Source organism: Paracidovorax citrulli (assembly GCF_900100305.1).
In the GTDB taxonomy this organism is placed as follows: domain Bacteria; phylum Pseudomonadota; class Gammaproteobacteria; order Burkholderiales; family Burkholderiaceae_C; genus Paracidovorax; species Paracidovorax citrulli.
Map to the genome: position 1 here is coordinate 56,778 of NZ_FNEY01000006.1, position 109,017 is coordinate 165,794.

The window sequence follows — 109,017 nt, forward strand, 5'->3', positions numbered from 1 at the left end:
TCGATGTCGTGTGGGCCGGGCAGCCCTGCCGTGCCTTCGCCATCCGCTACCAGGGGCAGGTCCATGCCTACCTGAACCAGTGCACGCACGTGCCCATGGAGATGGATTGGCAGCCCAACCGCTTCTTCGACGACACGGGGCACTGGCTGCTGTGCGCTTCGCACGGCGCTGCCTACCGCCCCGATACCGGCGCCTGTGCCGGCGGCCCCTGCCGTGGCGGACTGGTGAAGATCGCAATTTCGGAAGAGTCCGGAGTGGTGCGCTGGCATACTGGCTCCCAATTGCAACCCGTGGAATTCTGAGACATCCCATGACCGATCCGACCCGGAAAGAACCCTCCGGCCTGGAAGCTGATCCGTCGTCCACACCTGACCTGTGGGCCCAGAGTGCTCCTGAAAAAATAGCAAAAGACACCCCCGCCGCCGCCGGCAAGCCCCCGGGCTGGGAGCGCGACGTGCTGGAAAAACTCGTCTTCGCCACACTCTCCGAACAGCGCTCCGCGCGCCGCTGGCGTGTTTTCACCCGCATGGCATGGCTGGTTTTCCTGGTCGCCGTGGCCTGGGTGTTGCTTGCGCGCGACGTTGCGGCGCCCAGCAAAAGCACGCCCCACACCGCCGTGGTGGACATCAAGGGCGAGATCGCGTCCGGTGCCGAGGCGAGCGCGGAATTCGTGGTCGCGGCCATGCGCAGTGCCTTCGAGGACTCCGGCTCCCAGGCCGTGGTGCTGCTCATCAACTCCCCCGGCGGCAGCCCGGTGCAGGCAGGCATCATCAACGACGAGATCCTGAGGCTCAAGGCCAAGTACAACAAGCCGGTCTATGCGGTGGTCGAGGAAACCTGCGCCTCCGCCGCCTACTACATCGCGGCCGGAGCCGACCAGATCTTCGTGGACAAGGCCAGCATCGTCGGCAGCATCGGCGTGTTGATGGACGGATTCGGCTTCACCGGCACGATGGAAAAGCTCGGCGTGGAGCGCCGCCTGCTCACGGCGGGCGAGAACAAGGGCTTCCTCGATCCGTTCAGCCCGATGTCGGAGAAGCAGCGTACGTATGCGCAGGCCATGCTCGACCAGATCCACCAGCAGTTCATCCAGGTGGTGCAGAAAGGGCGGGGCGATCGCCTCAAGCCCACGGCGGACACGTTCAGCGGCCTGTTCTGGACGGGCCAGCAGGCCGTCGACATGGGCCTGGCCGACCACCTGGGCAACCTCGATTACGTGGCCCGCGAGGTCGTCAAGGCCGAGGACATCATCGACTACACGCGCCGGGACAACGTGGCCGAGCGCCTGGTGAAGAAGTTCGGCGCTGCCATGGGCGAAACGGCCATCCGCGCCCTGGGCGCCAGCCTGCCGGCGGTGCGCTGAACAGGCGGGTTCACTTCCAGCAAAAAAAGAGGCGCCGCGGCGCCTCTTTTTCGTTCCTGCCCGGGATCAGCGTCCAATGGCGAACACGACGGGCGTGCGACTGTCCAGCACGTCGGGCTGCTGGCGCCAGTGGCGCACGAGCTGGCTGGCTGTGCGGGCGCCGGCCAGGGTCAGGCCGCTGGCGAATGCCAGCCGGGTGTGGGGTTGCAGCGTCTTGACCAGGGCCTGCCACAGCGCGGGGTTGCGGTAGGGCGTTTCGATGAAAAGCTGCGTCTGTCCCTGCCGCAGCGCCAGCGCCTCCAGTTCCCGGATGCGCTGCGCGCGCTGGGCCGCATCCTGCGGCAGGTAGCCGTTGAACGCGAAGTTCTGGCCGTTGAGGCCGCTGGCCGCCAGGGCGAGCAGCAGCGAGACGGGGCCGGTGAGCGGCTCCACGCGAACGCCCAGGTCATGGGCCGCGCGCACGACCGAGCTGCCGGGGTCCGCCACGGCAGGCATCCCGGCCTCGCTGACCAGCCCCATGTCGTGGCCTGCCATCGCCGGAGCCAGCAACGGGCTGGCATCGAAGCCGGCCGCGCCGCCGGAGGCGCCCTGGTGGTCCCCCTTCTTGTGGACCTCGCGCGGCAACTCGGTGATGGACTGGCCCTGCAGCGGCGCTGCCAGCGGATGGAGCGCATCGATGCGCTTGAGGTAGGCGCGCGTGCTCTTCGCGTTCTCGCAGATCCAGTGGGTAATGGCTGCCGCTTTCCGCAGGGTGCCTGCGGGAAGGGCATCTTCCAGCGGAGCCTGCCCATCGCATCCGAAGTCCAGAGGGGCCGGAACGAGGTACAGCGTGCCGCGCTGCCGGGGCGTGCCGGCCGCATCGGGCGCCAGGGGAGTGCGGGCGTGCTCCGTCATGGCAGCACCAGGCCCGCGTTGCGCAGCATGCGGCAGGTGCGGATGAGCGGCAGGCCCACCAGCGCCGTGGGATCGTCGCTCACGATGGCGTCCAGCAGGCTGATGCCCAGGCCTTCGCTCTTGGCGCTGCCCGCGCAGTCGTAGGGCTGTTCGGCACGCAGATAGCGCTCGATCTCTTCATCGGAAAGATCCCGGAAGCGCACTTCCACCGGCGCGAGATCGGTGGCCTCGAAACCCGTGGCGGCGCAGGTCACGGTCACGGCCGTCTGGAACACCACGGTTTGACCGCGCATGCGCTGCAGCTGGGCCACCGCCCGTTCATGGGTGCCCGGCTTGCCCAGCGGGGTGCCGGAAAGGTCCGCCACCTGGTCGGAGCCGATGACGACCGCGTCGGGGTGGCGCCGCGCCACGGCTCGCGCCTTGGCCTGCGCGAGCCGCAGTGCCAGATCGCGTGGCGACTCGCCGGGCTGAGGGGTTTCGTCCACATCGGGCGCGGAAACGTCGAAAGGCACCCCCAGCCGGGCGAGCAGTTCGCGTCGATAGCGGGAGGTGGAGCCCAGTACCAGCGGGCGGGGAGGGAAAGCGGGGGCAGACATGGCGGCGATTCTCTTACACTGCCGCCATGACCAAGGAATTCTCTCCCCAGCGCCTCGACGTCAAGGCATTCGCGCAGGCGGGCGGTCATCTGTCCGGCCATGATTCGCTCCTGAAATACGAGCGGCTGGCCCAGGAGGCCAAAGGGCTGCACCCTGACCTGCTCGTGGACTGGACGGCCGACGGCGAAGTGCGGACCACGCACGGCATCGGTGGCCAGGTATGGCTGCGGCTGCGTGTGCGCGCCGCGTTCCCCATGACCTGCCAGCGCTGCCTCGGGCCGGTGGATGTCCCCCTGGAGGTCGATCGCGAATTCCGGTTCGTCGCCGACGAGGCGACTGCCGAGGCGCTCGACGACGAGAGCGAGGAAGACCTGCTGGCTCTGAGCCGCGAATTCAATCTGCGCGAGCTGATCGAGGACGAGCTCCTCATGGCGCTGCCGCTCGTGCCCCGGCACGACGAATGTCCTTCTCCGGTGCGGATGGCCTCCAGCGGCGAGGATTTCGAGGCGGCCAGCGCGGACAAGCCGAACCCCTTCGCGGCGCTCGCATCCCTCAAGACCGGCAAGCCTGGGGGTTGAAAAACCATTTGGGCTATAATCATGGGCTTCGCGCGAATCCCCTCGTGTCTTCAATGGGCTGATCGCGTTTTTACCAACCCACCCTTTCAAGACCAGGAGCCACCATGGCTGTTCAGCAGAACAAAAAGTCCCCCTCCAAGCGCGGCATGCACCGTTCGCACAACGCCCTGACGGTGCCCGGCATCGCTGTCGAGCCCACCACCGGCGAAACCCATCTGCGCCACCACATCAGCCCCAACGGCTTCTACCGTGGCCGCCAGGTGCTGAAGAACAAGTCCGAAGCCTGATCTTCGCCTGCGCGCACAGGCCCGCTGCTACACATGCGGTAGCGCGGGCCTTTGTTTTGTCCGCTGTTTCTTTTTTCCGGGTCCCGCTCGCGTGCGATCCGGCGAGTCGCCCATGATCACACTGGCTGTTGACTGCATGGGGGGCGATCACGGCCCCCGCGTCACGCTGGCGGCCTGCCGCCAATTCCTCGAACACCATCCGCAAGCGCGGCTGCTGCTGGTGGGCCAGCCCGAGAGCCTCGGCGGGTTCGCGCACGAGCGCGCCCAGATCGTCCCGGCCAGCGAGGTCGTCTCGATGGACGACCCCGTGGAGGTGGCCCTGCGCCGCAAGAAGGACTCCTCCATGCGCGTGGCGGTCCAGCAGGTGAAGGACGGCGCGGCCCAGGTCGCCGTATCGGCGGGCAATACCGGCGCGTTGATGGCGATTGCGCGCTACCTCCTGAAGACCCTGGACGGCATCGACCGGCCCGCCATCGCCACCCAGATGCCCAATGCCCGGGGCGGCGCGACCACCGTGCTGGACCTGGGGGCCAACGTGGATTGCAGCGCGGAGCATCTGCTGCAGTTCGCCGTCATGGGCGCGGCCCTGGTGTCGGCACTGCACGAGGGAACGGAAGAACCCGCGGTCGGCCTGCTCAACATCGGCGAAGAGGTCATCAAGGGCAACGAAGTCATCAAGCGCACCGGCGAGCTGCTGCGTTCCGCGGCCGAATCCGGTGACCTGAACTTCTATGGCAACGTGGAAGGCAATGACATCTTCAAGGGCACGGTGGACATCGTCGTGTGTGACGGTTTCGTGGGTAACGTGGCGCTCAAGGCCAGCGAGGGGGTCGCATCGATGATCGTCGGCGCGCTCAAGCAGGAGTTCAAGCGCAGCATCTTCACGAAAATCGCGGCAGTTGTGGCCTATCCGGTGTTATCTGCGCTGATGCGGCGCATGGACCACCGGCGCTACAACGGTGCGGCGCTGCTCGGGCTGCGAGGGCTTGTCTTCAAGAGCCACGGGTCGGCTGACATATTGGCATTCGAGCAGGCTTTGATCCGCGCGTATGATACGGCCCGCAACAACCTGCTCGATCGAGTCCGTTCGCGGGTTGCGCATGCCGCTCCCCTGCTGGGGCCCGCCGCCGCGCAGCCGTCGCCCTGACTGACCGTTTCGGGCCCCAATGAATGAGCCGTTATTCCCGTATCACAGGCACCGGCAGCAGCCTGCCCCCGCGCCGTCTGACCAATGCCGACCTCGTGGCCGAACTGGCCGGGCGGGGCGTTGAGACCTCGGACCAGTGGATCGTGGAGCGCACGGGCATCCGCGCCCGGCATTTCGCCGAGCGGGACGTGTGCAGCAGCGATCTGGGACTGGAGGCGGCGCGGCAGGCGCTCGATGCTGCGGGCGTGCAGCCTGCGGACATCGACCTCATCATCGTCGCCACGTCCACGCCGGACATGGTCTTCCCTTCCACTGCGTGCATCCTTCAGAACAAGCTGGGCGCCAATGGCTGCCCCGCATTCGACGTGCAGGCGGTGTGCAGCGGCTTCATCTATGCGCTGACGGTGGCGGATTCCATGATCCGCTCCGGCGCGGCCCGCCGCGCCCTCGTCGTGGGCTCCGAAGTGTTCAGCCGCCTGCTCGATTTCAACGACCGCACCACCTGCGTGCTGTTCGGCGACGGTGCGGGTGCGGTGGTCCTGGAGGCCTCCGAGACGCCGGGCATCCTCGCCAGCGACCTGCACGCCGACGGCAGGCACGTCGGCATCCTGTGCGTACCGGGCAACGTGTACGGCGGCCAGATCCTCGGCGATCCGCTGCTCAAGATGGATGGCCAGGCCGTTTTCAAACTGGCCGTGGGGGTGCTCGACAAGGCGGCCCGCGCCGTGCTGGACAAGGCCGGCCTGAAGGAGTCGGACGTGGACTGGCTGATTCCCCACCAGGCCAACATCCGCATCATGCAGGGCACGGCCAAGAAGCTGGGCCTGCCGATGGACAGGGTGGTGGTCACGGTGGACCAGCACGGCAACACGTCGGCCGCATCCATTCCCCTGGCGCTCGACCATGCCGTGCGCTCCGGCCAGGCCCGTCCCGGCCAGAACCTGCTGCTCGAAGGCGTGGGTGGGGGCTTCACCTGGGGCGCCGTGCTGCTCACGCTCTGAGTGCTGCCGCGGCCTGCGCCGAAGCACGGCCCCGGTGACTCGTATGACCTGAATTTCCCTCATGACCACGAAGAACTTCGCATTCGTTTTTCCCGGACAAGGATCGCAATCCGTCGGCATGCTCGACGCCTGGGGTGACCATCCCGCCGTGGCCGAAGCCGTCCAGGAAGCCTCCGACGCGCTCGGCGAGGACATCGGCCGCCTGATCCATGAAGGCCCCAAGGAAGCCCTGGCGCTGACCACCAACACCCAGCCCGTGATGCTGGTCGCCGGCGTGGCGGCCTGGCGCGTCTGGCTCGCGGAAGGCGGCGCGCAACCCGCCGCGGTGGCCGGCCACTCCCTGGGTGAATATTCCGCCCTGGTGGCCTCCGGCGTGCTCACGCTGTCGCAGGCGGCTCCGCTGGTTCGGCTGCGCGCCGCCGCCATGCAGGAAGCCGTGCCCGTGGGCATGGGTGCCATGGCCGCCATCCTCGGCCTCGAATCGGCCAAGGTGGTGGAAGGCTGCGCCCACGCCACCGCGGCGTTCGGCGCGGGCAGCGCGGATGTCGTCGAGGCCGTGAATTTCAACGACCCGGCCCAGACCGTCATCGCCGGTACCAAGGCGGGCGTCGAGGAAGCCTGCGAAATGCTCAAGGCCGCGGGCGCCAAGCGCGCGCTGCCCCTGCCCGTGTCCGCGCCTTTCCACTCCAGCCTCATGAAGCCGGCTGCCGAGAAGCTGCGCGAGGCACTGGCCGGCCTGTCCCTGACCTCCCCCCGCATTCCCGTGGTCAACAACATCGACGTGGCCGTGGAGCGGGGGGCGGATGCGATCCGCGATGCGCTCTACCGCCAGGCCTTCGGCCCCGTGCGGTGGGTGGAGTGCATCGGTGCGCTCAAGGCGCGGGGTGCCACCCACGTCATCGAGTGCGGCCCTGGCAAGGTGCTCATGGGCATGACCAAGCGCATCGACGCGACCCTGGTGGGCGGCTCGGTGTACGATCCCGCATCCCTGCAGGAAACCCGCGAACTGCTGGCCTGAGACGGCTGACCAGAGAGACACCATGACCCTTTCGAATTCCCCTGACAACGCCGCCCGCATCGCCCTGGTGACGGGTGCCTCCCGCGGCATCGGTGCCGCCATCGCTGCCGAACTGGCGGCGCGGGGCTTCCGCGTCGTCGGCACGGCGACCACCGAAGACGGCGCGCAGCGCATCACCCAGGCGCTGTCCGCCCACGAAGGCTGCCGGGGCGCCGCCGTCGACGTGAACGACGCCGCCGCGCTGGATGCGCTGATCGACGGCATCGTGAAAGAGCAGGGCGGCCTGCATGTGCTGGTCAACAACGCCGGCATCACCCGCGACCAGATTGCCATGCGCATGAAGGACGACGACTGGGATGCCGTGCTCGACACGAATCTGAAGGCGGTATTCCGCGCCTGCCGGGCCGTCATGCGGCCGATGATGAAGCAGCGCTATGGGCGCATCGTCAACATCACGAGCGTGGTGGGTGCCTCGGGCAATCCGGGCCAGGCCAACTACGCCGCAGCCAAGGCGGGTCTTGCCGGCATGACGCGCTCGCTGGCCCGCGAGCTGGGCAGCCGTGGCATCACGGTGAACTGCGTGGCCCCCGGTTTCATCCGCACCGACATGACCGCCGAGCTCTCCGAGGAGCAGCACAAGGCACTGCAGACGCAGATTCCGATGGGGCACATGGGGCAGCCGTCGGACATCGCCAAGGCCGTCGCCTACCTCGCATCGGACGACGCGGGCTATGTGACCGGCCAGGAGTTGCATGTCAATGGCGGCATGTACATGTAATTGATGGAAGTTGACGCTGGTTGTTCCGCCCGGCGGGCCATTTCGAGGTGTATCTCGATCCGGCTAGAATCGCGGATTCATTCACAACCCCCAAAGGGAAACCATGAGCGATATCGAAGCACGTGTCAAAAAAATCATCGCCGAACAACTCGGCGTGGAAGAGTCGCAAGTCACCAATGAAAAGGCCTTCGTGGCCGACCTGGGTGCCGACTCCCTCGACACGGTGGAGCTGGTGATGGCGCTGGAAGACGAGTTCGGCATCGAGATCCCTGACGAAGACGCAGAGAAGATCACGACGGTGCAGAACGCCATCGACTACGCGAACACCCACCAGAAGGCCTGACCGTCCGGTCTCCGCCTCCCCCCGCGGATCGCCCTTAGCGGTCCCGCATCAGCACGAAAGAGTCTTAGCGCATGAGCCGTCGTCGCGTCGTCGTGACCGGCCTGGGTTGCATCACCCCCGTCGGTAACACGGTGGCGGAAGCCTGGGCCCGAATCTTGGCCGGCCAGTCCGGCATTGGCCTCATCACCAAGTTCGATGCTTCGAACTTCGCCTGCAAGATCGCTGGCGAGGTCAAGGATTTCGACCTGAACGCCTACATCAGCGCCAAGGATGCGCGCACGATGGACAGCTTCATCCATTACGGCATCGCCGCGGCCGACCAGGCCGTGCGCGACGCGGGCCTGCCCGTGGGCGAGGCGCTGGATGAGGACCTGGCGAACCGCATCGGCTGCATCATCGGCTCGGGCATCGGCGGCCTGCCGCTGATCGAGAACACGCACGCGGAGCTCGAGAATCGCGGCCCCCGGCGCATCACCCCCTTCTTCGTCCCGGCCTCCATCATCAACATGGTGGTGGGGCACGTGTCGATGCGCTTCGGCTTCAAGGGGCCGAACCTGTCGGTCGTCACGGCGTGCACCACCGGCCTGCACTGCATCGGCGAGGCCGCGCGCAAGATCGAGTACGGCGATGCCGACGTGATCGTCGCGGGCGGCACGGAATCCACCGTCTCGCCCCTGGGCGTGGGCGGCTTCGCGGCGATGCGGGCACTGTCCACGCGCAACGACGATCCGGCCACCGCGTCCCGTCCCTGGGACAAGGACCGGGACGGCTTCGTGCTGGGCGAGGGCGCGGGCGTGCTGGTCCTCGAGGAGTACGAGCATGCGAAGGCCCGTGGCGCGAAGATCTACGCCGAGCTCTCGGGCTACGGCATGAGCGCGGACGCCGGCCACATGACCGCTCCCAACATGGACGGGCCCCGGCGCGCCATGCTGGCGGCGCTGCGCAATGCGGGCATCAACGCCGACGAAGTCGATTACCTGAACGCCCACGGCACCTCCACGCCGCTGGGTGACTTGAACGAGACGAACGCCATCAAGGCGGCCCTCGGGGACCATGCCAGGAACATGGTGGTCAGCTCGACCAAGTCGATGACGGGCCACCTGCTGGGCGGCGCCGGCGGCATCGAGAGCGTTTTCACCGTGCTGGCGCTGCACGACCAGAAAGTGCCCCCGACCATCAATATCTTCGAGCAGGATCCGGAGTGCGATCTGGATTACTGCGCCAATACGGCCCGCGACATGAAGATGGACGTCGCCGTGAAGAACAATTTCGGGTTCGGCGGCACGAACGGCACGCTGGTTTTCCGGCGCATCTGACGGCCGCACCGCCGTCGCGGCTCCGGATCCATGGCCGATCTCGCGCGGGAAGAGTTCCACGCTCCGGTGTTGCGCCACCCCGCAGGCGCGGAACATCGGCTCCGCGGCTGGGTTCTCGGGCTCAGCCTCGCGGGTTTCGCAGCCTGGGCGGCATGGGCCGTTTCCGGAAGCGGCCCGTCTGCCTGGACGGTCGCCTGTGGCCTGGGGCTGTGGGGCTGGGTCTCCCTGCTGGGCTGGCGCGCGGCAACCCGCTGGACCTCCGGCGTCCTTGCATGGGATGGCTTGCTGTGGTCCCTGGACCGTGGCAGGGCATCCTCCCCGCTGTGCGGGCGCCTGGAGGTCGCACTGGATCTGCAGCGTTTCCTGCTGGTGCGCTTCGTGGGTCAGGACGGCCGCCATGCATGGCTGGGCCTGGAGCCTGGCCGCCATGCCGCCGGATGGGCTGCGCTCCGCCGTGCGGTATATTCGCGCCCCAGACGGGAGCCCGCAGCCCAGGGGCCGACGATGCCCCCTGCTCATCGCCCAGATGCGTGAGCTTACGAATACATGAACGCTTCCCTGCCCCCGCCTTCCCCTGCCGACAGCGACCTCCAGCTCGTGGAGCGCACCGTGTCCGGCGACCAGCGGGCCTACGGGCTGCTGGTCGTGAAATACCAGCGCCGTATCGAGCGCCTCATCGGCCGCATGGTGCGCGACTCGGACCTGGTGCAGGACATCGCCCAGGAAACCTTCCTGCGGGCCTACCGCGCACTGCACCAGTTCCGCGGAGAAGCGCAGTTCTACACCTGGCTCTACCGCATCGCGGTCAATACGGCGAAGAAGGCCTTGATGGACATCAAGCGCAATCCCGTCATTTCCGAGAACGCATTGCGCGGCGGAGAGGACGAGGATGAAACTTCCCGTATCGGACACGAACTAACCAGCGACGAAACCCCGGAAACCGTGATGGCTGCGCAGGAGATTGCCGCGGCGGTCAACACGGCCATGGAAGCGCTGCCGGAGGATCTGCGCCAGGCGGTCACGCTGCGCGAGATCGAAGGCCTGACCTATGAAGAAATCGCCGAGGTGATGCAGTGCCCCATAGGAACGGTGCGATCGAGGATATTCCGTGCCCGGGAGGCGATTTCCGCCCGGGTGCGACCTTTGCTGGAAAAGCAGACAGGCAAGCGCTGGTGATGCAGGTGTGCCCGGGAGGCCGGGGCAGCGTGCCGGCCCAAGGACGATAGCAGGTGAGAAGCATGAAAGACGACCCGACAATGCGTGAGCAGCTTTCCGCGCTGGCCGACGGCGGCATCAGTGAGGCCGAGTGGGGCGAAGCCTTCGCTTATGCCCGGACTGCCGAAGGCCAGGAGGCCTGGGCCGTCTATCACCTGATCGGTGACGTGCTGCGCTCCCCCGAGCTGGCCCGCCCTGGCAATGCCGCCCTGGCCGATCGCGTGATGGCCCAGTTGGCACGGGAGGAACGGCCGGCTGCCGAGGTGGCTCTGCCGGAAGCCGCCGTCCCCCTGGCAGCTGCCATCCAATCCCAGGGCGAGGCGGCGAATGCCGCCGTGTTCCGCTGGAAGATGGTCGCCGGCCTGGCTTCGCTGGCCGCGGTCGGCGTGCTGGGCTGGAGCGGCCTGTCCGGCGGACCGTCGGCCGGCGGCGAAACCCGGCTGGCTGCCGTGCCGTCGCGCATGGAGGTGCCGGCCGCCACGACGCTGGTGTCTGCCACCGACCCCGCGGGCGAACCGCAGGTGATGCTGCGCGATCCCCGCCTCGACGAACTGCTGGCGGCGCACCGCCAGTACGGGGGCGCTTCCGCGCTCCAGATGCCGGCAGGTTTCCTGCGCAATGCCACCTTCGAAACGCCCCAGCGCTGAGCGCTTGCACTACCGGAGATCGGGATTGGCAGGTCCGAGGAACGCCGACGGCTGGGTGCCGCGATTCCAGCACGGCCGTTGTTGGGTGAGGACGATGGCGGTGCCGGCCCTTGCGGCGCTGCTGGCGGGCGCGCCGTGGTACGCCGCCTGGGCAGCGTCCGGAGAGGGCACCTCGGGCAATCCGGTCCCCTCCGTTGCGGCGCATGCATCCGCGTCCCAGGCCCAGGCCCAGGCCCAGGCGGAAATCGAGGACTGGGTGGAGCGCATCCACCGGGCATCGCGCGAGCAGAGCTATCGCGGCAGCTTCGTGGTGTGGTCTTCCGCGGGGGGCATGACCAGTTCCCGCATCTGGCACGCGACGGACGGCAAGGTGCAGATCGAGCGCATCGAGGCCCTGGATGGCTCGCCGCGCACCGTATTCCGCAAGGACGATCTGGTACGCACTTTCCTGCCGAAGGCCCGGGTGGTGAAGGAAGAGCGGCGGGACATGCCGGGCCTGTTCCCCCATCTGCCGCAGGCCGAAAGCAGCGCGGTGCTGCGCCATTACCGGGCCCGGTTCCTCGGCAGCGACCGGGTGGCGGGGCAGGATGCCAGCATCCTGTGGCTGGAGCCCCGGGACGGATTGCGCTTCGGCTACCGCATCTGGATGGCGCGGCCCAGCGGCCTGGTCGTCAAGCTGCAGACGCTGGGTCTGCGTGGCCAGGTGCTGGAGCAGGCGGCGTTCTCGCAGATCGACTTCGATACACCTCCCACCGTGCCGCAACTGGCGGCGCAGATGGACGATACCCGCGGGTTCCGGCTGCTGGCCGTTCCGCTGGTGAAGACGACGGCGCGGGAGGCCGGCTGGCAGCTGAGCCGGCCCGTGGCCGGGTTTGTCCCCGGCGATTGCTACAAGCGGGATCCGGCCGTGCTGGCCAGGATGCCCATGCCCCCCCTGCAGTGCATCTTCTCGGACGGCCTGGCAACGGTGTCGCTGTTCTTCGACCCCTACGACGCCGCGCGCCATGCCGGCGAGCCGCGCCGCATGGACATGGGTGCCACCCAGACCCTCGCCCAGCGGGTGGCCGGAGGCTCCATCTGGCTCACCGCCGTGGGCGAAGTGCCGCAGGAAACCCTGCGGCAACTGGTCGAGCAGATCGAACCCGTGCGCTGAACCGGGCGCGCGGCCGGTGGAATGCCGCCGCGGCGCAGGGAACCAAACACGGCCTTGTCCTTCACACCTTCGCATGCGTTTTTGCACAACATCGGCGATTTGCCCCGAAAAGAAAGAAAGGTCTTCCATGTTTTCCATGCCGTGTGACCCATCGCGTTTCCGGACACTCGTCCGCTCCCTCGCTGCCGCTGGAGCCGTCGCCCTGTTCCCCGCCGGTGCGCTGCATGCGCAGGCTGCCACGGCCAGCCCGCCGCCGCTGGTGCAGGGCCTGCCCGACTTCACCGACCTGGTGGACCAGGTCGGCCCGGCGGTGGTGAACATCCGGACCATCGAGAAGGCGCCCGACCGCTCCTCCACCAGCGGCATGGACGAGGAAATGCTGGAGTTCTTCAAGCGCTTCGGCCTGCCCATGCCGGGCGTTCCGCGCCAGCAGCGTCCCCAGCGCCCCGACGAAGAGCAGCCACGCGGCGTGGGTTCCGGCTTCATCGTGACCTCCGACGGCTACGTGATGACGAATGCCCACGTGGTGGAGGGCGCGCAGGAAGTGCTCGTCACCCTCACCGACAAGCGTGAATTCAAGGCCAAGATCGTGGGTTCGGACAAGCGCACGGATGTGGCGGTGGTGAAGATCGACGCCACGGGGCTTCCCGCGGTGAAGGTCGGCGACATGAACCGGCTGCGCGTCGGTGAATGGGTGATGGCCATCGGCTCGCCGTTCGGCCTCGAGAACACGGTCACCGCCGGCATCGTGAGTGCCAAGCAGCGCGACACGGGCGACTACCTGCCGTTCATCCAGACGGACGTGGCCATCAATCCCGGCAATTCGGGCGGCCCGCTCATCAACATGCGCGGCGAAGTGGTGGGCATCAACAGCCAGATCTACTCGCGTTCCGGCGGATTCATGGGCATCTCCTTCGCCATCCCGATCGACGAGGCCATCCGTGTGAGCGACCAGCTGCGCGCCACGGGGCGCGTGACCCGCGGGCGCATCGGCGTGCAGATCGGCCAGGTCACCAAGGACGTTGCGGAGTCTATCGGCCTGGGCAAGACCCAGGGTGCGCTGGTGACGGGCGTGGAGACCGGCTCGCCGGCGGACAAGGCCGGCGTGGAGGCGGGCGACATCATCACCCGCTTCGACGGCAAGAGCATCGACAAGATTTCCGACCTGCCGCGCCTCGTGGGCAACACCAAGCCCGGCAACAAGAGCACGGTGACGGTGTTCCGGCGCGGGGCCACGAAGGATCTGCCCATCACGGTGGCGGAGGTGGAACCCGACGACAGGCCGACGGCCGCAGCCGGCGACCGAGGCGCGAAGCCCAAGGCATCGCCTGCCGCGCTGCAGCTCGGCCTGGCGGCGGTCGATCTGACGGATGCCCAGAAGAAGGAGCTCAAGCTCAAGGGCGGGGTGCGCGTGACGGGCGTGACCGATGCCGCGGCCCGTGCAGGGCTGCGGGAGGGCGACGTCATCCTGGGCGTCGCCAATACCGAGATCTCCGGCATGAAGGACTTCGAAGCCGTGCTGGCCAAGGCCGACAAATCCAAGCCCATCAATGTGCTGTTCCGCAGGGGCGACTGGACCCAATATGCCGTGATCCGTCCGAGCCGCTGATGTCCGGCGGCTGTCCGGGGCAGAGTCCCCATCCCGGAGTGGGAATTGGGGCCTTCCGCGCAGGATGAGTCCCCCCTGGAGGGGGCGCCTGCGCCCCCGGGGCCGGGAAAAAAAGTTCTATCTATGCATTTGGATAGAATGCTGCACGTTTTTCATGGCAGACCTGCATATGCAAAGCCTGTAACATCACCATATGGGATCGCCCCGTTCCATGCACAGGTGTTCCACAGATCGCCCACAAGTTGTTCTCATGATGTGCCGTCATATTGTGAATAAGCTGTGCATAAATATTGCGTTGCAGGGTGGCAACGCGCCCTGCCGGTCATGATGCGGGCTTTCCCTGTCGGCCTTTTTGCCTACAATGAAGCTCCAACCATCGCAGTTGCCAAAGATTGTTGGTTCAGGGCGCGTCACCGCTTGACGCGCCCTTTTTTCTTGTGCGCGCCGTTCTAATTCAACTACTTGTCGCTTCTCGTTGATGAATCACATCAGAAATTTTTCGATCATTGCGCACATTGATCACGGCAAATCGACGCTCGCCGACCGCCTGATCCAGCGCTGCGGCGGCCTGGAAGAGCGCCAGATGGAAGCACAGGTGCTCGATTCGATGGACATCGAAAAAGAGCGTGGGATAACCATCAAGGCCCAGACGGCCGCGCTGCAATACAAGGCCCGCGATGGCCAGGTCTACAACCTCAACCTGATCGACACGCCCGGACACGTGGACTTCTCGTACGAGGTGTCGCGCTCCCTTTCCGCATGCGAAGGCGCGCTGCTCGTGGTCGATGCCTCGCAGGGCGTGGAAGCCCAGACGGTGGCCAACTGCTACACCGCCCTGGATCTCGGCGTGGAAGTGCTGCCCGTGCTCAACAAGATGGATCTGCCGCAGGCCGATCCCGACAACGCCAAGGCCGAGATCGAGGACGTGATCGGCATCGACGCGACCGATGCGATTCCCTGCTCCGCCAAGACCGGCATGGGCATCGACGAGATCCTCGAACTCATCGTCGCCAAGGTGCCCGCGCCGCGCGGCAATCCCGATGCGCCGCTGCGGGCCATGATCATCGACAGCTGGTTCGATCCCTACGTGGGCGTGGTGATGCTGGTGCGCGTGGTCGATGGCCGGCTGCTCAAGGGCGAGCGCTTCAAGATGATGGCCTCGGGCGCTGCCTACAACGCCGACAACCTGGGCGTGTTCACGCCCGCTAACGAGCCGCGCAATGCGCTGAACGCGGGCGAGGTGGGCTACATCATCGCCGGCATCAAGGAGTTGAAGGCCGCGAAGGTGGGCGACACCATCACGCTGGAGAAGAAGCTGCCCAACAACCTGGGTCCGGCCGAGCAGGCATTGCCCGGCTTCAAGGAAATCCAGCCGCAGGTGTTCGCGGGCCTGTACCCCACCGAAGCCAGCGAGTACGACCAGCTGCGCGACGCGCTGGAGAAGCTGCAGCTCAACGATGCCTCGCTGCATTTCGAGCCCGAGGTGTCGCAGGCGCTGGGCTTCGGCTTCCGCTGCGGCTTCCTGGGCCTGCTGCACATGGAGATCGTGCAGGAGCGCCTGGAGCGCGAGTTCGACCAGGACCTGATCACGACCGCGCCCAGCGTGGTCTATGAAGTGGTCAAGGGCGATGGCGAGGTCATCATGGTGGAGAACCCCTCCAAGATGCCCGACCAGGGCCGCATCCAGGAGATCCGCGAGCCGATCGTCACCGTGCATCTCTACATGCCGCAGGAATACGTGGGCCCGGTGATGACGCTGGCCAACCAGAAGCGCGGCGTGCAGCTGAACATGGCCTACCACGGCCGCCAGGTCATGCTGACCTACGAGTTGCCGCTGGGCGAGATCGTGCTGGACTTCTTCGACAAGCTGAAGTCGGTGTCGCGCGGCTATGCGTCCATGGACTACGAGTTCAAGGAGTACCGCGCCTCCGACGTGGTGAAGGTGGACATCCTGCTCAACGGCGAGAAGGTGGATGCGCTGTCCATCATCGTCCACCGCAGCCAGTCGGCCTACCGCGGCCGCGCGGTGGCCGCCAAGATGCGCGAGATCATCAGCCGACAGATGTTCGACGTGGCGATCCAGGCGGCCATCGGCGCGAACATCATCGCGCGCGAGACCATCAAGGCCCTGCGCAAGAACGTGCTGGCGAAATGCTACGGGGGGGACATCACCCGCAAGCGCAAGCTTCTCGAGAAGCAGAAAGCGGGCAAGAAGCGCATGAAGCAGATCGGTTCCGTCGAAGTGCCGCAGGAAGCCTTCCTGGCCATCCTGCAAGTGGAGGAGTGATCCGATGCAAGCCATGCAATATGTGACCGCCGCGATCCTGGCGGCTTTCGTCGGCTACGTGGGCGCCTGGTACGTGGGCGCCATCGAAGGCAATTTCGCGCTGCTGCTGCTGCTGGCGACGGTGGTGACCGGCGCCTACTGGCTGGCCGAGCGCCTCGTCTTCCTGCCGCGGCGCCGCCGCGCGGCCCAGGCCATCGAGGAGGCGGCCGTGCAGCGGCGCGCCGAGCTGGACCGCATGGGCATCGCCAAGGTGGACGGCGACGTGCAGGAGGCGAAGGACCGCATCCTGATGCAGCCGTGGTGGCTGGACTGGACGGCGGGACTCTTCCCGGTGATCGCCATCGTCTTCGTGCTGCGCTCGTTCCTCTTCGAGCCGTTCAAGATCCCCTCCGGATCGATGATCCCGACCTTGCTGGTGGGCGACCTGATCCTCGTGAACAAGTTCACCTACGGCATCCGGCTGCCGGTGATCAACAAGAAGATCACGCAGGGCACGCCGCCCCAGCGCGGCGACGTGATGGTGTTCCGCTATCCGCCGCAGCCCAGCATGGACTACATCAAGCGCGTGGTCGGCGTGCCGGGCGACGAGATCGCCTACCTGAACAAGCGGCTCACGGTGAACGGCAAGCCGGTCGAGACCACGGCGCTGCCCGATTTCCTCGACGAGGACACGATGCGCTACTTCAAGCAGTACGACGAGCATCTGGGCGCCAGGCCGCACCGCATGATCAACAACCCCGACGTGCCGGCGTTCATCCAGGGAGCCAGCGACTACGCCTTCCGCGAGAATTGCCGCTACAGCGTGGAAGGCGTGGTGTGCAAGGTGCCCGAGGGCCACTATTTCATGATGGGCGACAACCGCGATAATTCGTTCGATTCCCGCTATTGGGGCTTCGTGCCCGACGCGAACATCGTCGGCAAGGCCTTTTTCGTGTGGATGAATTTCGGCAACCTGAAGCGCATCGGCGGCTTCCAGTAACGGCTTGCCGCAGACCGCGGCGCTTCCTTCAAGACATACCAAAGAAGAGGGTCCGGACCATGGGTCTGCATCAGCACCACCTGCCTCGCTGCGCATCGAACACCCCGCGGCCTGTCCGCCGCTCCCGCCAGCGTGGCCTGTCCTTCATCGGGCTGGTGTTCCTGGCCGTGTTCGCGGTGGCGGTCTTCGCCATCGGCGGCCAGTCGGTGCCGATCTTCCTGGAGTACCAGGCCATCCGCAAGGCGGCCGCCAAGGCGGCGCGCGAGGCGTCCACGGTGCCGGAAGTGCGGGCCTCCTTCGACCGCGCAGCCGCGATCGACAACATCAGCTCCGTCACCGGCAACGACCTCGAAGTGACGAAGCGCAACGACAAGATCGTGGTGTCCTTCAGTTATTCGCGCGAGATCGCGCTCGTCGGCCCCGCCTACCTGGTGTACCGCTTCCGCGACCAGACCAACTGACCCTTTCTTCCTTCTTCCGTTTTGGTTTCACCCAGCCTTTCCGCGCTGCAGGACCGCCTGCAGCATGTTTTCTCCGATCCATCCCTGCTGCAGCGGGCCACCACGCACCGCAGCTTCTCGGCCGACCATAACGAACGCCTGGAGTTTCTCGGCGACTCGGTGCTGAACCTGGCCGTATCGAGCCTGCTCTACCAGCGCCTGCGCGACCTGCCGGAAGGCGATCTCTCCCGGGTGCGCGCCAACTTGGTGCGCCAGGAGGCGCTGCACAGCCTGGCCCTGGGCCTGCAGTTGCCGCAGGTGCTGCGCCTGGGCGAGGGGGAGACGAAATCCGGTGGCAAGCAGCGCCCGTCCATCCTGGCCGATGCCCTGGAAGCCCTGATCGGGGCCGTCTACCTGGATGCCGGCTACCAGTGCGCCGAGGCGCTGGTGCACCGGCTCTACCAGGACGTGGAGATCAATCCTCGCATGCCGGCGGCCGAGAAGGATGCCAAGACCGCATTGCAGGAGTGGCTGCAGGGCCGCAAAATGAAGCTGCCGCAGTACCGCGTGGTCGCCACGGTGGGGGCTGCCCACCGGCAGACCTTCGACGTGGAATGCGACATCCCGGAACTGGGCCTGACCGAGCGCGGCATCGGCGGATCGCGGAGGGCGGGCGAACAGGCTGCCGCCGCCGCCATGCTGGCCACCCTGAAAGCGAAACACCCATGAACTCCTCTCCTCCCTCCGTTCCCGGCGCACTCCAGGACGACCTGGAGGCCATGCTGGCGGCGGCACGCCCCGGCGCGGCCGTGCCCGCCGCAGCCGGGACCGGCTCCGGCGCGCAGGAGGCCCCGGTGGCCCAGGGCCCGCAACGCTGCGGGCTCATCGCCATCGTGGGCAAGCCCAATGTCGGCAAATCCACCCTCATGAACGCGCTGGTGGGCCAGAAGATCAGCATCACCTCGCGCAAGGCGCAGACCACGCGCCACCGCATCACCGGTATCCGCACCATGGGTGCGGCCCAGTTCGTTTTCGTCGATACGCCGGGGTTCCAGACCAAGCACAGCACGGCGCTCAACAAGTCGCTCAACAAGACGGTGATGGGGGCGATCGGCGACGTGGATCTGATTCTCTTCGTGGTGGAGGCCGGCAGCTTCACGCTGGCCGACGCCAAGGTGCTGTCGCTGTTCAAGCCCGGCATCCCCACGCTGCTCATCGCCAACAAGCTCGATACCGTGCACCGCCGCGCGGAGATCGCCCCGTGGCTCAAGGGCATGCAGGAGCGGCATCCGTTCGCGGAGTTCGTGCCGATGTCGGCCAAGAACAAGGGCGATATCGAACGCCTCTTCGGGATCTGCGAGAAGTACCTGCCCGAGCAGCCCTGGTGGTACGCCGAGGATGAGCTGACGGACCGCAGCGAGAAATTCCTCGCGAGCGAGACCGTGCGCGAGAAGCTGTTCCGCTTCACCGGCGACGAGCTGCCCTACACCTCCACCGTGGTGATCGACAAGTTCGAGGAAGAGCCCAGCAAGACGCACAAGCGCTTTGTCCGCGTCGCGGCGACGATCGTCGTGGAGCGCGATGGCCACAAGGCCATGGTGATCGGCGAAAAGGGCGAGCGCCTCAAGCGCATCAGCACCGACGCCCGCATGGAGCTCGAAAAGCTGCTGGGCGCCAAGGTGTTCCTGGAGGTCTGGGTCAAGGTGCGTTCCGGCTGGGCGGACGACGAGGCCCGGGTGCGGTCCTTCGGGTATGAGTGACTCCCCCCTGAGTCGCCCGCGGCGCCTTCCCCCAGGGGGACGATGCCTGCGGCCGGGCAAAGCCCGTTCCGCGGCATCTGCTGGCATGGCCTGCTCCGCGGCCTTCTGACGGGTCGAGGCCGCACGTAGCCCATGTGCCGTCGTCCCGGCATGCATCTTCGGTTATCCGATTTCGGGACAATGGCCTGCTGCGCTCTGCCTGCCAACGCCAGGCCGCGATTGATTGCATAGCCCTCCATGGCCGCACGCCGTATTTCCGACGAACCCGCCTATGTGCTGCACCGCTACGACTGGAGCGAGTCCAGCCTGATCCTGGACGTGTTCACGCGCCACCATGGGCGGGTGGCGCTGGTGGCCAGGGGGGCGAAGAAGCCGACGTCCAATTTCCGCCCCGTGCTGCTGCCGCTGCAGCCTTTGCGCATCACCTATACGCTGAACGGCGAGGGGCGGGAGGAGGTGCATGGGCTCAAGGGGGCCGAGTGGGTGGGTGGACACGTCATGCCGACGGGCGACGCGCTGCTGTCGGGCCTGTACCTCAATGAATTGCTGATGCGGCTGCTGGCGCGCGAGGACACGCATGCCGCGCTGTTCGACGCCTACGCGGGCGTGGTCCGGGTGCTGGCGAGCGAACACGGCGACGCGCTGGAGCCCGTGCTGCGCAGTTTCGAGTTGCTGCTGCTGCGCGAGATCGGGCTGCTGCCCGCGCTGGATGTGGAAACGTCCACGCTGGCGCCGCTGGCTCCGGCGGCCCGCTACGCGCTCGTGCCGGAGGCCGGCCTGCGGCCGGCCCTTCCTTCGGACCGCAGCACGCTCGGCGGTGCGCAATGGCGCCAGCTGGAACGCTCGCTGGGCGAGGCCCAGCCCTACACGGCCACGCTGCGCGCGATCGTGGCGGGGCTCGCCGCCAGCGCGTCTCCGGCCGCGGATCTCAAGCCGCAGCTGCGTGCTCTGCTGCAATACCATTGCGGCAGTCCAATGCTGCGGACGCGGCAGCTCATGATCGATCTCCAATCCCTATGACCCAGCATTCCGTGCGTACTGCCCTGTCGGTGAACGTCAACAAGGTGGCCCTGGTGCGCAACACGCGCCACCTGGGCATTCCCAGCGTGGAGCGCGCCGCGCTGCGGTGCCTGGAGGCGGGCGCGCAGGGCATCACCATCCATCCGCGCCCGGACGGGCGCCACATCCGGGCGGACGACGTGCCCGTGCTGGCTGCGCTGCTGCGCCAGTGGCCGGACCGCGAGTTCAACATCGAGGGCAATCCGTCGCAGAACCTCATGGAGTTCATCTGCGCCGTGCGTCCGCACCAGGCCACCTTCGTGCCGGACGGCGAGGACCAGTTCACCAGCGACCACGGCTGGAGCTTTCCGCAGGACGCCGAGCGCCTGGCGCCCCTGGTGGCCGAATGCCGCGGGCTGGGCGTGCGCGTGAGCCTGTTCATGGATGCGGAGCCGGCGCAGATGGCCGCCGCGCGTGCCGTGGGAGCCGACCGCGTGGAGCTCTACACCGAACCCTATGCCGCGGCCTGGGGCACGCCTGCGCAGGAGGCGCAGCTCGTGCGCTACGCGGATGCGGCCCGGGCGGCGCTGGAGGCCGGGCTGGGCGTGAACGCCGGGCACGATCTCAACCGGGACAATCTCGCGGCCTTCGTGGCACGCGTGCCGGGCCTGATGGAGGTGTCGATCGGGCATGCCTTCGTCGCGGATGCGCTGGAACTGGGCTACGCCGCCGCCGTGCAGGCCTACCAGCGCTGCATCGATGCCGGCATGGCGCAGCGGCAGGCCGGCGCATGATCTACGGCATCGGTACCGACATCTGCGATGTCCGCCGCATCCGGGCGGGCCTGGAGCGCCATGGGGACCGTTTCGCCGAAAAGGTGCTCGCGGCCGGCGAACTCGCGACTTGGCGCGAACGCAGCGCGCGTTGGCCCGAGCGCGGCGTGCGCTACCTGGCCACGCGCTTTTCCGCCAAGGAGGCTTTCAGCAAGGCGATCGGCATGGGCATGCGCATGCCGATGACCTGGCGGGACTGCGAGGTGGCCAAGCTGCCCAGCGGCCAGCCCGTCATCGTGCTGCACGGCGCCCTCAAGGCCTGGTTCGAGTCGCAGGGGCTGCGCTGCCACCTGAGCGTCACCGACGAGAGCGACTATGCGGCGAGCTTCTGCGTGGTGGAGCGCGGGGACCCGGGCGAGGGCGCCCGCCCGGATGCCGTGCAGCCCCTCCGGCCTGAGCCGCCCTGCCGCATCCCTCCTTTCTTTTTACGCACGTATTCCGTTTCCTGCATGACTGCCGACATCGAACACGCACCCCTCATCCTCGACATCGCCGGCACGGCGCTCACTCCGGCCGACCGCAGGCGCCTGGCCCATCCGCTCACCGGAGGCATCATCCTCTTCGCCCGGAACTGGGAAAACCGCGCGCAGCTGCTGGAACTCACGGCCTCGATCAAGGCCGTGCGGGACGACCTGCTCATCTGCGTGGACCACGAGGGGGGCCGGGTGCAGCGCTTCCGCACCGACGGTTTCACCCACCTGCCGCCGATGCGGGCACTGGGCGCCCTGTGGATGGACGACGGCCGCGAGGGCCCGGGTACCGGCGCGATGCGCGCGATGGATGCCGCCAGCGCCGTCGGCTACGTGCTGGCCAGCGAGTTGCGCGCCTGCGGCGTGGATTTCTCGTTCGCACCGGTGCTGGATCTGGACTGGCCGTCGGGCGGGGACGGGTCCGCAGGCAGCGCCTCGGCGAGCAGCGTGATCGGCGACCGGGCCTTCCACCGCGACCCGCGCGTGGTGGCGATGCTGGCCAAAAGCGTGGCGCACGGCATGCTCAAGGCGGGCATGGCGCATTGCGGCAAGCATTTCCCTGGGCACGGCTTCGTCGCGGCCGACTCGCATACCGACATCCCCGTGGATCGGCGCCATCTGGGCGCGATCCTGGCGAATGACGCCGCACCCTATGCCTGGCTGTCCAACACGCTGGCCGGCGTGATGCCTGCGCATGTCATCTATCCGCGCGTGGACCGGCTTCCGGCAGGGTTCTCGCGCCGGTGGCTGCAGGACATCCTGCGCCAGCGCCTGCGGTTCGGCGGAGCGGTGTTCAGCGACGATCTCAGCATGGAGGGCGCCCGTCGCATCGATGGCGCCGTGGTGGACTTCGCGACCGCCACGCTCGCGGCCCTGGATGCCGGCTGCGATCTGGTGCTGCTGTGCAACCAGAGCCTGGTGGGCGAGGGGCGCGAGCAGGGCAGGGCGCTCGACGATGTGCTCGATGCCCTGGAGCGCGCACGCGGCGAAGGGCGCTGGCGCCCCAGTCCGGACAGCGAGGCCCGCCGGCTCGCCCTGCTTCCACAGACGCTGCCCCATCCCTGGGACGAGCTCATGCTGGAGCCGGATTACCTGAGGGCGCTGGATTGCCTGCCCTGAGGGCCAGATTGTTTGTAACTGAATGATTCGCGTGCCGCGCATGGCTTGTTTTTCGCAACAAGCCGGGGCGCACGGGAAAACCGCGCCGTGGATGGCATTGCGCGGCCGCTGGCCGGACACATCGGGCTACACACTGCGTCAACGCGTGCCCAAGCATGGCGTTACGAACAGCAAGCAGTGCCCGCGGCCATGAGGGCGGCGCGGCCCTTGCCGGAGGTCTTTCCATGGTGCGTGATCCTGCTCTCCCTGAAGTCGCCGTCTCCGCCCGGCCCCACCGAGCCGTATGGGGCACGGCCGTCACCTGCATCGCGGCCGCATGCGCCCTGGCCGGCTGCGAACGTGTCACGACGCCCGCTCCCCAGGCGGCTGCCAGCGTGCCCGCGCCGGAGCCCGCGGCTTCAGCGCCCGCCGCAGCAGCCGCGCCTGCCGCGGTGCCGGTGGCCTACACGCCGCCGTCCGCAGACGTCCTCTACCAGATGGTGGCCCCGATCGCACTCTATCCCGACAAGCTCGTGGCCCAGGTGCTCGCCGGCGCAACCTACCCGGACCAGGTCTCTGCCGCTGAAACCTGGCTCGCCCAGAATCCGGGGCTGAAGGGCAGCGCCCTGGTGAATGCGGTGGATCCCCAGCCCTGGGATCCCAGCGTGAAGTCGCTGACGGCGTTTCCCAATGTGCTGGAGCAGATGGCCTCCAACCTGCCCTGGACGACGGCTCTCGGCAAGGCCTATTACCACGATCCTGCCGACGTGATGAACGCCATACAGGCCATGCGTGCCCGCGCCGCCCATGCCGGTACGCTGAAGAGTTCACCGCGCCTGCGCGTGGCGACGGTGGAAGCCCGTTCCCTGCCGCCGCCGCTGCCGCCATCGCAGGCACCCGTGGCGCTGTACCAGGGGCCGGCGGTGGTCGCACCGCCACCCACCGTCATCACCATCGAGCCTGCCGAGGTGGAGACGGTCTATGTGCCGCGCTATGACCCGGCCGTGGTGTACGGCACGCCGGTGCCCGTGTATCCCAGCTACCGCTGGGCCGTGCCGGTGGTGCAGCCGGCACCGGTGGCGGTCGCCGCGGGGCCGGATCCCGTGGCCGTGGGTGCACTGGCCTTCGGTGCCGGCGTCCTGGTGGGCGCGCTGGCCACCAGCCACCACCATGGCTGGGGATGGAACGACTGGAATCTGCACTGGGGACCTCCGCCTCCGCCGCCGATCGCCTGGGGTCCCGCCCCGCCGCCGCCCGCCTGGGGGCCTGCGGTCGTGTACCGCGGAGCCACCTACGTGTCGAACTCCCCCACGGTGATCGAGAACATCCATAACCGCATCACGGTGAACAACCGCAATGTCTATGTGAACGCCCCGGGCCAGCCGCCGGGCCTGCCTGCACCGGGTGCGCCCGCCATGGGATTCGCCGGTGGGCCGGCCGCACCCGTGCGCGCTGCCATGGCACCTCCGATGGGCCCGAACGGACCGCACGGCCAGGCGCTGGCCGCGGCACTGCAGGACAGCCACGCGGCAGGGCAGCGGCCCATGCCGTTCGAGCAGCGCCACATGCAGGCCCCGCCACTGGCCGGCGACCGGAACGGCTTCCACCAGTCCCAGGCCCTCATGCAGGGCCCGGGCCGGGCACCGATGCCGGTGGCGCCGGGCCAGCCCGCCGCCGCGCACGCTTTCGCCCAGCCGGGCGCTGCGGCCGTGCCCGGCGCGCCGCGCCCATTGTCCGCGGTGTTCCAGGACAGCCGCGCCGGCCATGGCACGCGTCCCTTGGAACCTCGGCATTTCCCGGAACTGCAGCGTCCCGTCGAACCACAGCATGCTGCCGGACACCGGAGCAACCCGGCGGCCCCGGCCATGGCGTCCGCCATGGGCCTGGCTCCGGCAGGACTGCAGCCGCGACCGGAGAACGGGCGCGCCAACCCCGCCATGCCCGAGAACCGGAACCCGCATGCCGCCTTCGTGGCGCCTCCTGCCCCCATGCCGGCGCCGTCGCAGCGCCCGCAGATGCCGGCGGAGATGTCGATGGCCCATGCTCTGCAGCAGCCTCGCCAGATGGCGGTGCCTGCTCCGCGCATGCAGCAGCCCGTCCACATGCCGCAGCCGGTGCAGCAGCAGCCCATGCATGCCGAGCCGCGCAGCATGCCGGTCGCGGCGGCCATGCATGCGCCGCAGCAGCCCGTGCCGCGGCCGGCCATGCACGAGGCCCTGCGCGAACCCCGGCCCGCGCCGCAGCCGCAGGCGCCGCACCACGGGGGCGGACACAAGCCGCACGAAGGCGGCTGAGATCCTGAATGGAAGGTGGCGGAGGGCGGTCCGGGTTCTCTGTCAGGCTGCTGGCAGCGAGGGGGTGTCCGGCGCTACCGGATCCGTGGAATGCGCGGGCGCGGGGGGCTGTGTCTTCGCCGCATCCGCCGGCCGGGGCGGCGCACTGGTCCAGCGCCGGACCACGCGCTGGAAGATCAGTGCATTGGGGATCTGCAGCAGCACGGGCGCATCCGGCGTGCCGTCGAAGTCTTCGAGCGTGGTGTAGAGCAGGTTGATGTCCACGACGCGGCCTTTGGCTCCAGGCTTTTCCGCGGTGTCCAGCACCTCGATGTAGTCGCCCAGACGGAAAGGACCGGCGGTGAAGATCAGCAGGGCGCAGAACAGGTTGGAGAGCACGCTCCACGCCGCGAAGAAGGCGACCGCGCCCACTGCCGCGAAGCCCGTGAACGCCGTCCACAGCACGGTGGCCGAAACCCCCAGCCGCTCCAGCACCAGCAGTACGGCGCTGCCCATGATGATCCAGCGCACCAGCCCGTTGATGGGCACCATCAGCTCGATGGGCCAGTGGTAGTGGCGTCCCGCGCGTTCGAGCAGGCGGCGCAGCGTCCGTTGCAGCAGCACGGCGAGCACCAGGATGAGCACGATCTGGAGGCCCGGCACGATGATGTCGAGCCATTCCTGCATCCAGTCGGGAAAATAGGTGCGGAGCCGGGTCATGGACAAGGGGGGCAAAGCGGTCAACGTCCGGGAAATGGTTTGGGAAAGAACAGAAGGATGGCTCACCCACGGAGGGAGCATCCCTGCCGGCGGGGGGCCGCAGGCCGTTCCCGCAGCTGCCGGGGCGGGAAGCGCGCGTGGCGGCGCAGGGGGTCAGCCGCGCAACTGCTCGATGGTATCCATCTGCATCTCGAAGCTGAAGAAGCGCGCGCGGCCCTGGGCCTTGGCGGCGTAGAGCGCCTCGTCGGCGCGCATCAGCATGGCTTCGGCGCTGGTGCTGTCGTCCGGCACGCAGGTGGTGATGCCCCCCGAAACCGTGAGGTTCGCGCCCAGCGGCGAGTCGGGGTGCGCGATGGCGCGCTGGCTCACGAGCTTGCCGAGCGCGCGCGCGAAGGTCATCGCTCCGGAGCGCGGCGTGTTGGGCAGGATGAGGGCGAACTCCTCGCCGCCGTACCGTGCCGCCACGTCCCGCGGGCGCACGCACACTTCCTTGAGCAGCCGGCCCACTTCGCGCAGGCAGGCGTCGCCCTGGACATGGCCCACGGCGTCGTTGAAGCGCTTGAAGTGGTCGAGATCGCACAGCATCAGCGTGAGCGGCATGCCGTCGCGGCGCGCAGCGAGGATCTCGCTGTGCAGGATGCGGTCGAAGCCGCGCCGGTTGACGAGGCCGGTGAGCTGGTCCACCTCCACCATCTCGTTGAGGCGCTGGTTGGCCAGGTGCAGTTCCTCGGACATGGACACGAGCCTGCGGCGCATGTCCAGCAGGCGCCGCATGGCGCGCAGCTTGGCCACCAGCACGATGGGCTTCACGGGCTTGACGAGGTAGTCGTCCCCGCCGGCCTCGATGCCGCGCCAGACATCCAGGTCGCTGTCCAGGCCGGACAGGAAGATGATCGGCGTCCATCCACCGGCCTCGGCCTCGCGCATCTGCTGGGCGACCCAGTAGCCGTCTTTTTCGTCCGAGAGCCGGATGTCCAGCAGCACCAGGTCGGGACGGCGCAGCTTGAACAGTTGCAGGGCCACGTCGCTGGAGGCCGCTTCCATCACGTCGGCCACTCCCGCATGCCGGAGCTCGGCCACGAGGGCGGCCCGCACGGAGGCCTGGTCTTCGACGACCATGACGGAAAAGGGACCCGCCGAAGGGAGGGGATCGCCATGCCGCCCTGGGGCGGCGGGAGAAGTGGGGGGCATGGCGGTCATCGGCCTTCCTCTCTACGGACCGGGCGGTGGGTGCATGGCCGCAGCGGCTTCAATGCTCCCGGCGCAGGGCGGGGAACAGGATCACGTCGCGGATACTGGGGCTGTCGGTCAGCAGCATCATAAGCCGGTCGATGCCGATGCCGCAGCCACCGGTGGGAGGCATGCCGTACTCGAGGGCGCGGACGAAATCGTGGTCGAAATACATGGCTTCGTCGTCCCCGCTGTCCTTGGCTTCCACCTGCGACTGGAAGCGGGCGGCCTGGTCCTCCGCATCGTTGAGCTCGGAGAAACCATTGCCGAATTCGCGGCCCGTGATGTAGAGCTCGAAGCGCTCCGTCACCTCCGGACGCGTGTCGTTGGCGCGCGCCAGCGGGCTGATCTCGGTCGGGTGTTCCATGATGAAGGTGGGCTGCCAGAGCTTGTCCTCCACCGTCTCCTCGAAGTAGAGCACCTGCAGGCCTGCCAGCGAGCGCGTGGACAGGCGGTCCTTCTCCTCGGAGAGGCCGAGCTTGCGCAGCGCGGCGACCAGCCAGGCGGCATCGTCCACGCCGTCGCCGGCGTCGGTGTGGCGCAGGATGGCCTCGCGGATCGTCAGGCGCTCGAAAGGCTGCGACAGGTCCACCGCGCGGCCCTGGTAGGTGAGCTGCAGGCTGCCCGCCGCCTTCGTGGCCGCGTCGCGCACGAGCTGTTCGGTGAAGTCCATCAGGTCGCGGTAATTCCAGTAGGCCGCGTAGAACTCCATCATCGTGAACTCGGGGTTGTGGCGCACCGAGATGCCTTCGTTGCGGAAGTTGCGGTTGATCTCGAACACGCGCTCGAAGCCGCCGACCACCAGACGCTTGAGGTAGAGCTCGGGCGCGATGCGCAGGTACATCTCCTGCTCCAGCGCGTTGTGGTGGGTCACGAACGGCTTGGCATTGGCGCCGCCGGGAATGGGGTGGAGCATGGGTGTCTCCACCTCCAGGAAGCCGTGCTGCACCATGAACTCGCGGATGCCGCTCACGGCCTTGCTGCGCGCGATGAAGCGCCTGCGAGCCGCCTCGTCGGTCATCAGGTCCACGTAGCGCTGGCGGTACTTCACTTCCTGGTCGGCCACGCCATGGAACTTGTCGGGCATGGGGCGCAGGCTCTTGGTGAGCAGGCGCAGGTTCGTCACCTTGACCGAGAGCTCGCCGGTCTTGGTCTTCATGAGGGTGCCCTCGGCACCGACGATGTCGCCCAGGTCCCAGTGCTTGAAGGCGGCATAGGCTTCTTCGCCGATCGCATCGCGCGTCACGTACAGCTGGATACGGCCATGGGTCGCGCCGAGCGAGCCGTCCTGCACGGTGGCGAAGCTGGCCTTGCCCATGACGCGCTTGAGCATCATGCGGCCGGCCACGCTCACCGGCACGGGGTTGGCTTCGAGCGTCTCTGCCTCGGTCTCCGCGTACTGCGCCTGCAGGTCGGCCGCATGGTGCGCGGGCTTGAAGTCATTGGGGAAGGCCACGCCCTTGCCTTGTGCCTGGGCCTCCCGGAGGGACTTGAGCTTGTCGCGGCGCTCGGCGATGAGCTGGTTGTCGTCGGAGGGGGCGGCGGTGGGCGCGGAAGGATTCTGGGGGGGGAGCATAGAAACGAGCGTATGCGCCGTGGTAGCGGCTGGTGGACTGGCTGAACCCGCTATTTTAGTTTTTTGCCCGTCATCCAGCGCACCATGGCCAGCAGGACGGCAGCAGATGTTCCTGCCAGGGTCCATATGTGCGCCACCGGATCGATGCCGGGCCAGGCGAGCGGAAGACACAGGACGGCCATTTGCAGCCCGTCGAACCCGATGGCGGCCCATGAGAAGGGGCGCGCCAGTCCGCGCTGGAAAGGCAAATGGCCGTGCGCGGCGAAAAGGCAGGCGCATCCCTGCCAGATCACCAGCGGTACCAGATAGCCTTCCAGGCCCTGCCATGCGGATGGAATCCACCCTGCATGGAGCGCCCAGGCGGCGGCCAGGCCCGCCAGCATGGTGCAGGCCGCGCCCGCCAGCCCGATCCGCAGTGACAGCGTGGGATGCTCGCGCCCCTGTGAGAGCAGCACCTGGGGCCACGCGGCGTACACCACGGCAGGCAGCAGTCCGAGCAGCCGCAGCAGAACGGCCAGATAGCTTGCTTCCGTGGCCCCATGGAAGCGCTGCCACAAGACGAGAACCGCCATCCCTGCCGCGGCGTCGGCGGCGGTGTGTGCGATGCGCAGGAGCGGGCCCCGGTCGTCCTGCTGCGACGGGTGCGTTTCTCCTGGCGTGCGATGGTCTTCTTCTGGTGGGGCCGGCAAGGTGCGTGCATCGCGCGCGGGACGCAACAGCCAGAGCGCGCCGATCGCGTAACTGCCAGCCGCCGCCGCGAAGAGCGCCGTGGCACCGGCGCCAGGCAGGAGCAGTCCTGCACTGCCAGCCGCCGCGAGCGCGGCGAGCGGCGGGACCGACCGGGCCAGGGCGGCCGACTGCGCGGATGCCGTGCGCAGGGTCCATGGCTGTGCCAGGTACCAGCCCAGCTGCAGCAGTGCCAGGAGGGCCGCCCAGGCCAGGCATGCGCCCGGGCGTCCCAGGTCCGCCAGCCAGACGGCCGTCGCCGCGATCGGAAGCAGAAGGGCCCAGCGCCACAGGCTGGCGCGCATGGCTTCCCGGAGGGCCAGGCCCGGAGGGTGGTGGATGTTGGCCAGGAACCGCAGCTGGCTCTGGGCAAGCGCCAGCGTCATCCAGAAGAAGCCGATCTGGCTCACCACCGTGAAAAGCCCCACCTCCCGGGGCTGGAAAAGCCGAAGCATGAGCAGTCCGAAGAGCCCCTGGGCTGCCAGCGAGACGGCGCTCGCGGCTGCGATATGCGTCGTGGTGCCGAGCAGTTTCATGCGCGCTCCTGCCATCGGCGCCATATGTGCATGCGGGCCAGCAGCGCATTCCAGGCATGCGCTTGCATCGGCGGGACGGTGCGGGGCTGCTCGTCCAGGCCGGTTCCCAGCAGATCCGCATAGCGCGCCACCGTCGCGTGGGCGGGAAGGTAGATGAACCGCGCGCCCGCCGTGCGCTCGAATTCCCGCACCCAGCGGTAGTCGGTGGAGACGGTGGGCAGCCCGACTGCGCAGTATTCGAGCAGCTTGGTGGAGGTCTGCCGGTCGTAGGGGGCGCGTACCGGCACCAGGTTCAGGCCGTAGCGCGCCTGCGCGAGCAGGGCCGGGACATCGCCCTGCGGCACGCGTCCCGCCATCGTCACGTTGGGCAGGCGGCCCAGTGAGGCCCGCAGGTCGCCGGGCGGCTCCCCTATGAGCAGCAGCGTGCGTCCGGCCGGTGCCAGGGCTTGCAGCAGCGGCGCGAAGCCGCGCAGACGGTCCATGTCTCCGAGGTAGGCGAAGTCGAAACGTGTGCTGCGCCGCGTGCCCGAGCGCGACAGGAAGGCTTCTGGAACGCCCATGTCGCGGTACTCGAACGGAATCCCGTCGTTGAACCCGAGCCGTTGGCGCACCCAGGCGTTCTGGAAGATCCGGTAATCCGGAGTGGGCTGGCGCCAGGATTTGATCCTGTCCTTGAGCCAGGCGCAGGGCGGCACCGATGCCGACGCGTATTCGTGCACCTGGAACGCCCCGGAATGGCGCCGGGCGCTGGCCGGGGGCACGAGCCCGCAGATCCACCACAGTACCTCGGCATCGCCGGGTACCGTGCCGGGATGGCTGTGGAGCACGGCCTGGTGTCCGGACTGCTGCAGGAACGCGGAGTAGGCTCCCAGTTCCGGCAGGTAGGCTTGCCCGGAATGGATGAAATGGATCAGCATCGTCCCGACGCCTCCCGCAGCACCGACTGCCACCCCGCCAGGAAGTCCGCATGCCGGTACTGCTCCAGAACGCGCTGCAAATCCGCCTGCACGATCGCGGCGGGCCTGCGCAGCGTGGCCAGTACGGCATCGGCCAGGGCCTGCGCCGAGCTTTCTCGTGCAAGCAGGTAAGGCGCGTGGTCCTGCAGCATTTCCTGCAGGGCCGGGATGGGAACGCCGACGCAGGGCACCCCCAGCGACAGCGATTCCAGCGCGGCCATGGGGCAGCCTTCATAGCGCGAAGCGAGCAGGGTCAGATCCTGTTCGCGGCAGAAACCGGCGCTGTCTTCGACATGCCCCAGCCATCGAAGCCGTCCCGCCTGCTGCAGATCCTTCGAGGTGGCCTCGAGGTCGCCGCGCAAAGGCCCGTCGCCCGCCAATGACAGGTGGAATTCGGGCGGCAGCCTGCGCAGTGTTTCCAGGAGCAGCTGCGGGTTTTTTTCGGCGGACAGGCGCCCCATGTAGCCCATGCGTACGGGGCCGTGTCTCTTCATGGCCGGTGCCGGTTGCGCAGGGGCGGAGGATGGGGGGGCCGGGTTGTGCACGACGCGCAGCACGGGGGACTTCCGGCTGCCACCCCGCATGAACCGCTGGAATGCCGCTTGCGATGCTCCGGAGACGAATACGCAATGCGAGACGCGCCCGTAGAGCCAGCGCAGCCACGCCTGCTTTCCGGCTCCGGCATGGGCCTGTTCCAGCACGGTATCGACCGGCCCGTGCACCCACACCACAGCGCGCCTGCGCGTCGCGAGGCCCAGGGCCCATGCCACGTAGGCCGGGCGGAAATTGTGCGCGGCGAGGAGCACATCGCTGCGCCGGGCCGCTGCGAGCAGGGCCGACCCCCTCTGCGGCGCGGCATGCTGTATGTCCACCGGCCAGCCCGCTTCGCGCAACCCTTCCACCAGTGCCCGGGTGACCGTCGCCACGCCGCCGGCCGCCGGCGCATCGTGCAGCAGGCAGATCCGTGGCGGTGTGCAGGTGCCTGGGGATAATCGGGACATGGATGCAATCTCCAGATACTTATCGGGCGAAGACTTCGATGACGATTTCCGGTACCAGCCCCGGATGTCCTTCGCTCCGCTGGCGCGCGGCGACCTGCTCGAACAATGGTGCGCCGGGCGATCGGTGCTGCATGTGGGGTTTGCCGATCACCAGCCGCTGATCGCCGCGCGGGTGGCCGACGGCGGCTGGTTGCATGCGCGCCTGAGCCGCAGCGCGCGGCAATGCCATGGCATCGATATCAACCGGCAGGCGGTGGAGGCCGCCCGGCTCCTCGGATTCCAGCATGTGCATGCGCTGGACATCCACGCCGCGGAATCCGAAGGCTTCCTGCGGGGGCTCGGTGTGGATCTCGTCATGGTTCCCGATGTGCTCGAACATCTGGGCGATCCAGCGGCGTTCATGGCGCGGCTCGCGCAGGTTTTTCCCGCCGCGGATTTCGTGGTGTCCGTGCCGAACGGACTTGCGTTGCGCAACGCGGTGAACATGCTGGGCGGCGTCGAGCGCGTCAATACCGATCACCGGGCCTGGTTCTCGCCCTACACCCTGAGCAAGGTGCTGGCCGATGCCGGCCTGCGTGTCGAGGAGTTGCGCGGATGCATGGTCAGTCCGGCAGGCAGCCTCAAGGGGCGCCTGCTGCGGGGCCTCGTGCGCCGGCGGCCGCTGGGGGCGGACGTGCTGGTCGCGCGCGCGCGGGTGGGAATGTCCTGAGGCCACGCTGCTACCGGGAGCCGAATCCGCTGGCCACGATGCGCAGCGTCTTCCAGGCGATCAGCAGATCCAGTGCCACGGAATAGTGCGCGACGTAGTAGAGGTCGTAGCTGAGCTTGACGGCGGTCTGCTCCTCGCTGTCCGCGTAGCCCTGCTGCACCTGCGCCCAGCCGGTCAGGCCGGGACGCACCAGGTGGCGGTAGGGGTAGGCGGGGATGCGTTCCGCGAAGCTGTACACGAATTCCGCCTGTTCGGGCCGCGGGCCGATCAGGCTCATGTCGCCCCGCAGGACGTTCCACAACTGGGGCAGCTCGTCGAGGCGGGTGCGGCGTATGAAGCGGCCCACCGGCGTGATGCGATCGTCGTTGGGCTGCGCGAAACGCGCGCCTTGCTCCGCTGGCGCATGGCGCATGCTGCGCAGCTTCCAGATGCAGAATTCGCGCCCGTTGCGGCCCACGCGCAACTGCGAAAAGAGCATGGGGCCGGGGGAATCGAGCTTCACCGCCAGGCCCGCGACCAGGCACAGGGGAAGCCAAAGCGGCAGTGTGGCCAGCGTGGCGGCCAGGTCCACCATGCGCTTGACCGTGTCGTAGGCCGGATTGCCGTCCAGTGTCCACAAATCCTGCGCATGGTTTTCAGGCAGCACCATCCGGCCGCTCAGCAGTTCGGCCACCGCTTCGACACTGTAGAGGCGGATGTGCTGCAGCCGCAAACCGCTGATTTTCCGGTCGCGGGCCGCGTGGGAGGGGGCATGCCGGTCCAGCACCACGCCGGCCCAGCCCGAGGCGGCTGCGTCGTCCAGGCCCCGCTCCGGCCAGGGCATGAGCGTGATGTCCTTTCTGCGCGCTTCGTCTGCGCCGGGACCCAGGAGCGCCTGCAGGCGCTGCGGGACGGTATCGTCCAGATAGATCAGGCACAGGCCGTGCCGGCGCAGGTCGCGCCAATGGCCGGCCAGGAACCACGCCAGCGACAGCAGGTACGACAGCAACACGGCTCCCCGGGAATAGGGGCGCTGCAGCAGCGCGAAGCCGAGCGGAGCCGCCAGGTACGGCACGGCCGTCGCCACGAAGAGAAAGCTCCTGCCCTCGAAACGCGGCAGGTGGGCGCCGCTGTACAGCCAGTACGACGCGATGGCGTAGGGGATGGCGCACCACAGGACGGTTGCGGGGAACTGGTAGGTCGCCCAGCCGCGGCGCTGCAGTTCCAGCCCGATCAGATAGGCGGCGAGCAGCGTCACCGTTCCCGCCAGCGACCAGCGCAGCAGCGCGCCTTGCCGGTGCGCCGTGGAAGAGCCAAGTTCGCGTTGGGGAATGCTGTTCATGCCATTCAGGAGCGGGAACGCCGCAGGGCGGCGGCATAGACGTCGCGCACCGCAGACCCCATGCGCTCGGCGGTGTAGTGCCGTTCGTAGCGCTGCCGTGCGGCAGCGCCGAGCCGGGCGCGCAGCGCGGGGGACTCCATCAATTGTCGCAGTGCAGCGGCGAGGGCTTCCGGGTCCGCGGGCACGAGCAGGGCGTGCCCGGGTTCGGGCAGCAGCTCGCGCACGCCAGGCAGATCGCTGGCCACGATCGCCATGCCCGCACGCATCGCCTCGATGAGCGAAACGGGCAGTCCTTCGTGGTCCGACATGAGCACGAAGATCCCGTGGCGTGCGAGCTGCGCGGGTACGTCGTCCACGTCCCCCTTGAAATCGACCGACGACTGCAGGCCGAGGCGGGCTGCCAGCGCTTCGTGGGCCGGCCTGTCGGGGCCGTCCCCCAGGAGCGTGGCGGAGCCATGCTGTCCGGTCGTGTCCCTGAGCCGGGCCAGGGCATGCAGCAGCAGGTCGTGCCGCTTCGGCGGTGCCATGCGGGCGACCATGGCGACCGAAGTGCCTTCGCGCTTCCATGCCGTGGCATCGGCGGGAACGGCGATGTCGTCAACGCCGTTCACGACGGTCTCCAGGCGCCAGCTCGGCAGCGGCAGGCTGCGCGCAAGGGCACGCTCGTGTTCCGAGACGCAGACCATGCGGCTGGTCAGCGGGGCCAGCAGCGCCTCGGTGGTCCAGGCCACCGCCCGGCGCGGCCAGGCATTGCCGGCCTTGAATGCGAAGCCGTGCACGGTGTAGATCACGGGAACACCCGACAATGCCCCGGCGATACGCGCTGCGACGCCCGCCATGGCGCTGTGGGCGTGCAGCAGGTCCGGAGACTCCGCTCGCACGATGCGGAGCAGATCACGCGTGGCCCGCAGGAGGCGGACCGGTCGCAAGCCGTTGTCCAGCAAGGGAATGCCATGCACATGCAGGCCCAGGGTTTCCAGATACCTGCCCAAGGGAGAAAGCGGGCCGGCTCCGCCGATGGCGGCCTGCACTGCCACCCCCTGCGTGGAGAGCGCGGCGCACAGTGTGCGCACATGGCTCTGCGCTCCCCCTGTCTCGCCTTTGGTGATGACCTGCAGGACTTTCACGGCGTACGCATGCCGGGCGCTGGCCGAATGGCGCGGAGCCTGCTCATGGCGCGATACCCGTGCGGTCCAGCACGTCGCCCACGAGTTCGAGCCGCAGCAGCGGGCTGTCGAGCTGCATGAGTTGCTGCTTCAGGTCGATGGGCACCGGCAGCAGTTCGCACCAGCGGTTGGCCACCCAGCCGCAGTCGTCCAGCTGGGCGGCGCTGGGCAGGGGCAGGCTGCCGTCGTCGGGGCTGCGGTCGCGCAGGCGTGCCAGCACCTGTTCCAGGGCCGCCGCTGCCTTGCGCAGGTCCGGCGGCACGGGCACGGCCACGTCCGGCGGCAACTGCTCGATGTCGGCGATCCAGAGACCGTGCGGCAGCAACTGGCGGCGCACGATACGGAACCGCTCCGACCCCTGGGCCTTCATGGCGATGAGCCCGGGGTGGGAGTCGTCGAGTTCCGAGATGGCCGCCAGCGTGCCCACGTCGTGGAATTTCTCGGGCGCCGCACCGGCCTGGCGCACCTCGTGGCCGTCCGTGAGGGCCACCACGCCGAAGGGTGCCCCGGCCTGGCGGCATTTGCGCACCATGTCCAGGTAGCGCACTTCGAACACCCGCAGGGTCAGCAGGCCCCCCGGGAAGAGCACCGTGCCCAGGGGGAACAGCGGCAGCGAACTGAGCGTGAGCGGCGCCTGGGGCGGGGGCTCGTGGGGAGGTGGGGCGAAGGTCATGGGCGGGGCCTGTACGGCCCGCTATCATCCCACGGCGAACGGGCCCGCGACGGGCCCGCCTACGACGAGGTCCCATGCTCTTCCAGATTGCTTCTTTCCTGCTGGACGTGATCGGCGGCCTGCTCACCGGCGCCTGCCTGCTGCGCCTGTACATGCAGGCGCAGCGCGTTCCCTTTTCCAACCCGGTCGGCCGGCTGGTCTTCGCCCTCAGCGACTGGCTGGTGATGCCGCTGCGCCGCATCATTCCCCCCACCGGCCGCTGGGACTGGTCCAGCTTCGTGGCGGGTCTGCTGATCCAGTTCGCGCAGTACCTGCTGCTGTGGCTGCTGCTGGGCGGCCTGCTCGGCCTGGCATGGCTGCCCTGGATGGCCCTGTTCGGGCTGGCGCGGGCGGCGGTATCCGGGATGATGGGGCTGCTCATCGTCGGCGCGATCCTTTCCTGGGTGCAGACGCGCTCGCCGATCGCGGATGTCATCGGGCGCCTCTGCGACCCGATCCTGCGGCCCCTGCGCCGTGTGATCCCCCTGCTGGGCGGAGTGGATCTTTCGCCCCTCGTGGCCATCGTCCTGCTGCAGGTGGTGATGATCGTGCTGGGCCACCTGCAGGGCGCCGTGATGCGATAGGCGCAAAAAAGCCGCCGCACCCCTGCCGGGCCGGCGGCTTTTTTTTGTGTGGCGGTGGCTCAGGCGACCGAGTCGGCCGGCAGGCGCTGGAGCATGGCCAGGCTCCTGGCCACGGTGTCGCGCAGTTCGCGGCGGTCGCAGATGAAGTCCACGGCGCCCTTGGTCTGCAGGAACTCGGCCCGCTGGAAGCCTTCCGGCAACGTCACGCGCACGGTGGATTCGATCACGCGCGGGCCCGCGAAGCCGATGAGCGCCTTGGGCTCGGCGATCACGATGTCGCCCACGAAGGCGAAGCCGGCGGAGACTCCGCCCATGGTCGGGTCGGTCAGCACGCTGATGTAGGGCAGGCCTTTCTTGGCCAGCCGGGTGAGCGCAGCATTGGTCTTGGCCATCTGCATGAGCGACAGCAGGCCTTCCTGCATGCGCGCGCCGCCGGTGGCGGTGAAGCAGATGAACGGCACCTTCTGCTCGATGGCGGTTTCCACGCCGCGCACGAAGCGCTCGCCCACCACACTGCCCATGGAGCCGCCCATGAAATCGAACTCGAAGCAGGCCGCGACGACGTTGATGCTCTTGACCGAGCCGCCCATCACGATCAGCGCGTCGGTCTCGCCGGTATTTTCCAGCGCTTCCTTCAGGCGTTCGGTGTACTTGCGGCTGTCCTTGAACTTGAGCGCGTCCACCGGCAGCACTTCCTGGCCGATCTCGTAGCGGCCTTCCGCGTCCAGGAAGGCGTCGAGGCGCGCGCGGGCATTGATGCGGTGGTGGTGGCTGCAATGCGGGCAGACGTTCTGGTTGTGCTCCAGGTCGGTCTTGTAGAGCACGGTCTCGCAGCTCGGGCACTTGATCCACAGCCCCTCGGGCACCTGGCGGCGCTCCGTCGGGTCGGACTGCTGGATCTTGGACGGCAGGAGTTTTTCGAGCCAGGACATGGTGTGTTCCTCTAAATGAATGGCAGACCGCAGCGCCGCAACCTTCAAACCGGCGCGGCCCAGGCCAGTGGACGCCACGGAACCGGCTCGGCCGGGCCGTTGGCGTCGTCCCCCTTCCCGGCGAAGCCGAGAGAAGGGGGAAGCGGCAAAGCCGCTCAGGGGGATGATCCCTGGATTCTACGTGTCGAGCGCCTTGCGCACCCCCCGCAGGAAGTCCACGGCCAGGGGCACGACCCGCTCGTGGGGCTGGTCTTCCAGCAGTTGGATGATGCGGCTGCCGATCACCACGGCATCCGCGACACGGCCGATGGCCTGCGCGGTGGCCGCATCGCGGATGCCGAAACCCACGCCGACGGGGATGTGCACATGGCGGCGGATCACCGGCAGCATGGCTTCCACGGCCGAAGTATCGAGGGCGCCCGAGCCGGTCACGCCCTTGAGCGAAACGTAGTACACGTAGCCGCTCGCGACGCGCGCCACCTGCTGCATGCGCTGCTCCGTGCTGGTGGGCGCCAGCAGGAAGATCAGGTCCATGCCATGCGCGCGCAGCCGGGCTGCGAAGTCCTCGCACTCTTCGGGAGGGTAATCCACGATCAGTACCCCGTCCACGCCGGCCTCGGCCGCATCGCGCACGAAGGCGTTGTCTCCGTGGCGCTGGTCGTAGCGTTCCACCGGGTTGGCGTAGCCCATGAGCACCACCGGGGTCTTCGTGTTGCGCTGGCGGAACTCGCGCACATAGCCGAGCACCTGGGCCATGCCCACGCCCAGGGAGAGGGCCTTCTCCCCGGCCTTCTGGATCACCGGGCCGTCGGCCATGGGATCGGAGAACGGCACGCCGAGTTCGATCACATCGGCGCCGGCCTCCACCATGCCGTGCATCAGCGCGGGCGTGATGTCCGCGAACGGGAAGCCGGCGGTCACGTAGGGAATGAGGGCCTTGCGGCCGCGGGCCTGCAGGTCGGCGAACGTCGCCGCGATGCGCCCCTGGGCGGCCAGCGGTGCCGTGGACGCGGAAGTCGTCATGTCGGCGCTCATGCCGCGGGCCCTCCCTTGACGGCATGGCCCCGCATGGACGGGCGGTCGTAGAAATCCACGCCGGAGAGATCCGCCACCGTGCCGATGTCCTTGTCGCCCCGGCCGGAAAGGTTCACGAGGATGGACTGGTCGGTGCGCAGGGTCCTGGCGAGCTGCATCGCGTAGGCCACGGCATGGCTGGACTCCAGCGCGGGGATGATGCCCTCGGTGCGGCAGAGGTAGTGGAAGGCGTCGAGCGCTTCCCTGTCGGTGATGCCCACGTACTCGGCGCGGCCGATCTCCTGCAGCCAGGCATGCTCGGGCCCGACGCCAGGGTAGTCGAGGCCGGCGCTGATGCTGTGCGTCTCGGTGATCTGGCCGTTCTCGTCCTGCAGGATGAACGTGCGGTTGCCGTGCAGCACGCCCGCGCTGCCGCGCTGCAGCGATGCCGAGTGCTTGCCGCTGTCCAGCCCCTCGCCGGCCGCCTCCACGCCGATGAGGCGCGTCTTCTCGTGCGGGATGTAGGGATGGAAGATGCCCATGGCATTGCTGCCGCCGCCCACGCAGGCGATCACCGCGTCCGGGTGCTCGGCGGCGATGCGCTGCCCGGCCAGCATGCCGGGCATCTGGGCAAGGCATTCGGTGCCGATCACGCTCTGGAAGTCGCGCACCATCATGGGGTAGGGGTGCGGGCCCGCCACGGTGCCGATGATGTAGAAGGTGTTGTCCACGTTCGCGACCCAGTCGCGCATGGCCTCGTTGAGCGCATCCTTGAGCGTGCGGCTGCCCGACTCCACGGGCACCACGGTGGCGCCCAGCAGCTTCATGCGATAGACATTCGGGCTCTGGCGCTTCACGTCTTCCGCGCCCATGTACACCACGCATTCCAGGCCGTAGCGGGCGCAGATGGTGGCCGTGGCGACGCCGTGCTGGCCAGCGCCGGTCTCGGCGATCACGCGGGGCTTGCCCATGCGGCGGGCGAGCATGGCCTGGCCGATCACGTTGTTGATCTTGTGCGCGCCCGTGTGGTTGAGATCTTCCCGCTTGAGGAAGATCTGCGCGCCGCCCATCTCGCGGCTCATGCGCGCGGCGTGGTAGATCGGCGAAGGCCGGCCCACGAAGTGCGCGAGTTCGCTGTGGAATTCCTTCAGGAACTCCGGGTCGTTCTGGTAGCGGGCATAGGCCTCGCGCAGCTCGGTGAGGGCATGCGTGAGCGTCTCGCTCGCGAAACTGCCGCCATAGCGGCCGAAGTGGCCCGAAGCGTCGGGCTGTTGGTAGGAAAGCATCAATCGTTCTTCGCAAAATGCCCATCGGCCGCGCGCACGGCGGCGATGAAGCGTTGGATCTTGCCGGCGTCCTTGATGCCCCGCAGCGGACGGCCGTCGGGGCCTTCGGCTTCCACGCCGGAACTGACGTCAACCGCGAGCGAAAGGCCGCGCGGCCGCACCTGCAAGATGCCATCGGTCACGTTTGCAGGCGTGAGTCCACCAGATAAAACGAGGTGAGAGCCGACGCTTGGTGGAAGGAGTGACCAATTGAATGCCTTGCCGCCGCCGCCATAGCCTTCGACATGGGCGTCGAGCAGGATGGCCTGGGCGCGTGAGTATTGGTGGGCGAATTGTACGAGGTCGAACGCCGGCGCGTTCGCGTCCAGGGGAATGCGGGCTGCGCGAACGAAGGGCCGCCGTCCCGCGCCCGCGGCCTCCTGGCAGGCCGCGGGGCTTTCGTCGCCATGGAACTGCAGGGTGGCGCCGGGGATCTCGTCGCAGGCGGCTGCCACTTCGGCGGCTTCGGCATTCACGAACAGGAGCACGGGCGTGACGAAGGGGGGCAGGCGGCGCGCGAGCGCGGCGGCGCGCTGCACGGTCACCGCGCGCTGGCTCTTCGGATACAGCACGAATCCCACCGCATCGGCTCCGGCCTGGACGGCGGCGTCCAGGTCCTGCTCGCGGGTGATGCCGCAGATCTTGATGCGCGTGCGGGGAACTGGAGCGTCGCCGCGCCGGCTTTCCGGCAGGGGCGTGTCAGGGGCGGATGAAGGCATGGGCGAAGACATGAAGGTATGCGGATGGGCTGCCGCAGGCGCGTAGCGGGCCCGCCGGGCGCCGGGCAATGCACGGCTCAGCCGCGGGGCCTGCCGTCAGGGCAGCCAATCATACGCAGCGGTGCGATCGGGCAGTCCCCAGGCCGGATCGTAGAGCGGACCGAGAAAGTACAAACCGTCCGGGGAGAAGGTGGGCGCCGCCGCGTCCCGCGAGCGCGCCTGCAGCACGGCGTGCATCCAGTCCGCCGGATGCTGTCCCTGGCCGACCGCCACGAGGCATCCCATGATGTTGCGCACCATGTGGTGCAGGAAGGCATTGCCCTCGAACTCGAATCGCCAGTAGCAGGTGGGTACGTCGCCACGGTCGCCCGGGGCCTGCCCTGCCGGCACCCCGCCCGTGCCGCGCTGCGTGATCTCTATGCGGCGCAGCGTCTTGACGGGTGACTTGGCCTGGCATGCGGATGCGCGGAAGGAGGTGAAGTCGTGCTCTCCGAGCAGGTGCCGTGCCGCAGCGCGCATGGCATCCCCGTCCAGCGCGTGGAAGACCCAGCCCACCCGTCCCGCCTCCACGCTCGGGCGCACGGGCGACTGCAGCAGCACGTAGGCGTACCGGCGGGCCGTGGCGCTGGCGCGCGAATGGAAGGCTTCCGGCACGGGCCGCGCCCATTGCACGGCGATGTCCGGCGGCAGGAAGGTATTGGTGCCGCGCACCCAGGAGAACGGCGTCCGCTCCAGCGGCGTGTCGAAGTGCACCACCTGCATGAGGCCGTGCACCCCCGCATCCGTGCGCCCGGCACAGATCGTGGAGACCTCGTGCGTGGCGAAGCGCGCGAGGGCCGCCTCCAGGCGGTCCTGCACGGTCGCCCCCCCGGGCTGGCTCTGCCAGCCGCGGTAGGCGGAACCGTTGTAGCTGACGCCCAGCGCCACCCTCATGGCCGCCCGCCCGTGCGCCGGGCCCGCCCGGTCGCGGACTGCCGGACCATCAGCCCAGTTCGGCCAGCAGGCGCTGTGCCCGGGCCTTGAGCGGGCCCGAGGATTCCGCGATGACTTCCTCGACCAGGGTGCGAGCGCCTTCGGCGTCCCCGATCGCATTGAACTCTTCGGCCAGCGCCAGCTTGGTGGCCAGCGGGTCGTCCGGCAGTCCGGCGGCATCGCCCATTGCTTCGCCAGGCTCCGCGGCGGCGGGGGCAGGTTCTGCTCCAGCGGTGGACGGCTCCACGCGGCCGGCGGAGGGCGCGTCCAGGTCCAGCGACAGATCGCCCAGGTCGAATTCGAGGGGAACGGGGGCCGAAGCGGGTGCGGCCTCCGGCTCCAGCGAGGCGCGGGCCGAGTCTGCCAGCGACAGATCATCGGGGAAGTCCAGTTCCGGAGCCGGCGCGGACTGCGGAGCGGCGCTGCCGGCCATCGGGAGCGGAGAGGTGGGCGACGGGTCGAACTCGAGCACCGGCTCCGCAGCCTCTGCCGGCGCCGGTGCGGCGCTGGCCGGAGATGGCGTCGTGGCTGCAGCCGTCGCCGCTGCGAAGGCGCCGGGCGCCGCAGGCGGCTGGGCAGGCGCTTCGGTCAGGGCATCGTCCGGCAGGTCGAGATCCAGGTCCAGGTCGAGGTCGGGCGGCATCGCTGCTGCGGTGGCTGCAGCTGCCCCGGCGGCGGCGCCAGCAACCGCGCGGCCGTCGGTCAGCGTGCTGGGGAATCCTTCGGCAGGCAGGCTGTGCGCGGCATCGTCGTCCAGCATCGGGGGGCGGCCCCCCGGCTGGTACAGCGGATTCTCCGGGTCGATGCTGCGGCCGAGGTCCGCGACGCGGTTCCAGTCCATGCCTTGCCCGTCGGTCAGCCGGAACACGTCCTGGGCCACGGCGCCGAGCGCCTTGCGGTCCTGGCGCTTGGCGTAGATCTCTGCCAGTTTCACGTGCACCGCGGTACGGTCGGGGCTGTGGCGCAAGGCCTCCTTGAGGATTTCTTCCGCCTGCAGGTCACGGCCGTAGGCCAGATAGACATCGGCTTCGGCCACGGGGTCCACGTCGCCGCCCGCGTCGAGCTGGCTGGGCGAGTACGCCATGGACGATGCCCCCGTGGTGAGCTGGCTGCTGGCAGTGTCCACCCGCTGTCCGCCGCTCGCGCCGAAGAAGGAGTCCGGCTGCAGCTTGCTTTCGAGGAAGGAGCTGTCCACCGCATTGCGGTTGCGCCGGTTCTGCACCGTCCGATAGACGCCATAGCCCAGCAGCAGGGCCAGCAGGCCGCCCCCGGCCAGGGGCAACATCGGGTTCTCCAGCAGGGAGTCCAGGAATCCGGGCTCTTCCGGCGGCGCGGCCGGGGGAGGCGTTTGCGGGCGCGCGGCCGGAGCCGGGGCGGGCGCTGCAGCGGCCGAGGCCTCGGAGGCCGGGGCCTCGGCCACGGCTGGCGCGGAGGCCGCCGCTTCTTGCGCTGGAGCCGGCGCCGGAGCGGATGCCGTTGCCGAAGCCACAGCGGCAACCGGTGCCGCGGAGGGTGCGCTGGCCGCCGGCGCGGGGGCCGGCGCGGGAGCGGTCGCGGATGCCGCGGGGGCCGGCACCGAGGCCGCAGGGGTGCCGACCGGCACGGCGATGCGGCCGGGCTGCGCGGCCGAGGCGGCAGCGGACGGCGCGGGTGCGCCCGCGGGTGCGGAAGCGGCTCCCAGCTTGTTCAGTTCGGAGATGTTCTTGGACAGCTCGGCCATGCGGGCGGAGTCGGCCCCGGCCTGCTTGTCGCGTGCCAGTTGCTCCTCGGCGGCGCGCTGGCCGCGCATGGCGCCCTTGGAGAGCGTGAGCCGGTCGGGCGCGGCGGTCGCGGCCTTGCGGTCTTCGACCTGCGTCTGCACGCGGCCGCTGGCCGAGCGTTCTGCCGCGGCCACCTCGGCGGAAGGGGCCGCGCCCGCGAGCCGGCGGCGGAATTCGTTGAAGTCGCGGCTCTGCGCGGCGATGATCTGCCGCGCTTCCGCCGGCGGCGTGGCACGGGCCTGCGTCTCGTTCGGCATCTGCAGCACGGCGCCCGCCTTCATGCGGTTCACGTTGCCGCGGATGAAGGCGTCCGGGTTGGCGCGCATCATGGCCACCAGCATCTGGTCCAGGGAGACCCCGGCAGGGCGGTAGGTGCCGGCCAGCCGGCCGGCCGTGTCGCCGGGGCGTACCAGCACGCTCTCTGCGGCGCCCGCAGACGCTGCCGCGGGTGCCAGTGCCGGCGCGGCGGCGGGGCGCTGCGGGCGGGCCGGTGGCGGTGAGGCCGGCGCAGGTGCTGCCGCGGAAGACGGGGCCGGAACCTCGGCGCGCGGCTGCGGCGCGGGCACTGCCGGGCGGGACGGGGCCTGCGGCACGGGCGAAGGGGCCGCGCCCGCCTGCGCGGTGGCGGTGGGGGCGGGCGCCTCGCGGCGGCTGGCGGGCGGGTCGAGCAGCAGGGTGTAGCTGCGCACGAGCTGGCCCGCGTTCCAGCTGGTGTCCAGCACGAGGTCCACGAAGGGGTCGTTGACGGGGCGGGTGGTGGTCAGGCGCAGGACCATGGATCCATCGGCCTTGCGCTGCAGCCGGACCTGCAGGTCGTTGAGGGTGGGGGAGAGCTCCAGGCCCTGCGCGCGGTACGTCTGCGCGGAAGCCGGCGCGGCGCGCAGGGATTCCGCTTCGGCGGCCGTGATCTGGGGCAGGTCGATCTCGGCCCGCAGCGGCTCGCCCAGGGCCGACTGGACCGACAGGCGCCCGAGGGAGAGGGCACTGGCATCGGAGGTGTAGAAGCCGGTCGAGACGAGGGCCGCCGCGGCCAGAGCAGATAGTTTCCAACGATGCATGTGTGCCATCAGCCGATCAAGTTTGAGCTTTCGCGAAAAGCGCGGAAGCGGGGTGAACCCCGGTTCCGCGCTCTCGCGTGAAAATATGTAAAAAGCACCATAGCATCAATGTTTTGCAGTGACAAGCGAGGCGCCGGGCCCCCGCGATCACCTCCATGGGAGGGCCGCGAGAGACTGTTTTTGCATGTTGTCGTAGGACAACGACTCGTAACAAAGCGTGCGTGAATCCTGTATCCCGGTTACGTCAGCCCGGGCAGGAAGACGCTGCGTTCAGGCGTCCAGCAGGATGCGCAGCATGCGGCGCAGCGGCTCGGCGGCGCCCCACAGCAGCTGGTCCCCGATGGTGAAGGCGCCGATGTAGTCCGGGCCCATGGCGAGCTGGCGGATGCGGCCGACCGGGATGGTCATGGTGCCGGTCACGGCGACGGGCGTCAGGTCACGGAGCGTGGCTTCGCGCGTGTTCGGCACCACTTTCACCCACTCGTTGTCGGCGGCGATCATGGCCTCGATGTCGGCCACGGGCACGTGCTTCTTCAGCTTCAAGGTCAGTGCCTGGCTGTGGCAGCGCATGGCGCCCACGCGCACGCAGAAGCCGTCCACCGGCACGGCCTGGGTGCCGAAGCCTTCGCCCTGGCCGAGGATCTTGTTGGTCTCGGCCATGCCCTTCCACTCTTCCTTCGACATGCCGTTGCCCAGGTCCTTGTCGATCCAGGGGATCAGGCTGCCGCCCAGCGGCACGCCGAAGTTGGCGGTCTCGGCCTCGGAGAGGCTGCGCTGCCTGGCGATGACCTTGCGGTCGATCTCCAGGATGGCGCTCTTCGGATCGTCGAGCAGCGAGCGCACTTCGGCATTCAGCGTGCCGTACTGCGTGAGCAGCTCGCGCATGTGCTGCGCGCCGCCGCCGCTGGCCGCCTGGTAGGTCTGGGTGCTCATCCACTCGACGAGGCCGGCCTTGTAGAGCGCGCCCACGCCCATCAGCATGCAGCTCACGGTGCAGTTGCCGCCGATCCAGTTGTTGCCGCCCTTGGCGAGTGCATCCTTGATGACGGGCATGTTCACCGGATCGAGCACGATCACGGCATCGTCCTTCATGCGCAGCGTGGAGGCGGCGTCGATCCAGTGGCCCTTCCAGCCGGCATCGCGCAGCTTGGGGAACACTTCGCTCGTGTAGTCGCCGCCCTGGGCGGTGAGGATGATGTCGCAGCGCTTGAGGGCGTTGATGTCGAACGCATCCTGCAGCGTGGTTTCGTTCTTCGCCTGCGCCGGAGCCTTGCCGCCCGCGTTCGAGGTGGAGAAGAAAAGCGGCTCGATGAGGCCGAAATCGCCCTCGGCCTCCATGCGCTCCATCAGGACCGAGCCGACCATGCCGCGCCAGCCGACCAACCCTACCAACTTGCTCATTTCAACGCCCTTTCGGTTTAAGAAAACAGTACCCGACCGGGACTGCTCGCCTGGCTCGTCAGGGCCAGGAAGGGCGCACGACGAACCAGGCTGGATCAGCCCTTAATGGTGGTCGTGGTTTTGGTGGTGAATGCGCGCGTGGCCACGCCTGCCAGGGCGGCAGAGGCGGTGTTCAGGGCGAACGGGCGGGCGGCAAACATGAAGAGCGATTTTAGCGGATGCACGGGGGCGCGGCGTACGCGGAGTTAGCATGCAGGCGGCGGGAGCCCGGTCCGCGTCGCGGCAGCGCCACACGTGGCCGCGCTGTTCAGCCGCGCAGGACCGAGATGCCCCCGTCCACCAGCATCGCGGTGCCGGTGACGAAAGACGAAGCGTCCGACGCCAGGTAGAGCGCCGCCTGCGCGATTTCCTCGGGGCGCGCCAGCCGCCGCAGGGCGTGCAGCCGGGCTACCTGGGCCAGGGCCTCGGGGCTGCCGTTCATCTCGCGTGCCATGGGGGTGTCGGTGCCGCCGGGCAGCAGGGCATTGACGCGTATTCCTTCGGCGCCATATTCGGCCGCCAGGGCCTGTGCCAGCCCGATGAGGCCGGACTTGCTGGCTGCGTACGCCGCCACGCCCGCGAACCCGGCGGTGTAGCCGACGAAGGTGGAGGTGAAGATGACGGAGCCGCCGCCGCGTTCCCGCATGGCCGGGATCTGCTGCCGCGCGCCGAGGAATGCGCTGCCGAGATTGGTGTCCAGCGTGTGGCGCCAGTCATCCGGATGGATGTCGGTCGTGGAGCCGAGGGGCCCGAGCGTGCCGGCGTTGTTGAAGGCGATGTCCAGCCCGCCGAACCGCCCGACCGCCTCCTGCACCAGGGCCCCGGCGTAGGCGGCATCGCGGACGTCGCCGGCCAGCGCGGTGGCCTGTCCGCCGGCGTCCCGGATCTCCGCCACGAGCCGGTCCAGCTCCGCCTGGCGCCGCGCTCCGGCCACGACGCGCGCGCCCTGCTGCGCGAAGAGCAGGGCGGCGGCCCTGCCGATGCCCGAGCTGGCGCCCGTGACGATGGCGATTCGGTGGTCGAGGGAAGGCATGCTGCGGACTCCGGTGCGGTGGTGGAACATGCCTGGAAGTCTGCGCAGGGCCGCGCTGGCCGTCTGGCCGCATCCGGACCCATGATGCGCCGGGCGGCAGCCGAAAAAAAGCGGCCCTTGTGGGCCGCTGGTCGGGAAGTGGAACGGGTAAGGTGTCAGCGCGCCAGGGCCTTCACCACCGCATCGCCCATCTGCGCCGTGCCGACCTTGGTCGTGCCCTCGCTCCAGATGTCGGGCGTGCGCAGGCCCTGGGCCAGCACGTTCTGCACGGCGGCTTCGATGCGCTGGGCGGCGGCTTCCTGGTTCAGGCTGAAGCGCAGCATCATGGCGGCCGACAGGATGGTGGCCAGCGGGTTGGCGATGCCCTGGCCGGCGATGTCGGGCGCGCTGCCGTGGCTGGGCTCGTACAGGCCCTGGTTCCTGCTGTTCAGGCTGGCCGAAGGCAGCATGCCGATGGAACCCGTGAGCATGGAGGCCTCGTCCGAAAGAATGTCGCCGAACATGTTGCCCGTCACCACCACGTCGAAGGCCTTGGGCTTCTTCACCAGCTGCATGGCGGCGTTGTCCACGTACATGTGCTCCAGCTCCACGTCGGGGTATTCCTTGTGCACGTCGGTGACCACGTCCTTCCAGAACTGGAAGGTTTCCAGCACGTTGGCCTTGTCCACGCTCGTGACCTTCCTGCTGCGCTTGCGCGCGGCCTGGAAGGCGACGTGCGCGATGCGCTCGATCTCCGGGCGGCTGTAGCGCATGGTGTCGAAGGCTTCCTCGGCGCCGGGGAAATGCCCGTCGGTGGCCGTGCGGCGGCCGCGCGGCTGGCCGAAGTAGATGTCGCCCGTCAGCTCCCGGATGATGAGGATGTCCAGGCCCGCGACGAGTTCGGGCTTGAGGCTGGAGGCGTGCGTGAGCTGCTCGTAGCAGATCGCCGGGCGGAAGTTGGCGAACAGGCCGAGGTTCTTGCGCAGGCCCAGGATGGCCTGCTCGGGACGCAGCGGGCGGTCGAGCTTGTCGTACTTCCAGTCGCCCACGGCGCCGAACAGCACGGCATCGGCTTCCCGGGCGAGCGTCAGCGTGGACTCGGGCAGGGGGTGGCCGTGGGCCTCGTAGGCCGCGCCGCCGACCAGGGCGGATTCCATCTCGAAGGGAAGGTCGAGCGTTTCGAGCACCTTCACGGCCTCGGCCACGATTTCGGGGCCGATGCCGTCGCCGGGCAGGACTGCGATTTTCATTGGTAGTTCTCTTGGGTGCGGTTGCGAAGAAGGTCTCGGGGAATCAGGCCGGCATGGTGTGCGCGAGCCAGGGCTTGGTGGCCAGCCGCTCCGCCTCGAAGGCGCGGATCTTGTCGGCCTGGCGCAGCGTGAGGCCGATGTCGTCGAAGCCGTTGAGCAGGCAGTACTTGCGGAAGGCGTTCACCTCGAACGGGATCTCGGCGCCCTGGGCGCGCACGATGACCTGGCGCTCCAGATCGACGGTCAGTTCGTAGCCCGGGAAGGCATGCACCTCGTCGAACAGCTGGGAGACCGTGGCCTCGGGCAGCACGATGGGCAGCAGGCCGTTCTTGAAGCTGTTGTTGAAGAAGATGTCGGCGAAGCTCGGCGCGATGATGGCGCGGAAGCCGTACTGGTCCAGCGCCCAGGGCGCATGCTCGCGGCTCGATCCGCAGCCGAAGTTCTTGCGCGCCAGCAGGATGGAGGCGCCCGCGTAGCGCGGCTGGTTCAGCACGAAATCGGGGTTGGGCTTGCGGGCCGATTCCGGCACGCCGGGCTGGCCCGGCTGGTCCAGGTAGCGCCACTCGTCGAACAGGTTGGGGCCGAAGCCCGTCTTCTTGATCGACTTCAGGAACTGCTTGGGGATGATGGCGTCGGTATCGACGTTCTCGCGGTCCATGGGGGCCACGAGGCCTTTGTGGAGGGTGAATTTCTGCATGGCAGTGTCCGTTGCGGTTCGGTTCGGATTACTTGGCGGCGCGCTCGATGGCGCTGCCGGCGCGCTGCACGTCCTGGCCCATGCCCTTGACGGTGTTGCAGCCGGCCAGCAGCAGGCCCAGGGCCAGCGCGAACAGGGCGGTGAAAGTTTTCATGGCGGATTCCTGGAGGGGCTGGTGGCGGTCAGGCGAACTTGCGGATGTCCACGAAGTGCCCGTGCACGGCCGCGGCGGCCGCCATGGCGGGGCTGACGAGGTGGGTGCGCCCGCCCGCGCCCTGGCGACCTTCGAAGTTGCGGTTGCTGGTGGACGCGCAGCGCTCGCCCGGCTCCAGGCGGTCGGCGTTCATGGCCAGGCACATGGAGCAGCCGGGCTCGCGCCACTCGAAGCCCGCGGCCTTGAAGACCTGGTCCAGGCCTTCGCGCTCGGCCTGTTCCTTCACCAGGCCCGAGCCGGGCACCACCATCGCCACCTTGATGTTCCGTGCCACCTTCCGGCCCAGCTTTTTCACCACGGCAGCGGCTTCGCGCATGTCCTCGATGCGGCTGTTGGTGCAACTGCCGATGAACACCTTGTCCACGAAGATGTCGTTCAGCGGCTTGCCGGGCTCCAGTGCCATGTAGGTGAGCGCGCGCTCGATGGCGCTGCGCTTGTTCGGGTCCTTTTCCTTGTCCGGGTCGGGCACGCTGGCGTCCACGCCCAGCACCATCTCGGGCGAGGTGCCCCAGGTGACCTGCGGAACGATGTCGGCGCCGTTCAAGGTGACGACGGTGTCGAAGTGGGCGTCGGCATCCGAATGCAGCGTCTTCCAGTAGGCGACGGCCTGATCCCATTCCACACCGGTGGGGGAGAGCGGCCGGTTCTTCACGTACTCGATGGTCTTGTCGTCCACCGCCACCAGGCCGGCGCGGGCGCCGGCCTCGATGGCCATGTTGCAGACCGTCATGCGGCCTTCCATGCTCAGGGCGCGGATGGCGGGGCCCGCGAACTCGATGGTGTAGCCCGTGCCGCCGGCCGTGCCGATCTTGCCGATGATGGCCAGCACGATGTCCTTGGCCGTCACGCCGGGGGCGACCTGGCCCTCCACGCGGATCAGCATGTTCTTCGCCTTCTTGGCCAGCAGGGTCTGCGTGGCCATCACGTGTTCGACCTCGCTGGTGCCGATGCCGTGCGCCAGGGCGCCGAACGCGCCGTGCGTGCTGGTATGGCTGTCGCCGCAGACCACGGTCATGCCGGGCAGGGTGGCGCCGTTCTCGGGGCCGATCACGTGCACGATGCCCTGGCGCTTGCTCATGAACGGGAAGAAGGCGGCGGCGCCCACTTCGGCGATGTTCTTGTCCAGCGTGGTGATCTGTTCCTTGCTGATCGGGTCCTCGATGCCGTCGTAGCCGCGCTCCCAGCCGGTGGTGGGCGTGTTGTGGTCGGCCGTGGCGACGATGGAGCTGACGCGCCAGACCTTGCGGCCGGCCTGGCGGATGCCCTCGAACGCCTGCGGGCTGGTCACTTCATGCACCAGGTGGCGGTCGATGTAGAGGATGGCCGTGCCGTCCTCTTCGGTATGGACGACATGCTCGTCCCAGATCTTGTCGTAGAGGGTGCGTCCCATGGTGTGTTCTCTCTTGGGCTGGTTCAGGGTGGGGATGGGTGGGTGGATTCTAGGAAGAGGTCTTGCGTTCCGGCGGTGCCAGATGGTCGGCCAGCAGCCGCGCCGTCACGGGCAGGCTGCCGAAGTCACGCGCGACGAGCCGCAGCGAGCGTTCCGCCCAGGGTTCGTCCAGGGCGACCGGCTGCAGCCGCCCCACGCCGCGCATCAGCGCGAAGGCCCGGTCGGGGAGCAGCCCGATGCCGAGGCCGTTGTCGATCATGCGGCACATGGCGTCCAGGCCCGTGACCTGGATGCGCTGGCGCAGGGGCCGCCCGGCACGCGCCGCGCCGCGCCGCATGGCGAGGCTGATGCTGCTGTTGGCCTGCAGCCCGACGATGTCCCAGTCGAGCACGTCCTCGAACCGGACCGCGGGCCGTCCCGCCAGCGGATGCCCCTCGGGCACCACGAGCACCAGCCGGTCGCTGCGGTAGGGGCGGCTCTGCAGTTCCTGGGGTTCGGCGCCGTCGCCGGTATGGCACAGGCCCAGGTCGGCGGCGCCTTCGCGCACGGCATGCAGGACGTCGGGGCTCAGGTGCTCCTGCAGGTCGATCTTGACCTGGGCGTGTTCCCTGGCGAAGGCCCCGAGATCCTCGGGCAGGAACTGCACGATGGCGGAAATGTTCGCGTGCACCCGCACATGGCCGCGCACGCCGTCGGCGTATTCGCTCAGTTCGCCCTGCATGCGCTCCAGCCCGAAGAGCACGGTGCGCGCATGGTGCAGCAGGCTCTCGCCCGCCGGCGTCAGCGTCACGCCCCGGCTGTGGCGGTACAGCAGCGCGGAGCCCACGGCCGTCTCCAGGTCCGACAGGCGCTTGCTGACCGCGGAGGCCGCGATGAATTCGCGCTCCGCGGCGCGACCGATGCTGCCCAGCTCGCAGACGGCCACGAACAGCTGCAGCGAGGTCAGGTCGATGCGGCGCGCGAAATGGCGGTCGGGATTTTTCATGGGGCGGGGCGTCGGGCTTCTTCGAAAGAGAAGTCTGGGTGGTATTTTCTCCTGTATGGATGGGGCGGGCCGTCGCGAAACACGACGTCGCACATCGCGATGGCGGACACCGGGACAAAAAAAACCGCCCGGCGCGGTGCGCGGGCGGCCTGCAGCGGGCATGCGGGGCGGTCAGGTGAAGAGGTTCTTCAGCCGATCGGTCCAGCTCTCGCCGCTGGGCGAATGCTTGCCGCCACCCTTCTTGAGGGAGTCGTCCAGTTCGCGCAGCAGCTTGCGCTGGTGCTCGGTGAGCTTCACGGGCGTTTCCACCACGATGTGGCAGTACAGGTCGCCCGGATAGCTGGCGCGCACGCCCTTGATCCCCTTGCCGCGCAGCCGGAACTGCTTGCCGGCCTGGGTGCCCTCGGGGATGTCGATCGCGGCCTTGCCCTGCAGCGTGGGGACTTCGATCTCGCCGCCCAGGGCCGCGGTGATGAAGCTCACCGGCACCTGGCAGTGCAGGTCGTCGCCGTCGCGCTCGAAGATCTCGTGCTTCTTCAGGCGGATCTCGATGTAGAGGTCGCCCGGAGGCCCGCCGTTGGTGCCCGGCTCGCCGTTGCCGACGCTGCGGATGCGCATGCCGTCGTCGATGCCGGCGGGGATCTTCACTTCCAGCGTCTTCTGCTTCTTGACCTTGCCCTGGCCGTGGCAGGTGACGCACGGCTCGGGAATGATCTTGCCCGTGCCGCGGCAGTGCGGGCAGGTCTGCTGCACGCTGAAGAAGCCCTGGCGCATCTGCACCGTGCCCGTGCCCGAACACGTCGTGCATGTCTTTGCGCTGGTGCCGGGCTTGGCGCCGCTGCCGTGGCAGGTTTCGCAGTTCTCCCAGGACGGGATGCGGATCTGCGCTTCCTTGCCCTTGGCGGCCTCCTCCAGCGTGATGTCCATCGCGTAGCTGAGGTCGTTGCCGCGATAGACCTGCCGCCCGCCGCCCGCGCCCCGGCGGCCGCCGAACATGTCGCCGAAGATGTCGCCGAACGCTTCCGCGAAACCGCCGAAGCCTTCCGCGCCGGCGCCACCGGGGCCGCGCATGTTCGGATCGACGCCGGCATGGCCGAACTGGTCGTAGGCCGCGCGCTTCTGCGGATCGGAGAGCATCTCGTAGGCCTCCTTGGCCTCCTTGAACTTCTCCTCGGCCGGCTTGGCGGCATCACCCTGGTTGCGGTCCGGGTGGTGCTTCATCGCCAGCTTGCGATAGGCCTTCTTGATCTCTTCGTCCGAGGCGTTCTTGGGAACGCCCAGGACTTCGTAAAAGTCTCGTTTGGACATGGTGTTTTCGGGTCCTTTGGGAACACGAACGCCGCGCAGGCCCTCGGGGGAAAGGGCACGGCGCGGCGGCTAGGGAAGGCACGCGCGCCCGGTGGGTGCGCGTGGCGTCGTCAGCCCTTCTTGACTTCCTTCACTTCGGCGTCCACCACGTTGTCGTCGTGCGGAGCTGAGGACGCGCCACCCGCGGAGGACGCGGCCTGGCCGGCGGCCGGACCGGCTTCCGCGCCGGCACCCGCCGCCGCGGCGGCTGCCTGCGCATCGGCGTACATCTTCTCGCCGAGCTTCTGGCTCGCGGCCATCAGGGCGTTGGTCTTTTCCTCGATCGCGGCCTTGTCCTCGCCCTTGAGCGCGGCCTCGAGGTCCTTCACCGCGGCCTCGATCGTCTCCTTCTCGCCGGCCTCGAGCTTGTCGCCGTGCTCGGACAGGCTCTTGGTCACGCTGTGGACCGCGGCCTCGCCCTGGTTGCGGGCCTGCACCAGCTCCAGCTTCTTCTTGTCGTCGGCGGCGTTGAGTTCGGCGTCCTTCACCATCTTCTGGATCTCGTCCTCGGACAGGCCCGAGTTCGCCTTGATGGTGATCTTGTTCTCCTTGCCCGTGCCCTTGTCCTTGGCGCTCACGTGCAGGATGCCGTTGGCGTCGATGTCGAAGGTCACCTCGATCTGCGGAACGCCGCGGCCGGCCGGCGGAATGCCTTCCAGGTTGAACTCGCCCAGCAGCTTGTTGGCGCTGGCGATCTCGCGCTCGCCCTGGAACACCTTGATCGTCACGGCCGGCTGGTTGTCGTCGGCGGTGGAGAAGGTCTGCGCGAACTTCGTCGGGATCGTGGTGTTCTTCGTGATCATCTTGGTCATCACGCCGCCCAGGGTCTCGATGCCCAGCGACAGCGGGGTGACGTCCAGCAGCAGCACGTCCTTGCGGTCGCCCGAGAGCACCTGGCCCTGGATGGCGGCACCGACGGCCACGGCCTCGTCGGGGTTCACGTCCTTGCGCGGCTCCTTGCCGAAGAATTCCTTGACCTTTTCCTGCACCTTGGGCATGCGGGTCATGCCGCCCACCAGGATCACGTCGTGGATGTCCGACACGCTGATGCCGGCGTCCTTGATGGCCGTGCGACAGGGAGCGATGGTGCGCTCGATCAGCTCTTCCACCAGGCTTTCCAGCTTGGCGCGGGTCAGCTTGATGTTCAGGTGCTTCGGGCCCGAGGCGTCGGCCGTGATGTAGGGCAGGTTGATGTCGGTCGCGGCGGAGGAGGACAGCTCGATCTTGGCCTTCTCGGCGGCTTCCTTCAGGCGCTGCAGGGCCAGCACGTCCTTGGACAGGTCCACGCCCTGTTCCTTCTTGAACTCGGCGATGATGTAGTCGATGATGCGCTGGTCGAAGTCCTCGCCGCCCAGGAAGGTGTCGCCGTTGGTGGAGAGCACTTCGAACTGCTTCTCGCCATCGACATCGGCGATCTCGATGATGGACACGTCGAACGTGCCGCCGCCCAGGTCATAGACGGCGATCTTGCGGTCGCCCTTCTCCTGCTTGTCCAGGCCGAAGGCCAGCGCCGCGGCCGTCGGCTCGTTGATGATGCGCTTGACGTCCAGGCCCGCGATGCGGCCGGCGTCCTTCGTGGCCTGGCGCTGGGCGTCGTTGAAGTACGCCGGCACCGTGATCACGGCCTCGGTGACGGGCTCGCCCAGGTAGTCCTCGGCGGTCTTCTTCATCTTGCGCAGCACCTCGGCGCTGATCTGCGGCGGGGCCAGCTTGTTGCCGCGCACTTCCACCCAGGCGTCGCCGTTGTCGGCCTTGGCGATCGTGTAGGGCATGAGGTCGATGTCCTTCTGGACCTCTTTTTCCTCGAACTTGCGGCCGATCAGGCGCTTGGCGGCGTAGATGGTGTTCTTGGGGTTCGTCACGGCCTGGCGCTTGGCCGAGGCGCCGACGAGGATCTCGCCGTCTTCCTGGTAGGCGATGATGGACGGGGTGGTGCGGGCGCCTTCGCTGTTCTCGATCACGCGGGTCGTATTGCCCTCCATGATGGCGACGCAGCTATTGGTGGTGCCCAGGTCGATACCGATGATTTTTCCCATGTTTTTCTCCGCGATCTTGAAGGATTTGGATAGCCAGTAACTTGTGGATAACTTGTCCGGCTTCAAGCCGTCGGCCCGGGGAATTTCTTTCCGCGGCGTACCGGGCGGCGAGGGCCGGACGGGGGCGTCACTTCGGTGCCGCCACCGTGACGAGGGCCGGGCGCAGCACCCGGTCGGCGATGACGTAGCCTTTCTGCAGCACGGACACGATGGTGTTGGGCTCCTGCTCGGCGGGCACCATGCTGATGGCCTGGTGCTGGTGGGGGTCGAACTTCTCGCCGGCGCCCGGCTGGATCGCCAGCACCTTGTTGCGCTCGAGGGCGGAGGTGAGCTGGCGCAGCGTGGCGTCGGTGCCTTCGCGCAGCTGCTCGATCGTGGCGTCCTTGATGGCGAGCGCCGCCGTCAGGCTGTCGGCCACGGGCAGCAGGCTCTCGGCGAAGCTCTCGATGCCGAACTTGCGTGCCTTGGAGACTTCCTCGTCCGCGCGGCGGCGGGCGTTCTCGGCTTCGGCCTTGGCGCGCAGGAACTGGTCGGCGAGGTCGGCGCTCTTGGCCTTGAGCTCGGCCAGTTCGTTCTGCAGGCGGCCCAGCTCGTCCGCCGCATGCGCGGCCATGGTCGCCTCCACGGCTTCGGGGCTGTCGGACGGAGACGCCGTCGCCGCGGCGTTCTGGGGGGCTGAATGCTGTTGATCGGACATGTCGGTTGTTCTGGTGTAGGTGAATGAACGATGGACGCACGGCACCTGGGTGCAAAGGGAGGGATTTCAAGCGAAGTCCCGCCAAATTCCGGCATCTGCCTCCCGAACGGGGGGCGGAGCGCACATGCCGGCGCAAGGAGTGTACAAGCCGGCGGGGGTAGGGCTATAATCGCCGGCTTTGCCTTGCCACACTGCTTCACATGACGCGGCGGGTGGCTCATCCCAGAAGGAGAAAAGCATGCGTCACTACGAAATCATCTTGCTGATCCATCCGGATCAAAGCGAACAGGTTCCAGCCATGCTGGAGCGCTACAAGGGCATGATCACCGCCGGCGGCGGCAAGATCCACCGCGTGGAAGACTGGGGCCGTCGCCAGCTGGCCTACATGATCAACAAGCTCGCCAAGGCCCATTACCTGTGCGTGAACATCGAGGCCGACCAGGCCGTGATGGCTGAACTGGAGCATGCCTTCAAGTTCAACGACGCCGTGCTGCGCCACCTGACCGTCGTGAAGAAGAAGGCCGAGACCGGCGCTTCCTCGATGATGAAGACCGTCGAGCGCGAAGAGGCACGCAAGGCCAGCCAGGCCGAGTTCGCCGCTGCCAACGAGCGCTGATCCGACCGCTTTCCCGGGAGCTGTGGAACCCTGCAACAGCGTGACGCTGACGGCCTGCATCGCGGAGACCAAGCCTCTGCGGTACACCCCGGCCGGCCTGCCCGCCCTGGACCTGAAGCTCGAGCACGGCTCGAAGCAGTCCGAGGCTGGCGTGCAGCGAGACGTTGCGGCGGTTGTGAAGGCAGTGGCCTTCGGCGCATTGGCCGAACGCCTCGCCCGGCAGGCACTGGGCAGCCTCTGGACCTTCCAGGGCTTCCTCGCCACGCCGCGCAACGCCAAGGGTCTGGTGTTCCACATCCAGGACATTCAACAAGATTAATTTTCAAGAGGCTTCCAAATGGCCACGTTCAAGAAGTTCAACAAGGACAAGCGTCCGAAGCGCAACACCCAGTCGCTGCTGTTCAAGCGCAAGCGTTTCTGCCGTTTCACGGTCGCCGGCGTCGAAGAGATCGACTACAAGGATGTCGACACGCTGCGTGACTTCATCGCCGAAAACGGCAAGATCATCCCCGCGCGCCTGACCGGCACGCGCGCCATCTACCAGCGTCAGCTGAACACCGCCATCAAGCGTGCGCGCTTCCTGGCCCTGGTGCCCTACAGCGACCAGCACAAGATCTGAGGAGCAAGAGCCATGCAAATCATCCTGCTCGACAAAGTCGTCAACCTCGGCAACCTGGGCGAAATCGTCAAGGTCAAGGACGGCTACGCACGCAACTTCCTGATCCCCTCGGGCCGCGCACGCCGCGCCACCGAAGCCAACAAGGCCGAATTCGAAGCCAAGCGCGCCGAACTCGAAAAGGCTGCAGCCGCCAAGCTGGCTGAAGCCCAGGCCCAGGGCGAGAAGCTCGGCGGCACGACCGTCAAGCTGACGCAGAAGGCCGGCGTGGACGGCCGCCTGTTCGGCTCCGTGACCAACCACGACATCGCCGAAGAGCTGAACAAGCAAGGCTACAAGATCGCCAAGTCGCAGGTCCGCCTGCCCAGCGGCCCCATCAAGACCGTGGGCGACTCCACGGTGAGCGTGGCCCTGCACACCGACGTGGTGGTGGAAGTCACCGTGTCCGTGTACGGCGAAACCGCCTGATCGGCAAGAAAGCCGGAGCGCTTTCCACCCGGCAAAAGCCGCCTCCCGAGGCGGCTTTTGCGTTTTCTGGCGCCGCATCCATGCACCGCCAGCCCACCGGCTGTGAACGGCTTTTCCACAGACTTGTCCACTGACCGACAGTTTCCGGCCCCGCTGTGGTGCCGGAAGCGCAAGGATCGATTGCCATGAGTTCCGACTTCCCTCCGCTGCACGAATCCGATTTCGCGTCTGCCGCCCCGGCGGACCAGGAGGTGGCCCGGCTGCGCATGCCACCGCATTCGCTGGAGGCCGAGTCCAGCGTGCTGGGCGGCCTGCTGCTCGACAACATGGCCTGGGACCGGGTGGGTGACCTGCTGGTGGACGGGGATTTCTACCGGCACGAGCACCAGCTCATCTATTCGGCCATCGGCAAGCTGGTGAATGCCAGCAAGCCGGCGGACGTGATCACGGTCTTCGGCGAGCTGCAGAGCCTGGGCAAGGCCGAGGAGGTGGGCGGGCTGGCCTATCTCAACAATCTGGCGCAGTACGTTCCCAGCGCCACCAACATCCGCCGCTACGCGGAGATCGTGCGCGAGCGCTCCATCCTGCGCAAGCTCGTCACGGCGAGCGACGAAATCTCCACGACGGCCTTCAATCCGAAGGGAAAGACGGTCGAGAAGATCCTGGACGAGGCCGAATCCAAGATCTTCGCCATCGGCGAAGAGGGCTCGCGCAACAAGCAGGGCTTCCAGTCGCTCGACACCCTCGTGGTGGACCTGCTGGACCAGGTGCAGGAGATGGCGGACAACCCGATGGACGTGACCGGGGTCCCCACCGGCTTCGCCGACCTGGACCGCATGACCTCGGGACTGCAGGCGGGCGACATGATCGTGCTGGCCGCGCGCCCTTCGATGGGCAAGACCTCGTTCGCCGTGAACATTGCCGAGCACGTGGCGCTCAACGAAGGCCTTCCCGTGGCCATCTTTTCGATGGAAATGGGCGCCGCCCAGCTGGCCGTGCGTATCGTGGGCTCGATCGGCCGCGTGAACCAGGGCAACCTGCGGACCGGCAAGCTCACGGACGAGGAATGGCCGCGCCTCACCGAGGCGATCGAGCGGCTGCGTACCGTCTCGCTGCACATCGACGAAACGCCGGGGCTCACCCCGGGGGAACTGCGGGCCAATGCCCGCCGTCTGGCACGCCAGTGCGGCAAGCTCGGCTTGATCGTGGTGGACTACCTGCAGCTCATGAGCGGCTCGGGCGCGGGCAGTGCCGACAACCGGGCCACCGAACTGGGCGAAATCTCGCGGGGGCTGAAGATGCTGGCCAAGGAACTGCAGTGCCCGGTGATCGCGCTATCGCAGCTCAACCGCTCGGTGGAGCAGCGCACCGACAAGCGTCCCATGATGTCCGACCTGCGCGAATCCGGCGCCATCGAGCAGGACGCGGACATCATCATGTTCATCTACCGCGACGACTACTACAACAAGGACTCCAAGGAGCCCAACGTGGCCGAGGTCATCATCGGCAAGCAGCGGAACGGCCCCACCGGCACGGTGAAGCTGTTCTTCCAGAAGAACCAGACGCGGTTCGAGAACCTCGCCATGGGGTCGGGCGACGATTTCTGACGCCGGCCAGGACGGGCCTGCGCCGCCCTACGCCCTGGCGACGGTGTAGGCCACCATCCCCAGCAGCACCACGCCCAGCACCCCGCAGGCCACCGCCAGGCGCTGCGCGCCCGTGCGCAGGGCGCTCACGGTGGCGACGAGCTGGGCGTTCTGCTGGGCCAGCTGCTCGATGACCTCCAGGGCCTGGCGCTGCGATTGCTCCAGCGCCTGCACCTGGTCCTCCAGGGCGCCGATGCGCTGCAGGGCCAGTTCCTGTGGCGACGGGGCGGTGGATGCCGCCAGGCGTGCGGCCTCCTCGTCCGCCTGCGCCTGTTCGGCTTCCTGGGCTCCACGGCTGCGCAGCAACCCCTTCGCGGCCTTGATGAGCTGCGGAGAGGCTTCGATCACCTTGTCCCACGGGACGAGCTGCAGTGCCGTGATCCAGCTGATGGCCATGCGTCAGAGCACCTCGCTCGCGAAATCCGCGAGGCGCGAGCGCTCGCCGCGCGCCAGGGTGATGTGCCCGCTGTGCGGCCAGCCCTTGAAGCGGTCCACCGCGTAGGTGAGGCCGGAGGAGCCTTCGGTCAGGTAGGGCGTGTCGATCTGCGCGAGGTTGCCCATGCAGATGATCTTGGTGCCCGGGCCCGCGCGCGTGATCAGCGTCTTCATCTGCTTGGGCGTCAGGTTCTGGGCCTCGTCGATGATGACGTACTTGTTGAGGAAGGTGCGGCCGCGCATGAAGTTCATGCTCTTGATCTTGATGCGGCTGCGGATGAGCTCGTTGGTGGCGGCGCGGCCCCATTCGCCGGCATTGCCGCCGTCGCCCTTGGCGAGGAATTCGAGGTTGTCGTCCAGAGCGCCCATCCAGGGGCCCATCTTCTCCTCCTCGGTGCCGGGCAGGAAGCCGATGTCCTCGCCCACGCTCACGGTGGCGCGGGTCATGATGATCTCGGTGTAGCGGCGCTCGTCGAGCACCTGCGTCAGGCCGGCGGCGAGCGCCATGAGGGTCTTGCCGGTGCCGGCCGTGCCGGTGAGCGTGACGAAATCGACCTCCGGGTCCATGAGCAGGTTCATCGCGAAGTTCTGCTCGCGATTGCGCGTGTTCACGCCCCAGACGGTGTTCTTGGCAGAACCGTAGTCCTTGAGGGTCTGCAGCACGGCGGTCTTGTCGCGGATCTCCGTCACCCGCGCGAACAGGCTGGGCTCGCCGGGGGCCTCGAAATAGACGAACTGGTTGATCATGAGCTGCGGCACGATCGGCCCGCCGATGCGGTAGTACGTGTGCGCGCCGCTTTGCCAGCTCTCGACGTTCTTGCCGGTCTTCGTCCAGAAGTCGGCCGGCAGGGCCAGCACGCCGGAGTACAGCAGGTCGCCGTCTTCCAGTGCCTTGTCGTTCTGGTAGTCCTCGGCGGTGAGGCCGAGCGCGCGCGCCTTGACGCGCATGTTGATGTCCTTGGACACCAGCACGACCTCGCGCGGCGCGTACTTGTGCCGCAGCGCTTCCACGACGCCCAGGATCTGGTTGTCGGCCTTGCCGGGTGGCAGGCTGGTGGGCAGATGGTAATCCAGCGGTTCGGTCTGGAAGTACAGGCAGCCGCCGGCCGCGCGCTGGCCCGTGGCATCCAGCTTGAGGCCGCGGGCGATATCTGCGCCCTGGGTGGCGGCGAGCTGGTCGAGCGTGCGGCTCGCCTGCCGGCCGTTGCGCGCCACTTCGGTCATGCCCTTCTTGTGGCCGTCGAGCTCCTCCAGCACGATCATGGGCAGGAAGATGTCGTGCTCTTCGAAGCGGAAGAGGCTGGTCGGGTCGTGCAGCAGGACGTTGGTGTCCAGCACGAACATCTTCGTGGGGCCGGTGCCGCGGCCCTTGCGGGGACGGGCGGCCGCCTCGGGCGCGGGTGCGGCCGCGCGGACGGCAGGCAACCCGCGCTGGGCTTCAGGCGCCACGGCCTGGATGGGGGCTGGCGCCGTGGCCGGGGCGGTGCGCCTGGCGGTGCGCCGGGATGTGCCGGGCGCCGTGGCGGAGGGCGCAGCCACCGGCGCCGGCGCCTGTTCCATGGCGGCAGGCGCCGCGGCGGAGCGTGTGCTGCCCGTGCTGGCGGCGGTGGTGCCGCGGGCGGATTTTCTGGCCGCCTTGCGTGGCGCGGAAGTGCTGCCGTCCGGCAGCGCCGCCGGGCTGGCTGCTTCCAGGGATTCCTCGGTCTGCGGATCTTCCATGCGGGATTTGGCGGTGGCGCGGAAGGCATCCGGAGAAAGCAGGGCGGCGCGTTTCGTCGGTGCGGGGGGCAGGGGCATGGTGCGGGCCTTGGGAGGAGGACGGGAGGGAGTCAGAAAGCAAAAAGCCGCCTGGAGACCGAGGCGGCTTTGTGGGGGTGGGGGAGCGTTGCGTCGTGCAGCAGCATTGAAACCATTATGCACGGTTGCCGTGGCACTCCCGGCATGCCGCGCGCGGCGCGGCTGTAGGCGCTTACGCCGCCTTCTTGAGGGCCTTGATGGACTTCACGGCCTTGAGAACCTCGTCCACGTGTCCGGGCACCTTGAGGCCGCGCCATTCCTGGACCAGCACGCCATCGGGGCCGATGAGGAAGGTGCTGCGCTCGATGCCCTTGACCTTCTTGCCGTACATGATCTTGTTCTTGACCACGCCGAACATGTGGCACATCTTCTCTTCGGTGTCGGCGATGAGCTCGAAGGGCAGTTCCAGCTTTTCCTTGAAGTCGTCGTGGGACTTCATGTTGTCCCGCGACACGCCGAACACGGCGGCGCCGGCCTGGGCGAAATCCTCGTACTTGTCGCGGAACTGCATGGCCTCGGTGGTGCAGCCGGGGGTGTTGTCCTTGGGGTAGAAGTACAGGATCAGGATCTGGCCGAGGTGCGATGTGTTGGAGACCTTGATGCCACCGGTCGCGTTGGCTTCGAATTCGGGGAGGGGTTTGTTGACAACGATCGCCATGGCACTTCAATCTTTGATGTAGTCGTTGAAAAGCCGGAGGAGTTGTGTGTTATTGCTCTTGGAAGGCCTCCGACCGCAACCCGTAATTTTACCTTGAAACGGACTCTTTCGCGAATCGCAGGTCTGTAACCAAGATCCACGCCCGTTTCACGCCTTGGGTTCCAGCAGCAGCGCGGCGACCACGTGGCGGCCTTCCCCCGCCAGGATGTTGTACGTCCGGCACGCGGCCTGGGTGTCCATGGTTTCCAGGCCGATGCGCCGTGCCATGAGGGGCCGCAGCCACGCCGGTGGCGGGAAACGGTTGCGCTGACCGCTGCCGAAGATGACCACTTCCGCGTCGAGTTCCGCCAGCAGCGCGAAATGCTCGGCGGTGAGGTCCTCGAAGCGGTTGCACTGCCATTCCCTCCGCTCGCCCCGGGAGCCGATCACCACGCTGCCCGTGAGCTTTTCCCCATCGACCGCGATCCAGTCCGCGCCGTAGGCGCTGATGGTCTGGGCTTCGGAGCGGTCGGGCTGGAATTTCATGGGGAGAGGCGCCTTCGGGAGTGCGTTGCGGGCCGGCACGGCGCCCGGCGGAGCGGGGCGGGGATCCACCGTGGAACTGTGGTCAAATTATGATTTTGCCCCACCTTGGACCAGCTTCCACAGGTGGCTGTTCAAATGCCCTTCTGGCGCGGCCTCCAGGGCTGCCACGGCGATCCAGTGCTTGGGGTCTTCGTGGATCGCCTCCGCCAGGGCTCCCGCAACAGTAGGCGTCAATCGCCCCCGGACGCGCGCTACGGCAAGCGTCGTCCGCGATACCGCCAACCGCCTACACCATTCAGCATCGGACGGGATCAGGTCGTTCGCGCGATCGAGTAGGTCCATCGTGGTGTGCATGTCACGCTCCTAAAAAAAAAGACTACCGACTGTAAGCAAAATTCTTGTTTACTGTCTGTAATCATGCTAGCTTCGGGGTTCTTGATTACAGATCGTAATCGAAGTAACAACCGCAGCCGCCATGCACCACCAAATCACCCCCGGCGCCGTCGTCCTGACCGCCGACCAAATTGAGCTGAGAGTCCGCGCCCTGGAGGGCAACGTAGCCGTGTTGGAGGCCGCCGACGGCTCTTGGTACGGCTACCGCCACATCTCCAGCCTGACGATGGTTCCCCAAGCTGGGGACAACGAGTGCCTTCCCCCTGCCACCCAAGCGGCACCGGTTCCTGGCTTGGCGGCTGCGGCCGGTGCTGGGCAGGGGGCGGGCACCTGTCCTGCCTGTGGCGGGCCATCTGGAGATGACTTCCTCTTGCAGTGCAATGCGTGCATTGCTGAATCTGGCCGCTATGCCGGCCCCCGCATGAATCGACACACGGGGTTGTGGGAATGAGGCTCGTTGCGAAGCACGCCCAGGTGGGCTACCAGACCCCGGGAGAGCGGCCAGGCTGCCGCAACTGCGCGCACTTCGAGGTGACGCGACACGACAGCCCGGTCATTGCCCCTCGCACGGCCTGCACGCTGCACCAGCTCGAAGTGACCAGCGGCGGCATCTGCAACAGCCACAAGCTGCAGCGCAAGCCCGGCGAGGCTCAGCTCGCGTTCCTGGCCCGTCAGCGCGATCTGCTGGAGAGCCAGGCGCAGGACCTGGAGCCGTGCCTGGTCGATGACCGCGTGTTCCCCGCTGTGGGCGAGATGTACGAAGGCAAGCCGATGACCGTTGCCAAGCATCGCCGCCTGATGGTGGAGCAGTTGATCACCAATGAGGAAGCCTCTGGCGATCCTGATCTGCTGCGTGCCGCAGCGTTCCGCCGCCGCGCCAATGGCATGCCTCCCCGTCCTGGGGATCGCCGCGCATGAGCACCGCACCCATGGCCGGCTCGGCCCTTATCCACATGCCCAAGAGCTACGAGATTGCATGCCCGCCGGGCATGCTGGCCCACGGCCACCGCATCAAGCGCTTCACGTCCCTGCAGGCCTTCGAAGGCTACGTCGCACAGCTTCGCAAGAGCGGCTGCACTGTCCGCTGGGACACGCCTTTTACCGCCACCGTGGAGGCCATCCAACCGACCGCCGCGCGTGCGCAGGCAGTTGCACCTGGTGCGCAGGAGGTGGGGCAATGAGCCGGGCGGCCGCAGGCGGGCAAGCGGAGCGCCGCACGCCGAAGGGCGCCGGGCTCTCCCCCAGTGCTGTAACACTGGGGGAAACTTCCAAGCAGCGCGCGAAGGTCGATTGGTTGACGGCGACGTGGAAGCCTGAGCCCGACGAACACGTCGTGGCGACGGTCCTGGACCTGCTCCATGGCTTCGGGCTCAAGGTGGAGGCCGAGGCTGGCCGTGGCCACTTCGGCTTCTCCGAGGGCGCTCGCCTGTATGTCCGCCTGGACGATGGCGCGCGCCACCAGGTGGCCCTGCTGGATTGGGGCGGTGACCGCATGCGTGGTCGTGCGCGCCTGGACCTCTCCGGCACGGCCTGCAGCCGCATCAGCGACTGGCAGGGCATGCAGGAGTGGCTGGGCCGCCAGTGGGAAACGACGATCACGCGCGTTGACCTGGCCGTCGATTGCCTGAATGGCGAGTTCACCGTCGAGGACGCCCGTGCCTGGATGGAGGCCGGAGAGTTCACCGCCGGCGAGGGCCGCCCGCCGCGCCACAGCACGCCCGGCGACTGGCTGTCACCCGAACCGTTCTACGGCCGCACGCTGGAGATTGGCCGCCGCGAGAACGGCAAGATGCTCCGCGCCTACGAAAAGGGCCTGCAGCTCGCACCAGGCAGCGGCGACAAGTGGACGCGCTTCGAGGTCGAAATCCGCAACAAGGATCGCGACGTTCCGCTCGATGTGCTCACCCGCTGTGACGAGTACTTCGTCGGCGCCTACGAGTGCCTGCAGCGCCTGCTGCCGGCTGCTGGCGAGCGCATCGCCACTCATCAGAAGGAAGGCGAGCTCAGCCTTGAAACGATGGTCCACCACGCCAGCGTCGGCTACGGAAAGCTCGTGCACGTCATGCGCGGCCACGTGCCTGCTGACGACCTTCTAGACCTCATTTCCCGGCCAGGCGTCCCAAGACGACTGGAAAAGGCCACCCTGGCCGGATTCATCGCGGCGTCGTCTGTCGCTAACCAGGAGAAAAGGCCATGAAAGCACATGTGATCGGTATCGAGATTTCCGAGGGTGTCAGCAAGAAGACCGGGCAGCCCTACGCCATCGGCAAGCTGTTCTGCGCGCTCCCCATCGTGGGGAAGGGCGCACGCGGCCTCATGGGCAGTGAGTACCAGTGCGAACCGGTGGTGCTGCGCAAGCTCGATGGCATCGAGCTCCCCGTGGTCTGCGAGCTCGAAATGCAGGACGTCATGCGTTACGGCCAGCGCCGGCAGGAGATCGTCTCCGTCGTCCCCGTGAAGGCCTCTCCGGCCCCGTCTGCGCCTGCGCAACGCCCCGCTGCGTGATGTCAGCTGGTAGCCCTGCGTGCAGGGTTATCCGCTGCAATCCCGCAGCTTCCCCAACCTGGAGAAATCACATGTTCGCAAAAACCCTGGGCGTTGCCCGCAAGTTCGGCAGCCGCGCTGCATCTGCAGGCGCCGTGTTGGCCCTGTCCGCTGCGTCCGCGCACGCTGCCCTGCCTGAGGGTGTGCAGAAAGCCATCGACGACTTCAAGGCCGATGCCTCCAGCGCCGTCATCGCCATGATGGGCGCCGGCGTCGTCATTTGGGGCCTGCTGGCCCTCAAGCGCAAGATGGGCTGGTGATCCATGGCTGACAACACGGGCGGTCAAACCCTGACCGTGTTGGTCCAGCCGGCCCCCCCGGACGCGAACACGCTCGCGGACCTGGGGGAGCTTTTCTTGCTGTTCTTCGGCGCCGCCATGGTCATCTTCTGCCTGCGGCGGCTCTATGACCTTTTCAGGGTTGACCATGACAGGGACTAGTCATGCCTTCTTCCGTCGAAATCCTCTACGCGCTTGGGCTTGCGCTCTTGCTTTGGGTGTCGTTCCGCTGACCTGCGGTGCGATCAACAAGGCCGGCATGTCCGGCTTCCGCTACTCGGTGAGCGAGTCCGGCAAGGTGGCCTCCATCCGTCCGAATCAGGCCGGTTCCTCTGGTTCTGTCGGCAGCGTGGGCTCGATCCCCACCGGCCACGTCGGAAGCCAGATCGGCAATTCGGGCTGGTACATCGGCGCTTCCGGTTCTGGCAACCCTTCCGGTCCCGGCATGATGACCATGGGCCACGCTGGCGATGTGTTTTTCGCCGGAAGTAAGTACCCTTTCCAAGCCTCCTACAAAGTGCCCAAATCCGCTGTCGTGGACGCGCTCGGCATGCTGTGCAAGAACCCTTTGATTTGCCTCGGTATCGCTGCCGCCTCCCCTGCCATCAAGGGCTGGCTGGATGAGGGCAACGTGGGGATCAACCAGGACGCCGCCGACTATCCCGACAAGCCCTTCTTGCTGCAGAAAGAGGGCTCCTGTTCCGCTGACTGCCGGGAGTACCTACTGCCCGACGGCAAGACCTGGGTGCGTAGCTTGTCGCAGGCCTGCAATGCCCATTTGCAGGCCTCACGTGACGGTGGTGGAGCCTACTACCAGAACATCTCCGTCATCAGCCAGACACAGTGCTCCTATGAGTACGCATGGAGCCCGTCGCCCACCTCGTGGACCAAGGCGAAATTCGAGCCGCAGAACCGCAGCACCACTGCCACTTGGACCGACTGGATGCCTGCCTCGATGGACGACATCGCCCCGTACATGGACGCGCCCGAAGTGCCTGCACAGGTTGTCTCCGACATCCTCGACAAGGGCGGCGATATCACCCTGCCCAGCGCACCCACCGTCACCGGTCCGTCGCAGGTCCAGGGGCCGAAGGAGGAGACTGCCAATGCCGATGGCAGCAAGACGGTGAAGCAGACTACCAATAACTACCAGACCGACGGGAACAGGATCACGAACACGTCCACCACCACGGTGACTCAGCGATGCGTGGGCGATGGAACCTGCTCGCCGGTCACGACGACTACCACCACCAACCCCGACGAGACGCCCGACGACAAGGATGATGGCGACGGCTGCAAGAAGAACCCGGACAGCTTGGCGTGCGCCGACCTTGACACGCCCTCCGGAGAGATTCCGAAGGCCACGCGGAACGTCAGCTACAGCGACGAGAACCTGTTCGGCGGCGGGGCGTGCCCGGCCGATATCTATGCCAACGTGGCGCACCAGAACATGAAGATTTGGGACTGGCAGCAAAGCTGCGGCTACATCACCTCGTACGTGCGGCCGGTGCTCATCATCATCTGCACATACATAGCCTTCATGGTCGTGAGCGGCGCAGCGAGGGATGGCGCATGAAGCTCGGTACTTGGCTACTGTCGATGATGCAGCCGCTGTTGGCCCGCATCCTCACGTCGTTGGGCTTCAGCGTCGTCACCATCGTGGGCCTCGACGTTGCCGTCGATGCCCTCAAGGCCCGTCTGGTGGCGTCCGTCAACAGCCTGCCCGTGGACGTGCTCAACGTCTTCCTGCTGGCTGGCGGCGGCGTTGGCCTGAGCATGATCGTTGGCGCCGTGGCGCTGCGAGTGCTGCTCTGGCACATCCAGAACGCTACGAAGATCCTCGGAGTGAACCCGCAATGATCACCATCATCACCGGCACGCCCGGTGCCGGCAAGACGCTCCTCGCGATTGAGAAACTGCTGCTGCCGTTGGTCGGCGCCACCATCAAGGTTCCGGACGGCGACGGCGGCGAACGTGAGGTGCCGCGCACCATCTACACCAACATCACCAGTCTGCTGATCGAGCATGAGCTGGTGGAGACTGGCGGCGAGTGGATCGCTACCGGCAACGAATGGCAGTTCAAGGGCAATGAGGCCAGCGCCCGCAACTGGCACCAGTGGGCCAAGCCTGGATCGGTGATCGTCATCGATGAGTTCCAGAAGATGTGGCCACCGCGCGCCAACGGCTCGAAGGTGCCGCCCGACGTGCAGGCCCTTGACACGCACCGCCACATGGGCGTGGACTTCGTGCTCATCACCCAGTCCGTTATGAACACGGACCGCCACACGCACGCCTTGGGCGGCCGGCACCTGCACGTTCGCCGCGTCGCCAACATGAAAATGGCCGTCGTGTACGAGTGGGACCACGTGTCGCGCTCGCTGCAGTACAGCAAGGCCATTACTAAGTCTCCGTGGCGCTATAGCGGCAAGGTGATGAAGCTGTACCGGTCTGCGGAGGTTCACACGAAGCAGCCGCGCAAGCTCCCCGGGTTGGTGTGGTTCGTCCTGATCGGCCTCGCGGCCGTGGCCTACTTCGCGCCCACCACGATTCAGCGGATCAACGACCGCGTGAGCGGCAAGTCCTCGACCGCCGAAGTCTCCGGCAAGGCGCCTGCCTCGTCACCGCTTGCCGCTGCTTCCGCGCCCGCTGCCGCCTCGTCGTCCTCTGTCGTCGCCCAGGCCGGCGCCGCGGCGGTTCCTGCTGCTCCTGCATCTGCCCCGGTGTTCGCTGGCTGCGTTGCCAGCAAGACGCGTTGCGCGTGCTACGACACCGCCGGCCACCTGGTGGAGCGTGAGCCTTTCGAGTGCCGCGCGCACACCGCGCCGCCTGTCGTGGTCCTCGCCGGCGGCACGTTCGCCGAACGTCCGGAGTACAGCCCGCCCGAGCCGCCGGAGCTGGTCTTGGCCGCCCGCGACCAAAGCCCTACCATCGGCGACCTGCGGGCCGCCATCCGCGCCGAATACGGCTACTGAAAAGCCATGCAATGCTGTCTCTTGTGATGTCGATCCTCGGCTCCGTGCTGCTCCTCATGGCCGCGGCGAGGGCCTTCGATGAGCGCCTGGAGCGTGTTCGCTCCAGCCTCACGGACACGCTCTTTGGCATCGGCCTGGCCTGCTTCATCCTGGGCATGCTGCTCGCCATCGTTCCCTGACTTGGGGTATGGGGCATCGCCCCATGTTGGGGGCATGCCGCGCGACGTACCCGCCGCAATGCGCAGAGCAGCCCTAGCGCGCCCTTGTGACCATGACCGCTACCGTGGTATCCCCGCCGGCCTTTCCGGGCCTTCGTGCCCCGTCCTGGCCCCTCCGCGGCCCATTGCCCTTGCGGTACTGCGGCGCCTGACTCGCGCTTGAGAAACCTGTCTTTTTCAGCCTTCGTACGTGATTCCTGGCGGCAAAACTACATGCCAGGAGGATGAAATGCACATTGGATATGCCCGGGTTTCTACCCGCGAACAAGAAAACCGCATGCAACTCGACGCACTGAAGGCCGTTGGCGTGCAGAAGGTGTACCAGGAGAAGGCGAGCAGCATCGGCCAACGTCCCGAGCTCCAGCGCTGCTTGAAGTCGTTGCGCGCTGGTGACGTGCTCGTGGTCTACAAGCTGGATCGCGTTGCGCGCTCCCTCGTAGATCTGTTGGCGATCCTCGACCGCATCAAGGCTGCTGGCGCACAGGTCCGCAGCTTGAATGAGCCTCTCGACACGACGACGCCCATGGGGATGTTCATGATCCAGGTCCTCGGTGCTGTGGCCCAGCTCGAACGCGGCATCATCAGGGAGCGCGTCATCGCTGGCCAGGTGGCCGCGATATCCAGGGGTAAGCGCCATGGCCGTCCGCCGACGTTGGCCGAGGATCAGGAAGCCGCTGTGTGGCAGGCGTGGCAGGCCGGTGAAAATAACAAAGCCCGCTTGGCGCGGGCTTTTGGGGTGGAGAGGCACGTTGTTGACAGGGTGATTCGGCTTCGTCTGAATCCGCAGGATTCGCGGTATGGCCCCCGCCGCCCCGTCCTTGGCCCGCTTCTGCAGGCGGTGCGGTAAAGTAATAGGTTTCGCCAGAGGCTGCGCCGCCTGGCGGGGTATCGGGGAGCGTTCTCCGGCGCCATACCGTTCACTCTTCCTGGCCCCGCGGCGTGCGCCCCGGGCCTTTCGCACGATGAAGACGATCCACAAGTCCGCGAAGCTGAATAACGTTCTCTACGATGTGCGGGGCCCGATCGTGGATGCGGCCAAGCAGATGGAGGACGAGGGCCAGAAGATCATCAAGCTCAACATCGGCAACCTCGCGCCGTTCGGCTTCGATGCGCCCGAGGAGATCCAGCAGGACATGATCCGCAACCTGCCGAATTCGGCGGGCTATTCGGACAGCAAGGGCATCTTCGCCGCGCGCAAGGCCGTGATGCACTACAGCCAGCAGCAGGGCGTGAAGGGCGTGACGCTCGACGACATCTACCTGGGCAATGGCGCGAGCGACCTGATCACCATGGCCACCAATGCGCTGCTCGACGACGGCGACGAGCTGCTGGTGCCGGCGCCCGACTATCCGCTCTGGACCGCGGCGGCCAGCCTGTCCGGCGGCCGGCCGGTGCACTACCTCTGCGACGAGGCCAACGGCTGGATGCCGAACCTCGACGACATCCGCGCCAAGATCACCCCCCGCACCAAGGGCCTCGTGGTGATCAACCCGAACAATCCCACGGGCGCGCTGTATTCCGACGAGTTGCTGCGCGGGCTCGTGCAGATCGCGCGCGACCACGGTCTCGTGCTGCTGGCCGACGAGGTGTACGACAAGGTGCTCTACGACGGCGAGCGCCACACCGCCATGGCGAGCCTCTCGACCGACGTGCTCACGCTCACCTTCAATTCGCTCTCGAAGGCCTACCGCTCGTGCGGCTACCGCGCCGGCTGGATGGTGGTGTCGGGCAACAAGGCCGTGGCCCGCGACTACATCGAGGGCATCAACATGCTCGCCAACATCAAGCTCGGCTCCAACGTGCCCGGGCAGTGGGCGATCCAGACCGCGCTGGGCGGCTACCAGAGCATCAACGATCTGGTCCGCGAAGGCGGGCGCCTCTGCCGGCAGCGCGACCTGGCCTACGAACTCATCTCGGCGATCCCGGGCGTGAGCTGCGTGAAGCCCAAGGCGGCTCTCTACATGTTCCCGCGCCTCGACCCGGCCATGTACCCCATCGCCGACGACCGCCAGTTCTTCATGGAAGTGCTGCGCGCCACCCGCGTGATGCTGGTGCAGGGGTCGGGCTTCAACTACCCGGACCAGCAGCATTTCCGCATCGTGTTCCTCCCGCACGAGGACGACCTGCGCGAGGCCATCGGCCGGCTCGCGGGCTTCCTCGAGCAGTACCGGCGCAAGCACGCGGCCGCTGCTGCCGAGTGAGCGGCCGGGCGCGGCATGTCCTCTCTCCATCCAACCATCGCCGGCAGCGTTCATCCCTCTCGCGCGCTGCGGCACCATCTGACTGACTGAGATACCGATCATGAAACCGATCCAAGTGGGCCTGCTGGGCATTGGCACCGTCGGCAGCGGCGTGTTCAACGTGCTGCGACGCAACCAGGAGGAAATCCGCCGCCGCGCGGGCCGCGGCATCGAGATCGCCATGGTGGCGGATCTCGACGTGGAGCGCGCCCGCGCCGTCGCCGGAGACAGCGTGCAGGTGGTGAACGACGCGCGCGCCGTGATCGCCAACCCCGACATCGACATCGTCGTGGAGCTGATCGGCGGCTACGGCGTGGCCAAGGCGCTGGTGATGGAAGCCATCGCGGCCGGCAAGCACGTGGTCACGGCCAACAAGGCCCTGCTGGCGGTGCACGGCACCGAGATCTTCGCGGCCGCCTCGGCCAAGGGCGTCATGGTGGCCTTCGAGGCCGCGGTGGCCGGCGGCATCCCGATCATCAAGGCGCTGCGCGAGGGCCTGACGGCCAACCGCATCCAGTGGATCGCGGGCATCATCAACGGCACGACGAACTTCATCCTTTCGGAGATGCGTGACAAGGGGCTCGACTTCGACGCGGTGCTCAAGGAGGCGCAGCGCCTGGGTTACGCCGAGGCCGACCCGACCTTCGACATCGAGGGCGTGGACGCGGCGCACAAGGCCACGATCATGAGCGCGATCGCCTTCGGCATCCCGGTGCAGTTCGACAAGGCGTACGTGGAAGGCATCACCAAGCTCGCCGCGGCGGACATCCGCTATGCCGAGCAGCTCGGCTACCGCATCAAGCTGCTGGGCATCGCCAAGCGGCGCGAGGGCGGGGTGGAGTTGCGCGTGCATCCGAGTCTGGTGCCGTCCAAGCGGCTGATCGCCAACGTGGAGGGCGCGATGAATGCCGTGGTGGTGCAGGCCGATGCGGTGGGCACCACGCTCTACTATGGCAAGGGCGCGGGCAGCGAGCCCACGGCCAGCGCCGTGATCGCCGACCTGGTGGACATCGCGCGCCTGGCGGCGGCCGACCCTGAACACCGCGTGCCCCACCTGGCCTTCCAGCCGAACACGCTCGACGAGGCGCGCGATGCGCTGCCCGTGCTGCCCATGGCCGAGGTGGTCACCAGCTACTACCTGCGCCTGCGCGTGGCCGACGAGGCCGGCGTGCTCGCCAAGGTGACGGGGCTGCTGGCCGGCGCCGGCATCAGCATCGACGCCGTGCTGCAGCGCGAGGCCGACGAGGTGGGCGGCGAGGGCGCCACGCACACCGACCTGATCATCCTCACGCACGACACGCGCGAGGGTACGATGAACGAAGCGATCGCGCAGATGCAGGCCCTGCCCACGGTGCTGGGGCCGATCGTGCGTGTCCGCAAGGAGGAGCTGAACTGATGCGATACCTCTCCACACGCGGCCACGCGGACCGCAAGCGCTTCTGCGAGATCCTGCTCGAAGGCCTCGCGCCCGACGGCGGGCTGTACCTGCCCGAGCATTACCCGCAGATCGACGACGCCGCGCTCACGCGGCTGCGCGCGGCCTACCACGAGCAGGGCTACGCGGAGCTGGCGTTCCAGATCCTGTCGCTCTACATCGACGACATTCCGGCGGCCGACCTGAAGCGCCTGTGCGAGAAGACGTACACCGCCGAGGTGTTCGGCACGGGCGAGATCGTGCCGCTGCGCCACCTGGAGAACAGCCTGTGGCTGGAGGCGCTCTCCAACGGCCCCACGCTCGCGTTCAAGGACATGGCGATGCAGCTGCTGGGCAACCTGTTCGAGTACGAACTGGGCCGGCGCGGCGAAGAGCTCAACATCCTGGGCGCGACCAGCGGCGATACCGGCAGCGCGGCCGAGTACGCGATGCGCGGCAAGCGCGGCATCCGCGTGTTCATGACGAGCCCGCACGGCCGCATGAGCGCCTTCCAGCAGGCGCAGATGTTCAGCCTGCAGGACGCGAACATCTTCAACATCGCCATCGAAGGCGTGTTCGACGACTGCCAGGACATCGTCAAGGCCGTGAGCAACGACCTGGAGTTCAAGCGCCGCTTCAAGATCGGCACGGTGAACTCGATCAACTGGGCGCGGCTGCTCGCCCAGGTGGTGTATTACTTCGCGGGTTACGTGCAGGCCACCGAGTCGAACGACCAGAAGGTCAGCTTCACGGTGCCGTCGGGCAATTTCGGGAACGTGTGCGCGGGCCACGTGGCGCGCATGATGGGCCTGCCCATCGACAAGCTCGTGGTGGCGACCAACGAGAACGACGTGCTCGACGAGTTCTTCCGCACGGGCATCTACCGCGTGCGCGGCAGCGCCGATACGCACGAGACGTCCAGCCCGTCGATGGACATCAGCAAGGCCAGCAATTTCGAGCGCTTCGTGTTCGACCTGCTGGGCCGCGACGCGGAGGCCACGCGCCGGCTGTTCGGCGAGGCCGTGGTGCGCGAGGGCCGCTTCGACCTCAGCGGCGATCCGCGCTTCGCCGAGGCCGCGTCGCGCTACGGCTTCGTGAGCGGGCGCAGCACGCACGCGGACCGCATCGCGACCATCCGCGACACCTTCCAGCGCTTCGGCATCACGATCGACACGCACACCGCCGACGGGGTGAAGGTGGCGCGCGAGCACACCGAGCCGGGCGTGCCGATGCTGGTGCTGGAAACCGCCCTGCCGATCAAGTTCGCCGAGACGATCCAGGAGGCTCTGGGCCATGCTCCCGAACGCCCCGCGAAGTTCGACGGCATCGAGCGCCTGCCCAAGCGCGTGCAGGTGATGCCGGCCGACGTGGATCTGGTGAAGGCCTACATCACGCGCCACTGCGACGGGACCGCCGCAGCGGCCTGAGCGCCGGGCAGGGTCCGGGTGACGCGCGCAGACGCGGGTTGCTTCGGCGCCGCGCGCGGCGCTCTTCCGGCCTCGGCACATCCACGGAGGGCATGCATGAAAGTCGTCGGTTTCGCCGGTTTCTCCAACAGTGGCAAGACCACGCTCGTGGAGCGGCTCATTCCGCTCATGCACGCGCACGGGCTGCGGGTGTCGGTGGTCAAGCACGCCCACCACCGGTTCGACATCGACCAGCCCGGCAAGGACACGTGGCGGCACCGCACGGCGGGCGCCTACGAGGTGGTGGCCTCGTCCGACCTGCGCATGGCACTCATGCGCGAGTACGAGCAGCCGGCCGAGCCCGTGGTGCACGACCTCATCGCCCGGCTGGACGCCTCCGTGGACTGGGTGTTCGTCGAAGGCTTCAAGGAGAGCGACCTGCCCAAGATCGAAGTGTGGCGATCGCCTGCCGGCGACTATCCCGCCCAGCCCCTGCGCTTCCCCGATGACCCATGCGTCGTGGCCGTGGCGGCCGACGTGCCGGGCGAGCGCCTGCCCGTGCCGACCGGCGCGTTGCCGGTCTTCGACGTGAATGCGCCGGCCGTGCTGGCCGACTGGCTGCGTGCCAGCGGCGAACGCTGGGCGTACCGCGCCGCGGAGGCCCGGGCATGAGCGCGGCTGCTGCGGCTGCCCGGCCGCCGCTCAGGTCCCTGGACGATGCGCTGGCGGAGCTGCTCGCGCAGGCCGGCCCGCTGGACGGCGCGGAGGAAGTGGACACCTTCGAGGCCGACGGCCGCGTGCTGGCGGCCGATGCCGTATCGCCGCTGCGGGTGCCGCCGCACGACAACAGCGCCATGGACGGCTATGCCGTCCGCCGGGCGGACGTTGCTGCGGCGGGTGCTTCCCTCTCCATCGAACTGCCGGTGTCCCAACGCATCGCGGCGGGCTCCGCGCCCCGGCCGCTGGAGCCGGGCACGGCCGCGCGCATCTTCACGGGCGCACCCCTGCCGCCCGGCGCGGATGCCGTATGCATGCAGGAGGACTGCGAGGCGCTCGATGGCGGCGCACGCGTGCGCATCCAGGCCGTGCCGCAGCCGGGCCAGTGGGTGCGCCGTGCGGGCGAGGACATCGAAACCGGCGCGACGGTGCTCGCGGCCGGCACGCGGCTGACGCCGGCCGCGCTGGGGCTGGCGGCCAGCATCGGCCTGGCCCGGCTGCGCGTGGCGCGGCGGCCCCGCGTCGCGCTGTTTTCCACCGGCGACGAACTGGTCATGCCTGGCGAGGTGCCCCCGGAGCGCATGCCGCCGGGTGCCATCTACAACAGCAACCGCTTCTTCCTGCGCGCGATGCTGCTGCGGCTGGGCTGCGAGGTGTCGGATTTCGGCATCGTGCCCGACCGGCGCGATGCCACGCAGCAGGCGCTGGCCGACGCCGCGGCGGCGCACGACCTGGTACTCACCAGCGGGGGCGTGTCGGTGGGCGAGGAAGACCACGTGAAGCCCGCCGTGGCCGCGCTCGGGCGCATCGACCTCTGGCAGGTGGCGCTCAAGCCGGGCAAGCCCTTCGCCTATGGCCGCATCGGCGAGCGCGTGCATTTCATGGGGCTGCCGGGCAATCCGGCGTCCAGCCTCGTCACCTTCGCGATCCTGGTGCGGCCGTTCCTGCTGTGTCTGCAGGGCGTGCAGGATGTCGTTCCGCGCGCCGTGGAGGCGAGGGCGAATTTCCACTGGCCGCGGGCCGACAAGCGGCGCGAGTTCCTGCGCGTGCGCCGCGATGCCGACGGCGGGTTGGAACTGTTCCCGAACCAGGGTTCGGGGGTGCTGACCTCCGCGGCCTGGTGCGATGGGCTGGTGGACAACCCGCCGGGCCGCACCATCGCCCGTGGCGACACGGTGCGCTTCATCCCCCTGTCCGATCTGCTCGCATGACCTCCGGTACGACCCCTTCATCCTCTCCCGCCGTGACGGTCACCGTGCGGTATTTCGCGTCCATCCGCGAGGCGGTGGGGCAGGGCAGCGAGACCCTGTCCACGCAGGCCGGCACGGTGGGCGCATTGCGCGATGCACTGATCGCGCGCGGCGGGCCGTGGGCGGAGAGCCTGGCGCGCGGACGCGCCGTGCGCACGGCGCTGGACCAGGTGCTGTGCCGCGAGGAAGCCGCACTCTCGGAAGGCGCGGAGATCGCGTTCTTTCCTCCCGTGACGGGCGGCTGAACCCGCCGGATCAGGCCGCTGCCTGGTCCAAAGCTTGCAATTGGTGGGCCTGGGCGCGCGCCGCCTCCTGCAGGCGCAGGGCGAGTGCCGCGGAAGCCGGCGCCATGGGCGCGCGCAGGGCGCCGTCCATCCATCCCTCCGCGGCGAGGAGCGCCTTGAGCGGTGCCGGGTTGGGCTCCGCGAAGAAGGCCTCGATCAGCGGCAGGAGGACACGCCAGAGCTCACGTGCCCGGCCGAGGTCGCCGCGCTCGATGGCTTCCAGGCATTGCACCAGCCGCGCGGGCTGCCAGTGGGCGCTGGCCGCGATGGCCCCGGCCCCGCCGAGCGCGGCCGTGGTGAAGATGTTGGCGTCCTCGCCTGCCAGCACCTGCAGTGCTCCGTCGGCGATCAGCGCCTGTGTCTTGGAGACGTTGCCGCCGCAGTCCTTGAGGGCCCGGATATTGGGATGGGCCGCCAGCGTGCGCAGCGTGCCCAGTTCCAGCATGGCGCCCGTGCGGTAGGGAATGTCGTACACGATGAGTGGCACGGCGCTCGCGTCGGCGATCGCGTGGAACCACTGCAGCAGCCCTGGCTGGGACGGCCGGATGTAGTGCGGCGCGGGCACGAGCAGTCCGGCGAGCTGCAATGCGCCGAGGTGGCGGGCGCGCTGCACCGCGTGTTCGAGGTGGTGGCCCGACAGGCCCATTACCACCGGAAGGCCACCGGCCGCTTCCAGGATGGTGGCCAGTACCGCGTCCTGCTCTTTTCCATCCAGCGCTGCGGCTTCGCCGGTGGATCCGCAGGCCACGAAGCCCGCGATGCCTTCGCGCGCGAGCCGGCGGACCATGGCGTCCAGCCCGGCATGGTCCACCGCGTCGCCGGACGGGCTGAAGGGCGTCACCAGGGGGACCCACAGGCCGGAGAAATCGCCGCGGGCGCGCTGCGGCCGCGGCATCGAGGGAGGAGACAGCGCTGGGTCGAGAGGCATGCGCCGCAGTGTATCGGCGGTGCCGTAAAAGCGCTGTCAATAAGTGCCGTGGCGCGTTTCAAAGTGCGCCCGCCGGGCGAGCGGCCCTCGCGAAGAGGGCCATAACGCCCGTGCGATGCAGAGGCGTCAACGCCAGTCGCTGAACTGGTATGTCGGGCTCATGTGGCCGGAAGCATCGCTGTCGCTTCCATCGTCGCTCCGGATGTCGTCGGGTATCGAGATGTCGTTCCAGGACGGCTGCGCCGATGCGGCCTGCCGGGGCGTTTGATAGACCACCTCGGGTTCCGTGAAGGGCTGGGTGCCTTGCAGTTGCTGCCTCAATTCGTTCAGCCGTGTGTCGAGCCCATCTACCTGTTCTCCCAGCGGCAGGGCTATTGCGATTTCCCCCTGCAGACTGTGAAGCTCCTGTTGCTGGGTTCGGAAGGCCGGGTTGCTCGCCGTACGGTTCAGCAGATCGGTCACCTCGTCGTAGGCCCGCTGGAGTTGTGCGGCGGTTTGCTGCGGTTGCGCGCTACGGCGCCGCAAACCGCCGAGCGCTCCTCCGCCGGATGGCTGGGAAGAAGAGCCGCGCCCAGTGCGCGCACTCGATTCTGCAGGCGCATGGTGCGAAGCCGCACGGCGAGACGACCTGCTGGCCGAAGAAGAACCTCCGATGCATTGATTTCCCATGGTGGATATCTCCAAAATCCATGAGGATCGTCTTCCAGTGACCTGGGTAGTGCTTTGGATGCGAAGACAGCCTGCCTGGAACGAAAACCCGGACGGCGCCTGTTGGTGCTAGCCGGAAGACGCCGGCACCTCGGGTAGTTCGGGGCTATGCCAGTTCAGCAGTTCCGCCAGGCGCAGCGTGATCCACCGCGCCTCGATGGGCGACACGCCGGCGCCGGGGGTGCACAGGCCGGCGTGGATGCGCCCGAGGATCTCCGTCTCCGACGGCGCCTGCACGTGGTAGAGCGTCTGCGCCTGCTCCACGAGGTGGTTGGCGAGGTCCTCGCACAGTTCGTAGCGTTCGCGTATTTCGGCCGAGGGCGCGGTCAGGCGCTGGCGCGCGTCGCTGTAGAGCGCGGTGAAGGAGGGCGGGACGTGGATCTGGTTGTCGTCGTGCATGGGCAGCGCGGGGCAGGGCCGGCCGTGGGTCAGTCGGGGGTGAAGAGCCGCTCGAACCGCCGGGCATCGTCCGCCTGCTCGAAGGTGACCAGCTGCCCCATCTTGTTGTCCTCCCGCCGGCATGCGGCGAACAGGCTGGCCGGGCCGGCCAGGCCGTAGTCCGGCAGGTGGATGAGCGCATACGGATGCGGCACGAAGACCTGGTGCGCATACACCCCGCGGTGCTGGTTGCGTGGCGAAGGGAACAGGACGTAGAGTTCGGTGGTGATGGTCTGCGTGGCCATGGGCGGCCACTGTAGCAAACCGGTCGCGCGGCGGCCGTTCCCGTGGACAATCCGGCCTGGACATCACGCACACGAGCACGAGGAAGACCGCATGGCACGCCAGGACAAGAACGCATGGGCCGCGAAGGTGTTCGCCCTGATCCGGGGCGGGCAGACGCAGGCCGCCATGGCGCAGATCAAGGTCGCGCCCTCGGCGGGCGACGTCGCGCGGCTGCAGGCGCTGCTGGCGGGCGTTCCGTCCGATACCGCGGTGCGCCGCCAGCTCGATGCTTTCATCGAGGAAGAGCGCGCGCTGCTCGCCGCGCCCCGCCTGCACCGGGCGCCGTGACCGCCATGGCCGATCCGTTGTCTTCCATTCCTCCGGCCCGCGCGGAAGGCCGCGCCCGGGTTTCCATCCAGCCGCAGGACTTCGATGTCTCGGCCGAACTGGCGGCGCTGCGTGCGCGGGACGGACGCGTGGGTGCCGTCTGCTGCTTCGTGGGTACGGTGCGCGACCGCAGCGACGGCGACGCCGTGGCGGCGATGGAGCTGGAGCACTATCCCGGCATGACCGAGAAATCCATCGAGGCCATGGTGGACGAAGCCCTGCGGCGCTTCGACATCTTCGGCGCGCGCGTGGTGCACCGGGTGGGCCTGCTGGCGCCGCAGGACCAGATCGTGATGGTGGCCGTCACCTCGGCCCACCGTGGCCAGAGCTTCCAGGCCTGCGAGTTCCTCATGGACTACCTCAAGACCCAGGCACCTTTCTGGAAGAAGGAAACCACTCCGCTGGGGGCGCGCTGGGTGGACGCGCGCGTCAGCGACGACGCGGCGCTGGCCCGTTGGGGCATCGTGTCGGGCCACAACGCCTGATCGGCCTGTGCCGGTCCCGATGGCCGGCACGAGAAATCCCTGCGCCGTCTCTCCGCCGCGAGCATGGTTGCTCCTCTTTTGGTAGCGGCGGTGCCGCGTGTGCGATGCGCATGCCGCGCTGGCGGCTTGAAAACTCCGGGCAGGCCCCTCAATTGCCCACCAGTTCCGGAGGACCACAGACCATGCGTCTCGACAAACTCACCACCAAGTTCCAGGAAGCCCTCGCCGATGCGCAATCGCTCGCGCTGGGCAATGACAACGCCTACATCGAACCCGTGCACCTGCTGGCCGCCATGCTGCGGCAGCAGGAAGGCCCGCGCGCGCTGCTGCAGCGGGCGGGCGCCAACGTGGCCGCCCTGCAGACGGCGGCCGAGAACGCCATCAAGCGGCTGCCCCAGGTGCAGGGCCAGGACCAGGTACAGGTCGGGCCCGAACTGGGCCGCCTGCTGCAGGCCACCGAGAAGGAAGCGATCAAGCGCGGCGACCAGTTCATCGCGAGCGAACTCTTCCTGCTCGCGCTCGTGGACGGCAAGGGCGATACCGCCCAGCTGGCGCGCGAGCACGGCCTGACGCGCAAGAGCCTCGAAGCCGCGATCGACGCGGTGCGCGGCGGCGCCCAGGTCAACAGCGCCGAGGCCGAGGGCCAGCGCGAGGCACTGAAGAAATACACGCTCGACCTCACCGAGCGCGCCCGGGCCGGCAAGCTCGACCCGGTGATCGGCCGCGACGACGAGATCCGCCGCGCCATCCAGGTGCTGCAGCGCCGCAGCAAGAACAACCCCGTGCTCATCGGCGAGCCCGGCGTGGGCAAGACCGCCATCGTGGAAGGCCTGGCGCAGCGCATCGTCGCGGGCGAGGTGCCCGAGAGCCTGAAGGGCAAGCGCGTGCTGTCGCTCGACATGGCCGCGCTGCTGGCGGGCGCCAAGTACCGCGGCGAGTTCGAGGAGCGGCTCAAGGCCGTGCTGAACGAACTGGCCAAGGACGAGGGCCAGACCATCGTCTTCATCGACGAGCTGCACACCATGGTGGGCGCGGGCAAGGCCGAGGGCGCCATGGACGCGGGCAACATGCTCAAGCCGGCCCTGGCACGCGGCGAACTGCACTGCGTGGGCGCGACCACGCTCGACGAGTACCGCAAGTACATCGAGAAGGACGCCGCGCTGGAGCGGCGCTTCCAGAAGATCCTCGTGGGCGAGCCCAGCGTGGAGGCGACCATCGCCATCCTGCGCGGCCTGCAGGAGCGCTACGAGTTGCACCACGGCGTGGAGATCACCGACCCGGCCATCGTGGCCGCGGCCGAGCTATCGCACCGCTACATCACCGACCGCTTCCTGCCCGACAAGGCGATCGACCTCATCGACGAGGCCGCGGCCAAGATCAAGATCGAGATCGACTCCAAGCCCGAGGCCATCGACAAGCTCGACCGCCGGCTGATCCAGCTGCAGATCGAGCGCGAGGCCGTGAAAAAGGAAAAAGACGAAGCCTCGCAGAAGCGCCTGGCACTGCTCGAGGAAGAGATCGGCAAGCTGCAGAAGGAAATCGCCGACCTGGAGGACATCTGGACCTCCGAGAAGGCGCAGGCCCAGGGCAGCCAGCAGGTGCGCGAGCAGGTCGAGAAGGTGAAGCTGCAGATCGAGGAGCTCAAGCGCAAGGGCGACTTCAACAAGGTCGCGGAACTGCAGTACGGCAGGCTGCCCGACCTGGAACGCCAGCTCAAGGAAGCCCAGGCCAAGGAAGAGGGCACCGACGGCACCGCCACGCCCAACCGGCTGCTGCGCACCCAGGTGGGCGCCGAGGAGATCGCCGAGGTCGTGAGCCGCGCCACGGGCATCCCTGTCTCGAAGATGATGCAGGGCGAGAAGGACAAGCTGCTGCAGATGGAAGACAAGCTGCACGAGCGCGTGGTGGGCCAGGACGAGGCCATCGCGGCCGTGGCCAACGCCATCCGCCGCTCGCGCTCGGGCCTCGCCGATCCGAACCGGCCGATGGGCTCGTTCCTGTTCCTCGGCCCCACGGGCGTGGGCAAGACCGAGCTGTGCAAGGCGCTGGCGGGCTTCCTGTTCGACAGCGAGGAGCACCTCGTGCGCATCGACATGAGCGAGTTCATGGAGAAGCACTCCGTGGCCCGCCTGATCGGCGCGCCGCCCGGCTACGTGGGCTACGAGGAGGGCGGCTACCTGACCGAGGCCGTGCGCCGCAAGCCCTACAGCGTGCTGCTGCTCGACGAGGTCGAGAAGGCGCACCCGGACGTGTTCAACGTGCTGCTGCAGGTGCTCGACGACGGCCGCCTGACGGATGGCCAGGGCCGTACCGTGGACTTCAAGAACACGGTGATCGTGATGACGAGCAACATCGGCTCGCACCTGATCCAGGCGATGGTCGGCCAGGACGCGGACGACGTGAAGGAAGCGGTCTGGGGGGAACTCAAGAACCATTTCCGGCCCGAATTCCTCAACCGGATCGACGAAACGGTGGTGTTCCATGCGCTCGACGCGAAGAACATCGAAGCGATCGCACGCATCCAGTTGCAACTCCTGGAAGCGCGCCTGGCGAAAATGGACCTGCACCTGCAGGTGTCCCCCGGCGCGTTGTCCGAGCTGGCCAAGGTGGGATTCGATCCGGTGTTCGGCGCCCGCCCGCTCAAGCGCGCGATCCAGCAGCGCATCGAGAATCCGCTCTCGAAGCTGCTGCTGGAAGGCCGCTATCCGCCCAAGAGCGTGATCCCGGTGAACGTGGATCCCGTACAGGACCCTGGGGTCTTCCATTTCGGCGAAGCGGCCGCGGTGGGGTAAGTTCGATGTTGTGTGGAAAGGATGTGCCTTGAATGATTTCCTGGCCGGCGTGATCCGGTGGATCGTGCGCCTCGCGGTCGTGGCCGTGGGAGCGGTGTTTTTCCTGAGCCTGCTGATCGCCGTGGCGCTGCTCGCGGTAGTGTGGGGCGTGCGTTCCCTCTGGGCGCGGCTCACGGGCCAGCCCGCCACGCCGTGGACGATGCGCATGGATCCGCGCGAAGGCTGGAGTACGGTGTACCGGAGCACCGCGCGCTGGTCGGCCGCGGGCCGGCGAAGCCAGCCCGCCGATGGGGAACCGGGTTCGCTGCGCTCGGCCGAACTGCCCGGCGCGCGCGCGGACGTCGTGGACGTGCAGCCGCGCGACCTGCCCGGCAAGGTGTGACGTGACCGGCCGGCGCCGCCGCGGCAGGCCGGCGCCCGCCCGCACGGGCTTACCCTGGCTTTTGGAGACGCCCGTTTACATGGCGTTGCGAGGGCCCTCCCTATGATTGCCGCATGACGCCAGACGACATCCGCCACCACTTCCAACTCCAGCGGCAGGCCAGCCGGGAACAGCCCGATACGCCGCTGCTGGTGCGGCGGGAACGCCTGCTGCGCATGCGCAAGCTGCTGGACGAGCACGGGCCTGCGCTCGCGGCGGCCGTGCAGGCCGACTTCGGCATCCGCTCGCCGCGCCTGACCGAGGTGGCCGATCTGTTCATGCTGCGCACCCAGCTCGCGCACACGCTGCGGCACCTGGCGCGCTGGAGCAAGCCGCGCCGCGTGCACACGCCGCTGCACCTGCAGCCCGCGCATGCCTTCATCCAGCGCCAGCCGCTGGGCGTGGTGGGCGTCATCGCTCCGTGGAACTATCCGGTGCAGCTCGCGCTCGGGCCCGCCATCTGCGCGCTCGCGGCGGGCAACCGCGTGATGCTCAAGCCCAGCGAGCTCACCCCGCATACGTCCGCCCAGCTCGCATCGCTGGTGACGCAATTCTTCTCGCCCGAGGAATTCTGCGTGGTCCAGGGCGACGCGGCCGTGGCCGCGCTGGTGGCGTCGCTGCCCTTCGACCATCTCGTCTTCACGGGTTCCACGGCCGTGGGCCGCAAGGTCGCGCAGGCCGCCGCCGCGCACCTGACGCCCACCACGCTGGAACTGGGCGGCAAGTCGCCCTGCATCATCGACGCGGACTGCGACCTGCAGGATGCCGCGCTCAAGATCGCGCACGGCAAGCTGTTCAATGCCGGGCAGACCTGCGTGGCGCCCGACTACGTGCTGCTGCCGCGCGGCAGCGAGGGGGCGTTCGCGGAGGCGTACCGCGCCGCCGTGGCGAAGCTGTTCCCGTATTTCGAGGGCAATCCCGACTACGCCTCCATCATCCATTCGCGCCACCTCGCGCGCCTGCGCACCATGCTGCAGCAGGCCCAGACGCAGGGCGCGGAGGTGCATGTGCTCGACCCCGTGCCGGGTTCGCCACCGCCGCCTCCGCAGGGCATCGGAGACGGCGTGGCGCGGCAGATGCCGCCGGTGCTGGTGTTCCATGCCACGCTGCAGATGCAGATCATGCAGGAGGAGATCTTCGGGCCGGTGCTGCCCGTGCTCGGCTACGACCGCCTGCAGGACGCCATCGACCACATCAATTCCGGACCGCGCCCGCTCGCGCTCTACTGGTTCGGCCGCAGCGAGGCGGCGCGCGACGACGTGCTGCGCCGCACCGTGAGCGGCGGCGTCACCGTGAACGACACGCTGCTGCACGTCGCGCACGACAACCTGCCGTTCGGCGGTGTCGGCGAAAGCGGCTGGGGCGCCTACCACGGGGAGCACGGATTCCTGCGCTTTTGCCACCAGAAATCCGTGCTGGTGCAGTCCCGGTGGTCGCTCGGCAATCTGCTGCATCCGCCCTACGGCGCGCGTTTCGACCGGGTGCTGGAGCTGTTGCGGCGCTGGCTCTGACGGCCTTGGCCGCATTGCGGCAGGCCCTGTTTCCGCCGGGGGCCGGAGGGCTTTCCGGCCACCGCGCGAGGCTTCGCGCGACCTGTCCGCGGGGCATGCGGCACCCATGGACTGGAGCCCGAAAACCAATTGCGCGACAATCGTGGGTTTTGCGTTCCGCTCCCCTTTTTTTCTTCTTCTGTTCCGTTCGTTCCCAATGTCCAGTATTCAGGCCAGTATTCAGGTCCGTCCCGCAACGCTCCGCGATGCCAAAGCCATCGCCCAGATCCATACGCAGTCCGCGATGGAAGCGTACCGCGGCCTTGTTCCCGACGACCAATTGAAAGCCATGTCTTCGGTCGAGAAACGCCAGGCGTACTGGCGCGAAGCCATCGAGTACTGCGAGCCCCAGGTGCAGGTGGCGGTGGAAGGCGACAAGATCGTCGGCTTCGTCGGTTTCGACCGTTCGCGCGATGCCAAGTCCCGCCCCACCACCGGCGAGATCTGGGCCATCTATGCCGCGCCGTCCCACTGGGACCAGGGCGTGGGCGTGGCCCTCTGGGATGCCGCCCGCGAGGGCCTGCAGCAGGAAGGCTGCACCAACGTGACCGCGTGGGTGCCCATGCGCAACGAGCGCGCGCTGCGCTTCCATGAGCTCGCCGGCTTCAAGCGCGAGATGTCCACCGCCAAGACCGCCGTCATCGGCGGGGTGAAGATCGAGGAAGTGCGCCTGCAGCGCCCCCTCAACTGATCCGCCAGAGTCTTTGCCCGGCATGATCCACTGGAACCACGGCGGCCAGGACCGCAGCGCGCAATGGCACTCGGAAGCCGGCGTCGCCGCGCCGCGCCGCGTGGTGGTGGCCGACGACACGCTGCCGGCCGACGCGGCCTACCGCATGGCCTGCGAAGGCACGGCGCTGCTGTGGCAGGGGGATTTCCAGAATGCCCGGCACCTGCTTCAGGCGCTGATGCGCCGGGCCGACGGCCGGGGCCGGCCGCGCGGCGGCGCGAAGGGCCGCGGCAAGGCGGCGGCCGCGCCGGCCACCGCACCGTCGCAGGCCTTCCACCTGCACCGCCAGGCCCAGGCCCAGCGGGCGCGGGTGCTCGGCATGCTGCTCATTCCCGTGGAAGGCGACCATGGCATCGCGTTGCGGCGTGCACCCGACTGGCGGCCGGCGCTGGCCGAGGCCTGGGGCGCTCCCGACGGTACGCCCCGCGTGGCCTCGCTGCGCGAGCTGCTGGGTCTCGTGGGCGCGCACGAGTGGCGCAAGAAGGGCGTGGAGATTCCCGCCCTGGGGGCGCCGCCGGACAACCGCATTCATCCGCACTACGGGGTGTTCTCGCCCGTGCGCGGTGAATACATCGATCTCGTGGCGCAGGTGCCGCTGCCCGCGGGCGCGGCTGCGCTGGCCTTCGATATCGGCACCGGCACCGGCGTGCTCGCGGCCGTGCTCGCGCGGCGCGGCGTGCGCCGTGTCGTCGCCACCGACCAGGACCCCCGGGCCCTGGCCTGCGCGCGCGAGAACCTGCAGCGCCTGCGCGTGCTGCCGGCCGTGGACATCCTCCAGGCCGATCTCTTTCCCCCGGGCCGCGCGCCCCTGGTGGTGTGCAATCCACCGTGGGTGCCGGCGCGTGCCGCCGCTCCCGTCGAGCGTGCGGTCTATGACGAGGACAGCGGCATGCTGCGGGGCTTCCTCGGCGGCCTGGCGGAGCACCTGGAGCCGGGCGGGGAGGGCTGGCTGATTCTCTCGGACCTGGCGGAGCACCTGGATCTGCGCACGCGCGTCCAACTGCTCGGCTGGATCGAGGCCGCGGGCCTGCGGGTGCTGGGCCGGCACGACGTCCGGCCGCGCCACGGGAAGGCGGCGGATGCCTCCGATCCGCTGCACGCGGCGCGAGCGGCGGAAACCACCTCGCTCTGGCGGCTGGGCGTCGCCTGAGGCCGCGGGCCGCAAGCCCCTCCGGCGCGCCGTGTCAGGCCGGCGTGGGCAGCAACTGCTCCATGCGCCGGCGCACGGTGGCGGCCCGTTCCGGTCCGGCCAGCAGTTCGATCTCTTCCAGCAAGGCCTCGCTGACATCCATCATGCTGTCGCGGTCGCGCGCGCCGCGCAGCGCGTCCAGGAAGTTCTGGGCCAGCGCGGGGTTGCGCCGCGCGAACATGCGCTCGCAGATGTCGAACAGGTACATGCGTGCGCCCGCGAGCGAGCGCAGCGCGTTGGAAGGCGCGGGCGGGGCTTCCGGCGGGGCCCCGGATGGCGCCTGGCGCGGCACGGCGGCTGCGGACGGTGTGGCGGCAGGCGCCGGGGCCGCCGCGCCGCCGGCCTGCGCGAGGTAGCCGTCCGCCAGCAGGCGGGCCACGATGTCCTTGCCGGCGCCGTGGTAGAGCGCTTCCAGCTCGGCCGCGGGCCGGCCGTCGACCAGCAGCAGCAATGAGCGTTCGCGCAGGCTGAGGGTGCGCACGCCCGGGGAGAGTTCCAGGCGGGCCTTGTCGGTCTTCAAGAGCAGCATGGAGTGCGGAGAGGGCGGGACATTGGCGACAATGGAAGGCTGCATTCCACCGCACTCCGATGACGCCGCGATGACGCGGCCTCCGGTGCGGGCGCCCCTGCCCCGATGTCCCAACCTCCCCTGCTGCTGCTCGCCCCCATGGAGGGGCTTCTCGACTTCGTCCTGCGCGACGTGCTGACGCGCGTGGGCGGCGTGGACCGCTGTGTCTCCGAATTCATCCGCGTGACCGGCACGCTGCTGCCGGACAAGGTGTTCCTGCGCTACATCCCCGAGCTGCGCAACGGAGGGCGCACGGCCGCAGGGGTGCCGGTGCGTGCCCAGCTGCTGGGATCGGACCCTTCCAGCATGGCAGAGAATGCGGCGCGGCTGGCCGCGCTGGGACCGGAGGGCATTGACCTGAATTTCGGCTGTCCGGCCAAGGTGGTGAACCGCCACGGCGGTGGTGCCGCGCTGCTGCGCGAGCCCGAGCGCATCGCCGCCGTGGTGTCCGCGGTGCGCCGGGCGGTGCCGCCGGAGATGCCGGTGTCCGCCAAGATGCGGCTGGGCTACGACGACACGTCGCTGGCCCGCGAGTGCGCCCAGGCGGCGGAGGCCGGCGGAGCCTGCGAACTGGTGGTGCATGCCCGCACCAAGGCCGACGGCTACCGCCCGCCCGCCTACTGGGAGCTCGTCGCGCCGCTGCGCGCGGCCGTGCGCATTCCCGTGATCGCGAATGGCGAGATCTGGACGGTGGAGGACGCGATGCGCTGCCGGGCGCTCTCGGGCGGCGATGCCCTCATGCTGGGCCGCGGCATCGTGGCGGACCCGGGCCTGGCCCTGGCCATCCGCGCGGCCGAGGCGGGCCGTGCCCATGCCCCGGCGCTCGCCTGGGAGGCGCTGCTGCCGCAACTGGGCGTGTTCTGGCGCACGGTCTGCGAAGACCTGGAGCCGCGCCAGCGCGCGGGGCGGCTCAAGCAGTGGCTCAACCTGCTGCGCCGGCGCTTTCCCGAGGCGGAGGCCGCCTACCAGCAGGTGCGCACGGTCACCGACCAGCGCACCATCACCGCCTGGGTGGAGGCGCAGACGGGCGGGGCGTGAGGCCCTGAGCGTTGCCAGAGGGCCTGCCTACAGCAGATGGTCCGGCGCCAGGGGCCCCAGCAGCCGCAGCAGCATCCGCAGGCCCAGGCTGGCGTCGGGCTCGTGCGTGGCGCCCTGCAGCCCGCTGCCCTGCGGAGCCCGCCAGACGAGGCTGCCGTCCGGCAATCGCTCGACATGCCAAGCGTCCTCCCGCATGGCGGTCTCGATCTGCGCCGAAGCCATGCGCGACAGATCGCGGCTCTGGATCAGCAGGGCGATCTCGGTGTTCTGCAGCTGCGAGCGCAGGTCCAGGTTCATGGAGCCGACGACGATCAGCCGCCCGTCCAGGACCAGCACCTTGGAGTGGAGCATCGCGCGGGAGCTGCCGGTGGCATTGGCGCCGGAATCGCCGAAGGCGGATTTCACGCCGGCCTGCTCGCTGCGCAACTCGTAGAGTTCCAGGCCCAACGACAGCAGTTCCTCGCGGTGCCGTGCGTAGCCCACGTGGGCGATCGGCGCATCGTTGGAGGCCAGCGAGTTGGTGAGCACGCGGATGCGCACGCCGCGGGCGCGGGCATCGGCGAAGGCGCGCTTCATGTCGTCGCCGGGCACGAAGTAGGGCGAGATGACCAGCAGGTCCTGGCGCGCCTGGCCGAGCAGGTGGAGCAGGCCGTCCACCACGGTATCGCCCTCTGCGGCACGTCCGGCCGACGCCTGCAGCAGCCCGCCCGAGGGCGCGGCCGGACTGGCTGCCTGGGATGCGGGGGGCACTGTGCCCCGGAGCCCCCGCACGTCCAGCGCGGTGCCCGGCGCAGTGCTGCGGATGCTGGCCGCTTCCCCCTCCGCGGCGATCTTCGCGGGCCGGTCCGCGAGGAGGACCGCCGGCGCCCAGACGAAGGGCGCCGTGCCCAGGTTCATCGGCTGCTCGTTCCAGACGCGTGCGCGCTTGTCGGCGGAGGGCTCGCCGGGCGCGGGGCGCGGCTCCCCGTCGGGGGGGCGGGGGCCGTCGCTGGCCGCGGCAGGGGCTCTTCCTTCGCCGGGGGGGCGATCGCCGGGCGCGGCTCCGGCCTCGCCCTCGGCGCCGCCGCGCTCCGGATAGCGGTCGAGCGTCTGCTGCCGCAGGCGCCGCAGTTCCTCGCGCGTGATGAGCGACTGCACCGGGTAGGCGCGCGGGTTGTTCCAGTAGGCGTCGAAACTGCGCGACATCTCCGCGACGATGGGGCCGGCGGCGAGCACGTCCAGATCGACGAAATTTCCGGAATCGGCCTGCCCGAAGTAGGCGTCGCCCAGGTTGCGCCCGCCGGTCACGCCCATGGTGTTGTCGGCGATGAAGAGCTTGTTGTGCATGCGCTGCTGCACGCGCGAGAAGTCGGTGAGCGATCCCCACAGCCGGCCCACCATGGAGCCGCGCGGGCCGGCGACGGGGTTGAACATGCGCATCTCGATGTTCGGCTGGAACGCCAGGCCCATCACCAGCGCATTGCGCCCCGTGCTGTGGAAGTCGTCGAGCAGCACCCGCACGCGGACCCCCCGGCGCGCCGCCGCGACGACGCCGCGCAGCAACCGCTCGCTGCTGGCATCCGCGTGGATGGCGTAGTACTGCAGGTCCAGCGTCTTGCGGGCGGCCTCCACCAGCGCCAGGCGGCTGCCGTAGGCATCCTGCGGCCCGCTCAACAGCAGGAAGCCCGAGGCATGGCGGGCGCCGGCCGCCTGCCTGCGTTCGTCCACGATGCGCGCGAGCGGGGTGTCCGCCGCGGCCGCGGCGGGCAGGGCGCTGGATTCCGGACGCTCCACGTTCTGCGGCAGGCCGCTGCAGGCGGCGGTGGCCAGGGCGAGGGCCAGGATGGCGCCCCAGCGCCCGAAGGCGGCTCGGGCGCGCGGAAGGAGGGCGGCAGGGCCTTCGGGCATGGGAATTCTGCGGTGCATGGAGTGCGGGGTGCCCGAGGTATAGCGCGGCCCCTGCCGCCGAGCTGTCGGACAACGCCCCGGCGGCGGTGGCGGGATCACCATCGTGCGGGGAGGTCCGGAAGCGGCCATGCTCAGCGGCGGGCGTAGCCGAGGCAGGCGCCAGCGTTGGGCAGCCCCCTGCATTCCCGCATCAGCCGGCGTTCCCGCTGGGCGGGCGTCTCGGCGGACGAGGAGGGCGGGCTGCTGCGCACGCGCGGCGCCTTGGCGCGCGCGCGGGATCTGGCTTCGGCCTGGGGGGCCGTTGACGCAGCGTTGGCGCCCAGGGGCGCGGGCGCATTTCGGTCGGCCGCGGCCGCGGTACCCATGGCCAGGGCGCCCACGAGCACCACCACGGCGGCGCGGGAAGGGTTTGTCTTCGATTGCATGGAAGTTCCTCCGGCTCGACAATGTAGCGCTTCGCCGCCCCGACACTCCATGCGCCATACCCTCGTCCACCTCGAAGAATCCAAGATCCGCGAAGTCGCCAACGCCGGAATGGGTCGGCCCGACGTCCTCGCGTTCTGGTTCGGCGAAAGCGACGAGGCCACCCCGGACGTGGTGAACGAGGCCGCCATCGCCTCGCTGCGCGCTGGTGAAACCTTCTATTCCCAGAACCTCGGCCTGCCCGCGTTGCGCGAGGCCATTGCCGCCTACATGGCGCGACTGCACGGCCCGGCCATCGATGCCGGACGCATCGCCGTCACTTCCGGCGGGGTCAGCGGCCTCATGCTGGCGGTGCAGGCCCTGGTGGACCCGGGCGACGAGGTGGTCGCCGTCACGCCCGTCTGGCCCAATCTCGTGGCGCAGCCGCGCATCCTGGGCGCGCGCCTGCAGTGCCTGCCGCTGCGCCCGCGCGAGGACGGCGCCTGGGCGCTGGACATGGACGCCCTGAAGCGCGCCGTGACGCCGGCCACGCGGCTGCTGGTGGTGAACGCCCCGAACAATCCGACGGGCTGGACGCTGTCGGCGGCCGAGCAGCGCGAGATTCTGGAGCACTGCCGCGCCACGGGCACCTGGATCCTGGCCGACGAGGTCTATGAGCGCCTGTACTACGAGCCGACGCCCCACGGCTGCGCGCCGAGCTTCCTCGACCTCGCCGCGTCGCAGGACCGCCTGGTGGTGGTGCACAGCTTCTCCAAGAGCTTCCTGATGACGGGCTGGCGGCTGGGCTGGCTCGTCCTGCCGCCGGCACTGGCAGCCCACATGGGCAAGCTGATCGAGTTCAACACCTCGTGCGTGAGCGTCTTCACGCAGCGCGGCGGCATCGCCGCGCTGCAGCACGAGGGGGAAATCGTCCCGCGCGTCACCGCCCACATGCGCCTGTGCCGCGACACCCTGCTGCCGCTGCTGCAGGCGGCGCCCGGCGTGCATGCCCATGCGGCCAGCGGTGGCATGTACGCCTTCTTCCGCATGGACGGCCACGGCGACGCGATGGCCACCGCCAAGCGCCTCGTTGCGGAGGCCGGCCTGGGGCTGGCGCCCGGCAATGCCTTCGGCCCGGAAGGGGAGGGCTGGCTGCGCTGGTGCTTCGCCTCGCGCGACCCCGCGCGGCTGGTGGAAGGGGTGGCGCGCCTGCGGAAATGGCTCGAAAAGGCCGGCGCGGTATAATCCCAGGGTTTTGCATGGTGCAAGACGCACGCCGCCGGCCGTTCCAGCCCGCGGCGCAAGTCAAAACCTGGGGCCGCAGCCTCGCCACGCGCGATGCCCGCCGGCTCCGACACTCAAGGAAAAACCAATGATCGCATCCTCCGTCAAGGCCGAAGTCATCAAGGACAACGCCCGCGCCGCCAACGATACCGGCAGCCCCGAAGTACAGGTGGCCCTGCTCACGGCCCGCATCAACGAGCTGACCCCCCACTTCAAGCAGCACGCCAAGGACCACCACGGCCGCCGCGGCCTGCTGCGCATGGTGAGCCGCCGCCGCAAGCTGCTGGACTACCTCAAGGCCAAGGACGCCGACCGCTACACGGCCCTGATCGCCAAGCTGGGCCTGCGCAAGTAAGCGCATTCGCATGCGGAACGCCTGGGTTAGCACGCTGACTCAGGCGTTTTCTACTTCGGAAGCCGCAATAGCAGAGCGAAGCTGTGTCATTCCAACGGCCCTGGCGCGCCACGCCGGGTGCAGGCAGGGCCGCTGGAATGGCATCGTGTTCTGGATTGCTGCATCCACCCACCCGCCGGCATCTTTCCGTGCCGGCCACACTCTGATGGAGCAACCATGAGCATGTTCAACAAGGTCACGAAAACGTTCCAGTGGGGCGACAAGACCGTCGTCATGGAAACGGGCGAGATCGCCCGCCAGGCCACCGGCGCCGTGCTGGTCAACATCGACGACACGGTCGTGCTGGCCACGGTCGTCGCCTCCAAGTCCGCCAAGCCCGGCCAGGATTTCTTCCCCCTGACGGTGGACTACATCGAGAAGACGTATGCCGCCGGCAAGATCCCCGGCAGCTTCTTCAAGCGCGAAGCCAAGCCCAGCGAACTCGAGACGCTGACCAGCCGCCTGATCGACCGCCCGATCCGCCCGCTGTTCCCCGAAGGCTTCTACAACGAAGTCCACGTGGTCATCCACACCGTGTCGCTGAACCCCGAGGTCGATGCCGACATCGCGGCCATGATCGCCGTGAGCGCGGCCCTGTCGGTGTCCGGCATTCCGTTCAACGGCCCGATCGGCGCCGCGCGCGTGGGCTACATCAACGGCGAATACGTGCTGAACCCGGGCCAGACCGCCCGCAAGAACTCGCAGATGGACCTGGTCGTCGCCGGCACCGAAGCCGCCGTGCTGATGGTCGAGTCCGAGGCGCAGCAGCTGTCCGAAGACATCATGCTGGGCGCCGTGGTGTTCGGCCACGAGCAGGGCCGCATCGCCATCAACGCCATCCATGAACTGGTGCGCGACGCCGGCAAGCCCGTGTGGGACTGGCAGCCCGCCGCCAAGGACGAGCCCTTCATCGCCAAGGTCACGCAACTGGCCGAGGAGAAGCTGCGCGCCGCCTACCAGATCCGCAGCAAGCAGGCCCGCACGCAGGCCCTGCGCGAGGCGTCCGCTTCCGTGCTGGAGTCGCTCAAGGCCGAAGGCGCCGATTTCGACGCGGTGAAGGTCGAGGCCCTCCTGTTCGACATCGAAGCCAAGATCGTGCGCAGCCAGATCCTGGCCGGCGAGCCCCGCATCGACGGCCGCGACACGCGCACCGTGCGCCCCATCGAGATCCGCAACTCCGTTCTGCCCCGCACGCACGGCTCCGCGCTGTTCACGCGCGGCGAGACGCAGGCGCTGGTGGTCTCCACGCTGGGCACCGAACGCGACGCGCAGCGCATCGACGCGCTGGCCGGCGAGTTCGAAGACCGCTTCATGTTCCACTACAACATGCCTCCCTTCGCCACCGGCGAAGTGGGCCGCATGGGCTCCACCAAGCGCCGCGAGATCGGCCACGGCCGCCTGGCCAAGCGCGCGCTGGTCGCCGTGCTGCCGACGAAGGAAGAGTTCCCCTACACCATCCGCGTGGTGTCCGAGATCACCGAGTCCAACGGTTCGTCCTCGATGGCTTCCGTCTGCGGCGGCTGCCTGTCGATGATGGACGCCGGCGTGCCGATGAAGGCCCACGTGGCCGGCATCGCCATGGGCCTGATCAAGGAAGACAACCGCTTCGCGGTGCTGACCGACATCCTGGGCGATGAAGATCACCTGGGCGACATGGACTTCAAGGTGGCCGGCACCACGGCCGGCATCACCGCCCTGCAGATGGACATCAAGATCCAGGGCATCACCAAGGAAATCATGCAGGTCGCCCTGGCCCAGGCCAAGGAAGCCCGCCTGCACATCCTCGGCAAGATGCAGGAAGCCATGGGCGAGGCCAAGACCGAGGTCTCCAGCTTCGCGCCCAAGCTCTACACGATGAAGATCAACCCCGAGAAGATCCGCGACGTGATCGGCAAGGGCGGCGCGGTGATCCGCGCGCTGACGGAAGAGACCGGCACGCAGATCAACATCGACGAGGACGGCACGATCACCATCGCCTCCACCGACAGCGCGAAGGCCGACGAGGCCAAGCGCCGCATCGAGCAGATCACGGCCGAGGTCGAGATCGGCAAGATCTACGAAGGCCCCGTGGTCAAGATCCTGGACTTCGGCGCGCTGATCAACCTGCTGCCCGGCAAGGACGGCCTGCTGCACATCAGCCAGATCGCCCACGAGCGCGTGGAAAAGGTGACCGACTACCTGACCGAAGGCCAGGTCGTGAAGGTCAAGGTGCTCGAGACCGACGAGAAGGGCCGCGTGAAGCTGTCCATGCGTGCGCTGCTGGACCGCCCGATGGGCGACAGCGGCCGTCCGGCGCCCGCCGAGCGTGGCGAACGGGGTGACCGCGGTGACCGTGGCGACCGCCCGGAACGCGGCGAGCGCCGTGAGCGCCGCGAACCCGCCGGTGCAGACCAGCAGCAACAGCAGCAGCAATCCACTGGCGCGGGCGAGCACTCCGGCCAGATGGATGCCTGAGCTTCGGCCCCGCCTCCGGCGGCGGTGACCTCCGGACCGGCCCTGGCCGGTCCGGCCTCCTTTTGAAACCTGACATCCCTGGGGATCCAGTATGGCGACCACCATGCGTGCCGTGGAAATCGCGGGCTCCGGCGGCCCGGAAGTGCTGCGTCTCGCCGAGCGGCCGGTGCCGCGGCCGGGCGTCGGCGAGCTGCTGATCCGCGTCGCGGCCAGCGGCATCAACCGGCCCGACGTGCTGCAGCGCAAGGGGCACTATGCGCCCCCGCCGGGCGCCTCCGACCTGCCCGGGCTCGAAGTGGCCGGCACCATCGCGGAAGGCGACGGGTCGGCGATGGCCGCGGCCGGCCTGAAGGTGGGCGACCGCGTGTGCGCGCTGGTCGCGGGCGGCGGCTATGCCGAATGGTGCGTCGCGCCCGTCGCGCAGTGCCTGCCGGTGCCCGAGGGCTGGAGCGACGTGGAGGCAGCCTCCCTGCCCGAGACCTTCTTCACGGTGTGGAGCAACGTGTTCGACCGCGGCCGCCTCGCGGCCGGCGAAACCCTGCTGGTGCAGGGCGGCAGCAGCGGCATCGGCGTCACGGCCATCCAGCTCGGCCGCGCCTTCGGCGCCACCGTGATCGTGACGGCGGGGTCGGACGAGAAGTGCCGTACCTGCCTGGAGCTCGGCGCGCACCATGCCATCAACTACAAGACCCAGGACTTCGTGGCCGAGGCCCGGCGCATCACCGATGGCCGTGGCGTGGACGTGGTCCTCGACATGGTGGCGGGTGACTATGTGGCGCGCGAGGTCGAGTGCCTGGCCGAGGATGGCCGCCTGGTCATCATCGCCGTGCAGGGCGGGGTGCAGTCCTCCTTCGATGCGGGGCTGGTGCTGCGCCGCCGCCTCACGGTGACGGGCTCGACGCTGCGCCCACGCTCCGTCGCGTTCAAGGGCGCCATCGCGGCCGCCCTGCGCGAGCGGGTGTGGCCGCTGCTGGTGGCACGCACCGTGCGGCCCGTGGTGCACAGCACCTTCCCGGCGGCCGAGGCGTCCCGCGCCCATGCGCTCATGGAGTCGAGCCAGCATGCCGGCAAGATCGTTTTGACGTGGACAGCATGACAAAGAAGAAACTCATCGCGGGCAACTGGAAGATGAATGGCACCCTGGGTGCCAATGCCGCGCTGCTGCAGGCGCTGCGCGGCGGCCTCGAGGCGGGCGCGTACCAGAACGTGGATGTGGCCGTGGCGGTGCCGGCGGCCTACCTCGCGCAGGTGCAGGGCCTGGTCGAAGGCTCGGCCATCGCGCTGGCGGCGCAGGACGTGTCCCGGCACGAAGCGGGCGCCTACACGGGCGAGGTCTCCGCGGCGATGCTCCAGGAATTCGGCGTGCGCTACGTGCTGGTCGGGCATTCCGAGCGCCGCCAGTACCACGGCGAGACCGACGAGCAGGTGGCCGAGAAGGCGCAGCGCGCACTGGCCGCCGGCATCACGCCGGTGGTATGCGTGGGCGAGACGCTGGCCGAGCGCGAGGCCGGACAGACCGAAGCCGTGGTCAAGCGCCAGCTGGCCGCGGTCATCCACCTGAACGGTCATTGCATCAGCGAGACCGTGGTGGCCTACGAGCCCGTCTGGGCCATCGGCACCGGTCGCACCGCCACGCCCGAGCAGGCACAGCAGGTGCATGCCGTGCTGCGCGCGCAGCTCGCGGCTGCCAGCGAGCATGCGGACCGCATCCGCCTGCTCTACGGCGGCAGCATGAACGCCGCGAACGCGGCCGCATTGCTGGCCCAGCCCGACATCGACGGAGGCCTCGTGGGCGGCGCATCGCTCAAGGCCCAGGACTTTTTGCAGATCATCGCAGCGGCCGCCTGAACGGCACCGCGCAACCCAACCGGAGTAGAGAAGAAATGAATGTGCTCGTGAATGTGATCCTGGCCGTGCAGATGCTGGCCGCGCTGGCGATGATCGGCCTCGTGCTCATCCAGCACGGCAAGGGCGCCGACATGGGCGCCGCGTTCGGCAGCGGCAGTTCGGGCAGCCTGTTCGGCGCCAGCGGCAGCGCGAATTTCCTGTCGCGCTCGACGGCGGTGCTGGCCGGCGTGTTCTTTGCGGCCACGCTCGCGCTGGCCTATTTCGGCAACGTCCGCCCCGCCGGCGTCGGCAGCGTGCTGGAGACCCCGGCGGCCGCGCCTGCCGCCGTGCAGCCCGTGGCGCCTTCGTCCACGCCGGCCGCTCCGGCGTCCGCCGTGCCGCCCGCGGCGCCAGCTTCTGGCGCAGCGCAGATCCCGACAAAATAATTGTCGGAAAAGTAACCGATTCATAGAGAGTCGGGTTTTTCCGGAGTAGAATCCGGGATTGTCTGGAAAGCCAAAAAGCCCTTCGGGTTCCTCATGCCATCCAGATGCAGACATCAGCCGTCGTGGTGAAATTGGTAGACACGCTATCTTGAGGGGGTAGTGGCGAAAGCTGTGCGAGTTCGAGTCTCGCCGACGGCACCAACACACAAGCAAGCCCGCCCGGCCATTCCTCATCGCAGGAATGGGGGTGCGGCCCCAGCGGTGAGTACCCCTCCAGATGAACCTCGATCAATACCTCCCCGTTCTTCTGTTCATCCTGGTCGGCATCGGAGTGGGGGTGGTGCCCCTGGTCCTGGGCTACGTGCTGGGACCCAACCGGCCCGACGCGGCCAAGAACTCCCCCTACGAGTGTGGCTTCGAGGCCTTCGAAGATGCGCGCATGAAGTTCGACGTGCGCTACTACCTCGTCGCCATCCTCTTCATTCTTTTCGATCTGGAAATCGCATTCCTCTTCCCGTGGGCGGTCGCGCTGCACGAGGTGGGGATGACCGGTTTCGTCGCCGTCATCGTCTTCCTGGCCATCCTGGTCGTGGGCTTCGCCTACGAGTGGAAAAAGGGTGCCCTGGATTGGGAATGACGGGGCTTCACAAGGAACGACACGATGATTGAAGGCGTGATGAAGGAAGGCTTCATCACCACGAGCTATGACTCCGTGGTGAACTGGGCCAAGACCGGATCGCTGTGGCCCATGACCTTCGGTCTGGCCTGCTGCGCCGTCGAGATGATGCATGCCGCCGCGGCGCGCTACGACATCGGCCGCTTCGGCGCCGAGGTGTTCCGCGCCAGCCCCCGGCAGTCCGATCTGATGATCGTGGCCGGCACGCTCTGCAACAAGATGGCCCCGGCCCTGCGCAAGGTGTACGACCAGATGTCGGAGCCGCGCTGGGTGATCTCCATGGGCTCCTGCGCCAACGGCGGCGGCTACTACCACTACAGCTACTCGGTGGTGCGCGGCTGCGACCGCATCGTGCCGGTGGACGTGTACGTGCCGGGCTGCCCCCCGACCGCCGAGGCGCTCATCTACGGGATCATCCAGCTCCAGCAGAAGATCCGCCGCACCCATACCATCGCCCGCGTCTGAAGGGTTCTCCAGCATGACAGCCATTGCCATCCGACCCGAGGCTCTACGGGACGCGGTCGCCGCTGCGCTCGGCGACAAGGTGCGCGACATCGTGCTCGCGCTCGACGAACTCACGGTGACCGTCTCGGCCGCCGACTATCTTGCCGCGATGCAGCTGCTGCGCGACGCGCCCGGCTGCCGGTTCGAGCAGCTCATGGACCTCTGCGGCATCGACTACTCCACCTACGGCGACGTGGGCACGGAAGGCCCGCGCTATGCGGTCGTGTCGCACCTGCTGTCCGTGAGCCTCAACCAGCGCGTGCGCGTGAAGGTGTTCTGCCCGGACGACGACTTTCCCGTGGTGGCGTCGGTGTCCGGCATCTGGAACTCCGCCAACTGGTACGAGCGCGAAGCCTTCGACCTGTACGGCATCGTGTTCGACGGCCATGACGACCTGCGCCGCATCCTGACCGACTACGGCTTCATCGGCCATCCCTTCCGCAAGGATTTCCCGCTGTCGGGCCACGTCGAGATGCGCTACGACACCGAGGCGCGCCGCGTGGTGTACGAGCCGGTGACGATCGAGCCGCGCGAGATCACGCCCCGCATCATCCGCGAAGAAAAGTACGGAGGCCTGCACTGAGGCGCTTCTAGCGCATTCAGGCGATCCACGATGGCTGAAATCAAGAACTACTCCCTGAACTTTGGTCCGCAGCACCCGGCCGCGCACGGCGTGCTGCGCCTGGTGCTCGAGCTCGACGGCGAAGTCGTGCAGCGCGCCGACCCCCACATCGGCCTGCTGCACCGCGCCACCGAGAAGCTGGCCGAGCACAAGACCTTCATCCAGTCGCTGCCCTACATGGACCGGCTGGACTACGTCTCGATGATGTGCAACGAGCACGCCTACTGCCTGGCCATCGAGAAGCTGCTGGGCATCGACGTGCCGCTGCGCGCGCAGTACATCCGCGTGATGTTCTCCGAGATCACGCGCCTGCTGAACCACCTGATGTGGCTGGGATCGCACGGAAACGATTGCGGAAGCTCCACGATCCTGATCTACACGTTCCGCGAGCGCGAAGACCTGTTCGACATGTACGAGGCGGTGTCGGGTGCGCGCATGCACGCGGCCTACTTCCGTCCGGGTGGCGTCTATCGCGACCTGCCCGACAGCATGCCGCAGTACCAGGCGAGCAAGGTGCGCAACGCCAAGGCGATCGAGGTGCTGAACCAGAACCGGCAGGGTTCGCTGCTGGACTTCATCGACGACTTCACGCAGCGCTTCCCCAAGTGCGTGGACGAGTACGAAACGCTGCTGACCGACAACCGCATCTGGAAGCAGCGCACCGTGGACATCGGCATCGTGACGCCGGAGCGCGCGTTGAACCTCGGCATGACGGGCCCGATGCTGCGCGGCTCGGGCATCGCCTGGGACCTGCGCAAGAAGCAGCCCTACGATGCCTACGACCGCGTGGAATTCGACATCCCCGTGGGCAAGACGGGCGACTGCTACGACCGCTACCTCGTGCGCGTGCAGGAGATGCGCCAGTCCAACCGCATCATCAAGCAGTGCGTGGACTGGCTCAAGGCCAACCCGGGGCCCGTCATCACCGACAACCACAAGGTGGCGCCGCCGTCGCGCGAGTCGATGAAGTCGAACATGGAAGAGCTGATCCACCATTTCAAGCTCTTCACCGAAGGGTTCCGCGTGCCCGAGGGCGAGGCCTATGCCGCCGTCGAGCACCCGAAGGGCGAGTTCGGCATCTACCTCGTGAGCGACGGCGCCAACAAGCCGTACCGGCTCAAGATCCGCGCACCGGGCTTCGCCCACCTCGCGACCCTCGACGAGATGGCGCGCGGGCACATGATCGCCGATGCCGTGGCCATCATTGGCACGATGGATATCGTGTTCGGAGAGATTGACCGATGAGTACCGAAACGAAGCAAGCCGCCGGCGCATCGCTGGTGACCGAGGCGACGCTCGCGCGCTTCGCCCGCGAGGTGGCCAAGTACCCGCCGGAGCAGAAGCAGTCCGCCGTGATGGCCTGCCTGTCCATCGTGCAGCAGGAGCAGGGCTGGGTCAGCACCGAGAGCGAGGCCGTGATCGCCAGCTATCTGGGCATGCCCGAGATCGCCGTGCATGAAGTCACCACCTTCTACAACATGTACAACCAGCAGCCGCTGGGCAAGTACAAGCTCAACGTCTGCACCAACCTGCCGTGCCAGCTGCGCGACGGCCAGAAGGCGCTGCACCACCTCGAGAAGAAGCTCGGCATCACCATGGGCGAAACCACGCCCGACGGCCTGTTCACGCTGCAGCAGTGCGAATGCCTGGGCGCGTGCGCCGATGCGCCCGTGATGCTGGTGAACGACCGCACGATGTGCAGCTTCATGGACAACGAGAAGCTCGACCAGCTCGTGGACGGCCTGCGCCAGGCGGAGGGACAGGCATGACCACCGCAGCACAGATCCTCTCGCAGTTCCAGGCCACGGGCGTCCAGACCTGCTTCCACGACCGCCACATCGAGCCGCAGATCTACGCGGGCCTCGACGGCACGAACTGGAGCATCAAGGACTACGAGGCGCGCGGCGGCTACCAGGCCCTGCGCAAGATCCTGGGCGTCGACGGCGGCGAGCCGATGACGCAGGACCAGGTCATCGCCACCGTCAAGGAATCCGGCCTGCGCGGCCGTGGCGGCGCGGGCTTCCCGACGGGCCTGAAGTGGAGCTTCATGCCCCGCTCGTTCCCGGGCCAGAAGTACCTCGTCTGCAACTCCGACGAGGGCGAGCCGGGCACCTGCAAGGACCGCGACATCCTGCAGTTCAACCCGCACATCGTCATCGAGGGCATGATCATCGCGGCTTTCGCGATGGGCATCTCGGTGGGCTACAACTACATCCACGGCGAGATCTTCCAGACCTACGAGCGTTTCGAGGCCGCGCTGGAAGAGGCGCGCGCCGCGGGCTACCTGGGCGACAACATCCTGGGCAGCAGCTTCAGCTTCCAGCTGCATGCCGCCCACGGCTTCGGTGCCTACATCTGCGGCGAGGAAACCGCGCTGCTGGAATCGCTGGAAGGCAAGAAGGGCCAGCCGCGCTTCAAGCCGCCGTTCCCTGCCAGCTTCGGCCTGTACGGCAAGCCCACCACGATCAACAACACCGAGACCTTCGCGGCGGTGCCCTGGATCATCCGCAACGGCGGCGCGGCCTACCTGGCCTGCGGCAAGCCGAACAACGGCGGCACCAAGATCTTCTCGGTGTCCGGCGACGTGGAGAAGCCCGGCAACTACGAGATCCCGCTGGGCACGCCGTTCAGCAAGCTGCTGGAACTGGCCGGCGGCGTGCGCAAGGGCCGCCAGCTCAAGGCGGTGATCCCGGGCGGTTCGTCCGCGCCGGTGCTGCCCGCGTCCATCATCATGGAATGCACGATGGACTACGACTCCATCGCCAAGGCCGGCTCGATGCTGGGCTCGGGCGCCGTGATCGTCATGGACGACTCGCGCAGCATGGTCGAGAGCCTGCTGCGCCTGTCGTACTTCTATTCGCACGAATCCTGCGGCCAGTGCACGCCCTGCCGCGAAGGCACGGGCTGGATGTGGCGCGTGATCGACCGCATCCAGCACGGCCTGGGCCGCGAAGGCGACCTGGACCTGCTCAATTCGGTGGCGGACAACATCCAGGGGCGCACCATCTGCGCCCTGGGCGACGCGGCGGCCATGCCGGTGCGGGCGATGATCAAGCACTTCCGTCCGGAATTCGAGGCGCTGATCCGCAACAAGACGAGCCCCCAGGCTCCGGCCTCCGCCTGATCGCGAGAAACGCATATGGTTGAAATCGAACTCGACGGGAAGAAGGTGGAAGTCGCCGAAGGCTGCATGGTGATGCATGCGGCCGAGAAGGCGGGCACCTACATCCCTCATTTCTGCTATCACAAGAAGCTCTCCATCGCCGCCAACTGCCGCATGTGCCTGGTGGACGTGGAGAAGGCTCCCAAGCCGATGCCCGCCTGCGCCACGCCCGTGACGCAGGGCATGATCGTGCGCACCAAGAGCGACAAGGCCATCAAGGCCCAGCAGTCGGTCATGGAATTCCTGCTGATCAACCATCCGCTGGACTGCCCGATCTGCGACCAGGGCGGCGAGTGCCAGCTGCAGGACCTGGCCGTGGGCTATGGCGGCTCCTCCTCGCGCTACGAGGAAGAAAAGCGCGTGGTCTTCCACAAGGACGTCGGCCCGCTGATCTCCATGGAGGAGATGACCCGCTGCATCCACTGCACCCGCTGCGTGCGCTTCGGCCAGGAAGTGGCCGGCGTGATGGAGCTGGGCATGATCCACCGCGGCGAGCATTCCGAGATCACCACCGTGGTGGGCGATACCGTGGATTCCGAGCTGTCGGGCAACATGATCGACATCTGCCCCGTGGGCGCGCTCACGAGCAAGCCGTTCCGCTACAGCGCCCGCACGTGGGAGCTGTCGCGCCGCAAGTCGGTCAGCCCGCATGATTCCACGGGCGCCAACCTGATCGTCCAGGTGAAGAACCACAAGGTCATGCGCGTCGTCCCGTTCGAGAACGAGGACGTGAACGAGTGCTGGATCGCCGACCGCGACCGCTTCTCGTACGAAGCGCTGAACGGCCCCGACCGCCTGACGAAGCCCATGCTCAAGCAGGGCGGCCAGTGGAAGGAAGTGGACTGGCAGACGGCCCTCGAATACGTGGCCAACGGCCTGCGCGGCATCCAGTCCGAGCACGGTGCCCAGAGCATCGGCGCGCTGGTCAGCCCGCACAGCACGCTGGAAGAACTGCACCTGGCCACGCTGCTGGTGCGCGGCCTGGGCAGCGACAACATCGACTACCGCCTGCGCAACGCGGAATTCACCGCGCCGGAAGGCGTCCGCTGGCTGGGCATGCCCATCGCGGCGCTGTCCACGCTGCAGTCCGTGCTGGTCGTGGGCTCCAACCTGCGCAAGGAACATCCGCTGTTCGCGCAGCGCATCCGCCAGGCGGCCCGCAAGGGCTGCGCCGTGAGCGCGCTGAATTCCGTGGCCTACGACTGGGCCATGCCGATGGCGCAATCCATCGTCGCGCCTGCGGGTGAGTGGGCCGCCGCGCTGGCCGACATCGCTGCCGCCGTCGCCCAGGAGCGTGGCGTGGCCGCGCCCGTGGCGTCCGGCCGTGTGACCGATGCGGCCCTGGCCGTGGCGCGTTCGCTCGCGTCCGGCGAAGGCCGTGCCGTGCTGCTCGGCAATGCCGCGGCGCACCATGCCCAGGCATCGTCGCTGCTGGCGCTGGCCCAGTGGATCGGCGCGCAGACCGGCGCGGTGGTCGGCTACCTGACCGAAGCCGCCAATACCGTCGGCGCGCAGTTCGTGGGGGCGCAGCCCCGGCAGGGCGGGCTCGATGCCGGCCGCATGCTGGCCGGCGGCCTGAAGGCCGCGCTGCTGCTCAATACCGAGCCGGTGCACGATTCCGCCGCTGGTGCCCGCGCCGCACAGGCGCTCGCGCAGGCCGAGATGGTCGTGACGCTGAGCCCGTTCAAGACCAACCTGGAATTCAGCGACGTGCTGCTGCCCATCGCCCCGTTCACCGAAACCTCCGGCAGCTTCGTGAATGCCGAAGGCCGCCTGCAGAGCTTCCACGCCGTGGTCAAGCCGCTGGGCGACGCCCGTCCGGCCTGGAAGGTGCTGCGTGTGCTCGGCAACCTGCTGGGCTTGCAGGGCATCGGCTTCGAGACCTCGCAGGAGGTGCTGGCCCACGCCGTGGGCGCCACCGGCGCCGAACTGCCGACGCACCTGCCGGCCGACCGCCTTGCCAACACCACGTCCGCGGCACCCGCCGTGCCGGCCGCCGCAGGCACGCCGGAGCCCGTGGTCGCCGCCATCTACCAGCTCGACAGCCTCGTGCGCCGCGCGCCCTCGCTGCAGCTGACGGCCGACGGCCGCCAGGCCACCGTCGCCGTGGAAGGAGCCGCAGCATGATCGACGCGCTCTACAACGGCGGGCTGAACCTCGTCGCGCAGTCCTGGTGGACGGGCGCCGTGTGGCCCGTGCTCTGGAACCTGCTCAAGATCGTCGCCATCGTGGCGCCGCTCATGGGCGCGGTGGCCTACCTCACGCTCTGGGAGCGCAAGCTGCTGGGCTTCATGCAGGTGCGCCACGGCCCCAACCGCGTGGGCCCGTTCGGGCTGCTGCAGCCGCTGGCCGACGGCCTGAAGCTGCTCACCAAGGAAATCATCCAGCCCGCGGCGGCCAGCAAGGGCCTGTTCGTGCTGGGCCCGGTGATGGCCATCATGCCCGCGCTCGCGGCCTGGGTGGCGATCCCCTTCGGTCCCGACGTGGCGCTGGCCAACGTGAACGCCGGCCTGCTGCTGATCATGGCGATCACCTCGATCGAGGTGTACGGCGTGATCATCGCCGGCTGGGCCTCGAACTCGAAGTACGCTTTCCTGGGCGCGCTGCGCGCATCGGCCCAGATGGTGAGCTACGAGATCGCCATGGGCTTCTGCTTCCTCGTGGTCATCATGGTCTCGGGCAGCATGAACCTCACGCAGATCGTGCTGAGCCAGGCGCAGGGCACGATGGCGAACGCCGGGCTGTCGTTCCTGTCCTGGAACTGGCTGCCGCTGCTGCCGATCTTCATCGTCTATCTGATCTCCGGCGTCGCCGAAACCAACCGCCATCCGTTCGACGTGGTGGAAGGCGAGGCGGAAATCGTGGCCGGCCACATGGTCGAGTACTCGGGCATGGGCTTCGCGATCTTCTTCCTGGCCGAATACGCCAGCATGTGGCTCGTGTCCATCCTGGGCGTGACCATGTTTCTGGGCGGCTGGCTGTCGCCGGTGGCGGCCCTGGACTTCATCCCGGGCTGGATCTGGCTGGGCCTCAAGACCTTCCTCGTGGTGTCCATGTTCATCTGGATCCGCGCGACCTTCCCGCGCTTCCGGTACGACCAGATCATGCGCCTGGGCTGGAAGATCTTCATTCCGGTCACCCTGGTGTGGCTGCTGATCGTGGGCGGATGGCTGCTGTCGCCCTGGAACATCTGGAAATAAGCGGGACACGACATCATGGCTGCTGTTGCTGCTGCTACGACATCTTTTTCCTTCAAGGACTTTTTCAAGAGCTTCATGCTCGTGGAACTGGTCAAGGGCATGGCCCTGACCGGCCGCTACGCGTTCCGCCGCAAGGTGACGGTGCAGTTCCCCGAAGAGAAGACTCCGCTGTCGCCGCGCTTCCGCGGGCTGCACGCGCTGCGCCGCTACGAAAACGGCGAAGAGCGCTGCATCGCCTGCAAGCTCTGCGAGGCGGTCTGCCCGGCGCTCGCGATCACGATCGAGTCGGACGTGCGTGCCGACGGCTCGCGCCGCACGACGCGCTACGACATCGACCTCACGAAGTGCATCTTCTGCGGCTTCTGCGAGGAGAGCTGCCCGGTCGATTCGATCGTCGAGACGCAGATCCTGGAATACCACGGCGAGAAGCGGGGCGACCTGTACTTCACCAAGGACATGCTCCTGGCGGTCGGCGACCGCTACGAGGCCGAGATCGCCGCTGCCAAGGCGGCCGACGCCAAGTACCGCTGACCAGCGGCTCCTGAACCACTTTTCACAAGATCCGATTCATGGACGCCAAGACTGGTTTCTTCTATCTGTTCTCGGTCGTGCTGCTGTATGCGGCCTTCCGGGTCATCACCGCGCGCAACCCCGTGCATGCGGTGCTCCACCTGATCCTCGCGTTCTCGCAGGCCGCCGCCATCTGGCTGCTGCTGAAGGCCGAGTTCCTGGCCATCGCGCTCGTGCTGGTCTATCTGGGCGCCGTGATGGTGCTGTTCCTGTTCGTGGTGATGATGCTGGACATCCACATCGACACCGTGCGGCAGGGTTTCTGGCGGCACTTCCCGCTCGCGGCCTTCATCGGCGCGCTGATCGCGCTGGAAATGGCGGCGGTGCTGATGGGCGGCTTCCGCGGCATGGATGAACCCAAGGCCGTGGCGGCCATGGTGGACGCGGCCGGCAACGTGGTGCAGTACTCCAACACCAAGGCGCTGGGCAAGCTGCTCTACACCGAATACCTGTACCCGGTGGAAATCGCCGCGGTGATCCTGCTGGTGGCGATGATCGCCGCCATCGCCCTGACGCTGCGCCAGCGCAAGGACACCAAGGTGACCAAGGTCTCGGAGCAGGTGCGCGTGCGCGCCGCCGACCGCGTCGAACTGGTGAAGGTCGCCGCGACGCAGAAGCCCGCGGAAGAAGCGGCGGCCCCCGCAGCCGCCGAGGAGAAGAAGGCATGACGTTGACCCTGGGCCATTTCCTGTCGCTGGGCGCGATGCTGTTCGCGCTGTCGGTGATCGGCATCTTCCTGAACCGCAAGAACCTCATCGTGCTGCTCATGGCCATCGAGCTGATGCTCCTGGCCGTGAACATGAACTTCGTCGCGTTCTCCCACTACCTGGGCGACATGCACGGGCAGGTGTTCGTGTTCTTCATCCTGACGGTGGCCGCGGCCGAATCCGCCATCGGCCTCGCGATCCTGGTGCTGCTGTTCCGCAACAAGTCCAGCATCGACGCGGAAGATCTCAACACCCTCAAGGGCTGATCCGCCGGTACTTGCAAGGTCTTCAAGAATGAGTCAAACCCTCTCCGCTTCGATGCTCCTCGCGGTGCCGCTGGCGCCGCTGGCGGGCTCCGCGCTCGCCGGCATCCTCGGCACGGCCTTCGGCGGCAACCGCATCGGACGCCGCGCGAGCCACACCCTCACGATCCTCGGCGTGTTCGTCGCGTTCGTGCTCTCGGCCCTGACGTTCAAGAGCGTGGCGCTCGACGGTGCCCGTTTCAACGAGACGCTCTACACCTGGATGGTGGTGGGCGGCCTCAAGATGGAAGTCGGCTTCCTCGTCGACACGCTCACCGCCATGATGATGTGCGTGGTGACCTTCGTGTCGCTGATGGTGCACATCTACACCATCGGCTACATGGAAGAGGACGACGGCTACAACCGCTTCTTCTCGTACATCTCGCTGTTCACGTTCTCGATGCTCATGCTGGTCATGAGCAACAACCTGCTGCAGCTGTTCTTCGGCTGGGAAGCGGTGGGCCTCGTGTCGTACCTGCTGATCGGCTTCTGGTTCAACAAGCCCACGGCCATCTTCGCCAACATGAAGGCGTTCCTGGTGAACCGCGTCGGCGACTTCGGCTTCATCCTGGGCATCGGCCTGATCGCCGCCTACACCGGCACGCTGAACTACGGCGAGATCTTCGCCAGGTCGGGCGAGCTCGGCACCATCGGCTTCCCCGGCACCGACTGGATGCTCATCACCGTGATCTGCATCTGCCTGTTCATCGGCGCGATGGGCAAGAGCGCGCAGTTCCCGCTGCACGTGTGGCTGCCCGACTCGATGGAAGGCCCGACCCCGATCTCCGCGCTGATCCACGCGGCCACCATGGTGACCGCCGGCATCTTCATGGTGTCGCGCATGTCGCCGCTGTTCGAGCTGTCGGACACGGCCCTCAACTTCATCCTGGTGATCGGCGCCATCACGGCCCTGTTCATGGGCTTCCTGGGCATGATCCAGAACGACATCAAGCGCGTGGTGGCCTATTCCACGCTGTCGCAGCTGGGCTACATGACCGTGGCACTGGGTGCTTCCGCCTACTCGGTGGCCGTGTTCCACCTGATGACGCACGCGTTCTTCAAGGCGCTTCTGTTCCTCGGCGCGGGTTCGGTGATCATGGGCATGCACCACAACCAGGACATCCGCTGGATGGGGGCCGTCCGCAAGTACATGCCCATCACCTGGATCACCTCGCTGCTGGGTTCCCTGGCGCTGATCGGCATGCCGCTGTTCTCGGGCTTCTATTCCAAGGACAGCATCATCGAGGCCGTGCACGCCAGCACGCTGCCGGCCGCGGGCTTCGCGCACTTCGCCGTGCTGGCCGGCGTGTTCGTGACAGCGTTCTATTCGTTCCGCATGTACTTCCTCGTCTTCCACGGCAAGGAGCGCTACGACCAGAACCCGGACGCGCACCACGACGACCACCATGCGCACGACGACCACGGCCACGGCCATGGCCACGACGCCAAGCCGCACGAGTCGCCCTGGGTGGTGACGGTGCCCCTGGTGCTGCTGGCGATCCCCTCGGTGGTGATCGGCTTCCTGGCCATCCAGCCGATGCTGTTCGGCGACTTCTTCAAGGACGTGATCTTCGTGGATGCCGCCAAGCACCCCGCGATGGCCGAGCTGTCGGAGATGTTCCACGGCCCGGTGGCGATGGCCCTGCACGGCCTGCAGGCGGCGCCGTTCTGGCTGGCCCTGGCCGGCGTCGCGCTCTCCTACTACATGTACATGGTCAACCCGGCCCTGCCGGCGGCGATCAAGCGCGCCTGCATGCCGATCTACACCCTGTTCGAGAACAAGTACTACCTCGACTGGATCAACGAGAACATCATCGCCCGCGGTGCCCGCGCATTGGGAACGGGCCTGTGGAAGGGTGGCGACCAGGCCGTGATCGATGGCGCCGTGGTGAACGGTTCCTGGAAGGTCGTGGGCTGGGTCGCAGGCATCGTGCGCTGGGTGCAGTCGGGCTACATCTACCACTATGCGCTGGTGATGATCCTGGGCGTGTTCGGGCTCATGACGTACTTCGTGTGGCTCAACAAGTAGAGGAACAAGAAAAATGGGTTTGTTGAGTCTTGCCATCTGGACGCCGATCGCCTTCGGTGCCCTGCTGCTGGCCTTCGGGCGCGACGATCAGGCGCGCGCCGTCCGCTGGATCGCGCTGATCGGCTCGCTGATCGGCCTCGCCGTGACGCTGCCGCTGCTCAGCGGTTTCGACAACGGCACGGCCGCCGCGCAGTTCGTGGAGAAGCTGCTCTGGATCGAGCGCTTCAACGTGCACTACCACCTGGGCCTGGACGGCATCTCGTTCTGGTTCGTGCCGCTGACGGCCTTCATCACGGTGATCGTGGTGATCGCGTCGTGGGAGTCGATCACCGAGCGCGTGAACCAGTACATGGGCGCGTTCCTGATCCTCTCGGGCCTCATGATCGGCGTGTTCAGCGCCCTCGACGGCCTGCTGTTCTACGTGTTCTTCGAGGCCACGCTGATCCCGATGTACCTGATCATCGGCATCTGGGGCGGCCCGAACAAGATCTACGCGGCCTTCAAGTTCTTCCTCTACACGCTGCTCGGCTCGCTGCTGATGCTGATCGCGCTGGTGTACCTGTACAACCAGTCCGGCGGCAGCTTCGACATCGCCACCTGGCACCAGCTGCCGCTGTCGGCCCGCGCCCAGACGCTGCTGTTCTTCGCCTTCTTCGCGGCCTTCGCCGTGAAGGTGCCGATGTGGCCGGTGCACACCTGGCTGCCGGACGTGCACGTGGAGGCGCCCACGGGCGGCTCCGCCGTGCTGGCGGCCATCATGCTGAAGCTGGGCGCCTACGGCTTCCTGCGCTTCTCGATGCCCATCGCTCCCGATGCCGCGCGCCACTGGGCGTGGCTGATGATCGCGCTGTCGCTGATCGCGGTGATCTACGTGGGCCTCGTGGCCATGGTGCAGAAGGACATGAAGAAGCTGGTGGCGTATTCGTCCGTGGCGCACATGGGCTTCGTGACGCTGGGCTTCTTCATCTTCAACGACCTGGGCGTCTCGGGCGGCCTGGTGCAGATGATCGCCCACGGCTTCGTGTCGGGCGCGATGTTCCTCTCGATCGGCGTGCTGTACGACCGCGTGCACTCGCGGGAGATCGCGGCCTACGGCGGCGTTGTGAACACCATGCCGAAGTTCGCGGCCTTCGCGCTGCTGTTCGCGATGGCCAACTGCGGCCTTCCGGGAACGGCAGGCTTCGTGGGCGAGTGGATGGTGATCCTGGGCGCCGTGAAGGCGAACTTCTGGATCGGCTTGGCTGCAGCCACCGCGCTGATCTTCGGCGCCGCCTACACGCTGTGGATGTTCAAGCGCGTCTATCTCGGCCCGGTGGGCAACGACAACGTGCGCGGCCTGCTGGACATCAGCGCCCGCGAATTCCTGGTGCTGGGCGTGCTGGCCGTGGCCGTGCTGTACATGGGCCTGTATCCGCGCCCCTTCACCGACGTGATGGACGTGTCGG

113 protein-coding genes, 1 tRNA gene and 1 pseudogene (2 of these 115 running past the window's edge) are annotated in these 109,017 nt (G+C 68.0%); 76 read left to right on the plus strand and 39 right to left on the minus strand.

Annotation, left to right across the window (positions count from 1 at the left end; genetic code table 11):
- Both BLR99_RS05825 and BLR99_RS05830 read left to right on the plus strand, forming a co-directional pair.
- A protein-coding gene (locus BLR99_RS05825) for a Rieske (2Fe-2S) protein (protein ID WP_011794321.1) crosses the window boundary here: on the plus strand, positions 1-302 show its 3' portion. It extends 76 nt beyond the left edge of the window; the window shows 302 of its 378 coding nt (coding positions 77-378); its start codon lies off the left edge, out of view; its stop codon occupies positions 300-302.
- 8 nt (positions 303-310) lie between these two features.
- The gene (locus tag BLR99_RS05830) at positions 311-1,363 is read left to right on the plus strand and encodes a S49 family peptidase (RefSeq protein ID WP_011794322.1); all 1,053 of its coding nucleotides are present in this window, start codon (positions 311-313) and stop codon (positions 1,361-1,363) included.
- Between the two features lie 66 nt (positions 1,364-1,429).
- On the opposite strand, the gene BLR99_RS05835 is transcribed toward BLR99_RS05830, so the two are convergent.
- Positions 1,430-2,257, minus strand: a complete 828-nt coding sequence (locus tag BLR99_RS05835; protein WP_011794323.1) for an SAM-dependent methyltransferase — start codon at positions 2,255-2,257, stop codon at positions 1,430-1,432.
- Positions 2,254-2,853, minus strand: a complete 600-nt coding sequence (locus BLR99_RS05840; protein ID WP_011794324.1) for a Maf family protein — start codon at positions 2,851-2,853, stop codon at positions 2,254-2,256. The genes BLR99_RS05835 and BLR99_RS05840 overlap by 4 nt, the downstream gene beginning before the upstream one ends.
- Positions 2,854-2,879: 26 nt before the next feature.
- Here BLR99_RS05840 and BLR99_RS05845 point away from each other — a divergent pair, with 26 nt between their 5' ends.
- From BLR99_RS05845 to BLR99_RS05955, 22 genes and pseudogenes are all read left to right on the plus strand, one after another.
- Positions 2,880-3,431: a YceD family protein gene (locus BLR99_RS05845; protein WP_011794325.1), complete on the plus strand. Its 552-nt coding sequence runs from the start codon at positions 2,880-2,882 to the stop codon at positions 3,429-3,431.
- A 104-nt stretch (positions 3,432-3,535) separates the two neighbouring features.
- Positions 3,536-3,718, plus strand: a complete 183-nt coding sequence (gene rpmF, locus BLR99_RS05850) for a 50S ribosomal protein L32 (protein WP_011794326.1) — start codon at positions 3,536-3,538, stop codon at positions 3,716-3,718.
- 112 nt (positions 3,719-3,830) lie between these two features.
- Positions 3,831-4,865 carry a phosphate acyltransferase PlsX gene (gene plsX / locus BLR99_RS05855; RefSeq protein WP_011794327.1) on the plus strand — a complete coding sequence of 345 codons (1,035 nt, stop codon included), beginning with the start codon at positions 3,831-3,833 and terminating at the stop codon, positions 4,863-4,865.
- Between the two features lie 23 nt (positions 4,866-4,888).
- The gene (locus BLR99_RS05860; RefSeq protein ID WP_011794328.1) at positions 4,889-5,866 is read left to right on the plus strand and encodes a beta-ketoacyl-ACP synthase III; all 978 of its coding nucleotides are present in this window, start codon (positions 4,889-4,891) and stop codon (positions 5,864-5,866) included.
- Positions 5,867-5,927: 61 nt separating this feature from the next.
- Complete coding sequence (gene fabD / locus BLR99_RS05865; RefSeq protein WP_046060855.1) at positions 5,928-6,884, plus strand: ACP S-malonyltransferase; 957 nt, start codon at positions 5,928-5,930, stop codon at positions 6,882-6,884.
- 22 nt (positions 6,885-6,906) lie between these two features.
- Positions 6,907-7,662 carry a 3-oxoacyl-ACP reductase FabG gene (gene fabG, locus BLR99_RS05870; protein WP_011794330.1) on the plus strand — a complete coding sequence of 252 codons (756 nt, stop codon included), beginning with the start codon at positions 6,907-6,909 and terminating at the stop codon, positions 7,660-7,662.
- Positions 7,663-7,765: 103 nt separating this feature from the next.
- Positions 7,766-8,005, plus strand: coding sequence for an acyl carrier protein (gene acpP / locus BLR99_RS05875; RefSeq protein ID WP_003058049.1), 240 nt, complete (start codon positions 7,766-7,768; stop codon positions 8,003-8,005).
- A 71-nt stretch (positions 8,006-8,076) separates the two neighbouring features.
- Entirely contained in the window at positions 8,077-9,321 is a 1,245-nt protein-coding gene (fabF, locus tag BLR99_RS05880) for a beta-ketoacyl-ACP synthase II (RefSeq protein WP_011794331.1), read from the plus strand.
- A gap of 546 nt (positions 9,322-9,867) precedes the next feature.
- On the plus strand, positions 9,868-10,497 hold the full coding sequence (gene rpoE / locus BLR99_RS05890) for an RNA polymerase sigma factor RpoE (RefSeq protein WP_011794333.1): 630 nt from the start codon (positions 9,868-9,870) through the stop codon (positions 10,495-10,497).
- 62 nt (positions 10,498-10,559) lie between these two features.
- A complete protein-coding gene (locus tag BLR99_RS05895; RefSeq protein WP_011794334.1) occupies positions 10,560-11,183 on the plus strand; it encodes a sigma-E factor negative regulatory protein in 624 nt (207 codons plus the stop codon).
- A 94-nt stretch (positions 11,184-11,277) separates the two neighbouring features.
- Positions 11,278-12,336 carry a MucB/RseB C-terminal domain-containing protein gene (locus BLR99_RS05900; RefSeq protein ID WP_074686918.1) on the plus strand — a complete coding sequence of 353 codons (1,059 nt, stop codon included), beginning with the start codon at positions 11,278-11,280 and terminating at the stop codon, positions 12,334-12,336.
- Positions 12,337-12,463: 127 nt separating this feature from the next.
- Positions 12,464-13,945, plus strand: coding sequence for a DegQ family serine endoprotease (locus tag BLR99_RS05905; RefSeq protein ID WP_011794336.1), 1,482 nt, complete (start codon positions 12,464-12,466; stop codon positions 13,943-13,945).
- A 478-nt stretch (positions 13,946-14,423) separates the two neighbouring features.
- Positions 14,424-16,232, plus strand: a complete 1,809-nt coding sequence (gene lepA, locus BLR99_RS05910; protein WP_011794337.1) for a translation elongation factor 4 — start codon at positions 14,424-14,426, stop codon at positions 16,230-16,232.
- 4 nt (positions 16,233-16,236) lie between these two features.
- Positions 16,237-17,211, plus strand: a complete 975-nt coding sequence (gene lepB / locus BLR99_RS05915; RefSeq protein ID WP_011794338.1) for a signal peptidase I — start codon at positions 16,237-16,239, stop codon at positions 17,209-17,211.
- A 59-nt stretch (positions 17,212-17,270) separates the two neighbouring features.
- On the plus strand, positions 17,271-17,672 hold the full coding sequence (locus tag BLR99_RS05920; RefSeq protein ID WP_011794339.1) for a DUF4845 domain-containing protein: 402 nt from the start codon (positions 17,271-17,273) through the stop codon (positions 17,670-17,672).
- Positions 17,673-17,693: 21 nt separating this feature from the next.
- Positions 17,694-18,380, plus strand: a complete 687-nt coding sequence (rnc, locus tag BLR99_RS05925; protein WP_011794340.1) for a ribonuclease III — start codon at positions 17,694-17,696, stop codon at positions 18,378-18,380.
- On the plus strand, positions 18,377-19,411 hold the full coding sequence (gene era / locus BLR99_RS05930) for a GTPase Era (protein WP_011794341.1): 1,035 nt from the start codon (positions 18,377-18,379) through the stop codon (positions 19,409-19,411). Before rnc ends, era begins: the two co-directional genes overlap by 4 nt.
- Before the next feature lie 237 nt (positions 19,412-19,648).
- The gene (gene recO / locus BLR99_RS05935) at positions 19,649-20,431 is read left to right on the plus strand and encodes a DNA repair protein RecO (protein ID WP_011794342.1); all 783 of its coding nucleotides are present in this window, start codon (positions 19,649-19,651) and stop codon (positions 20,429-20,431) included.
- The gene (locus BLR99_RS05940; RefSeq protein ID WP_011794343.1) at positions 20,428-21,204 is read left to right on the plus strand and encodes a pyridoxine 5'-phosphate synthase; all 777 of its coding nucleotides are present in this window, start codon (positions 20,428-20,430) and stop codon (positions 21,202-21,204) included. The genes recO and BLR99_RS05940 overlap by 4 nt, the downstream gene beginning before the upstream one ends.
- Positions 21,201-21,563: pseudogene (acpS, locus tag BLR99_RS23390) on the plus strand (holo-ACP synthase); the annotation flags it as partial. The gene BLR99_RS05940 and the pseudogene acpS, both read left to right, overlap by 4 nt.
- Positions 21,564-21,692: 129 nt before the next feature.
- The gene (gene nagZ / locus BLR99_RS05950) at positions 21,693-22,832 is read left to right on the plus strand and encodes a beta-N-acetylhexosaminidase (RefSeq protein ID WP_017438817.1); all 1,140 of its coding nucleotides are present in this window, start codon (positions 21,693-21,695) and stop codon (positions 22,830-22,832) included.
- Between the two features lie 224 nt (positions 22,833-23,056).
- The gene (locus tag BLR99_RS05955) at positions 23,057-25,105 is read left to right on the plus strand and encodes a DUF3300 domain-containing protein (RefSeq protein ID WP_046060857.1); all 2,049 of its coding nucleotides are present in this window, start codon (positions 23,057-23,059) and stop codon (positions 25,103-25,105) included.
- Between the two features lie 42 nt (positions 25,106-25,147).
- On the opposite strand, the gene BLR99_RS05960 is transcribed toward BLR99_RS05955, so the two are convergent.
- The 6 genes from BLR99_RS05960 to BLR99_RS05985 all read right to left on the minus strand — a co-directional run bounded on the left by BLR99_RS05960 (position 25,148) and on the right by BLR99_RS05985 (position 31,829).
- The gene (locus tag BLR99_RS05960; protein WP_041827257.1) at positions 25,148-25,804 is read right to left on the minus strand and encodes a mechanosensitive ion channel family protein; all 657 of its coding nucleotides are present in this window, start codon (positions 25,802-25,804) and stop codon (positions 25,148-25,150) included.
- 153 nt (positions 25,805-25,957) lie between these two features.
- Positions 25,958-26,995, minus strand: a complete 1,038-nt coding sequence (locus BLR99_RS05965; RefSeq protein WP_046060888.1) for a GGDEF domain-containing response regulator — start codon at positions 26,993-26,995, stop codon at positions 25,958-25,960.
- A 58-nt stretch (positions 26,996-27,053) separates the two neighbouring features.
- Positions 27,054-28,610 carry a lysine--tRNA ligase gene (gene lysS / locus BLR99_RS05970; RefSeq protein WP_011794347.1) on the minus strand — a complete coding sequence of 519 codons (1,557 nt, stop codon included), beginning with the start codon at positions 28,608-28,610 and terminating at the stop codon, positions 27,054-27,056.
- Between the two features lie 50 nt (positions 28,611-28,660).
- Positions 28,661-29,872 (minus strand): hypothetical protein, encoded by a 1,212-nt coding sequence (locus BLR99_RS05975; protein WP_011794348.1) that lies wholly within the window; start codon positions 29,870-29,872, stop codon positions 28,661-28,663.
- Positions 29,869-30,789 (minus strand): glycosyltransferase, encoded by a 921-nt coding sequence (locus BLR99_RS05980; RefSeq protein WP_011794349.1) that lies wholly within the window; start codon positions 30,787-30,789, stop codon positions 29,869-29,871. Before BLR99_RS05980 ends, BLR99_RS05975 begins: the two co-directional genes overlap by 4 nt.
- Positions 30,783-31,829, minus strand: coding sequence for a glycosyltransferase (locus tag BLR99_RS05985; protein ID WP_233427214.1), 1,047 nt, complete (start codon positions 31,827-31,829; stop codon positions 30,783-30,785). The genes BLR99_RS05980 and BLR99_RS05985 overlap by 7 nt, the downstream gene beginning before the upstream one ends.
- On the opposite strand from BLR99_RS05985, the gene BLR99_RS05990 reads away from it, so the two are divergent.
- Entirely contained in the window at positions 31,828-32,538 is a 711-nt protein-coding gene (locus BLR99_RS05990; RefSeq protein ID WP_011794351.1) for a class I SAM-dependent methyltransferase, read from the plus strand. The genes BLR99_RS05985 and BLR99_RS05990 overlap by 2 nt on opposite strands.
- Before the next feature lie 10 nt (positions 32,539-32,548).
- Here the strand turns inward: BLR99_RS05990 and BLR99_RS05995 are convergent, their stop codons facing one another.
- From BLR99_RS05995 to BLR99_RS06005, 3 genes are read right to left on the minus strand one after another with little or no spacing between them, the layout of a single operon-like run.
- On the minus strand, positions 32,549-33,859 hold the full coding sequence (locus BLR99_RS05995) for a sugar transferase (RefSeq protein WP_011794352.1): 1,311 nt from the start codon (positions 33,857-33,859) through the stop codon (positions 32,549-32,551).
- 5 nt (positions 33,860-33,864) lie between these two features.
- Positions 33,865-34,986 carry a glycosyltransferase gene (locus BLR99_RS06000; RefSeq protein WP_011794353.1) on the minus strand — a complete coding sequence of 374 codons (1,122 nt, stop codon included), beginning with the start codon at positions 34,984-34,986 and terminating at the stop codon, positions 33,865-33,867.
- Between the two features lie 43 nt (positions 34,987-35,029).
- Entirely contained in the window at positions 35,030-35,698 is a 669-nt protein-coding gene (locus BLR99_RS06005) for an LON peptidase substrate-binding domain-containing protein (RefSeq protein ID WP_011794354.1), read from the minus strand.
- A gap of 74 nt (positions 35,699-35,772) precedes the next feature.
- Here BLR99_RS06005 and BLR99_RS06010 point away from each other — a divergent pair, with 74 nt between their 5' ends.
- Positions 35,773-36,321 (plus strand): YggT family protein, encoded by a 549-nt coding sequence (locus tag BLR99_RS06010; protein ID WP_011794355.1) that lies wholly within the window; start codon positions 35,773-35,775, stop codon positions 36,319-36,321.
- Positions 36,322-36,380: 59 nt separating this feature from the next.
- Here BLR99_RS06010 and accD read toward each other — a convergent pair whose 3' ends face one another.
- The 16 genes from accD to grpE form a co-directional block, all read right to left on the minus strand.
- Positions 36,381-37,253, minus strand: a complete 873-nt coding sequence (gene accD / locus BLR99_RS06015; protein WP_011794356.1) for an acetyl-CoA carboxylase, carboxyltransferase subunit beta — start codon at positions 37,251-37,253, stop codon at positions 36,381-36,383.
- A 177-nt stretch (positions 37,254-37,430) separates the two neighbouring features.
- Positions 37,431-38,288: a tryptophan synthase subunit alpha gene (trpA, locus tag BLR99_RS06020; protein WP_011794357.1), complete on the minus strand. Its 858-nt coding sequence runs from the start codon at positions 38,286-38,288 to the stop codon at positions 37,431-37,433.
- Positions 38,285-39,553 (minus strand): tryptophan synthase subunit beta, encoded by a 1,269-nt coding sequence (trpB, locus tag BLR99_RS06025; protein WP_011794358.1) that lies wholly within the window; start codon positions 39,551-39,553, stop codon positions 38,285-38,287. The genes trpA and trpB overlap by 4 nt, the downstream gene beginning before the upstream one ends.
- Positions 39,553-40,311: a phosphoribosylanthranilate isomerase gene (locus BLR99_RS06030; RefSeq protein WP_046060859.1), complete on the minus strand. Its 759-nt coding sequence runs from the start codon at positions 40,309-40,311 to the stop codon at positions 39,553-39,555. Before BLR99_RS06030 ends, trpB begins: the two co-directional genes overlap by 1 nt.
- A 96-nt stretch (positions 40,312-40,407) precedes the next feature.
- Positions 40,408-41,244 (minus strand): tRNA pseudouridine(38-40) synthase TruA, encoded by an 837-nt coding sequence (gene truA, locus BLR99_RS06035; RefSeq protein ID WP_011794360.1) that lies wholly within the window; start codon positions 41,242-41,244, stop codon positions 40,408-40,410.
- Between the two features lie 49 nt (positions 41,245-41,293).
- Positions 41,294-44,101: a motility hub landmark protein FimV gene (locus BLR99_RS06040; protein ID WP_041827844.1), complete on the minus strand. Its 2,808-nt coding sequence runs from the start codon at positions 44,099-44,101 to the stop codon at positions 41,294-41,296.
- Between the two features lie 270 nt (positions 44,102-44,371).
- Positions 44,372-45,502, minus strand: coding sequence for an aspartate-semialdehyde dehydrogenase (asd, locus tag BLR99_RS06045; protein WP_011794362.1), 1,131 nt, complete (start codon positions 45,500-45,502; stop codon positions 44,372-44,374).
- A 307-nt stretch (positions 45,503-45,809) separates the two neighbouring features.
- The gene (locus BLR99_RS06050) at positions 45,810-46,574 is read right to left on the minus strand and encodes an SDR family oxidoreductase (RefSeq protein WP_011794363.1); all 765 of its coding nucleotides are present in this window, start codon (positions 46,572-46,574) and stop codon (positions 45,810-45,812) included.
- Positions 46,575-46,729: 155 nt separating this feature from the next.
- The gene (leuB, locus tag BLR99_RS06055; protein WP_011794364.1) at positions 46,730-47,803 is read right to left on the minus strand and encodes a 3-isopropylmalate dehydrogenase; all 1,074 of its coding nucleotides are present in this window, start codon (positions 47,801-47,803) and stop codon (positions 46,730-46,732) included.
- Between the two features lie 43 nt (positions 47,804-47,846).
- On the minus strand, positions 47,847-48,500 hold the full coding sequence (leuD, locus tag BLR99_RS06060; protein WP_011794365.1) for a 3-isopropylmalate dehydratase small subunit: 654 nt from the start codon (positions 48,498-48,500) through the stop codon (positions 47,847-47,849).
- Between the two features lie 28 nt (positions 48,501-48,528).
- Positions 48,529-48,654, minus strand: a complete 126-nt coding sequence (locus BLR99_RS06065) for an entericidin A/B family lipoprotein (RefSeq protein ID WP_013593697.1) — start codon at positions 48,652-48,654, stop codon at positions 48,529-48,531.
- A 28-nt stretch (positions 48,655-48,682) separates the two neighbouring features.
- On the minus strand, positions 48,683-50,104 hold the full coding sequence (gene leuC, locus BLR99_RS06070) for a 3-isopropylmalate dehydratase large subunit (RefSeq protein ID WP_011794366.1): 1,422 nt from the start codon (positions 50,102-50,104) through the stop codon (positions 48,683-48,685).
- 49 nt (positions 50,105-50,153) lie between these two features.
- Positions 50,154-51,089 carry a LysR family transcriptional regulator gene (locus BLR99_RS06075; protein WP_011794367.1) on the minus strand — a complete coding sequence of 312 codons (936 nt, stop codon included), beginning with the start codon at positions 51,087-51,089 and terminating at the stop codon, positions 50,154-50,156.
- 171 nt (positions 51,090-51,260) lie between these two features.
- On the minus strand, positions 51,261-52,397 hold the full coding sequence (gene dnaJ, locus BLR99_RS06080) for a molecular chaperone DnaJ (protein ID WP_011794368.1): 1,137 nt from the start codon (positions 52,395-52,397) through the stop codon (positions 51,261-51,263).
- A 110-nt stretch (positions 52,398-52,507) separates the two neighbouring features.
- Positions 52,508-54,472, minus strand: coding sequence for a molecular chaperone DnaK (gene dnaK / locus BLR99_RS06085; RefSeq protein WP_011794369.1), 1,965 nt, complete (start codon positions 54,470-54,472; stop codon positions 52,508-52,510).
- Positions 54,473-54,599: 127 nt separating this feature from the next.
- Positions 54,600-55,169, minus strand: coding sequence for a nucleotide exchange factor GrpE (gene grpE, locus BLR99_RS06090; protein WP_011794370.1), 570 nt, complete (start codon positions 55,167-55,169; stop codon positions 54,600-54,602).
- 238 nt (positions 55,170-55,407) lie between these two features.
- Here grpE and rpsF point away from each other — a divergent pair, with 238 nt between their 5' ends.
- From rpsF to dnaB, 5 genes are all read left to right on the plus strand, one after another.
- Positions 55,408-55,785, plus strand: coding sequence for a 30S ribosomal protein S6 (rpsF, locus tag BLR99_RS06095; RefSeq protein ID WP_011794371.1), 378 nt, complete (start codon positions 55,408-55,410; stop codon positions 55,783-55,785).
- Positions 55,786-55,807: 22 nt separating this feature from the next.
- Complete coding sequence (priB, locus tag BLR99_RS06100; RefSeq protein WP_011794372.1) at positions 55,808-56,104, plus strand: primosomal replication protein N; 297 nt, start codon at positions 55,808-55,810, stop codon at positions 56,102-56,104.
- An 18-nt stretch (positions 56,105-56,122) separates the two neighbouring features.
- The gene (rpsR, locus tag BLR99_RS06105; RefSeq protein WP_011794373.1) at positions 56,123-56,404 is read left to right on the plus strand and encodes a 30S ribosomal protein S18; all 282 of its coding nucleotides are present in this window, start codon (positions 56,123-56,125) and stop codon (positions 56,402-56,404) included.
- A 12-nt stretch (positions 56,405-56,416) separates the two neighbouring features.
- A complete protein-coding gene (rplI, locus tag BLR99_RS06110) occupies positions 56,417-56,869 on the plus strand; it encodes a 50S ribosomal protein L9 (protein WP_011794374.1) in 453 nt (150 codons plus the stop codon).
- A gap of 185 nt (positions 56,870-57,054) precedes the next feature.
- Positions 57,055-58,476, plus strand: coding sequence for a replicative DNA helicase (gene dnaB / locus BLR99_RS06115; RefSeq protein ID WP_011794375.1), 1,422 nt, complete (start codon positions 57,055-57,057; stop codon positions 58,474-58,476).
- 27 nt (positions 58,477-58,503) lie between these two features.
- On the opposite strand, the gene BLR99_RS06120 is transcribed toward dnaB, so the two are convergent.
- The 5 genes from BLR99_RS06120 to BLR99_RS22450 all read right to left on the minus strand — a co-directional run bounded on the left by BLR99_RS06120 (position 58,504) and on the right by BLR99_RS22450 (position 62,284).
- On the minus strand, positions 58,504-58,911 hold the full coding sequence (locus BLR99_RS06120; RefSeq protein ID WP_011794376.1) for a hypothetical protein: 408 nt from the start codon (positions 58,909-58,911) through the stop codon (positions 58,504-58,506).
- A gap of 3 nt (positions 58,912-58,914) precedes the next feature.
- A complete protein-coding gene (locus tag BLR99_RS06125; RefSeq protein ID WP_041827258.1) occupies positions 58,915-60,747 on the minus strand; it encodes a PhoH family protein in 1,833 nt (610 codons plus the stop codon).
- A gap of 172 nt (positions 60,748-60,919) precedes the next feature.
- The gene (locus BLR99_RS06130; RefSeq protein ID WP_011794378.1) at positions 60,920-61,405 is read right to left on the minus strand and encodes a peroxiredoxin; all 486 of its coding nucleotides are present in this window, start codon (positions 61,403-61,405) and stop codon (positions 60,920-60,922) included.
- A 147-nt stretch (positions 61,406-61,552) separates the two neighbouring features.
- Complete coding sequence (locus tag BLR99_RS06135; RefSeq protein WP_011794379.1) at positions 61,553-61,930, minus strand: Mth938-like domain-containing protein; 378 nt, start codon at positions 61,928-61,930, stop codon at positions 61,553-61,555.
- Between the two features lie 87 nt (positions 61,931-62,017).
- Positions 62,018-62,284: a hypothetical protein gene (locus BLR99_RS22450; RefSeq protein WP_138919951.1), complete on the minus strand. Its 267-nt coding sequence runs from the start codon at positions 62,282-62,284 to the stop codon at positions 62,018-62,020.
- A gap of 486 nt (positions 62,285-62,770) precedes the next feature.
- On the opposite strand from BLR99_RS22450, the gene BLR99_RS06140 reads away from it, so the two are divergent.
- The 17 genes from BLR99_RS06140 (at position 62,771) to moaD (ending at position 75,607) form a co-directional block, all read left to right on the plus strand.
- Complete coding sequence (locus BLR99_RS06140) at positions 62,771-63,241, plus strand: hypothetical protein (RefSeq protein ID WP_074686922.1); 471 nt, start codon at positions 62,771-62,773, stop codon at positions 63,239-63,241.
- Positions 63,238-63,504 carry a hypothetical protein gene (locus BLR99_RS23030; protein WP_061855795.1) on the plus strand — a complete coding sequence of 89 codons (267 nt, stop codon included), beginning with the start codon at positions 63,238-63,240 and terminating at the stop codon, positions 63,502-63,504. The genes BLR99_RS06140 and BLR99_RS23030 overlap by 4 nt, the downstream gene beginning before the upstream one ends.
- Positions 63,501-64,520 (plus strand): replication initiation factor domain-containing protein, encoded by a 1,020-nt coding sequence (locus BLR99_RS06150; protein WP_074686924.1) that lies wholly within the window; start codon positions 63,501-63,503, stop codon positions 64,518-64,520. Before BLR99_RS23030 ends, BLR99_RS06150 begins: the two co-directional genes overlap by 4 nt.
- Positions 64,517-64,828 (plus strand): hypothetical protein, encoded by a 312-nt coding sequence (locus BLR99_RS06155; protein ID WP_074686926.1) that lies wholly within the window; start codon positions 64,517-64,519, stop codon positions 64,826-64,828. Before BLR99_RS06150 ends, BLR99_RS06155 begins: the two co-directional genes overlap by 4 nt.
- A gap of 71 nt (positions 64,829-64,899) precedes the next feature.
- Positions 64,900-65,127: a major capsid protein gene (locus BLR99_RS06160; protein ID WP_061855798.1), complete on the plus strand. Its 228-nt coding sequence runs from the start codon at positions 64,900-64,902 to the stop codon at positions 65,125-65,127.
- Between the two features lie 3 nt (positions 65,128-65,130).
- The gene (locus BLR99_RS23035) at positions 65,131-65,307 is read left to right on the plus strand and encodes a hypothetical protein (protein ID WP_170838023.1); all 177 of its coding nucleotides are present in this window, start codon (positions 65,131-65,133) and stop codon (positions 65,305-65,307) included.
- A 97-nt stretch (positions 65,308-65,404) separates the two neighbouring features.
- Positions 65,405-66,721, plus strand: coding sequence for an IgG-binding virulence factor TspB family protein (locus BLR99_RS06165; protein ID WP_170838024.1), 1,317 nt, complete (start codon positions 65,405-65,407; stop codon positions 66,719-66,721).
- Entirely contained in the window at positions 66,718-67,005 is a 288-nt protein-coding gene (locus BLR99_RS06170) for a DUF2523 domain-containing protein (RefSeq protein ID WP_017437962.1), read from the plus strand. The genes BLR99_RS06165 and BLR99_RS06170 overlap by 4 nt, the downstream gene beginning before the upstream one ends.
- On the plus strand, positions 67,002-68,117 hold the full coding sequence (locus BLR99_RS06175; RefSeq protein WP_017437961.1) for a zonular occludens toxin domain-containing protein: 1,116 nt from the start codon (positions 67,002-67,004) through the stop codon (positions 68,115-68,117). Before BLR99_RS06170 ends, BLR99_RS06175 begins: the two co-directional genes overlap by 4 nt.
- An 11-nt stretch (positions 68,118-68,128) precedes the next feature.
- Positions 68,129-68,296: a hypothetical protein gene (locus BLR99_RS23040; RefSeq protein WP_017437960.1), complete on the plus strand. Its 168-nt coding sequence runs from the start codon at positions 68,129-68,131 to the stop codon at positions 68,294-68,296.
- Between the two features lie 316 nt (positions 68,297-68,612).
- Positions 68,613-69,182, plus strand: coding sequence for a recombinase family protein (locus tag BLR99_RS06180; RefSeq protein WP_233249066.1), 570 nt, complete (start codon positions 68,613-68,615; stop codon positions 69,180-69,182).
- 115 nt (positions 69,183-69,297) lie between these two features.
- The gene (locus BLR99_RS06185) at positions 69,298-70,536 is read left to right on the plus strand and encodes a pyridoxal phosphate-dependent aminotransferase (RefSeq protein ID WP_011794380.1); all 1,239 of its coding nucleotides are present in this window, start codon (positions 69,298-69,300) and stop codon (positions 70,534-70,536) included.
- Between the two features lie 100 nt (positions 70,537-70,636).
- Positions 70,637-71,971 (plus strand): homoserine dehydrogenase, encoded by a 1,335-nt coding sequence (locus BLR99_RS06190; protein ID WP_011794381.1) that lies wholly within the window; start codon positions 70,637-70,639, stop codon positions 71,969-71,971.
- Positions 71,971-73,416, plus strand: coding sequence for a threonine synthase (gene thrC, locus BLR99_RS06195; protein ID WP_011794382.1), 1,446 nt, complete (start codon positions 71,971-71,973; stop codon positions 73,414-73,416). The genes BLR99_RS06190 and thrC overlap by 1 nt, the downstream gene beginning before the upstream one ends.
- Positions 73,417-73,512: 96 nt before the next feature.
- Positions 73,513-74,067: a molybdopterin-guanine dinucleotide biosynthesis protein B gene (gene mobB / locus BLR99_RS06200; protein ID WP_048857789.1), complete on the plus strand. Its 555-nt coding sequence runs from the start codon at positions 73,513-73,515 to the stop codon at positions 74,065-74,067.
- Positions 74,064-75,323 carry a molybdopterin molybdotransferase MoeA gene (locus BLR99_RS06205; protein WP_011794384.1) on the plus strand — a complete coding sequence of 420 codons (1,260 nt, stop codon included), beginning with the start codon at positions 74,064-74,066 and terminating at the stop codon, positions 75,321-75,323. The genes mobB and BLR99_RS06205 overlap by 4 nt, the downstream gene beginning before the upstream one ends.
- Positions 75,320-75,607, plus strand: a complete 288-nt coding sequence (gene moaD, locus BLR99_RS06210; RefSeq protein ID WP_011794385.1) for a molybdopterin converting factor subunit 1 — start codon at positions 75,320-75,322, stop codon at positions 75,605-75,607. The genes BLR99_RS06205 and moaD overlap by 4 nt, the downstream gene beginning before the upstream one ends.
- 10 nt (positions 75,608-75,617) lie before the next feature.
- On the opposite strand, the gene dapA is transcribed toward moaD, so the two are convergent.
- The 4 genes from dapA to BLR99_RS06230 all read right to left on the minus strand — a co-directional run bounded on the left by dapA (position 75,618) and on the right by BLR99_RS06230 (position 77,965).
- Positions 75,618-76,541 carry a 4-hydroxy-tetrahydrodipicolinate synthase gene (gene dapA / locus BLR99_RS06215; RefSeq protein ID WP_017439285.1) on the minus strand — a complete coding sequence of 308 codons (924 nt, stop codon included), beginning with the start codon at positions 76,539-76,541 and terminating at the stop codon, positions 75,618-75,620.
- Between the two features lie 159 nt (positions 76,542-76,700).
- Positions 76,701-77,036: a hypothetical protein gene (locus BLR99_RS23395; protein WP_228193874.1), complete on the minus strand. Its 336-nt coding sequence runs from the start codon at positions 77,034-77,036 to the stop codon at positions 76,701-76,703.
- Positions 77,037-77,351: 315 nt separating this feature from the next.
- A complete protein-coding gene (locus BLR99_RS06225) occupies positions 77,352-77,681 on the minus strand; it encodes a hypothetical protein (RefSeq protein ID WP_011794388.1) in 330 nt (109 codons plus the stop codon).
- 29 nt (positions 77,682-77,710) lie between these two features.
- Complete coding sequence (locus tag BLR99_RS06230; protein WP_011794389.1) at positions 77,711-77,965, minus strand: hypothetical protein; 255 nt, start codon at positions 77,963-77,965, stop codon at positions 77,711-77,713.
- 91 nt (positions 77,966-78,056) lie between these two features.
- Between BLR99_RS06230 and BLR99_RS06235 the strand changes: the two genes are divergently transcribed.
- From BLR99_RS06235 to BLR99_RS06265, 7 genes are all read left to right on the plus strand, one after another.
- Positions 78,057-78,293, plus strand: coding sequence for a hypothetical protein (locus tag BLR99_RS06235; RefSeq protein WP_011794390.1), 237 nt, complete (start codon positions 78,057-78,059; stop codon positions 78,291-78,293).
- A 5-nt stretch (positions 78,294-78,298) separates the two neighbouring features.
- A complete protein-coding gene (locus tag BLR99_RS06240; RefSeq protein WP_046060889.1) occupies positions 78,299-78,817 on the plus strand; it encodes a molybdenum cofactor biosynthesis protein MoaE in 519 nt (172 codons plus the stop codon).
- A 182-nt stretch (positions 78,818-78,999) separates the two neighbouring features.
- On the plus strand, positions 79,000-81,609 hold the full coding sequence (gene clpB / locus BLR99_RS06245) for an ATP-dependent chaperone ClpB (protein WP_011794392.1): 2,610 nt from the start codon (positions 79,000-79,002) through the stop codon (positions 81,607-81,609).
- A 28-nt stretch (positions 81,610-81,637) separates the two neighbouring features.
- Entirely contained in the window at positions 81,638-81,991 is a 354-nt protein-coding gene (locus BLR99_RS06250; RefSeq protein ID WP_041827262.1) for a hypothetical protein, read from the plus strand.
- 113 nt (positions 81,992-82,104) lie between these two features.
- A complete protein-coding gene (locus BLR99_RS06255; protein WP_011794394.1) occupies positions 82,105-83,541 on the plus strand; it encodes a coniferyl aldehyde dehydrogenase in 1,437 nt (478 codons plus the stop codon).
- Between the two features lie 196 nt (positions 83,542-83,737).
- Positions 83,738-84,271, plus strand: coding sequence for a GNAT family N-acetyltransferase (locus BLR99_RS06260; protein WP_013593723.1), 534 nt, complete (start codon positions 83,738-83,740; stop codon positions 84,269-84,271).
- A gap of 22 nt (positions 84,272-84,293) precedes the next feature.
- The gene (locus BLR99_RS06265; protein ID WP_011794396.1) at positions 84,294-85,460 is read left to right on the plus strand and encodes a methyltransferase; all 1,167 of its coding nucleotides are present in this window, start codon (positions 84,294-84,296) and stop codon (positions 85,458-85,460) included.
- Between the two features lie 34 nt (positions 85,461-85,494).
- Here BLR99_RS06265 and BLR99_RS06270 read toward each other — a convergent pair whose 3' ends face one another.
- A complete protein-coding gene (locus tag BLR99_RS06270; RefSeq protein ID WP_041827263.1) occupies positions 85,495-86,028 on the minus strand; it encodes a hypothetical protein in 534 nt (177 codons plus the stop codon).
- A gap of 105 nt (positions 86,029-86,133) precedes the next feature.
- On the opposite strand from BLR99_RS06270, the gene BLR99_RS06275 reads away from it, so the two are divergent.
- Positions 86,134-87,105 (plus strand): tRNA dihydrouridine synthase, encoded by a 972-nt coding sequence (locus tag BLR99_RS06275; RefSeq protein ID WP_011794398.1) that lies wholly within the window; start codon positions 86,134-86,136, stop codon positions 87,103-87,105.
- Positions 87,106-87,132: 27 nt separating this feature from the next.
- Here BLR99_RS06275 and BLR99_RS06280 read toward each other — a convergent pair whose 3' ends face one another.
- Positions 87,133-88,992 carry a phospholipase D family protein gene (locus BLR99_RS06280; RefSeq protein ID WP_063366159.1) on the minus strand — a complete coding sequence of 620 codons (1,860 nt, stop codon included), beginning with the start codon at positions 88,990-88,992 and terminating at the stop codon, positions 87,133-87,135.
- A gap of 131 nt (positions 88,993-89,123) precedes the next feature.
- Entirely contained in the window at positions 89,124-89,417 is a 294-nt protein-coding gene (locus BLR99_RS06285) for a hypothetical protein (RefSeq protein WP_049762143.1), read from the minus strand.
- 49 nt (positions 89,418-89,466) lie between these two features.
- Here BLR99_RS06285 and BLR99_RS06290 point away from each other — a divergent pair, with 49 nt between their 5' ends.
- From BLR99_RS06290 to BLR99_RS06385, 20 genes are all read left to right on the plus strand, one after another.
- Positions 89,467-90,639: a pyridoxal phosphate-dependent aminotransferase gene (locus BLR99_RS06290; RefSeq protein ID WP_011794400.1), complete on the plus strand. Its 1,173-nt coding sequence runs from the start codon at positions 89,467-89,469 to the stop codon at positions 90,637-90,639.
- 127 nt (positions 90,640-90,766) lie between these two features.
- Positions 90,767-91,033 (plus strand): 30S ribosomal protein S15, encoded by a 267-nt coding sequence (rpsO, locus tag BLR99_RS06295; protein WP_011794401.1) that lies wholly within the window; start codon positions 90,767-90,769, stop codon positions 91,031-91,033.
- 216 nt (positions 91,034-91,249) lie between these two features.
- Positions 91,250-93,526, plus strand: coding sequence for a polyribonucleotide nucleotidyltransferase (gene pnp, locus BLR99_RS06300; RefSeq protein ID WP_011794402.1), 2,277 nt, complete (start codon positions 91,250-91,252; stop codon positions 93,524-93,526).
- Between the two features lie 103 nt (positions 93,527-93,629).
- On the plus strand, positions 93,630-94,622 hold the full coding sequence (locus tag BLR99_RS06305; protein ID WP_041827851.1) for an NAD(P)H-quinone oxidoreductase: 993 nt from the start codon (positions 93,630-93,632) through the stop codon (positions 94,620-94,622).
- Positions 94,619-95,374, plus strand: a complete 756-nt coding sequence (tpiA, locus tag BLR99_RS06310) for a triose-phosphate isomerase (protein WP_011794404.1) — start codon at positions 94,619-94,621, stop codon at positions 95,372-95,374. Before BLR99_RS06305 ends, tpiA begins: the two co-directional genes overlap by 4 nt.
- A gap of 35 nt (positions 95,375-95,409) precedes the next feature.
- A complete protein-coding gene (secG, locus tag BLR99_RS06315; RefSeq protein WP_011794405.1) occupies positions 95,410-95,799 on the plus strand; it encodes a preprotein translocase subunit SecG in 390 nt (129 codons plus the stop codon).
- Positions 95,800-95,915: 116 nt separating this feature from the next.
- Positions 95,916-96,000: transfer RNA gene (locus tag BLR99_RS06320), tRNA-Leu, on the plus strand.
- Between the two features lie 76 nt (positions 96,001-96,076).
- A complete protein-coding gene (locus BLR99_RS06325) occupies positions 96,077-96,436 on the plus strand; it encodes an NADH-quinone oxidoreductase subunit A (protein WP_011794406.1) in 360 nt (119 codons plus the stop codon).
- A 24-nt stretch (positions 96,437-96,460) separates the two neighbouring features.
- Positions 96,461-96,940 carry a NuoB/complex I 20 kDa subunit family protein gene (locus tag BLR99_RS06330; protein ID WP_011794407.1) on the plus strand — a complete coding sequence of 160 codons (480 nt, stop codon included), beginning with the start codon at positions 96,461-96,463 and terminating at the stop codon, positions 96,938-96,940.
- Between the two features lie 13 nt (positions 96,941-96,953).
- Positions 96,954-97,562, plus strand: a complete 609-nt coding sequence (locus tag BLR99_RS06335) for an NADH-quinone oxidoreductase subunit C (RefSeq protein WP_011794408.1) — start codon at positions 96,954-96,956, stop codon at positions 97,560-97,562.
- A 30-nt stretch (positions 97,563-97,592) separates the two neighbouring features.
- Positions 97,593-98,846: an NADH-quinone oxidoreductase subunit D gene (locus BLR99_RS06340; protein WP_011794409.1), complete on the plus strand. Its 1,254-nt coding sequence runs from the start codon at positions 97,593-97,595 to the stop codon at positions 98,844-98,846.
- Between the two features lie 32 nt (positions 98,847-98,878).
- Positions 98,879-99,370, plus strand: coding sequence for an NADH-quinone oxidoreductase subunit NuoE (gene nuoE / locus BLR99_RS06345; RefSeq protein WP_041827852.1), 492 nt, complete (start codon positions 98,879-98,881; stop codon positions 99,368-99,370).
- Positions 99,367-100,725 carry an NADH-quinone oxidoreductase subunit NuoF gene (gene nuoF / locus BLR99_RS06350; protein WP_011794411.1) on the plus strand — a complete coding sequence of 453 codons (1,359 nt, stop codon included), beginning with the start codon at positions 99,367-99,369 and terminating at the stop codon, positions 100,723-100,725. Before nuoE ends, nuoF begins: the two co-directional genes overlap by 4 nt.
- 15 nt (positions 100,726-100,740) lie before the next feature.
- A complete protein-coding gene (gene nuoG, locus BLR99_RS06355) occupies positions 100,741-102,891 on the plus strand; it encodes an NADH-quinone oxidoreductase subunit NuoG (protein ID WP_046060863.1) in 2,151 nt (716 codons plus the stop codon).
- Complete coding sequence (nuoH, locus tag BLR99_RS06360) at positions 102,888-103,964, plus strand: NADH-quinone oxidoreductase subunit NuoH (protein WP_011794413.1); 1,077 nt, start codon at positions 102,888-102,890, stop codon at positions 103,962-103,964. Before nuoG ends, nuoH begins: the two co-directional genes overlap by 4 nt.
- Before the next feature lie 15 nt (positions 103,965-103,979).
- On the plus strand, positions 103,980-104,495 hold the full coding sequence (gene nuoI, locus BLR99_RS06365; RefSeq protein ID WP_011794414.1) for an NADH-quinone oxidoreductase subunit NuoI: 516 nt from the start codon (positions 103,980-103,982) through the stop codon (positions 104,493-104,495).
- A 38-nt stretch (positions 104,496-104,533) separates the two neighbouring features.
- On the plus strand, positions 104,534-105,202 hold the full coding sequence (locus BLR99_RS06370) for an NADH-quinone oxidoreductase subunit J (protein ID WP_017438334.1): 669 nt from the start codon (positions 104,534-104,536) through the stop codon (positions 105,200-105,202).
- A complete protein-coding gene (gene nuoK, locus BLR99_RS06375) occupies positions 105,199-105,507 on the plus strand; it encodes an NADH-quinone oxidoreductase subunit NuoK (RefSeq protein ID WP_011794416.1) in 309 nt (102 codons plus the stop codon). Before BLR99_RS06370 ends, nuoK begins: the two co-directional genes overlap by 4 nt.
- Before the next feature lie 28 nt (positions 105,508-105,535).
- A complete protein-coding gene (gene nuoL, locus BLR99_RS06380; protein ID WP_011794417.1) occupies positions 105,536-107,572 on the plus strand; it encodes an NADH-quinone oxidoreductase subunit L in 2,037 nt (678 codons plus the stop codon).
- A gap of 13 nt (positions 107,573-107,585) precedes the next feature.
- On the plus strand, positions 107,586-109,017 hold the 5' portion of the coding sequence (locus BLR99_RS06385; protein ID WP_011794418.1) for an NADH-quinone oxidoreductase subunit M. Its footprint extends 44 nt past the window's final position; only the first 1,432 of its 1,476 coding nucleotides appear in the window; the start codon lies at positions 107,586-107,588; the stop codon falls past the right edge of the window.

What these genes read in the sequence shown, in the direction of transcription:
- BLR99_RS05830 (WP_011794322.1), top strand. Translation starts at nt 311, where the DNA reads ATGACCGATCCGACCCGGAAAGAACCCTCCGGCCTGGAAGCTGATCCG.
- BLR99_RS05835 (WP_011794323.1), bottom strand. Translation starts at nt 2,257, where the DNA reads ATGACGGAGCACGCCCGCACTCCCCTGGCGCCCGATGCGGCCGGCACG.
- BLR99_RS05840 (WP_011794324.1), bottom strand. Translation starts at nt 2,853, where the DNA reads ATGTCTGCCCCCGCTTTCCCTCCCCGCCCGCTGGTACTGGGCTCCACC.
- BLR99_RS05845 (WP_011794325.1), top strand. Translation starts at nt 2,880, where the DNA reads ATGACCAAGGAATTCTCTCCCCAGCGCCTCGACGTCAAGGCATTCGCG.
- rpmF (WP_011794326.1), top strand. Translation starts at nt 3,536, where the DNA reads ATGGCTGTTCAGCAGAACAAAAAGTCCCCCTCCAAGCGCGGCATGCAC.
- plsX (WP_011794327.1), top strand. Translation starts at nt 3,831, where the DNA reads ATGATCACACTGGCTGTTGACTGCATGGGGGGCGATCACGGCCCCCGC.
- BLR99_RS05860 (WP_011794328.1), top strand. Translation starts at nt 4,889, where the DNA reads ATGAGCCGTTATTCCCGTATCACAGGCACCGGCAGCAGCCTGCCCCCG.
- fabD (WP_046060855.1), top strand. Translation starts at nt 5,928, where the DNA reads ATGACCACGAAGAACTTCGCATTCGTTTTTCCCGGACAAGGATCGCAA.
- fabG (WP_011794330.1), top strand. Translation starts at nt 6,907, where the DNA reads ATGACCCTTTCGAATTCCCCTGACAACGCCGCCCGCATCGCCCTGGTG.
- acpP (WP_003058049.1), top strand. Translation starts at nt 7,766, where the DNA reads ATGAGCGATATCGAAGCACGTGTCAAAAAAATCATCGCCGAACAACTC.
- fabF (WP_011794331.1), top strand. Translation starts at nt 8,077, where the DNA reads ATGAGCCGTCGTCGCGTCGTCGTGACCGGCCTGGGTTGCATCACCCCC.
- rpoE (WP_011794333.1), top strand. Translation starts at nt 9,868, where the DNA reads ATGAACGCTTCCCTGCCCCCGCCTTCCCCTGCCGACAGCGACCTCCAG.
- BLR99_RS05895 (WP_011794334.1), top strand. Translation starts at nt 10,560, where the DNA reads ATGAAAGACGACCCGACAATGCGTGAGCAGCTTTCCGCGCTGGCCGAC.
- BLR99_RS05900 (WP_074686918.1), top strand. Translation starts at nt 11,278, where the DNA reads ATGGCGGTGCCGGCCCTTGCGGCGCTGCTGGCGGGCGCGCCGTGGTAC.
- BLR99_RS05905 (WP_011794336.1), top strand. Translation starts at nt 12,464, where the DNA reads ATGTTTTCCATGCCGTGTGACCCATCGCGTTTCCGGACACTCGTCCGC.
- lepA (WP_011794337.1), top strand. Translation starts at nt 14,424, where the DNA reads ATGAATCACATCAGAAATTTTTCGATCATTGCGCACATTGATCACGGC.
- lepB (WP_011794338.1), top strand. Translation starts at nt 16,237, where the DNA reads ATGCAAGCCATGCAATATGTGACCGCCGCGATCCTGGCGGCTTTCGTC.
- BLR99_RS05920 (WP_011794339.1), top strand. Translation starts at nt 17,271, where the DNA reads ATGGGTCTGCATCAGCACCACCTGCCTCGCTGCGCATCGAACACCCCG.
- era (WP_011794341.1), top strand. Translation starts at nt 18,377, where the DNA reads ATGAACTCCTCTCCTCCCTCCGTTCCCGGCGCACTCCAGGACGACCTG.
- recO (WP_011794342.1), top strand. Translation starts at nt 19,649, where the DNA reads ATGGCCGCACGCCGTATTTCCGACGAACCCGCCTATGTGCTGCACCGC.
- BLR99_RS05940 (WP_011794343.1), top strand. Translation starts at nt 20,428, where the DNA reads ATGACCCAGCATTCCGTGCGTACTGCCCTGTCGGTGAACGTCAACAAG.
- nagZ (WP_017438817.1), top strand. Translation starts at nt 21,693, where the DNA reads ATGACTGCCGACATCGAACACGCACCCCTCATCCTCGACATCGCCGGC.
- BLR99_RS05955 (WP_046060857.1), top strand. Translation starts at nt 23,057, where the DNA reads ATGGTGCGTGATCCTGCTCTCCCTGAAGTCGCCGTCTCCGCCCGGCCC.
- BLR99_RS05960 (WP_041827257.1), bottom strand. Translation starts at nt 25,804, where the DNA reads ATGACCCGGCTCCGCACCTATTTTCCCGACTGGATGCAGGAATGGCTC.
- BLR99_RS05965 (WP_046060888.1), bottom strand. Translation starts at nt 26,995, where the DNA reads ATGCCCCCCACTTCTCCCGCCGCCCCAGGGCGGCATGGCGATCCCCTC.
- lysS (WP_011794347.1), bottom strand. Translation starts at nt 28,610, where the DNA reads ATGCTCCCCCCCCAGAATCCTTCCGCGCCCACCGCCGCCCCCTCCGAC.
- BLR99_RS05975 (WP_011794348.1), bottom strand. Translation starts at nt 29,872, where the DNA reads ATGAAACTGCTCGGCACCACGACGCATATCGCAGCCGCGAGCGCCGTC.
- BLR99_RS05980 (WP_011794349.1), bottom strand. Translation starts at nt 30,789, where the DNA reads ATGCTGATCCATTTCATCCATTCCGGGCAAGCCTACCTGCCGGAACTG.
- BLR99_RS05990 (WP_011794351.1), top strand. Translation starts at nt 31,828, where the DNA reads ATGGATGCAATCTCCAGATACTTATCGGGCGAAGACTTCGATGACGAT.
- BLR99_RS05985 (WP_233427214.1), bottom strand. Translation starts at nt 31,829, where the DNA reads ATGTCCCGATTATCCCCAGGCACCTGCACACCGCCACGGATCTGCCTG.
- BLR99_RS05995 (WP_011794352.1), bottom strand. Translation starts at nt 33,859, where the DNA reads ATGAACAGCATTCCCCAACGCGAACTTGGCTCTTCCACGGCGCACCGG.
- BLR99_RS06005 (WP_011794354.1), bottom strand. Translation starts at nt 35,698, where the DNA reads ATGACCTTCGCCCCACCTCCCCACGAGCCCCCGCCCCAGGCGCCGCTC.
- BLR99_RS06010 (WP_011794355.1), top strand. Translation starts at nt 35,773, where the DNA reads ATGCTCTTCCAGATTGCTTCTTTCCTGCTGGACGTGATCGGCGGCCTG.
- accD (WP_011794356.1), bottom strand. Translation starts at nt 37,253, where the DNA reads ATGTCCTGGCTCGAAAAACTCCTGCCGTCCAAGATCCAGCAGTCCGAC.
- trpA (WP_011794357.1), bottom strand. Translation starts at nt 38,288, where the DNA reads ATGAGCGCCGACATGACGACTTCCGCGTCCACGGCACCGCTGGCCGCC.
- trpB (WP_011794358.1), bottom strand. Translation starts at nt 39,553, where the DNA reads ATGCTTTCCTACCAACAGCCCGACGCTTCGGGCCACTTCGGCCGCTAT.
- BLR99_RS06030 (WP_046060859.1), bottom strand. Translation starts at nt 40,311, where the DNA reads ATGCCTTCATCCGCCCCTGACACGCCCCTGCCGGAAAGCCGGCGCGGC.
- truA (WP_011794360.1), bottom strand. Translation starts at nt 41,244, where the DNA reads ATGAGGGTGGCGCTGGGCGTCAGCTACAACGGTTCCGCCTACCGCGGC.
- BLR99_RS06040 (WP_041827844.1), bottom strand. Translation starts at nt 44,101, where the DNA reads ATGCATCGTTGGAAACTATCTGCTCTGGCCGCGGCGGCCCTCGTCTCG.
- asd (WP_011794362.1), bottom strand. Translation starts at nt 45,502, where the DNA reads ATGAGCAAGTTGGTAGGGTTGGTCGGCTGGCGCGGCATGGTCGGCTCG.
- BLR99_RS06050 (WP_011794363.1), bottom strand. Translation starts at nt 46,574, where the DNA reads ATGCCTTCCCTCGACCACCGAATCGCCATCGTCACGGGCGCCAGCTCG.
- leuB (WP_011794364.1), bottom strand. Translation starts at nt 47,803, where the DNA reads ATGAAAATCGCAGTCCTGCCCGGCGACGGCATCGGCCCCGAAATCGTG.
- leuD (WP_011794365.1), bottom strand. Translation starts at nt 48,500, where the DNA reads ATGCAGAAATTCACCCTCCACAAAGGCCTCGTGGCCCCCATGGACCGC.
- BLR99_RS06065 (WP_013593697.1), bottom strand. Translation starts at nt 48,654, where the DNA reads ATGAAAACTTTCACCGCCCTGTTCGCGCTGGCCCTGGGCCTGCTGCTG.
- leuC (WP_011794366.1), bottom strand. Translation starts at nt 50,104, where the DNA reads ATGGGACGCACCCTCTACGACAAGATCTGGGACGAGCATGTCGTCCAT.
- BLR99_RS06075 (WP_011794367.1), bottom strand. Translation starts at nt 51,089, where the DNA reads ATGAAAAATCCCGACCGCCATTTCGCGCGCCGCATCGACCTGACCTCG.
- dnaJ (WP_011794368.1), bottom strand. Translation starts at nt 52,397, where the DNA reads ATGTCCAAACGAGACTTTTACGAAGTCCTGGGCGTTCCCAAGAACGCC.
- dnaK (WP_011794369.1), bottom strand. Translation starts at nt 54,472, where the DNA reads ATGGGAAAAATCATCGGTATCGACCTGGGCACCACCAATAGCTGCGTC.
- grpE (WP_011794370.1), bottom strand. Translation starts at nt 55,169, where the DNA reads ATGTCCGATCAACAGCATTCAGCCCCCCAGAACGCCGCGGCGACGGCG.
- rpsF (WP_011794371.1), top strand. Translation starts at nt 55,408, where the DNA reads ATGCGTCACTACGAAATCATCTTGCTGATCCATCCGGATCAAAGCGAA.
- rpsR (WP_011794373.1), top strand. Translation starts at nt 56,123, where the DNA reads ATGGCCACGTTCAAGAAGTTCAACAAGGACAAGCGTCCGAAGCGCAAC.
- rplI (WP_011794374.1), top strand. Translation starts at nt 56,417, where the DNA reads ATGCAAATCATCCTGCTCGACAAAGTCGTCAACCTCGGCAACCTGGGC.
- dnaB (WP_011794375.1), top strand. Translation starts at nt 57,055, where the DNA reads ATGAGTTCCGACTTCCCTCCGCTGCACGAATCCGATTTCGCGTCTGCC.
- BLR99_RS06120 (WP_011794376.1), bottom strand. Translation starts at nt 58,911, where the DNA reads ATGGCCATCAGCTGGATCACGGCACTGCAGCTCGTCCCGTGGGACAAG.
- BLR99_RS06125 (WP_041827258.1), bottom strand. Translation starts at nt 60,747, where the DNA reads ATGCCCCTGCCCCCCGCACCGACGAAACGCGCCGCCCTGCTTTCTCCG.
- BLR99_RS06130 (WP_011794378.1), bottom strand. Translation starts at nt 61,405, where the DNA reads ATGGCGATCGTTGTCAACAAACCCCTCCCCGAATTCGAAGCCAACGCG.
- BLR99_RS06135 (WP_011794379.1), bottom strand. Translation starts at nt 61,930, where the DNA reads ATGAAATTCCAGCCCGACCGCTCCGAAGCCCAGACCATCAGCGCCTAC.
- BLR99_RS22450 (WP_138919951.1), bottom strand. Translation starts at nt 62,284, where the DNA reads ATGCACACCACGATGGACCTACTCGATCGCGCGAACGACCTGATCCCG.
- BLR99_RS06140 (WP_074686922.1), top strand. Translation starts at nt 62,771, where the DNA reads ATGAGGCTCGTTGCGAAGCACGCCCAGGTGGGCTACCAGACCCCGGGA.
- BLR99_RS23030 (WP_061855795.1), top strand. Translation starts at nt 63,238, where the DNA reads ATGAGCACCGCACCCATGGCCGGCTCGGCCCTTATCCACATGCCCAAG.
- BLR99_RS06150 (WP_074686924.1), top strand. Translation starts at nt 63,501, where the DNA reads ATGAGCCGGGCGGCCGCAGGCGGGCAAGCGGAGCGCCGCACGCCGAAG.
- BLR99_RS06155 (WP_074686926.1), top strand. Translation starts at nt 64,517, where the DNA reads ATGAAAGCACATGTGATCGGTATCGAGATTTCCGAGGGTGTCAGCAAG.
- BLR99_RS06160 (WP_061855798.1), top strand. Translation starts at nt 64,900, where the DNA reads ATGTTCGCAAAAACCCTGGGCGTTGCCCGCAAGTTCGGCAGCCGCGCT.
- BLR99_RS23035 (WP_170838023.1), top strand. Translation starts at nt 65,131, where the DNA reads ATGGCTGACAACACGGGCGGTCAAACCCTGACCGTGTTGGTCCAGCCG.
- BLR99_RS06165 (WP_170838024.1), top strand. Translation starts at nt 65,405, where the DNA reads ATGTCCGGCTTCCGCTACTCGGTGAGCGAGTCCGGCAAGGTGGCCTCC.
- BLR99_RS06170 (WP_017437962.1), top strand. Translation starts at nt 66,718, where the DNA reads ATGAAGCTCGGTACTTGGCTACTGTCGATGATGCAGCCGCTGTTGGCC.
- BLR99_RS06175 (WP_017437961.1), top strand. Translation starts at nt 67,002, where the DNA reads ATGATCACCATCATCACCGGCACGCCCGGTGCCGGCAAGACGCTCCTC.
- BLR99_RS23040 (WP_017437960.1), top strand. Translation starts at nt 68,129, where the DNA reads ATGCTGTCTCTTGTGATGTCGATCCTCGGCTCCGTGCTGCTCCTCATG.
- BLR99_RS06180 (WP_233249066.1), top strand. Translation starts at nt 68,613, where the DNA reads ATGCAACTCGACGCACTGAAGGCCGTTGGCGTGCAGAAGGTGTACCAG.
- BLR99_RS06185 (WP_011794380.1), top strand. Translation starts at nt 69,298, where the DNA reads ATGAAGACGATCCACAAGTCCGCGAAGCTGAATAACGTTCTCTACGAT.
- BLR99_RS06190 (WP_011794381.1), top strand. Translation starts at nt 70,637, where the DNA reads ATGAAACCGATCCAAGTGGGCCTGCTGGGCATTGGCACCGTCGGCAGC.
- thrC (WP_011794382.1), top strand. Translation starts at nt 71,971, where the DNA reads ATGCGATACCTCTCCACACGCGGCCACGCGGACCGCAAGCGCTTCTGC.
- mobB (WP_048857789.1), top strand. Translation starts at nt 73,513, where the DNA reads ATGAAAGTCGTCGGTTTCGCCGGTTTCTCCAACAGTGGCAAGACCACG.
- BLR99_RS06205 (WP_011794384.1), top strand. Translation starts at nt 74,064, where the DNA reads ATGAGCGCGGCTGCTGCGGCTGCCCGGCCGCCGCTCAGGTCCCTGGAC.
- moaD (WP_011794385.1), top strand. Translation starts at nt 75,320, where the DNA reads ATGACCTCCGGTACGACCCCTTCATCCTCTCCCGCCGTGACGGTCACC.
- dapA (WP_017439285.1), bottom strand. Translation starts at nt 76,541, where the DNA reads ATGCCGCGGCCGCAGCGCGCCCGCGGCGATTTCTCCGGCCTGTGGGTC.
- BLR99_RS06225 (WP_011794388.1), bottom strand. Translation starts at nt 77,681, where the DNA reads ATGCACGACGACAACCAGATCCACGTCCCGCCCTCCTTCACCGCGCTC.
- BLR99_RS06230 (WP_011794389.1), bottom strand. Translation starts at nt 77,965, where the DNA reads ATGGCCACGCAGACCATCACCACCGAACTCTACGTCCTGTTCCCTTCG.
- BLR99_RS06235 (WP_011794390.1), top strand. Translation starts at nt 78,057, where the DNA reads ATGGCACGCCAGGACAAGAACGCATGGGCCGCGAAGGTGTTCGCCCTG.
- BLR99_RS06240 (WP_046060889.1), top strand. Translation starts at nt 78,299, where the DNA reads ATGGCCGATCCGTTGTCTTCCATTCCTCCGGCCCGCGCGGAAGGCCGC.
- clpB (WP_011794392.1), top strand. Translation starts at nt 79,000, where the DNA reads ATGCGTCTCGACAAACTCACCACCAAGTTCCAGGAAGCCCTCGCCGAT.
- BLR99_RS06255 (WP_011794394.1), top strand. Translation starts at nt 82,105, where the DNA reads ATGACGCCAGACGACATCCGCCACCACTTCCAACTCCAGCGGCAGGCC.
- BLR99_RS06260 (WP_013593723.1), top strand. Translation starts at nt 83,738, where the DNA reads ATGTCCAGTATTCAGGCCAGTATTCAGGTCCGTCCCGCAACGCTCCGC.
- BLR99_RS06265 (WP_011794396.1), top strand. Translation starts at nt 84,294, where the DNA reads ATGATCCACTGGAACCACGGCGGCCAGGACCGCAGCGCGCAATGGCAC.
- BLR99_RS06270 (WP_041827263.1), bottom strand. Translation starts at nt 86,028, where the DNA reads ATGCTGCTCTTGAAGACCGACAAGGCCCGCCTGGAACTCTCCCCGGGC.
- BLR99_RS06275 (WP_011794398.1), top strand. Translation starts at nt 86,134, where the DNA reads ATGTCCCAACCTCCCCTGCTGCTGCTCGCCCCCATGGAGGGGCTTCTC.
- BLR99_RS06280 (WP_063366159.1), bottom strand. Translation starts at nt 88,992, where the DNA reads ATGCCCGAAGGCCCTGCCGCCCTCCTTCCGCGCGCCCGAGCCGCCTTC.
- BLR99_RS06285 (WP_049762143.1), bottom strand. Translation starts at nt 89,417, where the DNA reads ATGCAATCGAAGACAAACCCTTCCCGCGCCGCCGTGGTGGTGCTCGTG.
- BLR99_RS06290 (WP_011794400.1), top strand. Translation starts at nt 89,467, where the DNA reads ATGCGCCATACCCTCGTCCACCTCGAAGAATCCAAGATCCGCGAAGTC.
- rpsO (WP_011794401.1), top strand. Translation starts at nt 90,767, where the DNA reads ATGATCGCATCCTCCGTCAAGGCCGAAGTCATCAAGGACAACGCCCGC.
- pnp (WP_011794402.1), top strand. Translation starts at nt 91,250, where the DNA reads ATGAGCATGTTCAACAAGGTCACGAAAACGTTCCAGTGGGGCGACAAG.
- BLR99_RS06305 (WP_041827851.1), top strand. Translation starts at nt 93,630, where the DNA reads ATGCGTGCCGTGGAAATCGCGGGCTCCGGCGGCCCGGAAGTGCTGCGT.
- tpiA (WP_011794404.1), top strand. Translation starts at nt 94,619, where the DNA reads ATGACAAAGAAGAAACTCATCGCGGGCAACTGGAAGATGAATGGCACC.
- secG (WP_011794405.1), top strand. Translation starts at nt 95,410, where the DNA reads ATGAATGTGCTCGTGAATGTGATCCTGGCCGTGCAGATGCTGGCCGCG.
- BLR99_RS06325 (WP_011794406.1), top strand. Translation starts at nt 96,077, where the DNA reads ATGAACCTCGATCAATACCTCCCCGTTCTTCTGTTCATCCTGGTCGGC.
- BLR99_RS06330 (WP_011794407.1), top strand. Translation starts at nt 96,461, where the DNA reads ATGATTGAAGGCGTGATGAAGGAAGGCTTCATCACCACGAGCTATGAC.
- BLR99_RS06335 (WP_011794408.1), top strand. Translation starts at nt 96,954, where the DNA reads ATGACAGCCATTGCCATCCGACCCGAGGCTCTACGGGACGCGGTCGCC.
- BLR99_RS06340 (WP_011794409.1), top strand. Translation starts at nt 97,593, where the DNA reads ATGGCTGAAATCAAGAACTACTCCCTGAACTTTGGTCCGCAGCACCCG.
- nuoF (WP_011794411.1), top strand. Translation starts at nt 99,367, where the DNA reads ATGACCACCGCAGCACAGATCCTCTCGCAGTTCCAGGCCACGGGCGTC.
- nuoG (WP_046060863.1), top strand. Translation starts at nt 100,741, where the DNA reads ATGGTTGAAATCGAACTCGACGGGAAGAAGGTGGAAGTCGCCGAAGGC.
- nuoH (WP_011794413.1), top strand. Translation starts at nt 102,888, where the DNA reads ATGATCGACGCGCTCTACAACGGCGGGCTGAACCTCGTCGCGCAGTCC.
- nuoI (WP_011794414.1), top strand. Translation starts at nt 103,980, where the DNA reads ATGGCTGCTGTTGCTGCTGCTACGACATCTTTTTCCTTCAAGGACTTT.
- BLR99_RS06370 (WP_017438334.1), top strand. Translation starts at nt 104,534, where the DNA reads ATGGACGCCAAGACTGGTTTCTTCTATCTGTTCTCGGTCGTGCTGCTG.
- nuoK (WP_011794416.1), top strand. Translation starts at nt 105,199, where the DNA reads ATGACGTTGACCCTGGGCCATTTCCTGTCGCTGGGCGCGATGCTGTTC.
- nuoL (WP_011794417.1), top strand. Translation starts at nt 105,536, where the DNA reads ATGAGTCAAACCCTCTCCGCTTCGATGCTCCTCGCGGTGCCGCTGGCG.